Raw genomic sequence first — 115,343 nt, 5'->3', positions numbered from 1 at the left:
CAGTGGGTTAGAATTCCAAATCCGGGTTTTAATAGAGAAAGAGCATGCTCGCCAATCGAACGACACACAAGCTCATCTTCCATTCGAATCTTTTCCGCTTCTTCCTTAAGTGCGTTTTTTATTTCCGTTATACTTTTTTCTGTTTCTTTTAGCAAACGTTCTTCCATTCGATTCAGTGCCCAAAATAAATTAACTGCTGTCGGACGGGAAGAAGCTAAATATTGTTTGTTTTTTTGAAAATCATCATATAACCCTGTAAATGTAACTGCCTTAGATTTTTTTGTTTCTAAATAAATTCCATATGCAGCGGCAATTCCTATTGCTGGTGCTCCCCGTACTTTTAAATGATAAATGGCATCCCAAATTTCTTTAATGGTGGAAAGATGTAAAAAAACTTTTTTAATTGGCAAGAGAGTTTGGTCTAAAAGAATCAGCTCATCTTCTTCATTGAGCTGCACCGATTGTATCGTTTCTACTGGTGATGTCATCGTTGTTGTTTGCCTCCTTAACTTTTTGAACACTTTCTAGCAAGACCTTAACGAAGTCTTCACCTGTTTTGATTTGGGACCGCTCGAGAATAAAGGTCTTTCCTACTGTTAAGCAAATTTTTTCTGCTTGAACACGGTCGTTCGAATTCGATATGGATGTAATATCTTTAACATGAGCAATCCCAATAATTCTTCTGCATAGCTCAAGACCAGTAACGGCTGCTGCATCATTCATAATGGAATTTACATATGTCTCTTTAAAGCCTGGTACCATCGCTGTTTTTTCTGCTACTTTTTCATCCCACAACTGTAAAAACTTTTCTTGAAACAATCGAATAACATCCTCAATTGTTTGTTCCAAATAACCCAAATATTCTTCTCGTTTCGATTCATCTACGATTGTGAAACTAGCATTCACATAAGCAAAAATTAGATTAGCCACTACATTGCCGACATCATAGCCAGCTGGACCATAAAAGGCAAATTCAGGATCAATAATCTTCGTGGAATTTTCCTTGATAAAAATAGATCCGGTATGGAGATCACCATGAAGCAATGACTGGGTATTCGTCATAAACTCGAACTTCAACTTGGCCGTTTCTAGTCCTAGTTGTTTATCATTCCATATATGATCTCGAATAAATTCTTTTGTCCCTTCAAATACATCATTTTGCTCACAATCGTAGAATGGTTCTGTATAGACTAAATCCTCAGTTATTTCACACAACTCTGGATTAATAAATTTCTTCACTAATTCTTTCTTTTCCTTATGTCCCATTACAACATCCGATGTTAGCAATAATGTATTAGCTAAAAATGTACTTATATGCTCCGCAAATAACGGGAATTTTTTATAACTCAAAAGTGCTGTTCGCATAATTTCATGATCCGATAAGTCCTCCATTACACAGCAATTCATAATAGGATCATACGAATAGAAAATGGGAACAAAACCTGGAGCCAGTTCGTCATGAAGTTTCAATAGTTCACTTTCAATCCGATTGCGGTCAGGAGAAACTTTAAAACTATCAGAAATACGGGCTACCGGTCCCGCTTGTTTAATAATAATAGATCTACCACTCTTTGGCTCAACTACTCTAAACACATAATTTAAGTTCCCATCGCCAATTTCACGACATTCAAGCTCGGCATTATGTGCAAAGAAATCCAGATTACTTTGCACATAATCTACGACATCTTGTTCATTCATCGTAAAATAGCTAGTCGTAAAGTCCTTCATATAAACCCCCTCCTAAACAGCCACACTCAATGAAAAATTATTTGAAACTAGTAATATGACTACTTTAAATATTATGATAATTTAACGTGCAGCTTCTTCCTCGTAAACAGGCACCCAACCTTCTGCTGTGACAAAAACTCGTATGGCAACTACTCTGCGATCGTCATCTAACGTGAAGTAATGACGAACCCCGACAGGAACAGAAATGAGGTCTCCAGGATGTAAGTGAACCTCAAAAAACGGGCCATTTTTTCCTTGAATAATAAAAACGCCATGCCCACTCACGATAAATCGTACTTCATCATCTGTATGGTGATGCTCACGCTGGAAATTCTTTAATAACTCGTCAAGATTTGGCGTATGCTCTGCAAGTGAAATAACGTCCCAAGCCTTGTAGCCTCTTCTGTTTGCGATATCCGTAATTTCAGGTTGGAAAACTGTTAATATCTCTTGTTTTTCTTCATCACTTAACACATACTTCTCTTGTAAGTGAACTGGTAATTTTGAAATATCCCATGATTCATAAATCACGCCTTGTTCTTGCAAAAATGCAATTACTTCCTCTTGGTTATCAATTACTTCATTAGTTCCTTGAATAACAATCGTTGTCATCATATTTCCTCCTAAAAATTTATTAGATAAATCGAACTTATTAGACTTTTTAAGTCAAGTGTCTTGCTCCATAAAGTCCGGCTTTTGCCTGAAGTAATGTGAGCTGATACTGAAATAAAAACTCACAGGCTTCGAGAATTTTTTTAGCTTCAAAGCCATCTTTCCCCCATGCAGTGATTCCGTGATTACGAATCAACACGGCTCCTTTATTTTCATTCGCAAAGGAAGCAAAGGTTGCTGCTAATCTAGGAATATCCGCATAGTTCCGGATGATTGGAATGATTAACTCTGCATTCTCATCCCACCGGTCAAATGCCTTTATTAGCTCCTGACCTTGAAAAACCACTTTCCCCACGTCGCCATACAATTCAGAAATCACATTGTTCGCTACTGTATGAACATGGAGACTGCAGCCGGCATCCGTTCTTTTGTATATTTCACAATGCAGCAGCGTCTCAAAAGAAGGCTTCACATTCGTGCTTCCGACAGGATTTCCATCACCATCCACAAGCAGAAAGTCTTCATTTGTTTTTTTTCGTTTATCTTTCCCGCTTGCCGTGACAAGAAATTGCAATGGATCATTTTGTACTTTAATCGCTAAATTACCGCTCGTGCCCATAAACCAATCTCTCTCGGCCAATTCAGCTTTTATCTCCATAAGCTCATGATGACGAGTAAGTAACACACTCATTTTCCAACCCCCTTCGTTTGACTACTTATTTGTAATTTCTCTAAAATGTCTATGCAATCATAAAACGTATCAAAAGGTTGAAATGGAATCGAAAACTCTCCGCATTTTTCAGCTAAATAATCTCTTGCTATGACAGTATGAGAAATTTTCGCAGCTTCCAAATCTGTTACAGAATCGCCAATGACTATTGCATGCGTCTTGGCATTCGATAGTTGTCGGATTATCGCAGGTTTGCAACAGCCGCAATTTTGATTCGTACATGTCTGATCACAAGGATGTGGCCATTGTATTTGAATCGTTTCACCTAAGAAATCAGCCTGATTACAAAACACCCCGGCAATAGAGTCAAACGGGGCGAGAATTGGTCTAACAAAAAAATCCATCCCTCCACTTACGATATAAAGGGGGATCTGTTGCTTTTTCGTATATTGAACAAATTCACTAAACCCTTCGCGAATCTCACTATTTTCTAAAACAAACTTAGTAATCTCCTGTTTTAGTGAAGTTGGAAGGAGACGAAACATGTTGCCTACCCCTTCTTGGATACTGACCGAACGAGATAAAACATGATCCTTCCACATCTCCCATTCTGGTGGAGCAAATTGCTTCATTATACTAACAATATTGTCTTTCTTTGTTACCGTACCATCAAAGTCACAAAAAATGATTGGATTATTCACTTCGCAACCACATCCTTCCAGCCCCATAGCCGGACTGCCTCCTGAAGTTCAAATGCAGCAGTTTCTTCTGAAAACGCATCCCCAGAAAGCACCAATTCAATTGCTTGATGAAACGCCTTACCACCACCCTGCGCTCCTTGTGGATGTCCATGAACGCCTCCACCTGCATTAATGACACAATCCTTTCCGAAATCTTGGATCAATAAAGGTACGAGACCTGGGTGAATCCCAGCTGATGGTACAGGAAATACCGATTTAATCTGTGTTTTCTTTATTAGCTCCTCTTTTATCGCTATCACCTTATCTCTGTCCAAAGCTACACTGCCGTATGGTGAAGGAAACAAGGAAAAGTCCGCTCCTGCCAATCTTTCCAATTTCCCTAACAGTAAGGCATGAGAAAGCCCATATTTTTCTGATGAAGTGAACGCACCGCTAACGGCAGGGTGAGCCATAATTGGAAGAGCAATTTCCTCATCTTCTCGTAAACTTTGTAAGACATCAAGACCATAAGCAAAAACGTTAAATAACAAAACATCCGCTCCTAAATCTCTTGCTTTTCTAGCTCGATCCCTTAATTCGAACGTTCTTCCTGTTAAATTCACGGCATATAACGTTCTATGACCAGTTTCTTCATACACTTGATCAAGTACTTTCTTTCCTTCTGTTACTCTTTTTTCAAGAGGAGTGAGAGGGTTTTCAAAGAGGATTTCATCGTCCTTCACTAGGTCAACACCACCCAATGCCTGTTCTCGTAATTGGTTGAGCAGATAATCTAAATCCCTCCCAATCACTCCCTTGAAAATACTCATAATTAAAGGACGATCAAAGACTTGAAGCTTTTCGCGAATGCCTGCAATTCCAAAACGAGGTCCTGGAAAATGGCTTAAAAGGTCTTGATCAAACTTTAAATCTACTAATTTAATTTCTCCATCTAGAGATAATTTTCCGAAAGTTGTCGTCAGGATAGCAGGAATATCTTTTGAAAAATTAGCCGCTGGAAAAGCAATGTGAAGTTCGCCAACGTTTTTTCCAGATACCTTCTCTTCATCCACTTCTTTGACCGTGACAACTCGACCTTTATGATTTTTTAATTGTTCTTGTTCGAGCAGCGGCAGGTTCGTCCAAGAACCAACCGTTAGACCAAGCGCTATTTCTTCGGCTTTTTTTTCCAAGCTTGATGAATCAGATATTATGCTGTACACAGCTGTTACTTCGCTCATTTTCGCCACTTCTTCCTTTTAAAAAATATAAAAAACCCCTTCAATAAGAAGAGGTTTCCGAATAAAAAACAACTTCTTATCTATCAGCATTTCTGCTGCAAGAATTAGCACCGTGCTTAAAAATAAGTCGGTTGCCGGGTATCATCGGGCTTGTCCCTCCACCTGCTCTTGATAAGATTTTGTATATAAAAAATTTAAGTTTAATGTAATTTCGTATAAATTATGCCATTTTGCATGATTACTGTCAATGTATTTTAAATTATTTTTATATTTTGATTACTAGTTAAAGTGAAACTTCAATCAGGCTTTACGGACAGTAGCCCCCCACACACATTAGCTTCTTCGATTCCTCTAAGCCTTGAGATAGGGGCTTTGACTTCCGTTAATGCGGGATAAAATTAGTTAAATACCTGCTTACAGGATTTTAGTAAATGAATTCCCACTGCCTTATTTATCCGTCTATTACCTTACTAATAAACTTATGCTGAGATATGTGTATGAACACTTTTTTGATTTTCCCACTTATGCAGCAATTTGAAAATTGGCGGCATCACGAGACAAACTACGATAATTCGGAGCACCTGCACAGCCACTACAAATGTGGAATCAGCATCTAGTACGACTGCTGTTGTCGCCATCTCCGCAACGCCACCCGGTGCGAACGCAAGGGCTGTGGTCATAAACGCCATTCCTGTGATTTCTGAAACAAAATAAGCACACGCAAACATCGCTACGATTAACATGATCGTACTGATGAAGGCAACAACTAATGTTTGTTTTAAACCAATAAACATTTCTTTGCGAAAACGGGAGCCAATCGATACGGCAATTAAAATCTGCGATACGACCATGATACTATGTGGCCAGAAGGCAATCATATCGTGTCCAGTAGTGGTAGATGTGATGGATTGAACAACGGCGACTCCAACCATGCTTCCAAGGAGCCAAGGAGCCGGAAATTTCAAATATTTACCTACATGATATCCCCCATAGGCAACGACAGCAAGCACCAGACTCCATAATAAGTGATGGATTTCAAAAACAGCGCCTGGCGATTGTACGATAACCGGTGCCGTCGGAATTACCACCAATAAGGACACGACAATCGGAATAATTAAAATAACAAGAAAAACACGCATCGTTTGGATAATACTAACGACCGCTGTGTTGGCACCGACTTCCTCAGCCATTCCTGGCATAGCCGATAGTCCACCCGGTGCCGTACCGAAAAAACTAGTCAGCATATTAGTTTCGCTAAATTTCCAAAGTGCCAAACCTGAAAGTAATGAAAACATAATTGAAAGCAGTAGCATGACTATAATAACAATCCAATGTTGCTGAAAGACTGTAAGAACAGATAGATTAATTTTTTGACCTAGTTCAATACCTAAAATACACTGCCCTATATTTAGCCAGTATTTCGGTAGACCTTTCGTCCCTAGAAAATTTGGTGATACGAAAGAAATGAGTGCAGCGAAGAGTAATGTTCCAAGCATCCATCCGATCGACAGACCTGTCAACGAAAGTAAAAAACCACCTGCGCTACTTAGAACAATAAACATCCATATATTTTTATTCAATTTTACATCGTCCTTCTTTCCGCTCTCTATATGAATAATTATAATGAATGGACAGTTATAAATAAAATATAATTTTGATATGACTAACCATAAGTAAAGATTATATTAGCTCCGTAATTGTTTCGAACTTGCCAAAGCACTATTATCTTGAAGCACTCTCCAGTTTGAACAAGTACCAATAAAGTGGAACTTCAATCAATGGGGGTTTTTCTTCATCCTCCACTGATTGTAGTCCCGTTCTAGTGTCGCTAAAACCTCCACACAGTGTGGGTAAAGCGACACTACAAACCCGATTGGGCTTTTACGGGCATCCCCCACCTACGCTTTTTCAATTCCTCTAAGCCTTGAGGGGGAAGTCTTGACTTTCCGTTAAAGCAAGAGAAAGCATTTCGCAATAGACAAAAAGACGTGTATATACAGAAAACTTGCTTTCTGTAAGATACACGTTAGGCACATCTGAAAAATTTAATAGTATGAAAAGTGTAAGCTACTGCACAAAAACGTCTAAAAGTCCCCTTTTATATCTTTCGCGAGTTTAAAAAGGGATGATTCCTAATACAATAGCTACAATAATCATGACAGCTGTTGAACCACATGCCCACTTCAAGAAGGAACGCTGTAATGCTCCAAAATCTTCTCCAACCATCCCGACCAATAGATAGGTAGAAGGAACAAGAGGACTTAATAAATGAACAGGCAATCCTAAAAGAGAAGCTCTTCCAATCAAAGCTGGGTCGATTCCATAAGCAGCTCCAGCCTTAGCTAGTAATGGAAGTACTCCGTAGTAAAAGGCATCATTGGACATGAAGAACGTAAACGGCGCACTAATAACTGCCGTGATTACAGCAAAGTGCGAACCCATAACATCTGGAATATGCTGAATCATCGAATTTGCCATAGCATCCACCATTTCCGTTCCTGCAAGAATTCCAGTGAAAATTCCAGCGGCAAAAATCATCGAAACAACAGATAAAGCATTATCAGCATAATTTGCTACACGTTCTTTTTGGTCACTCAATTTCGGATAATTTATCGTTATGGCTATGGCAAAACCAATCATGAACAAAACGGCTGATGGCAGTAATTCCATGATTAGTGCTACTAATAAGGTAATCGTTAAAGCATAGTTAAATACAATTAATTTAGGGCGTTTTACATACAATTCCTCAGTTGTAGCCGCTTGTTGAGCTACTCCCTGATAGTCAAACTCTATGACACCAATTCTTTTTCTTTCTTTTTTCCCGAGACAATAAGCCATGAACAAAACGAATAGAACACCGCCAATCATAGAAGGAATAACAGGTGTGAATACGTCTGACATTTCAAGGTTCAATGCGGTCATCACCCTTGCTGTCGGCCCTCCCCAAGGTAGTAGATTCATAACGCCTGAAGCGGAAACAGCAATCCCTGCTAAGAGAAGTGGTCTCATGCCAATCCTTTTATAAAGGGGAAGCATTGCAGAAATTGTAATCATATATGTGGTCGTTCCATCTCCATCCAGTGAAATTAGCAGAGCCAAAATAGCTGTCCCTATGGCAATTTTTACAGGATCTCCTTTTACCAACTTAAGAATTGTCTTAATTATTGGGTCAAAAACTCCAGCATCAATCAAAACACCAAAGAATAAAATCGCAAATAATATCATGATTCCCGTTGGAGCAACACTTTTGATTCCCTCTAACGCCATTGGACCCATCTCACTCCCGAAACCACCTATGAGTGCAAATACAATTGGCACGACAATGAGAGCAATCATAGCTGAAAGTCTCCCTGTCATTATTAAAATCATAAATACAATTATCATCATATATCCAAGTAAAGCGAGCATATTTATCACTCCTAATCTTATATATAGATAAATTGTACTCTATGCTCTCTTCGTTGTAAGCGTTTGCAAATTAAAGTGTTTTAAAATAATTGTGAAAATTTTGTTCATTTTGTTCACGATTGGTTTTTGGCTATCCGTGAATACTTAAGGATTCGTTCTTTTACACAAAACGAATCCAGCGTTAAACAGCACACTTTACCATGAAGGATATATCATGAAGCACGCTACACTCGCCTAATTACAATGATGACGGTGCGGAATGGGAATTTTGGATGTTTTCTCGATAAAATCAGTATACCTGATAAAGTGAAACTTCAATCAGTGGGGGAGTATTTCTTCCGCCAGAGAAAGACCGAACTCTATCAATATTATTCAGCCCTTCTTAGAAACAAGATGGGATTTCCTCTAAATTTTACAATATCTTCGTTCTGGTCGCCCTACAACTCCGTATACCACTTCAGCTTTACATTCCCTGACAGATATCAAATATTCCAAATATCGCCTTGCGGTTGTCCTCGAAGCACCAATTTGAACACTCACTTGTTCCGCCGACATACCCGTGTCACTCATTTCAAGAACAGTTCTCACTTTCGATAATGTGATTTCATCGACTCCTTTAGGTAATATAACCCCTTTCCTTTCCTTGGTTGGGGATTTTTTTTGAAAAATAAGATCTACAAAATCTTGGTCTAAATCACGCTTAGTTTGCAAAAGCTGGGACTTATTAAGATATTCTTCAATCGTTTGATAAAAACGCTCCATTTTTACTGGTTTGATCAAATAGTACTCCACACCATAGCGAAGCGCATGTTCAAGTATTTCTTTATCGATTGCTGCCGTAATCATGATAATATCCACTTGCGGGAATTTTTGACGAATGATTGGTAGCAAATCGGAACCAAGTTTGTCTGGCAAATACACATCTAGGAGGAGCAAGTCAGGTTTTTTTTGCTCCAAAATTCGTATCATCTGTTTGGCATTTAGTGCTTTTCCTATTACATCGATTTCTGCAAATTTATTCAGAAACTTCTCATGAATATCTGCTACGCGAAAATCATCTTCTACAATAACCGCTCTTATTTTCCCCATACTTCTCCTCCTCTTTTTTCTTTAGGCAGATAAACGGTGAATACCGTGTTTTCTGCCTCGCTATGTACTTCGATTATGCCTCCAAGTTCCTTTACTGCACTATCAGCGTTGTATAGTCCGTATCCTCTTGGTTTTTCACTCGTCTTCGAAGTGAAACCGCGTTCAAAAAGCACGACCATTTCTTCTTCCGTGATTCCTTTACCATTGTCGCTTACTTCAAAGATGATATCTTCTCCTATATCAGTCGCGAATAACTTTACAATCGGTTCCTCTATGTCATAAACCGCCTCAAAGGCATTATCTATTAAATTGCCAAGTACGAGTGTTATCTGGAACAATTTGATATGATCCGGAAGTTTGTCGATGTAGCTTAGCGAATCTATTTCAAATCTAACTTTTTTTTCAGATGCTTTACCTAATTTCCCTAACAAGATTGCCTGGACCTTTGTATCCATTATTTGTTCGAATACAATCTGATTGAGAAATTGAAGCTCGGAACTTTCACTTTGAATCATGTTTATCGCTTCGTCATATTCGCCCAGTTGGATTAATCCGGATAGTACATATAATTTGTTCGTATATTCATGTGTTTGTGCTCTTAGATCTTCTGAATACATTTTTACTTCTGATATTGTGTTCACCATTTGCTCGATTTCCGTTTTATCACGAAATGAAGCAACTACACCACTTACTCCATCATCATCAAAAATCGGGGTGATGCTCACAATAATCGTTTGATGTTTCCAAGTCATTTCACGATCGATTTGCGGCTCGCCTGATTTAAGAACATCATATAATTGACTTGAAGGAAATAATCCATCTACCTTCAACCGGCGAACAGTTCCTTTAACGTTCAACAGTTTTTTTGCTGGTTTATTCATGGAATTAATCATGCCGTTTTTATCAACGGAGAGAATTCCTTCTTTCACAGAATGAAGCACGGCATTTTTTTCTTTATATAAATTAACGATTTCATATGGCTCTAATCCCATCGTATCTTTACGTATACTTCGTGCAAGCAAATAGCTGCCTATTATTGATATAACAAGAGCTAGGAAAGAAACAAACAACTCTTTGGACACATTTCTTACGATTTGTTCTTTAACATCCTCTACTAAATATCCTACCGAAACAACACCAATTATGTTTCCTTGCTTATCGAATATCGGCGATTTCCCTCTCATCGAAAGACCAAGGGAACCACGTGCTTCCGAAATATAATATTCACCATTTTGAATCGCCCGCTCGTTATCTCCACCTATCATCCGCTTTCCAATTTCTGATGGCAATGGGTGGGAATAACGAATACCATCCTTATTCCCTACTACAATAAATTCAGCACCCGTTTCATTCTTGATTTTTTCGATGATAGGTTGGATTTCCTCAGATGGATTTTCTAATTCAAATGCCTCGATAATAGATGGCATAAATGAAATGACTTTAGATATCTCTAAAGCAATAAGACCTCTATCCTCTGCCATTTGCTTACCTTCCATATAGGTAAAGTAAGACGTTAATAAGATAATCAGAAATAAGCTTAATGTAAGTACTAACCCATGAATCTTTGTTTGTAGTGATACCCTTCTCATATTCAACAGCATCCTCAATTTTCGTTCACTTTTTCTTTAAGTTTATCGGAATATGAAAATTTTATCATCTCAAATTACTAAATAACATTATGAATAATGTTATTCGTTTATAGTTTTTTTGATATGAATACGAATATATCCAAAAAGCCACATCATAATTTAAACAAAAAAAGATCAGGCAACTTCCGACGTAATAGAAGCTACCTGACTTTGTATACACATATTATACTTTCTTAAAATAGGATTTTAGATAAGTAAACAACAATCGCAACAGTAATGCTACTAAAAATGGTTGTCACAAGAACGGCCTGAGAAGCATATTCAGGGTAATTATCGTATTCTAGCGCCAACATCGCGCTATTTCTTGATGTAGGAAATGAGCTTGCTATGAATAATGCCTGTGCGGACGTATCCGATATACCAAGTAAGAAGATGATCAGCAGAGCGACAATGGGAGAAATCAATAACCTGCCTATCACGATCAAAACAAGCGGCATAGAAATGTGGGCAACTTTTATATAAGCAACTTGGGCACCAAGTGTCACTAGTGCAACCGCCAAAAAAGCAGCAGATGTATTCTCAATCGGTTTCCATAGGAAAGACGGGATATCCACATGAAACAAGCGAAGTAAAAAAGCAAGAATGAGCGCATGAATGACCGGAAGCTGTATAATCTTTCGAAAAACTGTTAAACCACTGCTTTCTGCGGAAACAGAATTATAGAACCCATATGTATAAGTAAGTAAACTTTGAAAAATAGAAACAATAATCTGAATAGACATGCCGACTGGATTCGTAGCAAATACAAGTTCACTCACTGGAAGTCCATAATTTCCTGAATTGCTCAATACCATGCTGTTTTTAAAGGTCGCTGACAGCTTTCGCTCAAATTTGCATACTTTGGCAATCAAGATACTAATTAAGATAAGCAAGAAATTGAACAGCACCAAAAATACTATCGTATGACCTACTAATTTGCCTGACATTTCACTTTGATAAATATTGGTAAAGCAAACTGCTGGTAATAAGAAGTTCATTGTAATTTTCGAAAGAGTAGATAAATCAAGTTGAACGAATCGTTGCAGTAGTGCACCTACTCCAATCAATAAAAATAACGGAATAATAATATTAAGCACTATCTGATAGAAAATGGCCAATTGAAAACCTTCTTTCAAAGAAAAGCGAAAACACTTTGTAAGCTAAATTCAGCTTTATCCCCAAAGGGGCTCTAACCCCTTCTTATTCTTCATCATTAATGACCACATTTCGTCCCATCCACTTAAGGATCAATGGAATAAGAATCCACAATACTCCAATTACTAAAAAGAACAGCGAAATTGGTCTTGTAACAAAAATCGAAAAATCTCCGTTTGAAGAAGTTAGCGCCCTGCGCATATTATTCTCAATCATCGGTCCTAGGACAAGGGCAAGTACCAATGGGGCGACCGGATAATCTTGTTTTGCAAAGAGATAGCCAAACACTCCACAGCCAACTAATAGCAGTAAATCAAACGTATTCATTTGAACAGCATATACACCGAAAATAGAAATGGCAATAATAATCGGCAGCAAATATTTAGCAGGTGTTTCAATAACCTTTGCAAAGACTTTAACGAGTGGCATATTTAAGATTAAAAGCATGACGTTGCCGATAAACATACTAGCAATGAGCCCCCATGCCACTTCAGGATGGTCATCAAACAAAAGCGGACCCGGCTGTACATTGTACATAATTAAAGCACCCATCAAAATAGCTGTTGTGCCGGAGCCTGGAATCCCCATTGTCAATAAAGGAATCATTGCTCCCCCTGATGCAGCATTATTGGCGGATTCTGGGGCAGCTACTCCCTCAATTGCACCTTTTCCGAATTTTCCTGGATTTTTACTTATCTTCTTTTCAGCAATATAAGAAAAGAAAGAAGCTAGTGTTGCTCCAGCACCTGGAAGAACCCCTATAAAAAAACCGAGAAGCGATCCACGAATAATTGGTTTCGTACTATCTTTCATATCTTGTTTTGTAGGTAAAATCCTACCTACTTTAGCTATTTTTCCATCACCATCATCTTTTTCCAATATACTCCTAAACACTTCACCTAAAGCAAACAATCCTACAGCAACAGTTAAAAATTCAAGCCCTGAATATAAGTAAATATTTCCATACGTAAAACGGGATACTCCTGACACATTATCTATCCCAATCGTTGCGAGCAGTAACCCTAAGACTGTCATGATAAGAGCCTTCGTAATTGATTTCCCTGCCAGTCCACTCACTGCACAAAGACCAAGTAACATTAGAGAGAAATACTCGGGCGGGCCAAACGATAGAGCCAGTGCTGACAACGGTTTTGCCAATAAAACCAGCCCTAATAATGAAACAATCCCTGCAACAAATGACCCGATAGCAGCAATCGATAAGGCAGCTCCTGCCCTGCCTTGCTTGGCCATTTGATAACCATCAAGCGCTGTCACAACCGAGGAGGATTCCCCTGGTGTATTTAATAAGATTGATGTAGTCGATCCGCCATACATCGCTCCGTAATAAACACCTGCAAGCAAGATAATCGAGCTCGCTGCTGCATTTTGCGCATCAAGGCCTGATGTTAAAGTAGCTGTTATCGGGATTAATAGCGCCACCCCACTCATCGGCCCAATGCCCGGAAGTACACCTACTGCCGTCCCGATTAAGACCCCGAAAAAAGCAAAAAGCAAATTTCGCCATTGCATCGCAACACCAAATCCATCTGAAAGAAATTGTAAAGTTTCCATTTATCCACCTCCTAAGTCAATTACATGGGGAATCCAGGCAAAGATCCTTGCAACACTTCGACAAACACATAATAAACACCGAAAGACAAAGCAGCAGCAATAATTATCGATTTCAACCAGCCACCACGTTCCATCACTTGAAAACTTGTTAATAAGAATGCAAATGTAGTAATTACATAGCCTAACGTCTCAAGAAGGAGCACATATAGCACCGTTGCAATAAAGATCACCAAGAAGCCCTTGTAATCTGGTTTGCTCTCCTTTTTTCCTGGCTTATTGTATTTCAATGTTTCATACAACAGTCGAATACTTAAAAGGATCAAAACAATGCCAAGACCGATAGGAAAAATATCGGGCCCAACATTACTGCCATAGCTACTGGCAGAAATCCTTCTGCTCTCCATTATGAAAAAAACGCCAATTAATAGAAATACGATACCTGCATAACGATCAAACGTTTTATTCAATTCATCTACCTCCATATTTTTTTCGCAAACCGCATTACTGAAACCGCTTTCTTAAAAATTAACAGAGTTCTATTTTTTTTAGAAGATTTAAATTCATAACCAAAATACTTTTTATTTTTTTACATTATTTTCATATTTCTCACATGTGTTTGTAAAAATTATGAAAAAAAGATAGATTAATTATCTTTATTTATTTAATATTTATAAACTGTTCACATCTATATAGACATGGTACGATCCATTAATGAAAGCGTTATCATTAATAAAGGGGGAAAAGTAATGAATTCTACATTCAGCTTCAAAAAGTGGGGAATGGTTTTTGCAACTGGTGCTTTAGCTCTTAGTCTTACGGCTTGCGGAGGTACAAATTCAGCTTCAAATTCAGGTGATGTAAGTAAGAAATCTTCTGCTTATCCAGAAAAGCCGCTTGTTATCAATGCGCCATCTGGTGCTGGAGGTGGGCTTGATACAACAGCACGTGCTTTATCAAAAGTATTAAGTGACACAAAGTTAATGGAAAAGTCGATGACCGTTGAGAACAAGCCAGGTGGTGGGCAAGCAGTAGGTATTGCTGATTTTATCAGCCAGGATCCTAAAGATCCATATCGTTTGCTCCTCCCTTCTGTGCCATTAATTATTAACAACTTAAAAAAGGAAGGAAACAGTCAACATTCTTTTCGAGACATTACACCTTTGGCGCAATTAACAAAAGATTATGGAGCCATTGTGGTACCTGCTAATTCTAAATATCAAGATTTGAAATCTTTATTTGCAGATTTAAAGAAAGATCCTAGCAAACTTACATTGGCCGGTGGTTCAGCTCCCGGTTCACAGGACCATCTAGTCGCAATGCTACCTGCAGTAAAAGCTGGTGTGGATGCTACAAAAATAAAATTCATTTCCTATGATGGCGGCGGCGAAGCCATGACGGCCTTGATTGGAGGAAATGCTGACGTTCTTGCCACCGATATTTCTGGTACTGGAGAATATCTAAAAGCTGGAAAGGTACGTGTACTTGGTCTATCTTCTCCTGAAAGATTAAAAGGCATATATGCAGACATCCCAACCTACAAAGAAGAAGGTATTGATGCAGAATTCACCATCTGGCGCGGACTTTTTGGACCAAAGGAAATGCCGGAATACGCAGTAGATTACTGGAATAAAACATTAGCCGAGATGGTTCAAACACCTGAGTGGAATAAAGTTCTTGAAACAAATGGCTGGGAAGATGGCTATAAAAACTCTGAAGACTTCCAAACATTTTTAGAAGAGCAAGAAAAGCTGGTACAAGAAATATTAGAATCATTGAATATGCAAAAATAACCTGTCATAGATATCACTAGGTTATTACTGTTATGAAAAGAGAAGATTATCTTCTCTTTTCTTTGGTAAATGAGGGGTGCTTCGCAAAATCAGCTCCGCACCGCCACTTTCATAAAATGGTAAAGTTTGAGATCCTGAGCCTTTTTCATCGTTGAATTGGGAACATACGCTCATCGATATTTTATATCTACTTTTAGAGGGGGAAGTGTTAAATGAAAGAACAAGCTAATTCCATCAAACAGAAAGTACAAGAACAATTCAGTAAGCATGCAGAAAAATATGTAACAAGTAGTACGCATGCGAAAGGTTCCGATCTTAGTCTCATCCCTGAATGGCTGGAACTCCAGCCAGAATACATCGCACTCGATATTGCTACAGGGGGTGGACATGTCGTTAAAGCAATCGCTCCACATGTTTCCTTTTGTTTTGCAACAGATTTAACGTATCAAATGCTTGAAACAGCGAAGCGACATTTAGATCCACTACACTCAAACATTTTATATGTAATAGCCGATGCAGAGTCTCTGCCGTTTTTAGAAAATACATTTGATGCTGTCACTTGTCGGATTGCACCACACCATTTCCCTCATCCCGAGAAATTTGTCAAAGAAGTAGCACGCGTATTAAAACCAGGCGGTAAATTTTTACTCATTGACAATATTGCTCCTGAAGAAAAACAATTGGATCTATTTGTAAATCGTCTGGAAAAGCTGCGTGATGAAAGTCATGTGCGAAGCTACTCTATAAACGAATGGAAAATATGGTTTAAGGAAGCCGGGTTAACGGTAATAAAAGCTGAGAACCGCAAAAAAATATTTACTTATCCAGAATGGGTTAAGCGCACAACAACATCTCAAGAACAGATCAGCAAAGTCGATACACTTCTACTATTCGCCAGTGAAGACATCAGAAATTATTTCTCGATTCAATCATCTGGTGATATGATTCATTCACTAACAATTGATGAATGGATGGCCATTTCGGAAAAAAAATAAGCATCTAGCGATTCTAAACAAACCGATTGTCAGCAGATGTCTTCAGTCGCTGTCAGCCGGTTTGTTTAATAACCTTTTACTTCGTTATCGCCTTTTATTTACCACCTTTGTTACCTCTAGTTCCTTCTATTCCGATATCTGCGCTCAGGTCGACCGATTGTTCCGTACCTGATTTCTACTTCTATTTCATTGTTAGATACTAAGTATTCCAAGTATCGCCTAACAGTTGAATGACTTGCTCCAATCGTGCCTGCTAGTTCTTCCGCATTCTTGCTACCATTCGTTTCCTTCATTTGCCCTCTAACTTTCATTAACGTATGCTTATCTATCCCTTTTGGCAAGCTGCCTTTCTCTGCGGGAACTGGTTCTTCAACTGTTTTCATTCTGAAAAGGCTGTTCACATCTTTTTGTTCCACAGTTGTTAAATTAAATAATTTTGCTCTTGTCTCCTTATACTGCTCGAGTGTTTCAAGGAACTTATCTATCATAATTGGTTTCATTAAATAACTAAATGCACCACCTCTAATAGCTTCCCTTACTGTATCAACATCATTGGCAGCAGTTATCATGATTATATCGACACTTTTTAACTTCGTTCTAATTTTCCACAACAAATCTGTACCTTTCATATCTGGTAGAAACACATCGAGTAAGATCAGATCAGGGACGAATACATTAAACATCTCTAGTGCCTGCTTTCCTGTACTGGTAGATGCTACTACTTGAAACCCCTCTACCTTTTGAGTAAATTTTTCATAAATTTTTGTTGCTGTTTCATCATCTTCAATGATCATCACTTGAATGGATTGATTTGCCATTGTGATCCCCCCTTTCACACTACTTCTTTGGTATGGCAATCGTAAATCGTGCACCACCAAAATCACTAATTGATAAATAAATCTCACCTTGTAAAAAATCGATTGTGTTCTTTACGATAGCCAGTCCAAGTCCGTGATTCTCCCCATCCTTCGTAGTAAAACCTTCTGTGAAAATGACTTCTTGCCACTCTTTTGGAACACCTTTACCATTATCTTCGACATCAAAAATGATATCGCTTCCAAAATCAGTGAAAGATACTTTTACATACGCTTCTTCCCCCTTGAATTGGCTTGCTGCTTCCATTGCGTTATCAATAATATTTCCAAGGACTGTAACGAATAACTTTGTATTCAATGAAGATGGGACACGCTCCAAATTACTGTCCTTATCAATTTCAAGCTGGACCTTTAATTCTTTTGATCGGTTAATTTTCCCGATCAGGCAGGCTGCAATAAACGGGTCCTTCACAGAAGATGTTAAGAATACAACGATATCCTGACGTTCTTTCACTTCTTCGGTGATGAGCTCCCTTACTTCTTCATACTGCTCAAGAGTAATGAGTCCATATATAGTGTTTAATTTATTTAAATACTCATGATTTTGGGCGCGGATATTATCAGAAATACTTTTTATTTTTGAAATTTCTTCTGTTATTTGTTCTATTTCCGAAGTAGGACGAATTGTCAAAACAGCCCCACTTGTTTGCTGTTTCTGCATAATTGGTGCCGCATCTACCAAGTAGAGGTGATGACCAATCAGAAATTTTTGATTAATCAGACTTCGTTTTGTATAGATAACAGATTCAATCATCATGATAAGCCGCCGGTTGATGATTTTTCTTCCCTTTTCTATTTGATCATCTTTTAGTACTTCTCTTGCTCGTTTATTAATAGATGTGACTTCATACAGTTGATTGACCGCTACTGTCGCGTCCCTTATAGATTCGATCGTTGCTTCCTTTTCTTTAAATAAAAATGAAATTTCCTCAGGCTCCAGGTTAAAAATTAATTTTTTCACCCTTCTAGCAATAATAATTGCTCCTGTTATCCCAATTAAAATAACGAACACTGAAAATTTGAACAAACTCAAGCGATATTCATTCACCCTCTTTTCCGCTTCAATTGTTAAAAAACCTACAGATGACACACCAATCACCTTTCCGGACTTATTGTAAATCGGCGTTTTTGCTTTGATGGCTGGACCTGATATTCCAGTTCCCTCATATAAAATGGAAGCACCGTCTTCAAACACTTCTCTATTGCTCGTCCCCATCATTTTCCCAATATTCTTCTCAATCTGATGCGAATAACGAATACTTTCCAGATTACCAATTACCACATAGCCTGCACCTGTTGATTTGCGAATCTCTTCGGCAATTGGCTGGATTGTCAGCGCAGGATTGGGCTCCTCAAAGGCTTGGATAATTTTTTCCTTTTGTGCTGTCATCATTGCTACCGTCATCGCCTGATTCCCTAGTGACTCTTTGGTAATATCATCTATCATAGACGAAAAGATAACGCTTACAGAAACCACCATAAAAAAAACCACAATAGAAATAAACCCGATCATCTGCGTTAGTAATCTTGGTTGTTTTAACATTTTCCTCACTAACTTGCCCCACTTTCTCTACTCTCCTCTATTAATTAACTCTTATTCTACTTTCTACTGTCAACCTTTGTTTTATCATTTTGGTAGGTTTTCCTATAAATCGGATGAAATAGGAATATAAAACACCTGTTTTCTTGCACTTTTTAAAAACGCTTCATAAAAAGAACAGAACAATCCTGAATCTTAAAAAGAGGATTAACCTGTTCTCTCCATTCATATTTTGATTTACAAGTTAGGCCCAATTCTCCAAGTAAAATTTCTTCACCTCTGGGGCTCTTCAATAAAGCCCGTGTAGAAAACCGCAGTTTCTTGCGGATGTAAATGTTTTTTGAAGGGAAGTAGTTCCATATTTCAGATGTTTTTTTCTAGTTTTTTGCAGGAACTCTTCATATGATCGCAGTTTTCTAGTTGTTATCATGGAAGGCATATTACTTCGCCCCTTCATATGCATCAATGGTTTGTAACACTGTTCTTGCTAAAATCTCTGCTCCTATATAGATGCAATCATGATTAAAAGTCATTTGTGGATGGTGTAGCCCTGGTTGTAAATCACAACCTAAGCCAAGCATTGTCGTTTTTATATGAGGCTTTTTTAGTGAATAAAAATGAAAATCTTCGCCTCCTGAAGAAACAATCGGCTCCTTTATATGGTTCGCTCCAATGCTTTCAACAATCGCTTTTTCCATATAGCCTCTTGCCTCATGATTCACAACTGCCGCTGCAACATGTCCCTTTGCTTCCAAATGGATTTTCACCCCATATAAATTTGCCAATGCGCTTGCTATTTTCTCAACTTTTTCAGTTAGCTCATCTAAAACTTCATTCGTTTGCGCCCGTAAATCTATGCAAAACGAAGCTTTCCCTGGAATTAGATTCCCAGAATCACCGCCCGCTATAAATTTAGTCATTTTCGCTGTATAAGGAACCATTGGATCGAGGTGAATACCTTTGATTTCTTGAATAAGGGAGGAACCGATTTCAATCGCATTCTGCCCAAGATGAGGACGTGCACCGTGAGCATCCTCTCCAATAATTTCTCCTTCAATAAACTTCGCGGCTCCGTGGTAAATCGCGGCAACCGCTTGACCGTTTCTTAACTCTTGAATGGGTCTTAAGTGAACACCATAAAGAAAATCAACATCGTCCACCACGTGTTTTTCAACCATCTTTAGTGCGCCAGTCCCTTTCTCTTCTGCAGGCTGAAAAATAAACTTGAATCTTCCTCTTTTAAAAGCGTTCATTTTTTTTAGTAGTAGCATGGCTCCTATCGTCATCGTCATATGTGCATCATGACCACAGCTATGATTGGCTTGGAATTTTCCATTCACTTCTTGCCAAAGCGCATCCATGTCTGTTCTCAAACCCACACAAAAATCACCGCTACCCATCTCTGCAAAAAGCCCTGTACAATCAACAAACATATGGACTGGAAAACCATGTGCTTCGAGTACTTGCTGAATATACGCAGTTGTCTCATATTCCTTCCAACTAACCTCTGGATTCTGATGCAAGTGCTGAAATATTCTATCAAGAGTCGGTTTAAGCTGTTCGATGTATTTTTTCACGTTGTTATACCTCCCTCTCCGAATTTATCTATTTACTAATATCATAACATCTTTCCATTCTGATCGTTTTGAAGCATATCATAAGAGAATTTTTCTTCTTACAGACCTAGTTCCCCGCACTGAACTTCATTAAAAGAACTACATCAGCCTAAATAAATTTTTCATTTTTTCCAATATATCCAATACCTCATAATAAATCGATATGTTTAATCGCAATTATGTTAAAATTCAAAATAAATCAATTGAGGGGATTATAATGTTTGTACATAAAATTGATGAAGGCGTTTGTTTACGAAGTGACAGAAACGTATCACGGTTTACGCTTATCAAAATTCTCTATATAGTGCTTATTTAACTTTTAGACACTTTCAGACAGTATAGTTGAAGAAGCAAATGTATTAATTATGCTATTTAGAGCACTTACATAATTAATGGGAGGATAATGAAGGTGAGCAAAAATTATTATTATGGTGAGGGTTTCTGGGATGAAAAGGACCCACCTGTAAGTGATGAAATAGTAAAAAATGCAGAATGCAAGTTAGGTATAAAGTTTCCAAAAGAATATATTGAATTGCTTAAAAAAAGTAACGGTGGAACATTACACTTTAAAAAAGTATACATAAATCGTTATGGAAAATGTGAAATCCCCTATTTACTAGGTATTGATTTAGAAAATGCAAATGAAGATGACAACGAAGGAATATTTTCATTTAGTGAAGACATAAAAGAATTTTCCCTACCTGAAAAGATTGTCATATTAGCTTGGGAAACATATCCTCATTCTTGTTTTGCATTGGATTACACGAATTGCACAGAAAATCCAGCCGTTGTTTATTTTTATGAAAATTATCCTGAAGATAATGTTCCTTATTCCAAAGCAATCGTTGCACCAACTTTTAAAGAGTTTTTGCCATTGTTGTATCATCAATCTACATTAAAACCTTCACAACTTAAAACAAGTTGGAAAAGAAAAAGCTAATTTGTATATTAGGATAATCTGTTTTTTAGATATCGGGCGCTAGTTGAAGAAGACGGGGAACCTCAACAAATGAAGGGTTCCCTAATTTTTATATAAAAATTAACATTTAATTTAACAGAGCCTATGTTTATTATGAAATTATATCAGAATACTGATTTTTAATAGTGATGGTTTGTACGAAAAAGTAGGCTATGTTATATGAAGACATTGTATTTGCTAAAAATAGACAAAAAATAAAAATAGTCGAACCATTATTGTTTCATAAGAAACACCCAGTTCTACCCCACTATCATCCTACCTCTGAAGTAGTGAGCTTTCTCATTCAGGATAGTCTGTAAAAAAAAGCAGTAATTTGACCTAGTAATTGGCCAATACATGTAAATAGTTATAAGAAGATTCCTGTATCGGCAAAAAAACAGCCGCCTTTAATAGCGCAGCCAGTTACCCTTTTTATCCTTTTACTGGATCCAGCTTCTCTTTTGAAAAAAACCAGCCACCTAGTGCGATCAAAATCAGTACGACATAAAAGATTATCTTCCAAGCCGCTGAATGGGCAAACGATTCAGGCAATATGGCTAGCGCTGGATGTGATAACGTGTAAATAGCTAGTTTCACTCCGACCCATCCGACGATCATAAATGCAGCAATTTCCAAGCCAGGTCGGGTTTGCAGCAGCTTCACAAACACATTGGCCGCAAAACGCATAATAATTAATCCGATTAATCCACCTGCGAAGATTACGATAAACTTCCCACCGTCTAAGCCGCCAATATTCGGTAAATTCGTATTAGGAAGCGCCATTGCCAAGGCTACGGCGGCAAGGATCGAGTCTACCGCAAATGCAATATCAGCTAGTTCAACTTTGAATACTGTCGCCCAAAAACCAGATTTCTTCGTTTCCTTTTCCTCAGAAACGTTTTCTCCACTCTTCTTTACAAGAAGCTTTCTAAATATATGGTTCAAAGCGATAAATATTAAATAAATAGCTCCTATCGCTTGAACCTGCCATACATCGACAAGATATGAAATCACAAATAGCGAACCAAAACGGAAAACAAACGCTCCTGCAAGACCATAGAATAACGCTTTTTTTCTTTCTTCTTCAGGTAAATGCCTCACCATAATCGCTAACACAAGCGCATTATCCGCAGCTAAAAGCCCTTCAAGTGTAACCAACACAAGTAGCACCCAACCATACTCAAGTAAAATTGAAAACTCCATATTTCCTAACTCCCCTTCTTTCCTTTATAATAGGTTACCCCTTTAACTTGTGTCTTTCCTTAAGGGTTTCCGGTGAAAGCTGAATCAGCCAATTCACAACAATTCCCAAAATCATCACATCATCCACTATTCCAATGAGCGAGAAGAAATCTGGAATCAAATCAAATGGAAATACTGCATAACCAATCATGAATACTATACCCAACATTTTTTTATTAAACTGAACTTCGCGTGAAATGAAGAAATCCTTTAGAAACGGAAGAACCCTCCAGAACTTAAATATAAACAGGAATCGTTTAGCAAAATTACCGATAGAACTCACCTCACTTCTACTGAAAGTTGAAAAATAATCAAACAAAAAACCTTTACCAAAATACGGCAAAGGTTTAAAATTCTATGGATATACCTTTACCCTTCTTCGGTAAAGGTCTTGCTAACAACATTATGTTGCCAACAAAGCCGAGAGATGATCCTCTGAAATGACGACTTAGTTGTAAAAGCTACTCCCCTTTAGGAGAATATTCAATTATTTAAAATTATTATACTATACATATTGCAGTTTTGTCAATTAAAGCGAAACTTCTGTCAGTGGTTTTTTTCACTGATGGTTAGTCCCGTTCTAATGTCGCTAAATCGCAAGCTAACGCTTCTATTAAGCGACACTACGAACCGATTGGTTTACTAAACCTCTGCTCACACATCGGTAAGTTTCACTGTATCTCACCAATTGGCGATTTACAGTTTGTTTATCCCCCACCTACTATTATGTTGATTCTCCCACAAAAATTGAGGGCGGGAGTTATTACAGCCTGTTAAGCCGCGATAAAATAATCTTTAGAAACTTATTACAATACTACCGTTGAATTTAACATGATCTCAAGGGATGATAAGCTAAAATGATATTCTGTTGCGTAAAATATAGAATGATTAGGGGCTGGATAATGAATAGTAAAAAATTGAATTATTTTAAAACACTTACAGAAGTCCTCTTCATTTCTACAAGACTTGGGCTCACCTCGTTTGGCGGACCTACCGCCCATTTAGGGTATTTTCGAAATGAATATGTAGAACAAAGAAAGTGGATCGATGAAAAAAGCTATGCGGACTTAGTTGCTTTATGTCAGTTCTTACCTGGACCTGCAAGCAGTCAGGTTGGCATTGGGATTGGGGTCATGCGAGCAGGTGTATTAGGTGGAATCCTAGCATTTTTAGGTTTTACTTTGCCCTCCGTTATCGTCATGATTCTCTTCGCTATCTTACTTGATGGTTTTCACCTCGGAAATTCTGGATGGATTCATGGATTAAAAATTGTCGCTGTAGCAGTAGTCGCACATGCTATTTTAGGGATGGCAGAAAATTTAACACCAGACGTCAAACGAAAAGCCATCGCTTTATTTGCGTTAGTCGGAACAATCATCTGGCAGTCTGTGTTCAGCCAGATTATCGTCATCCTCCTGTCTGGTCTATTTGGCTATTTCATTTACAAACAACATAAAGAGAGTGATGAACCCACTACATATTTTCCTATTTCTCGTAGGTGGGGTTTCGTCTGTTTAACTTTCTTTTTCGGCCTGCTTATTCTCCTCCCCGTCTTAAGGGAAGCAACTTCATTAAATTGGATTGCAATGTTTGACAGTTTTTATCGGTCAGGTTCTTTAGTATTTGGCGGCGGTCATGTTGTATTGCCATTACTGGAACGTGAATTTGTCACTGGAGGCTGGATGGATAAAGAAGCATTTCTCGCTGGCTACGGCGCTGCACAAGCAATGCCGGGTCCGTTATTTACATTTGCTCCGTATCTTGGTGCGGTTATTAATGGCTGGCAAGGCGGAATACTGGCTACTATTGCAATATTCATGCCCGCTTTTCTTCTGATTTTGGGAACGTTGCCTTTCTGGGATAACTTACGTCGTAATCCAAATATTAAAGGTGCTTTGCTTGGGGTAAATGCTGCAGTTGTCGGCCTTTTACTTACAGCATTTTATCAGCCAATCTGGACAAGTTCTATTTACACTCCCATGGATTTTGCTTTAGCAGCCCTATTATTTAGCATGCTTGCTTTTTGGAAGCTACCTCCTTGGATCATTGTTGTGATCGGAGCAGTTGGCGGATACCTCATTTCACTTTTATAAAAGTATCTATATTATGCAAAACCTTCAGAAAAAAATTGAAACACAAAAGAAGCAGAACGCCCTGACACAATGGCGTTCTGCTTCTTTGTCGTTCAATATGTTTAATTAGTACCAAAGACTATTATATTAGCCCTCAGTAGAAGTTGCCGACTTACGCTCATTTCTTTTATGAATAACAATCGTAATTAGGAACGCAAGGATGATAATACCAAAAAATACTGTATGTGGAACATGGATGTTAAATACACTTAATAACATTTTTAATGCAATGATTCCAATTAAAATGAAAGCCGTATTTTCTAGTTCAGGAATTTTATCAATTAAAGTTAGAAATAATCGAGCTACTGTACGCATTAATAAAATTCCAATCATACCACCCAATAATAGTACCCAAACTTGATCCGAAATTGCAAATGCTGCAAGAATTGAATCAGCTGAGAAAGCAATATCCATTCCTTCTACCATAATAACTGTCGCCCAAAATGTTCCAAACGTACGGACTAACCAAGAATTTTTATTGAATTCTTTGACTTCATCTTCCTCGCCAGATTTTTTCCGAAAATGGCTGAAAGAGATCCATCCAAGATAAAGTGCACCTAATACTTTAATCCACCAGAAGTTAACTAAGTATACGCCAATACCAATGAAAATGAATCTAAAAACATAAGCACCTAATAAGCCATACATTAATGCTTTCTTTCGTTTTTCTTCAGGAAGATGTTTTACCATGACTGCCAGCACTAATGCGTTATCAGCTGATAGTAACCCTTCCATAATAATTAATGTCCCGATTAATCCCCAAGCAACAGGATCCGTTAATACTTCTCCCCACATTTTCCAGTCGAAAAATAAAGCGTAAGTACTAAACATTTGATTTAAAATTTCCAAAAAAAGATAACCTCCCTAAAATATTGGACTCTAAAATCAGCTTTAATATGGAAATGCAGGATCCTTCTTATTATCAAGAAGACTTTACAATCCACATTACATCCTCTAAAATCACGCCAACGTGATTTCTTATAGTCTAAATAATAACATGAGTAATGGAGTAGGACAATTATTAATTACTTTTTTACAAAAAAATAACTCTGCTTCCTCTAATTTGTGGTGTCACATTTAGCATTTTCCCAATGACAAAATTCATTATTTCTAACATTAAAAACATTCAGATTCCTTTTATCATTCACATTCGGATAAAGTGAAACTTTACTCAGGAAGTCTTCATGTACCTATTAAGATTGCGGTGGGGGGGTTACTGCCCGTTAATGCAGGATAAAAATTCCCTCTTTACTTCCTATTATTACAACTTATAATAGGAAGTAATAGTCATATACTAAAAGCTGCAATGCAAGTTGGCGGCAGGTGGATTTTTCTTAAAGTTAACAACTTTACTTTTCGCCACCCATCCCTAAATTAGGGATGGGTGGCTTTATTGTTTTACAGGAGGTTTTTTTACAATGGGTATATGGAAATATGCGTTTCTAGTCTTTCTTGGCGGCTGTTCATACGGGGTTATATCGTCATTTGTTAAATTAGGTTATCAGGAAGGTTTTGGAATAGGTGAATTGTCAGGCAGCCAGTATTTGCTTGGAGCCATTATGTTATGGATCATTACGATCTTTGTTCCCAAAATTAAATTGAATGTTAAACAGTGGCTGATCTTATTGATAAGCGGGATGCCAATGGGGGTTACCGGGGTTTTGTATAATAAATCACTGGGGTATGTAGATGCTTCATTTGCTATTATCCTGCTATTGCAATTCACCTGGATTAGCATAATTTTACAATATGTTTTTGATAAGAAAATTCCAAACCGAAAGAGTATAATTGCAACAGCGATCATCCTTTGTGGCTCCGTTTTGGCTTCAGGCTTTTTGAGTAGTGAACTCTCCTTTTCAGTTGTTGGAATCGGTTGGGGACTACTTTCGGCATTGTCCTTTGCCACCTTTATTTATGTAAGCGGTCGTGCAAGTCTTCCGATTCACCCAATCTACAAAAGTGCAATCATGACAACCGGAGCTGCTCTACTCGTGTTTATTGTACTTCCACCAGTATTTCTCCTAAACGGAGCATTTGCAGATGGATTGCTTAAATACGGTCTGCTTATTGGCTTTTTCGGTTCACTTGTCCCTCCACTTTTATTTAATATCGCCATGCCAAAAGTAGGTAGCGGCCTGGGCACAATCTTAAGTGCATCAGAACTGCCGACAGCCGTTCTCATGTCCACACTTGTGCTGCACGAAGTCGTAACCTTCTCTCAGTGGAGCGGTGTTGCCGTAATTCTATTCGGGATTGCTTATCCTAATTTTCAGGGGCGAAAGGTCTCCTCTTATTCATAATATTGAGTCTATCTCATAACAAAGGGGTCAGAACCACATCTACTACTTAGCGTTGTAAGGATGTGAGGTCTGACCCTTTTTCCAAATTTCATTTCATTTTTAAAATCCAGTCCATAAAATTATTCATGACTGTATCTAAAAATTGAATTGTCGGTTCATGGACTAACTCTCCAGATTCATCGATTTTTTCATGTACGGCTCCGATAAATACTTCGTTTCCAGGCAAAGTTAATGCAGCGACTCCAGGAGAGTTTAAGATTTGACGGAGTTGCATTTGAGCACGGACTGTTCCTAGTGCCCCAGGAGAACAGCCAACGATCATGACGGGCTTATTCACCATTACTTTGTCTCCTCTTGAAAACCAGTCAATTGCATTTTTCAAGAACCCCGATATGGAATGATTGTATTCTGGTGTTGTTATTAAAATTCCGTCACTATTGGCGATCTTTTTCTTAATGTCTATTACTACGGACGGCGGGTTTAATTCTTCGTCTTCATTGTACATAGGAAGATTTTCTAATGGCAATATTTCAATTTCAACCTTATCCGTATATCTTTTTTGCATAAAAGCAGTGATTTTTTTGTTATAAGATTCTTTGCGGTTACTTCCTACAACAGCTACTATTTTCACAATAAACTACCTCCCTATTTTAAGTGTTGGCTCTGTTAAACTTGCCAGTTGATTGGAACGTAAGGCGTTCGTTCCAATCAACATTGTGCCCAAAATCAATAATGAGCCTTAACATAGCCTAAATGTTAGCAATGCGAACGTAACGGTTAAAGCAATATCTCATTATTAGCTTGTCTCACATCTTCTAAATTAAATCATGTAAAAGACTAAGTTTTTAAACAGGTGGAAGTGTTGAAAAGAAACGAAAACGTCATCTTATCCGACATTAAACTTTATGTATGAAAGCAGTCAAAAAAATTGCTCTAGCCACATTTACACATCTTTTATATTGACTCTTTTCGTAAAGTTTGATGTTTTTAGCAAGTAACCAATTTTAGCAGTTGTTAATTGTAGTGGAAGGTGCGAGACTCTTGCTTAGAGAAGCTCGTTGAGGGAGACCGCCCGCGGGAAGCGAGTACCTGTAATGGAAATCAACTCAGGATAGTAGTGTAAATATAATTTAAAGCAACAAAGTATATGAAAACAGCCTTTATATTTGACAGTTTTGAATAACTCTTATTTCATGACACATACTATAGCCGAACGTCTTTTTCAAACAAAAAGGAGGAATGGGAAATGATGCAAAACCAACAAGGACCTATCCATCAAAATATGCATACAGGCGCAGTGCCTCAGCAACTAAATCATGGCGGTCATGAAATGTTTGATGTTCATGAAGTGTTATCAGGAACAATAGGTACACTTAATCAATATATGCTTTTACGGCAACATGTAAAAGATCCGGAACTTATGGATATATTGAATCGCCAATATCAATTTATCCAAGATGAATACAATATTACGGTTGATTGTTTCACAACTGGCCGGGATCCATCGAAGCGGACTCAAAGTTATAAAATGAAGCAAGGCAATGACTTCGTCTATGGGTTAACACCAACCCAACCGAAGAAACCGTTGCAGTCTGTTACAGAAATTACCGATGAGTGTATCTCCGGGTTAATGCTTGGTTCTGCAAAGTCTTCTGCAGCCATGAAAGCAATGGCTGCTTGTGAAGTTACAAATCCAGTAGTTCGTCGGGTACTAGCAGATTCAATTCCAAACTGCATTGAAATGGCTTATGAAATATCCATTTATCAAAATAAGCATCATTACTATCAAGTCCCACAATTGGCACAACAAGATATGCAACAAATGATAAATGCCTATGCACCTAGTCAAATCCCCCCGAATAATGGGATGGCTCATTGACCATTAATTAGATTGTTTTCCCTTTATCCCAGTAGGGTATTCCCTATTGGGATTTTTTATATTACACCTACCTTCCTTAAAACTTTATGAAGTACTTCTATTTAGCGTTAGTTGCCAATCGGTTTAGCCATTAATGAAGTCATGAAACCAATAATCATAATTGTTAAGCTAGAAAATAGAAATACTTCCAGACCCAATGCGTTAAAAGCAACAGCGACGATTAGGCCATCTATGATGAAAATAACAACCCCAATATTTAAAGAAAAAGCTTTCGCAATAAATTGAGCTAACAAGTCGGTTCCTCCCGTGCTTGTTTGGTATCTGAGCATAAGCCCAATTCCAATTCCGATGGATATTCCCCCAAAAATCACACTTGTAGCAATAGACAGTGAAAATTGGTTCCGTAAAGGGGCTAACCAATCAATGAATATCGATGCGACAATTAATCCAAGAAAACTATTATAAAAATAGTTTCTTTCACAACACCAAGCATATATGCAAAGTGGAATACTTAACAGCAACATGCAAAGTCCGGTCGGATATTCAAAGTAATAATGAAGAATGAGGGCAATCCCCGTAATTCCTCCATCCAACAAATGATAAGGTACCAAAAAGCCGTTAATTCCAATCGCTATCAATAAACTACCAATAAGAGTAGCTACTATTTTCTGAACAATACAAATCACCTTTTTTTGGATTATTTAACATTTAAAGATATGTCCAAGCTCGAAATTTCAGAATAAAAAAAGAGTGTGTCTCATTAATAAGTCAAACCCGCAACTACGATACAGTATTAAGCACGTGTTTATAACACGTAATACTACATGTAGAGGGATCTAACCCTTTAAAGACAAACTCTGATTGATTGATTTTTCCTATTCTCTTAATAAATAAGCTACTTTATCAATCGCTTCTTGTAGTTTTTCACTATTTAAACTATACATCTTCTTCGCTTCTTTATTTTCCGTTCCAAGAGCGAATAATTCAATGTCCGCTTGGCATTTTTTCATGGTTGCATATAATATCGGTTTTTCTTGAGGGGCTGGCACTTGAAGTTTATCATCATAAAGATCAACGGTTAATTGGCCATACATATCGACTTGTCCAAGAAATACGTTATCAAGGAGCACCCCGATTTTTTCCAGTTCCGTTTGTAACCATAATCTACTTTTACCCGCAGTAGACAATGGCTCATTCAGTATTTTTCCATCCATAATAACAGCCTGGGGTTCCTTAATCGGGGCAACAGCCATATGTAAATCTTTCGCAGTCAATGGGTGATTTTCTTTCTTCAACAATACACTTAAATCACCAGTGGCTTCTAATACAGCAAACTCTACATCTGCCACCTGAAAAACATTATCCTTTCGGAGAAGTTCTAACAACTCATCAATCGTATATCTTTCTTTTTTTAAATTTTCTTCCATGACCTTTCCATCTTTAATTAAAACGGTCCCTTTTCCTTCAATAAAGTCGCGAAAGCTTTTGCTTTTTAATGAAATTAAATTAGCTATAAAAGGGATAACTGCAAAAGTAAGGATGGATAATACTCCTAAATAAATGCTTTGTTCAAGTCCTGTAACAACTTCCGCTCCTATACTGCCTATTGTGATTCCAATAACATATTCAAAGAAAGATAATTGGGATATTTGCTTTTTACCTAGCCATTTAGTTACTAAAAACAAAATTGCTAGAAATAGTAATGAACGCACAATGACATCTAACCAATCAGGCACTACTACACCTCCTAATTTGATGCTTAAAAACCTTTATATTGCGTTTCTTCCACTTCCAACTCTATAACTCGTTGTTGTAAATCTGCCACCACTCCATTCACAATGACCATTGTCTCGTGAAAGATGCGTTTCGATTCTTCATCCGGAGTTCGAATCTCTAAGCTGGATAAATTAGATTCAATCCCTTTAAGACTAGCGAGACATTGCTTCACTTCTGAACCGATAGTCACATGCGTATCCTCCTATTTTATTGGCGTTAGTTACGTATTTGATTGTTATTCTTCATACTCAATCGACACGGCATGAGCAATACAAGGGATCGTTTCTTTTTGTTGATAAGTGAGAGGGGATAATAATGCACCAGTTGCGACCACCAGCAATCGTTTAATTTCTCCTTTTTTCATCCGATTTAAAAGATGACCATAGACAACGGTAGCTGAACAGCCTGCACCACTAGCCCCTGCTAAGACTGGTTGTCCTTGCCGATAAATCATTAACCCACAATCCTGATACTGATCATTACGGATACGTATACCGTGCTGATCTAATAAATCCAGTGAAACTTCATGTCCAATTCGACCAAGATCTCCGGTCACGATCAAGTCATAATAAGCTGGATCAATGTTTCGTTCCCTTAAATGGGCTTCAATCGTATCAACGGCTGCTGGCGCCATAGCTCCTCCCATATTGAACGGATCTGCAATCCCCAGATCCATTACACGACCAATCGTAGCTGATGTGACTCTTGGACCAACTCCTGAATCACTTAACAGTGCTGTCCCAGCTCCAGTCACTGTCCATTGTGCTGTAGGGGGTTTTTGTCCGCCATATTCAGTTGGATAACGAAATTGTTTCTCAACAGCCGCATTATGACTGGAAGCTCCAGTTAATAAATATTTGGCTCCTTTAGAATTAACCAGAAAAGCACCTAATGCCAACCCTTCCATTGAAGTTGAACACGCTCCAAATAATCCAAGATACGGCGTCCCAATCGATTTGCTCGCAAAGCTGGTTGGGGTAATTTGGTTGATTAAATCTCCAGCGAGAAGAAACTGAATTTGTTCCTTTTGTAACTCTGCTTTTTCTATAGCTTTTTGACAAGCTTCTTCCAAAAGTACTTTCTGCGCTTTCTCATAGGAATCTTGTTGTAACCATAAATCTGCATGAAGAAGATCAAAGTCGTTCGCAAGTTTTCCGTCTGCTTCAAATGGACCGCCAACAGTTCCTGTGGAAATAATGACTGGTTTTTGATCGAATACCCAAGTCCGCCTTCCTCTCAGCATAGAAAATCAATTCTCTGTATGAATGTCTGCTTCCGATAGTTTTTGTGTTTCTTTTTTTGATATAACATGCCTGCAACACCTCTTTCCACGCTTTTGTTGCTTGTAATAAAACGGCTCTATTAAATTTGCCTGTTGATTGCAACGAGAGGCGTTCGCTTTCCGCGGGCGGTCCGGGAGCCTTCACGGCGCTGTGCGCCTGTGGTCTCCCTTTGACTCGTTTTTCCCGCAGGATTCTTACGCCTCCCGCTTCAATTAACAACGAGCTTTAACATAACCAATAACATAAAGATCGACCTCATACCATATAGAGAGTTGCATACTTAAATATAGTTGTGTTGTGAGGACCGACTCTTTACATTAGTTTACCTATTTTTCACATATCATTATTGTTTATATTGAGGCTCTTCTTGGATGATTTGTTGAACTCGAGGGGTAAGAGTGTCAACTATGGTTTGTGTTTGTTGTGCTGCTTGTTGATACATTTGTTTTGCCTGTTCATTATCCGTTGCCAATGCAAATGTTTCAAAACTAGCTTGAATACCTTTTAGACCCGATAACGTTTGTTGCACTTGATTAATTACAGTCATATAAAATTCCTCCTTAAGTTTAATTATTACAAATGTTAGAATGCATAAATAAAGATCATATTATGAATCCCAAATTTGCCCATAAAGTAAAACTTCAATCAGTGTGCGGGGTTCTTTGTCCCCCTGATTGTTAGTCCAAGCGACAGTACGAACCCGATTCAACGAACTCAGACTAAGTACGCCGCGTACTCATGTCTTTGTCTGAGTGACCCACATCCTGTTAGCAACTAGATTTAGCCCCTAACCCCCACCTACGCTTCCTTGATCCTCTAAACCTTGGGCGGGGACTGCCCATTAATAGGGGATAAAGTTAAATACATATAGGAAAGACTGAACCAAAGTTATCGTATACGTACGATTCCTGATCCAGCCTTATATGTTTAATGTGAATGATTTATTTTATTTTCAATTTCACTAATGACCTCATTTGCTGACATCCCGCTCGCCTCAATAACTGAACCTTTTGCGGAAACCTCTTGTATGCCCATCATATTTGAATCTAATCCTGTCACAACACAAAAGTCTACGTTTTGTGCGTCAGCTTCCTGTTTTAATTCAACGACATCATAGCCCTTTTCACGTAATGCTTCGGAAATATTCGTTAATGATCCTTCAACACCAATTTTTTGCATAGTTACACCTCCTACTTGCTAAGCTTTCCTTTTTTAAGCCGTTGTATGTATACATTTCTTTTCAAAATAAAAAGTGTGTCAGGCAAAGTTCCGCCGAATATCTTCTAAAAAAGTTTGAACCGAGGGAGCTAAATAACGGTTTTTCATAAATGTTAAATAAACAGTCCTTTTTAATGCTTTAGAATCAATAATTTTCCGGACAATTGAATCATCCTTTGGTCCAGACAAATAATGTTCGGGGATAATAGTAATACCCAGATTTTCTCTCACTAATGATAATGCTGTTTCAAAACGTTCAATTTCAAATTTTATTTTCGGAGCAGCTTGTTCGAGTTTAAAGGCTGTTAAAATATCTTCTCTCGTTTGAAATCCTTCCTTACTAATAATAAAAGGGTCTCCTTCCAACTCTTTCAAATGAATGAATTCTTTCTGAGCCAAATGATGATCCTTGTGCATCACAAGTACTAATCTTTCATCATACAAAGGGAACGATTCAAAATCGTCTTCACGAATATACTGGTTTGTAATGATTAAATGTGTATGATATTTTCTTAGCGAATCTTTCACAGCTTTTCCACTCAGCACTTCGATCAGCTTAATATTTATAGTCGGAAAACGACCTTGATAGTCATGGATCACTTTCGGAATCCAATGCTTTACTGACTCGATCATACCAATGATAAGTTCTCCGTTGCCAGTCAGCTTTACTTCTTCCATTTCTTTTTTCAAAATGTTCATTTGGGAAAGAAGCAAGATCGATTTTTCATATAAAATTTTACCAGCATCCGTTAATTCGATTTTTCTTGTACTTCTTTCAAGCAGTGGCGAGCCAACCTCACGCTCCAAATTTTTTATGGCATTGCTTAAAGATGGTTGTGAAATATGCAGTTTTTGTGCGGCCTTAGAATAGCTTAGCTGATCGGAAATCGTTACAAAATAACGCAACTGCTTAATGTCCAAAACAATCTTCCTCTCTTATTTATAGCTTTAAACTATCGTTATATTTGAATTATATATTAGAAATAATAAGTGTGTCATTATATAATCAAAAAACAGAACTTATATCAGAAGGTTCAGAAAGGATGAGAAGAATGCCAAATAACGTTTCAGCAGATTTATGGACTGGCCGAACTGATCATACAGAAAGAAGAAGCAGTTTTCGCTACCATCAAATTGTGGAATTGATTGACTTGGATAAATTAAAAACTCCCTCAGACAACTCTTGTGCAATAATCGGATTTGAATGTGAGGAAGGAGTTAGACGTAACCAGGGAAGATTAGGTGCAGCAAAAGCCCCCAACTCTATAAGGAAAGCGCTTTCTAATATCCCTTGGAAGCTGCAGGAAAATAGTTGTATTTATGATGTGGGGAATGTTATTTGTGAAAACGACTTCCTTGAAGAAGCCCAAGAATTATTAGGTAATATAATCTCTGACATCTTTTCAAAATCGGTAACGCCAATTATTTTAGGCGGAGGACACGAAACATTGTACGGACATTATTTAGGTGTCCGAAAACATATAGGAAAAGATGCTTCACTTGGAATCATCAATATTGATGCTCATTTCGACTTACGCTCATATGAAGATCAGCCATCATCAGGAACAATGTTCAGACAAATATTAGAACATGACAAAAATAGCCATTACTTTGTGCTTGGTATCCAGCGTTTCGGTAACACACAGGAATTATTTGATAAAGCGGACGAGCTCGGTACTCGCTATATGTACGAAGAAGATATGCATGAAGGAAATAAGGATGCAATAATTTCTGAATTAAATGAATTCATAGAAAAGCATGATCATGTTATGTTTACACTTTGTACAGATGTCTTGAATGCAGCATTTGCACCTGGAGTCAGTGCTCCGTCTCCTTTTGGCTTAACACCAATGATTGTCCGATCCATTATCCGTACAGTTGCATCTCACGAGAAAACTCTCTCGTTCGATATTTGTGAAGTGAATCCGGCTGTAGATGAAAACGGCAGAACAGTTAAATTAGGTGCTTATTTGATAAATGAAGCCATTATGGCATTTTTAGGAGGAACCAACAATGACATTAGCACTTGATCAAGTAACGACGATATTTTTGGCAGTAGCACTTTTAGTAGTAGGAACAGTCATTGTAAAAAAAGCTGGTTTTCTGCAAAAATTTTGTATTCCAGCGCCAGTTGTTGGTGGGCTATTGTTTGCAATCATTGCAACGATTCTAAAGGCTACGGGTCTTTTGGAAATTACATTAGATACCTCACTACAAAGTCTCTTCATGATCACATTCTTCACAACTGTAGGCTTGGGAGCAAGCTTTAAACTCATTAAATTAGGTGGCAAGTTGCTCGTCATTTATTGGCTTGCCTGCGGATTCTTGGCTTTAGCACAAAATGCGATCGGTGTCTCCTTAGCTTCATTGTTCGACATTCATCCACTAATAGGAATGATGGCAGGGGCTGTTTCCATGGAAGGTGGTCATGGAGCAGCAGGCGCATTTGGTCAAACCCTTGAAGATATGGGAATTAATTCAGCATTGTCCATTGGGATAGCAGCAGCTACCTTTGGTCTCATAGCCGGTGGTTTAGTTGGCGGTCCGACTGTTAAATATTTAATTTCAAAATACGATCTAAAACCGACTGAAACAGAAGAAGAGGTAACCAATGTCGAAGAAAAAGTTCAAGAGATTACGACAAATACCTTCTTCACCCAAGTCTTACTCATTACATTCTGTATGGCGTTAGGAACGTATTTAGGGGAACTGTTTTCGACAGCAACTGGCTTTGTCCTTCCTGGTTATGTAGGGTCCATGTTTGTGGCAGTCATTGTCCGCAATATCGTGGATAAACGCAATCCAAATGCAATAGACATGAAAAGCATTAACTTGATTGGTGATGTGACACTCGGTATCTTCCTGTCTATGGCACTCATGAGTATAAAATTATGGGAAGTAGCTGATCTTGCACTTCCAATGTTAGTAATTGTGTTTGTACAAGTTGTATTTATTGTTCTTTTCGGTATTTTCATTTTGTTCCGATTGCTCGGAAAAAATTATGACGCCGCAGTGATGGTAGCTGGTTTTACAGGTCACGGTCTTGGTGCTACACCAAATGCAATGGCTAATATGGCAGCAGTGACAGAGCGTTTTGGCCCTTCACGTAAAGCATACTTGGTCGTTCCAATTGTAGGTGCTTTTCTTATTGATGTATTTGCCATGCCGATCATTATTACGACAATAAATTTATTTAAATAAAGTGAAGCTCATTTAGTGAGCGATTATGGATTATTCCCATTAATCCAGGATCAAATAAAGAAAGGGCGTAATCTAAAAGGACAGATCCTATTAGATTACGCCCTTTCATATTCCTCCGACGCCTCTTGATAACATTCCATCTATTCTTATCGTATCATTTCGTAATTCCTTCATTTTTTCCCTTTACGGTTAACCCGCACTAACCTCATTACTTTTGAAACATCCTAATTTTATAAACATCCACTAAAAAATCAAGTAAAACTGCGAAATAATGAGATTAATGTAATTGACCCCGTTTTCATTAACTATGTTTCCGTTTTCTTCATCATTGTTACCGATTTCAATGACATTGTTAAAATATAGCTAATATCTGATAATAATACTATAAGTTATAAAGGAGATGACACATATGAATAAGTTTTTAACATCATTAAAAGTAGGATTCGATTTATACGTAAAATCACATGAATTAATGTATAGAAGGTAATTGTAAAACCAAAAGTAAACATCCTATAAATTTGAAAGGGGAACACATAAATGAAAAAAATGCTAGAATCGCTAAAAGTTGGATTCGTATGGTACGCGAAATCATATGAATTAATGTGGAGAAGATAATTTTATTAATGATACTAAACACCCACGTAAACTTCACACTAAAAGTAAGGATGATTAGATGATCTCCACACAAAAATATCAAAGTGACCCAATAACCGATTCTAATAAGTAAAAATGAGAATTGGTTTTTATGATCAAGAAAAATGATTAACTTGATCCATTCACTTCCCTTCAGATAATACCAACCTTTTTTCTTCTATGTTTTACATACCCTTTTTTCTTTGGAACACCTATGGCGTCTTGGTATATTCACCAATCATCCATCACTCGATTTTAACCTTTCGAAACTCCGATGGAGAGAAACTAGTCATTCGTTTGAAAGTATTACTGAAATACGCTATATCAGAATAACCTAAGCGTTCAGCAATCTCTGAAATCCGCAAGTTGCTCGTCTTTAATATCTTTTTTGCTTCTTCCATTCGAAGTTCCGTTAAATAATCAACGAAATTTCGTTTTACTTGTTGTTTGAATAATTGACTCAAATAACTAGGATTGACATGTACTTTTTTGGCAGCCTCTTTAAGGCTAATTTCTCCAAGTGGAGTTGCCTCGATATATTGAAGAACTTTATCTATTGTGGAAAGCGGAAAGGATTCTTCAACATTTCTACTATCTACCTGAACTCCCTTCCCTTTTTTTAACCAGTTTTCTAAACATCTTTTTAAATCCTCATCATCTATCGGTTTTAATAAATAATCTGTCACTCCTTTTCGCATAGCATCCTGTATAAACGGAAATTCATCATGAACACTTATAACGATAATATCCACATGCAATTCTAAATCCCGCACTTGCTTTATAAATGTAAGTCCATCCATAATCGGCATTTGAATATCGGTTATGACTAAATCTACGTCATGTTGTTTAAGCCAATCAAGAGCTTCTAACCCGTTTTTGCATTCATGGGTAACATGTATTGGGAGATGCAACTTATTTATCGTCCACTTAAGTGCGGTACGAACCCATCTCTCATCATCAACCAATAAGATGTTTTTCACTCTATCATCCCTTCCTCATTTACTTTCATGATTGGCAAATGCATATCTACCGATGTTCCTATACCTTGTGTGCTTTGTATTGTAATCCCATACTCAGAGCCAAACAAGTAAGAAATCCTTTGATGAACATTAATGATTCCAATATTTAATCCGTTACTGGTTGTTGTTTTTTGTTCCATTTTTTTTATAATTCCATATAGAACATCACCCTGAATTCCAACACCTGTATCTAAAACGCGAATAACGATAGAAGATTCTGAAACTTGAGATACAGATAAGGTAATCTTCATTTTTCTATTAATCTGATCAAAACCGTGCTTAAAACAATTTTCTACTAAAGGCTGCATCGAAAACTTGACAACCTTAAGGTCCATTGCCCATTCTGGAATATCAAACATATACTCAAAACGGTCTTCAAAACGAAACTTTTGAATTTGCAAGTACATCTCACAAAACTTAATTTCTTCTCCTAAACTAACGGTAGGAGAGCTGTTTTTAAGATTATATCTTAAAAGCTTTCCGAGTGAAGAAGACATACTAGCAATGTCCTCCTGATTTTCTTCCAATGCCATTCCTCTAATTGTTTCAAGTGAATTATATAAAAAATGCGGATTAATTTGTGACTGCAGCATCTTTAATTCAACATCTTTTTGTTTGAGGCTCATCTCCGTTTCTTTCAACTTAGAAATATAGATTTCCTCCAGTAGATTGGATAGTTTTTCTACCGTATTATTAATGCCCATTGTCAATTGTCCAATTTCATCCGTAGACTCCACCTTCACCCTACCGTTTAGATTCCCGGTTTCCACTTCCTTCATAAAATGTTGAAGACGACGAATTGGACGAATCATGCTATTTGCAAATCCAAATCCTATGAGATAAGCAAAGAAAAGTGCGATCAATATCGTCCAAGTGATAGCTTTTCCGATTTGCATGATGCCTTCCGTTAAATCTCGGTAAGGTACTGCTGTAAAAAAACGCCAGCCGAGGTTTTGCGAAAGAGAATAGGTAATAAAATCTTTACGATCATTATCTAATATTCCAGATCCATCTTCTTCTGTTTTCAAGCCTGACAATTGGTCAAACTCAACCTTCTTTCCTAGTTTAGAATAATCGGAGTGGTATACATAATGCCCTTTTGCATCTAAAATAAAAAAATAGCCATTCTTACTTATAGTGACCTTATTAGCTATTTCTTCAATCCTCCTGAAATTAATGTCCATGATCAACATTCCAACTGGCTGTAAAGTCTTTGGATTATATAAACGCCTCGCGAGCGATATCACAGGCTGCTCGTTATTATTTTTTAATTTTAACGTTCTGCTTACTAACATGACCATCCCGTTTCTCGGTACCGATGAATACCAATACTCATCTTTAATTTTGCTAGCAGGATAGTAGTTTTCTAAACCAAGTGTATCGATGACTTGATCATTATCTAATATAACGGTAATATTCGATATATCCGCTCTAGAATATTCGGCGTCCTTTAAGATAGCACGCGTTGCCTCAGTAAATTCTCGATTACTTCCATGTTCTTGAGTTTCTAGTTTTAAAAAGTTAGCAAAGTGAGGGGAGCTAATAATTTTTAAGCTAGCAATCTCAAAATCTTGTAAATAATACTCAATATGTGATTCTACCTGCTCAATAATTTGTTGGCTTGATTCTTTAAACTCCTCTTCTAATTTATCTGAAGAAAGTTTGTACGAAATAATTCCAACCGAAAGAACAGGAAAAATCACTAGTATACTAGACAATACGAAAAGCTTTATTAAAAGTGACTGATTGCTTAACAGTATGAATTTTCTGATAAAAATAGAAAGTTTTCTCCACTTCTTCTTCATAACTTATCATTCCTACTATTTTATAAAATGTTAACGTTTCCAAATTTAATTTTAACCGAAATAACCAGCTTGGTAAACTGATATGTTTACTAGGTAAACTTATTATTTTGCTATGTATGTGTTCGCCCAATTGTATCACGATTTCTTTAGGGGCTTTTCAATTCAGCCTATCACTATACTTGTACAATTCATATTATGCTTGGAATTGTCCTTCTCCATCAGAATATTGGCTGTTTTTCGGATACTTTGTTGCTTTAAAATGATATTTAAACTACTATACTGGGTTGATTTCCGTTACAGGTACTCGCTTTTAGCGAGCGGTCTAAAGAAGCCTCGTATATCAACTGCAATCAACAGCTGCTCGAATTTATTACTTGCTAAAAACAACAATCTTTACGTAAAAAGCTTAATATTTACACGAAAAACCTATTACTAAATTAGTACGTTTTCTCCTACATTCGATGATTCCGTAATTAGGTCTTTTTTATGCTTGCTGGTATTAGGGGATATCCTATTAAATGAGGATGTCCCAAAAGGGCCTGATCTCGAACTCTATACACAGTATATAGTAGTAAAATACTAACTAAACTGTATATAGTGTTGCGAGGTCTAGCCCTTTGTTATGGAACACCCTCATTTTACAAATACTATTGTTTTACTTCTTCTAATAGATTAACTTTAAGTAAAAATCGTTTTAACATGACGGCCGTTTGAGCGCGAGTTGCTGGTTTCTTTGGTTGGATTTCATTTGCTTGTGTGCCTTGAATGATTCCAAGCTGCACAGCCAAAGCCACGTCTTTTTTAGACCAATCACCAATCAGCTGGCGGTCTTTAAATTTCGCCAATACTTGGTCCGTTTTAATAGTCTCTTCTTTTTTCTCAACAAAGTTATAGGCACGACCGATTAATGCAGCCATTTGTTCACGGCTTATGTTCGTATTAGGGCGGAATGTACCATCAAGGTATCCATTAATCAGCCCTGCTTTTACCGCTGCCTCTACCTCTTTTGCAAACCAGTTATTCTTGTTCACATCACTGAAGTTTCCTTGTTTATCATCTGTAGTTAAACCTAAAGCACGTGCGAGTAAAACTGTAAATTCAGCTCGAGTAATGTTTTGTTCTGGTGCAAACATATCCTTTGTTTTCCCTTTAATGATTCCTTTTGTAGCTAATAATTCAATATCCTCTTTCGCCCAATGACTTGTGATGTCCGCAAATGTTACCTTCTCAGGGTTTGGTCCTGCCTCATTTTTATATGTCAGGCCATAGCCAAATCCGTAAGCTTGATCATTTTTGTCACGATAAACATAAGAGTCATCTTCATCATAGCCTGGCACGTCACCATTGTTGTTATCAATCGCCGCTTGATTAGCAGGAAGCGTGAATGGGAGTTTACCAGTCGGAGCGAAATCGCCGCGAATTACATCAATCAATGCCTCTGCTTTTACACCGAAAACAGATATAACTGCCGCTGCATTTTCCTCTATTTCCTTAATCAACCACGGACTGCTCATGTTGATTGTCAGAATGGTTGGTACCTTCTTCTCAATTGCTTTGATTTTGGCAACATCGATTCCGGTATCAGTACCTAATGCTACTGTTAGAGGTGTGTCCGGACGATCATCTACAGTGCTCGGCATCGCATATACTAAAGCATAATCAGCCTCATTAAGATTGTCGGTCAATTGAATAGATGGATCATACTGCTGGATTGATTTCTTCAAATCACTGCTTCTAGTATCCGCTTCTGTCTTAGAAAAGACCTCAACATAAAGTTTCTTTCCTGCTATTTTTTCATCGCTCAGAGGCAACGTATTATCATCGTTACGAAGAAGTACGACTGACTTGCGATGTGCTACGTCAGCTTTTTCTTGTGAAGTTGGATCATTTGCTACACTTTGTGCATGTTCTGGATTAACATAAGGGTTTTCAAATAAGCCTAATTCCATGATTTCGGTCAACAGCCTTGTTACCGATTGGTCGATTCTCTTTTCGGTAATTAAACCATCATTAACGGCTTTGATTAGATCAGTAGGATCTGCTTCTCCTGAAACAATATCAGTTCCGGCATTAATTGCTTTTGCATATCGCTCGGGCTTTGTTAAGCTTTCAACTCCCCATGGCATAGAATACATAATAGATGTATCACTATTAACATATCCTTTAAATTTCAGCTCGTTACGCAAAAGATCTGTAATAAGCGCTTTGTTGAATGCAAAACCAACTTCTTCAAATTCCTTACCATCTTTTAATTGAGGTACACTAAATTCATTGCTTGGATATGCATAATAAGGCATCATGGACGTGGTTCCCGCATCAATTGCTGCCTTGAATGCTGGAAGGTGGTACTTATATAGGCTACCTTCCGTTGGATATGGATTATATTTCCCCCACTCATAATGCGGATCGTGACCATCATCACGGGCACCGCCGCCAGGGAAATGCTTTGTCGTTAAAGAAACGCTATGTGTTCCAAGCTCTTCCCCTTGAAATCCTTTCACCACTGCAGTTATCATGTCAGCTGCTAAGTCAGGGTGTTCGCCAAATGTACCATTAATACGATTCCATAGAGGATCTGTGACAACATCTGCCATATACATATAACCCTTGCGAATGCCAGAAGCCGTCCATTCCTTAGCAGCTATTTGGGCGAATTCTTTAACAAGGTCCGCATCACGCGTTGCCGCAAGTCCCAATTCACCTGGCCATTCTGAAAACTTACCAGATGCTTCCATGAATCCAAAAGCTAAATTTCCAACATGGTTTCGAGGATTCGAGGTCATGACAACAGGAATTCCTAACCTTGTATCCTCCGCTGTTCTTTGCAACTCATTGATCCATGTCGCCAAATTCTCTGCAGATGGGTTGTCACGAATAATTAAGTAGCGTAAATTGCGCTCCTGTATACCTTTAGTAGCTGCTGATGCTGAGATAATCGGAGGATCAAACTCATAAAAATCTTGACCTGGTACTGACCAACTGTTAATCGTTTGTATTGAATCTTTCTCACACAGTAGGCTCGCTTTGTCAGAAGCTGGGCAGGATTTACTATTTCCCATATAATGCGAGGAAATAATCATCATCCCCGCTTTTTCCTCAATCGTCATCTGCGATACGAGATCTTTTACCCGCTCTTCAACAGAGAGCTGCCAGTTTTCATATTTGTCTAGTTGTCCGTTTCCATTTAAATCTTTGTATTCCTTCCCGTTAATCTTAAGTTTTTGTTTGATACGGGCATCAAGTTCAGGCAAAGCTTGGCTACTATCGTTATTTGCAGCAGAAGTATCATCTACTCCTACAATTGGAAAAGCTAGTGCGACGGTTAAAAACGAAGCGAATGAAATTCTTACAATTTTTTTAAAACGATTTGAGATTTTACGCATTATACCTTTTCCCCCTCATTTCTCTCTAGTAAAACGACTATAAAATAACAGGAAGTAAAATTTCACTGCTATGTATAAAAACAAGATCACCTCCTTAAGTGATGTATTGGTTGTACACCTTATTTACATTCCAATAAGACTTTCATAGTTAGAAAATTAAAATAGGAATATCCGTATAATAAAATTCATAATTTTCTGATTTTTAATCTCGTGATTTTGTAAGCGCTTTTTTAAATATTATACGGCTAATTGGATGAGTCATGTATATGGTTTTTTTTAGTAAAATTTGTGTTTTTTAAAGTATTTTAATGGTATTAATCTATAAAAAACTGATATTATTCTATTTTGTTTTGTCTCCATTAAATTCTGCTAGAAGAAATTCCACTTCACTCTAAGGCTGAAATTAAATAAATTCCAGGTCAAAGTTTGACCTGAAATTCACAAATTTATCACACTTTAATTATTTAGCTGACTCGATTTCATCTAATAAGTCCTTATATTTGCTTTGATATTGATCGATAACAGGTTTAACTGCTTCTTTCCATGGAGTAAGATCTTCTACTTCAGTAAACGTTACACCAGCATCTTTTAATTTCTTTTCAGAATTTTGTTCCCACTTAGCCCATTCTTCTTTTTGAGTAGTGACGGAATCTAGAGCAGCCTGCTTAACTATTTTTTGGTCTTCTTCAGATAGTTTATTCCATGCCGTTTGACTGATTAATAATACTTCAGGTGTGCGTTGATGATGATCCAAGATAATATTCTTAGCTTCTTGATAATGGTTAGAAGAATCAAAACTAGGAAGATTGTTTTCAGCGCCGTCGATAATTCCAGTTTGGAGACCACTAAATACTTCACCATATGGCATAGGAGTTGCACTTGCTCCAAGAGCTGAAACTAGATCAATATTGACTTTACTTTGTTGAACACGCAGCTTTTGTCCTTTTAAGTCAGCTAAACTTTTAACTGGCTTAGTCGTATAAAAACTACGAGAACCTGAACTGTAATAAGCTAGTCCTTTCATTTTTGATGCCTCAAGACCATCCAACAATTCTGTTCCTGTTTCACTTTCAAGGAAATTCCACAAATGTTCATCACTATCGAATACATACGGAAGACCAAGTACTGAGAAATTATCATTAAACTCGGCCAGCGGGCTAGCGTTAATTCTCGTAAACTCAATGGCTCCCAACTGAACTTGTTCAAGTACTGATTTTTCATCACCTAATTGCCCAGAAGGAAAGACTTCAATTTTAATTCGACCATCCGATCTTTCATTGACTAACTCGGCAAACTTTTTGTCCCCTATTACTGTCGGATAATCTACTGGATGATTATCTGCTAAGCGAAATGTAAACTCCGCTTTTTTTGATTTGGAATCACTGCTTGCTGGCGCAGTTTCATCTTTTCCACTACACCCCGCAAGTATTCCACCAACCATTATTACAGTAGCTAATAAGCCTGTAATATGTTTTCTCTTCATTCCCATACACCCCTTATTATTTTTTAAAATCTATAATTTCACCCATGTCTCAAGTTATTTGACTAATAAACTCGGAAGCCATAATGTAACTTCAGGAATATAGGTGATAATTAACAGAACGATTAATAATGCATAGAAAAATGGAAGCATGGCTTTCGTACCTTGTTGAATGGAAACTTTTCCAATTGCGCAGCCAACAAACAAGACCGTTCCTACAGGTGGGGTTAATAATCCAATTCCTGCATTCAAGATAAGAACAATCCCAAAGTGGACCGGATCCATTCCAAAGCTTGTTACAACCGGTAAAAGAATAGGTGTCATGATTAAAATCATTGGCGCCATATCCATTGGCGCACCTAGAAGTAGCAATAAAATATTAATGATTAATAAAATGACAATTGGATTGTCCGAAAAATTCAAGAACAAATCAGTTACCATAGATGGAATTTGCAAGTAAGCAAGAATCCAGCCGAAGGACGCAGATGCTCCAATCAGGAAAAATACCATAGAAACCGTTTTTAATGTTCGTTTCAAAATATTCCAAACACTTGATATTGGAGCCTCTCTATATACAACGAACGCTAGAATAAAAGAATATAAACAAGCTAGTGCACCAGATTCAGTTGCTGTGAACCAACCACTCATGATTCCGCCTAAGATAATAACTGCAGGGCTTAATGAAAGGAAACCGTGTAAAAGAATTCCGCCCCATTGTGATCTTGGTATAAGATCTGATTTTTCATACCCTCGTTTCCTTGCAATAATGTAAGCAGTAATCATAAGGGCAATCAACATTATTGCGCCTGGCACGATACCTGCCATAAATAAACTAGCGATGGATACTCCACCTGCTGCTAAAGAATATAATACTAAATTATGGCTCGGTGGTACTACTACCCCTTGGATAGCTGATGCAATGGTTACGCCTACTGCGTAATCGGCTTCATATCCTTTCTTTTTCATCATTGGAATCATAACAGAACCGACAGAAGAGACATCCGCTACTGCAGAACCTGAGATATTACCGAAAAATAACGAAGCAACACTGTTTACCATGGCCAAACCGCCACGAATCCGACCAACCATTAAGCCTGCGAGATTTACAATGCGAGTAGCAAGTCCCCCTGCACTCATGATTTGTCCCGTCAAGATAAAAAATGGGATAGCAAGTAGTGAAAAAGAATTTAATCCCTGAACCATTTGCTGTCCAATAATTGGCATCGGTATGCCTAAATAAATAACTGTTATTAATGACGAGGCAACCAACGTTAGAGCAATGGGCATACGAAGTAATATTAATAGAACAAAGCTTGAAAGTAATATGATGACTGCAATCGTATTCGTTTCCAATTTACATTCCCTCCTCCAGATCTTTATACCTAGTTGTGTCTTTATTGAACAAATGTAGTAGGGAATACCCGCATATCATAATACCGGTAATTGGCATTGCAATATAAGTAATACTACTTGGAAGCTTTGTTGCTGGTAGAGTTGATTCCATCATCAATACAGTAAAATCCCAACCTTGAACAACAAGGTATAATCCAAAAGCAAAAATAGAGATACTAATAATTTTATCTAATACTTTGTTAAAGATTTTTGGAAAAAGATTCGTAAAAGAATCGATCCCTAAATGGATGTGCTCTCGAAATCCTATCGCAATCGCCATAAAAGCAAACCAACCAAGTAATAGCAAGGTCACTTCTTCTGACCAAAAGAAAACAAAGTTAAATAATTTTCTTGTCGCCACTTGAGTCGTAACGACTAGTACTAAGGCAATCAGTGATGTAAGGGCAAGTTTCTCAAAAATAGAATCAATGAAAATCCCCACTTTTTTGATTAGCTTCATGTGTTTCCCCCCTATTTTATTGATATTGCTTGTTCTCTTCTCGTAGAAAACGTTTTCATGAACTAATACTACGAATAATTTGGATGTTTTTAAAGAGAGTTTTTTTAGAAGAATTTGTGTTTTTTTTAGGTGATAAGCTTTTATATTCATAATAATTATAGGTATATATATCTATTTTGTTGTATAATCCAGGAATTCCACATTAAATATACGCTCTTTCTCGCACCTGTATCGAAGATCAACATCGCTATTTCTCGTGAAGCAAATGGTCCGCGTCCAAAACAACTAAATACAGTATGAGACAGCGCCAATTTAAACATAAAAAATCGTCTATCAGTATTCCATACCGATAGACGACAACTTAATCATTTTTATTCGTACGAGCAAGGATCACCATACTAAAAGTAATAAATAAGAAAGCAACAAAAGCTAGTAAAGGGATTGTGATAAACCCTAGCCAGTTAATATATTCTCCTGAACACGGGACACCGCTCGTACACATTTCGAACTGTTGAAGTGCCGGGATTTTTTGAAGGCTGTAATGATAACCAGATACGAGAATCCCCAAAATGGATAGGGGGAGGATATACGCATAAATCTTACTGTTTCCTTCATAAAAAGCCCTTCCTAATAAAAACACCAATGGATACATGAGAATTCTCTGATACCAGCAAAGCGTGCAAGGTACAAAATGGAGATATTCACTAAAGAAAAGACTTCCTATTGTCGCAATGATGGAAATAATCCAGGAAAATAGCAATGGTTTATTCATGGTTTATTTCCCCTTTGCAGCTTCATCAACCATTTGTTCTAATTCTTCAAAAGTGTTCCCTGTAAACTTTTTACCGTTAACAAAAATAGATGGCGTACCAGTTACGTTCAACGTATTAGCAGTGGACATATCTTTTTTCCAATCTTTTTCAGAAGATTTCGCTTTAAACGCCTTAACGACTTTCGCTACATCAGAATCATCGACGATTTCTGCCAATGTTTCTTCTAAGAATTTATCGGTAAACACATCCATTTTCTCATACTTTAGATCATCAGGTTGTTTACTGTATAATAGCTTATGAAATTTCCAGAAGGCTTCATTTCCTAATTCTTTATAAACCGTCTCAGCAAATTTAGCTGAACGGATCGAATCCACATTGATAAATGAAAAATTCATGAAATAAAATTGAACTTTTCCAGTATCAATCAAATTCTCTTGAATGTGAGGGAAGAAGTTTTCCTCAAAATTCTTACATACCGGACATTTATAGTCACCAAATTGGACAATTTGTACAGGTGCAGATGAATCTCCTATTACTGGCTGCTCAGTATAGTCGAAGGCAGCTGCTTGATCTTTTCCGTTAGACAAAAATATTAAACCGATGATACAAACCGCGATTAAGCCAATCACCCAAAAGATAAATTTCGATGATTGCTTTTGTTTTTTGTACGTTTGCTTACTTGATTTTTTATTAGCCATTGTATGACCTCCATACTCTAATTTTTCCTTATTTCACATTATCGGTTACAAATTATACACTACATTACGTAGTGTGATTAAGTAAAAAAGGTAGTGACAATTACAACTAATTACGTAATCGTCACGAATATCATCCCCATTAGCAGAAGCAATACATAAATCGAAATGACCATCGAGGTCGTTTTCAACCTTACCGGGATGGATTTCTTTGGTTCTACTAATTGCTGTAATCTAAAGTTGACCGATTCACCTGAAAAATGAACCAAAGTAGGGCTAGCGTTTCCTTTGTAATAATTGTTAATCAACTTAAACAAAGCACTGCTCAAGCCTAGCTCAGAACCCATTTTTTGGATCGCATATTCGTCAGCCAATAGTTCACTCATAATTTTATAATTCTGATAAGACCATTTAGTTAGGGGAATGAACCAAATAGATTGGGCGATTAGTTGTAGAATAAAAATCTTCAAGGAATCATCATTCTTTTGGTGAAAAGTTTCATGTTCCACTACAGCCACCAATTCATCGCTATCCAATATCTCAATTAAACTACTAGAAAGAACGATGCTAGGACTTCTAAAACCAAAAGTAAATGCGAACGACTCACTATGATCAATGACGATAATATCTTGATGTTGACTCTCAAATTTTCTATTTATGATACTGGTTAATCCTATATTTTGTTGAGCGAATATCACTTTTTTAAACTTTTTCAACAAGATAAATTGTTCAATAATCTTGATCAACGTGATTAAGATTGTATAGGCTATTAATACATTCAATATAATCGTAACCAAAAAATAATAAAATGAAGATTCCTTAAACAAACTTACGCAAAACTTAAAGACATTCACGTGAAGGTTTACTCCAAATAGAAGGTGAGCGATGTACATCCCCATCTGGCTCCATATCAAAACAGCAATCAAAAGACTCAATCCTATGACAAAAAGGGACCGTTTCCTCCACCACATCACGACTTATCCCCTTTAAGTTGTTTAATCTTTTGTTCCAATTTATCGAGCAAAGTTTGGTCCACTACTTCCATTGCATCTAGCATATGATTAATGACGACGCCACCAAATTCATCAAGCAGATTCTCTGTAATTTTTTTCGACTGCTCTTTAATGAAATCTTCTTTGGACTGAACAGGATGAAACAATGAAACCCTGCCTTGTATTCTCTTTTTCAAGACACCTTTTCCCACCAACCGATTCATAACAGTCATGACCGTATTGAAATTGATTGGTTTATCTTGATCCAAACGCTGTTGAACTTCCTTTATGCTTCGTTCATTTTCCCAGAGGATTTCCATGATTTTCGCCTCTAGGGGTCCAAAGAAGCGATTTAGCCCTACCTCATCGTATTTAAAATTATTGATATCCATAATCCTCCCCCTCACCATAATACACTACACATTGTAGTGTATTAACTTAGCCGATTCAAGTTATTATATTCGTTAATTGAAGATTACAAGAGTTGATTATTGAAGCGCAACCCCTGTTTTCCGTAAAGAAATGATGTTTGTGAAAATCAATGGGTCGCAGTTAAGACTACTCAAAAATTCATTTAAACTTGTAAATAGAACGAAGGGACTCTACCATTTTTTTAAATAATACAAAAATTATTAACTTATTAACCGCTAATATTCAAGCTTTTTGGTCATGGAACCATTGAGCTTCATTATCTAAATTTCCAAAAAAATCCGTTTGTTCGCCTTGACATTTCACCATTTGACTGTGAAAATACCTATAAACTACGGTTGTATCTTAATGTTGTAATTTGATTAAAAGTGGGTGAACATCTTCCTGATACTAGCAAATATATGGTTTCCTTGACTAATTTTTGAGTGTACGGAGAGTTATTTTCCGCCTACTTACCCTTTTAGAACTAGGCTAATCGTCTACTCAAGACTTCTCTATATGTGTTCGAAAATCAATGACTTAAATGGCCTAATACCATTCTCTTTAACAACTAAACTATTTTTTAATGACTCTTTCAATCAGTTCGTGTATCTACCTTTTTAGTCTAACGATTTCCTATCAATGGAGTCACTTAAAAATAGCGAATTTTTCGTTTTTTTCATTAAAATAACGCCCCTTAGGAGAACACAAATCATGATCGTGTTATATAGCTTACTTATCATATCTTATTTTCTGAACCTATTTATTCATTCAACATTCCTTACCTATACCATTGGTATTCTAGCATTAATTTCTTTACTATTTTCCCTTAAATCAGCTAAAAACTTATTTAAAGTCGTCGGTAGTATTTTTTTTGTTGTCGGTTTTTTTATTTTTATCTACCAGCAAAGGTCATTTACTGAAGTTCCACTCTACATGACTACAACCGTGTCACTGCTTGCGGTGTTTTATGTTCTTCCGTTTATTAACAGCATCATCATTGTTGGACGGTATGATCAACAAGTAAATAAGTTATTAAGAGTGCGGATTCACCATTTGGGGCAATTATACTATCGCAGTTCATTTGCCGCCTTTTTATTGGGTGGTTTTCTAAATATCGCAACCCTTCCCTTGCTTAAAACGGTCGTTCAAAAAAATCTTGTGGGAGAAACTCAAAACATCAAAAATCGATTTATTTCACAATCATTGCTTAGAGGATATTCTTTAAGTCTACTTATAAGCCCAATGGAGCTTCTCGTAGTCCTAAGTGTTGAGTATACTCACGTATCTTATCCTGTTTATCTTCCTTGGTTATTTTTGATCACAGTCCTACTGTTTGTCCTTAATTGGGTAATCGGGTTTAAGTCTTTTAAACGTTATGAATTGCCTAACGAAACAAGTGCTCACAAAACAGAGGCTCAATCTGCAACCGAGATAGGGATTAATACGCGCATGTCTCGAAAAATCTTCTCACTTTTTCTCTATTTAATTGGTTTCATGATGACAATTATGCTATTCAATCACATCTTTGATATGGGTTTTCTTCAAACAGTCGCTTTGATTATTATTCCCTTTTCATTTGTCTGGGCTCTCTCCATTAGACGATTGAAATCATATATCGCCTATTGCCTACCGTTATGGCAGATCCGAACAGTAGGTCTGACCGATAATATGGTACTTTTTCTATCAGTTGGATTTTTTACAAGTAATTTAAATGATTCAATCTTTATGAACTACATCCAAAAACCTTTTGAATACTTAACAACTACACCTATTTTACTTTTTGTATTTATTCAAATTTTGTTTATTGGGCTTGCGATGATTGGGTTTCACCCTCTTGTAACGATAAGTATACTTGGTGGAGTACTTGAACCAATTATACATTCAATAAATCCAGTTAGTGTCGGTCTCGTTTTAATGACCTCAGGCTTATCGACTACAATTGCCGGACCATTTAATCTTTCTGTATCGCTAACCGCTAATCTCCTTTCTATCAATTCATACAAAGTTTCGTTTTGGAATTTAGGATATGCGTTGATCATGAGCAGCATTGGAACAATCATTGCCATCATTTTATTATAATCTTTCGCATTAATATTATTGAAATAGCAATCTTTTACGTTAACAATTCATCTATCGTAATAAGCAGTGTCAAAAAAAAGAATATGCCCAAAACAAGGCATATTCTTGCTATTTATACGTTTGCTGATAAGTTTGTCGCCGTTTTTTAAAGAAAAGCCAATCGCTGTTCCCTTTTTGATTAACAGTTGTTATACCTACAGCTACAAGGATCAATGCAATAAAAATATTAATCGTTAAGAGTTCATCCTGAATGAACATAGCGGATAAAATGGTACCGGCAACCGGCACAACAAATTTATAAAGAGACACTTCTCCAGCTTTGTTGTACTTTAGCAATGCTGTCCATAATGTGAAAGATGCTGCGGATAGTAATACAGCATAAATTAGCAGCCACCAAGCTTTTACTGTAAAGGTTAGAGCATTCGCCTCGAGGCTCGGGGTCCCAATAAGAAGCATAAGAAGCGAACCTGCAAACATTTGCCACCCAGTCAATGCAACTGGATGTATATCAGCGGATAGGCGCTTGGACAAAAAGGTTCCTAAAGCACCGGCTAATCCTGAAAGTAGCATAAAGCCTTCCCCAAAGAAAGATAAATTAAGTGAGGTATTCTGGCCCCAGTTCGCAAGTATAATCCCGACAAAGCCTGCAACCAAGCCAAATATTTTTCGCCAATCCAAGCGATCGTCTGAGTAAACAAAATGAGCTAGGAACACGACGAAAAATGTTTCGCTTGAATTTAAAATAGCTGCTTTCATTCCCGAGGTATGAGCTAATCCGTTATAAAAAAAGAAATACTGTAAACTTGTTGATAATAGCCCTAAGCCAATAATAGCTGGCAATTGACGCCATCTCAATTTCAGCGAATTTTTATTAATGAAGAACATGATCACAAGCAACAACAGAGACGCCATCATAAAACGCATTCCAGCAAAAACAATTTTTGCTGCTAAATCATCTTCTGCCATGCCAAGTTCTTCATAACTAAATTTCAGAACAGGAAAAGCACTTCCCCATAAGATTGAGCAAAATACCGCAATTGCGATGACCCAATATCTATTTGATAAGAAGCGATGCTTTTGTTGTCTCAAATAGGTCACCTCCAAACTTCTCCATCCATCTTCGCCATCCGATTATTCGTGAGCGTCTTTCGCTTTTGTTCTATCATCTAATAGTAAAAGAAAAACACTTGAAGTCCATGTAAAGGATGTGTCCACTAAACCTTTTCCAGTAAGCGGATCGAAGTTTTCAGCCATTCCCCCAACAAGGGTAAGATCTAGGAATTTATCTCTAATTCGATTCCCTAGTTCTTGATAGCCAAAATTTTGCAAAGCATCTATAAAGAGATATGTAACAGGCGCCCAAATTGGGCCGAGCCAATATCCATTTTCTTTATAGTACTTACTATTTACACTTTCAGTTGCTAATCCATACTTCGTTTCAAAATTCCCTTCAAGATCTGCTACTAATTGATCCATCATGCTTTTCTCTAATCGGTACCCAATAATAACTGGTAGTCTTAGTATTAAGCTTGTTCTAATATTTATTTTGCTACCCTCTTTGCCAACTCGCCCGTAAAAACCGTCCTCATCATAATGCCTCTCCATTAGAAGCTCAAAAAGGGCGTCTGCTCTTTCTTTAAATCTCAATGATTCGTCTTTTTCACCTAGAATTTCTGCAAAAGAGGACAGGACATCATAAGCTCGAATTAAAAAACTAGTAAGGTCTGGCGCTTCTACAGGCATGCCCATATGAAATAAAGATGCATTATCCCACCCTGAATCATTCCCATGCTTATAGTGTGGCAATCTTCCTTCAAATGTTCTATATTGGTCAAAATATTCCATTACTTTTTTAGTAGACTCATAAACAGTTCTTAATCTATGTTCATCCTTAAAGTAATCATTCATTTTCATTAGCTTTTCATAGACATAAGCAAAGATAGGGGGTTTAATGCAGTTATAAGATATGAATTTATCATTTACAAAATCCGGATATGCACCTGACTCGTCTTGAGTCTCCATGAATATTTTCAACTGTGCGTATGCGAGTTCAGGGTAGCTTTTTCCTAAATTCAACGCATTAAAACAATTATCCCATGACCAAATATTATACATCCAAAGCTTCGACATATACATGGCATACTCTTTTAATATCCCATGTGGATGAACAACACTAGACCAAGTGATATAGGAAGCCCTCTCTAAAGAAGGTTGATAATCTGTACTTCCCATTTTCATATTGTCAAACCACTCTTTATAAAGCTGTTCAATTTTTTCTTTTCCTTTTATAAAAGGGGCATATTCCTTTTGTTGATAGACAGTTCTATAGCTTTCGATTACAAACTGCCCACTTTTCATTCGAATATCAATGAAATCATTACCAATAATATTCCAAGGTGCATCAACAGACATTTTACCCGAAAGATTTAAAATCATTAATTTTAATTCCTTCGGATAAATATGGTATTCATACATCCCATCTTCTAATTCCATTAAAGAATCATATTTCCCTTTTGTAGCTCTCAATCTAAATTCTACATTCTGTACTTCAAGATGGATCTCATCTTCTTTGGGAATTATTATTTCTGCATAACCTTCATCATCATCTTTTAAGGAGAATTTTAAGGATGTTTCTGAAGCATGCACTACAAACTCCTTTTCAACCCCATCTTTTAAAATATCTATTTTGAATAGGTTTGATGGTGCGTCATCTCCACCGTGTACATCCCTTATAAATATATCCTCAGAATCTTTCTCCTTGGAAATACAGAAATAAGATCCAAATCTTGAAAAAGGTATTTCTCTTATATCTAATTTCATCATCTTTCTCCTTGTATCGGTTATAAATTGATCAGTAATTTATCAGCGTATCGACAAAATTCAACAATGATTTCTTAATTAAATAAGCAGGGTCTCCTCTGCCTATTGATTCCCTCCTTTTTATCCCGCATTAATGGAAAGTCAAGACCCCCACCTCAAGACTTGGAGGAATCGAAGTAGCGGATTGGAGGTATTAGCGACAGTAGAACGAGACTAACAATCAGTGAGGGATGAAGCCCCCACTGATTGAAGTTTCACTTTATCTAGCTCTGAAAAATTTACTTTCTTCTATAAGGTCTTCGTTATGAATCCTTCTTATTTCGAGTCCTATTTCAAAATCCTCTATTTGCACTCGATATTTTGGAAGCTGCTCTTCACCACAGCTATTGCTTCCTAGTCCACTTTGTCTATAGTCGATCGTTAAAACATTGTAAGGTGATTTTTCAATTTTTCCTCGATGCTTTGCTTCTTCCAATGCATTTGTTTCATAATCATGGATTGTAAAATCTCTTAACTCTTTAAAATTAAATAAAATCGATTGGTTCCCCTTTGTGAGCGCTAAGAAAGAGGTATCACATCTTGAACCATTTTCCTGCGGATATACATAATCTGTGTGCATTTCCTCTACGCTTTTACGATAAAGACCAATACTTTGACTTCTCTTACTATCTTGATAACTTTCTGAATCTCCTCTTCCATACCAAGTCACATCATTGTACTCATTATTAAGATTCATCGAAATCCCTATTCTTGGCAGCATCTGAGGTATTTCATTGCCTCTCAATACCTTTTCACCCTTTAAGTGAAGGTTTAAAACACCATCTTGAGTGATTCTATAATGATAGATAAGATTAAAGCCCCATGCTTGGTTTATACTAGACATATATTTTTTAATCTCAACATCTACAAAACCTTCATTCACTTGATACTCGATCGAAACAAACTGTTCCTTAGCGTTTTTAAGGAAGTGTTTGTTTATCCAATCATCTTTCTTATACATATCATTATCAATGACAGCTCTCCATAGCGTAAGTTCAGGCCCCTTCTGAATAATTTCCTCACCATTTATTTGATAGGATAAAAGAATTCCATGAACCTTTGAAAAAACTGTTCTGAATTGATCGTTTTCGAGGATCAGCTGTGTCTGATCTTCCTCAATTTTCATCTCAGCATCTAGAGCTTTAGAGATATATTCTTTTTCTACCTTTGTAACAGGAATTAGAAAGCTCTCGCTCGTAATAAGGTGGCCTTCATTTGCATAGAGGGTGCTCTCCGGCTCTAAATAACTTAAATAAATGCGAGCATCATCGTATTTTAAAGCGTTCTCGAGATTTATCGGTAATGTGATCTCCATTTCGTCCTGAGCGGCTATACTCTTTAAGGAAATCGTCTTTTCTTCAATCAATTGATCAAAAGATTTAACCTTAATGTGTAAAAGGATCCCACTTAAGTTTCTAAAGTCATATCTGTTTTTCACCTTAATCTTTAAATGATTGAGGTCTATCTCTTCAGTAACAATTGGTTCGATGACTTTCTTGTATTCAATCAGTCCAGGTGATGGTGTCCGATCTGGAAATACTAAACCGTCAATACAGAAGTTTCCGTTTGTCGGGAAGTCTCCATAATCGCCGCCGTATAAATAATATACATGTCCAGCTTCATCTACTTGTTGAATACCATGGTCATACCATTCCCAGACGAATCCACCTTGCAGTCTTGGATATTTTCTCATTATTTCTTGGTATTCTGTCAGTCCACCAGGTCCATTCCCCATTGCATGGGCATACTCGCATAATATATGTGGCTTTTTCCCTTCGGAATCCTTACCTATTTCTTCAAGTGCATTTAATCTCGTGTACATCGTTGTATAAACATCACTATAGGCAGCAACACGATCGCCTTCATAATGTACTAATCTAGTAGAATCCATTTCTTTTATCGCATCATACATAGCAGTGAAGTTTCTGCCAGCACCTGATTCATTACCTAAGGACCACATGATGACACTTGGATGATTTCGATCTCTTTTTACCATTCTGACTGCTCGATCAACATATTGCTTTTCCCACAATTCATTATCACTGATCCAGTTATAATTTCCTGTGTTTTCAAATCCATGGCATTCAAGATCGGTCTCATTAATGACATATAACCCATATTCATCGCATAAGTCATAAAACACATCATTATTCGGATAATGAGCTGCTCTAACGGCATTTATATTATGCTTCTTCATTAAAAGAACATCTTGAAGCATATCGTCATAAGTTACAGTCCTACCCATTGTCGGATTGAAATCATGTCGATTCACACCATTAAAGAATATTCTTTTTCCATTTAATCTAATTTCATTATCAATAACATTAATAGATCTGACTCCGAATCTTACTGGGATGATCTCTTTTTCACCATTTTTTAATTCATATTCGAGGGTTGCAACATATAGATTCGGCTCTTCCGCATTCCATAATAACGGATTTACCATATTTCTTAGCACTTGGAATTTGCCGTTTTCAACTTCTATCGTAAAGTCATCTACCCTTTCATCTTTTTGAAAAAGGGTAACCTTCATTTCTGTAACTTCACTAGTTAAAAACTTACCAGCTACTTTTAGAGTAAAGTTTTTATAATCTTCGTCTGGTAATGTTTCAATATAAACATCTTCTAACGTATTCGTATTCATTCTAAATAACTCAACACTTCTAAAAATACCTGAAAGCCACCACATATCTTGATCTTCTAAGTATGTTCCATCTGAAAACTGGTAAACTCTAACTGTTAATCGATTATTACCGTTTCTTACATATTCCGTTATATCAAATTCTGAAGGCAGTCTAGATCCTTTACTATAGCCAACTTGTTTCCCATTCACATATAGATCAAATGCTGAATCCACACCATTAAATTTTAAGACGATTTTTTCTTCTTCTTTTATATTTTCTAATACTAAGTCTTTAAAATAGATACCTGTCGGATTTTCCTGTGGTACAAAAGGTGGATTAATAGGAAATGGATATAATACATCTGTATAGTGCATCTTTCCATATCCATGTATTTGCCAACATGACGGAACTTCAATTGAGTCTAAACGATTAATCTCAAAATCTTCTGTTTCAAAGTTGAGTGGTGAAAACTCTGGCGCTTCTAGAAAAAGAAATTTCCATTCTCCATCAAGCAACAGATAACCTTTACTCATTTCTTTATTTAATGTAAGTGCCTCACTAAATTCACGATATCTATAAAAATCAGTATGTGCTGATAACCTGTTTATACCTGTAAGATGGATGTTTTCCCATCTCTTCATTTCACGTTTCATTTCATTTTCCTCCGCATTTTTTCTGTAATAATAAGGCTATGTTAAACAATATTGTTATTAATAAGATTTTTGGCTCATTCGTGTGAAACCGCGGTTTCACACGCCTTTGGGCTGTGCCCAAAGGTAGCTCGAACTCCATGAAACGAGAGGGAAAGCTCGCTTTCCCCCATCGTTTCATGGAGTTCGAGCTAAAATGAGCCAAAAATCAACAGAGTTATATAACATAGCCAATAATAAAAAGGTTACTTAATTGATCCGCTAACACCCTCAACAATATATTTCTGCGCAAAGGCAAATACGATAACCGGCGGAATAATCATGACTAAAGTCATCGCCATAATAGGTATGATTTGCAACTCATGAACACCTTTGAAAGATGCTAATCCAAGAGCCATCGTATATTTTGATTGGTCGTTTAAATAAATTAATGGTCCTAAGTAGTCATTCCAAACTAATAAAATATTTAAGACAGCGATCAAAGTTAAAGGCCCCTTCATAATCGGAAGGAAGATTTTATAAAATATTTGGAATTCATTGGCCCCATCAATCCTAGCTGCACTTTCCAAATCCTTAGGTATATTCATTAAAAACTGTCTAAGCAAAAAGATATTATAAGCAGAACCGAAGAATGCTGGGACTATTAATGGTTTTAAAGTATTGATCCATCCAAATAAATTAAATTCCATATAAAGTGGAATCATCGTAACATCCCATGGAATCATCATTGTTGACAAAAGAAGGATAAACAAAATATTTTTATATTTAAAATCATATCTTGCAAAGCCATAAGCCACTAATGAACAGGATATTATTTGTCCGATCGTAGTCATCACCGTAACAATGACTGAGTTCATAAAATATGTTCCAAACGGCTGACTTTTCCACGCTTCGATGAAATTACCGAACTGCGGAACATCCGGGAGAAACGTAGGAGGAAAGCTAAATGCTTCTCCTTCTGTCTTTAGCGCTGTTATTAACGCCCATGCAAATGGAAATAGGAAGTAAAGTGACAAAATGACAAGAATACTATAGACGATTATTTTATGGCTCTTTGTAATTCTCATTATTTTTTACCTCCTTTTTTCATTTCAGCTTCATAGAACACCCATGTTGATGATGATTTAAAGATGAGCATTGTTAATATTAGAATAATAATAAACATAAACCATGCGTTTGCACTTGCATAACCAAGCTGATGATGCTTAAATGCGTTGTTATATACAAATAATCCATAAAAATATGTTGATTTTAAAGGTCCCCCACCAGTCAAAAGTAAAACTAGGGTTAATTGTTGTAACGCTGCGATAACTGATGTAATTACATTAAAAAGGATTGTAGGTGTTATCGTCGGAATTGTTATATTAAAAAACTGTCTTAACGGTCCAGCCCCATCAATTGATGCTGCCTCATAAAGTTCAGGGGGGATCCCCTTAATATCCGTATAGAATATCAGCATCATTGTCCCTACTCCCCAAGCACTCGCGATAACAATTGTTACAATTGCCCACTTTGGATCAATGAGCCAACTTGGTCCTTCTATACCAATGAGCGATAATAAATAGTTTAGAACTCCAAATTCAGAATTAAAAATCCAACCCCATATGATCGATACTGCAACACCTGATACAACAGCAGGAAGATAGAAGATTGTCCTAAACATCTTAACTCCCTTGACTGGTTGTGTAATGAGGAGCGCAAGCACCAATGCAGAGATTAGGTTAAGTGGTACGAAAATTGCTGCAAATTTAAATGTGATCACTAAGGAATCATAAAACTGAGGGTCAGCGGTAAACATCTTAGTAAAGTTATTAAGACCAATAAACTTTGCTTCTCCAGTTATCGGCCAATCAAACAAACTCATGATTAATGAAGATCCTAAAGGTCCTAAAGTGAACACTAAAAATCCGATGATCCATGGTAGGATAAACAAATATGGTACTCTTTTACGTACTAATGTAAAACTAGGTTGTTTTTCCTTTTTTTTTAACATAAATATTCCCTCTTATTTTAGAATGACCTATGGAAAATAAGAATTCCCATCATAGCTTGAACTTAATTACAAGGGCTATGTAATTAAGCCCTTGGTAAAATGACCCTACCACTTACTTTTTTAGTAATGGGAAACTTAATTTAACAGCTTTATTTAACAGCTTCATTTAGAGCTTTTTTCGGATCAACTCGTGTACTTGGATTAAAGATTTGCTCAAAGACAAACCCTAAATTTTCTGATACTTGACTCCAGTTTTCAGTAATAAATGACGCTGGTGTATAGCCTTCACTTTGTTCTAGCATTGAGTAGAATACACCTTTAACTGGATCCTCTTGTAGCTTTTCTTCTTCTACTACACTCTTTAATACTGGTAATTCAAATGCTATTCTTTCTTTATTTGCTTCTTTTCCAGTCCAAAACTTCATAAATTCAAAAGCAGCTTCTTTATGTTTAGAACTCTTTGACATAGCTATACCTGACGAACTAACAATACTTACACTCTTACCATTTTCAAAAGTTGGTACCTCAACAACACCATAATTAATACCCGCTTCTTTCAATGGAGAAAGATACCAAGCACCATTAATAAACATTCCTACTTTTCCTGATTTCATTTCAGTATCGCCTGAACCTTCAGTTGTGATCGCGTATCCGTCTTTTAACATGTCTTGGAACATTGAGAATGTTTCAATTGATTTCGTTGAATTCAGATTACCCTTTAACTTTCCATCACTGTCTACGTAAGAAGCACCATTGCCCCATAAGTACATTTCAAAATCATATGGATCAGGTTTACCAGGGAAAGCAAATCCAGTAATCTTCTTGTCCTTATTCGTTAACTTCTTAGCTGTTTCTTGAAGATCTGCCCATGTCCATCCAGCCTGTGGATATTCAAGTCCTTTTTCATCAAAAAGATCTTTATTATAGTAAACAACATGGGTTGTATAGCCTACTGGAAGTCCAAGTGTTTCTCCACCAACAGAGTTATAGTTCCATAAAGATTCATAGAAATCAGACTTATATTCTTCTCCGTTTTTATCAATATAAGAATCAAGTGGCTCTAAAGCATCCTTATATTGCGGATAGTTCCACATATACATCACATCTGGTGCATCCTTTGCACCTATACCCGCAGTGATTTTTGTGTCATATTCCCCTCCATAGGCCTCTAAAACTACTTTTATTTTTTCATTTTTAGCATTAAATTCATCGATGAGATTTTGCTGCAATTGAACATCATTTCCGACATCCCATGTAGCAAACCTTATCTTTACTTTTCCGTCTTCTGTTGCTTCATCACTATTACTTTTTGTTGAGTTACATGCTGATAATAATAATGCTAGTGCGATAGTAAATAGTAAAATTAATTTCATTTTTGATAATTTCATATGATCCCCTCCTGTAATTTTATATCCTTAAGCTATTTATAGTATTGCCCATTTCGCACATCGGCCGCTTCAGCCACCTTACGAGAAATGAAACTGACAAAGTGAGGTGGCAGAAGCGGACGATTGGTCCTTATATCATCAGCGAGAATGTCGTCCCGTATTTTTACCTTTTCATCATTTCACACCTTTTACATTCATTCTTTGACAGATCCACCTAAAATCCCAGAGATAAAATGTTTTTGCAGTAATAAGAAAAAGATCATAATCGGAATCGTGGATAAGGTAGTTCCTAGCATCAGTTGTCCATAATCAATCCTCGCCATTCCAATTAAACTTGATAATGCAACAGGAAGGGTAAACATTTCTTTTGAATTTAATGTAATAAGCGGCCAGAGTAAGCTATTCCATTGAGACATAAATAGAAAAATACCAACGGCTGCCATCGCAGGTCTTGTAACAGGCAATATGACTGTAAAAAATATTTTTAATTCCCCTGCCCCGTCTATTCTAGAGGCCTCCATAATTGAGTCTGGAATCGCCTTCATATTCTGCCTCATTAAATAAATAGCAAATGGAGAAGCAAGGGTTGGTAAAATAATGGCTTGATACGTATTTAACCAATTAAAGGTAACCATCATTTCAAACAAAGGAATCAATGTCACCTGTGAAGGAATCATTAATGTGCATAAAATAATGAAAAAGAAAACGTTCTTTCCTTTAAATTTAAATTTTGCAAAAGCGTATCCAGCCATTGCACTAATAAGCGTGCTAACCAATGTATAAACTAGCGCGATAAATAATGAATTCCAAAATATCTTTGCAATTCCTAATGACTCATTAAGCGTTTGAAAGTTCTTTGCTAAATAATCCCCTGGAAGAAGCTTAGGTGGAACACGAAAAATTTCCCCTGACGGCAATGTAGAACCGACAATCATCCAATAGAACGGCGCAATCGATAAGACAACACCTGCGATCAACAAAACATAAATGATTATTTTTGAGGATATCTTCTTAGCCACCATTATTCATCACCTACCAATTTCATCTGAATCCAGGAAATGATTGCCGTAATGATAACAAGCACATATGCAATCGCTGACGCATAACCAAAGTCAAAAAATTTAAATCCTGCTTGATATAAATAAACCGTGATTGTCATCGTAGCATTATTTGGACCGCCCCCAGTCAAAATGAACGGCTCATCAAACAGTTGAAGAGTACCGATTGTTGACATGACAACCGTGAAAATAAATACTGGCTTTAATTGTGGAATTGTAATCATGAAAAATTGCTTTACTTTACTTGCTCCATCGATACTTGCTGCTTCATAAAGGTCAGATGGGATATTTTGTAATCCTGCCAAAAATATGACCATATTATATCCTGCCCATCTCCATGTCATCACAAGGATCACGGAAACCTTCGCCCAAAATGGAGTTGTTAACCAAGGAATTGAATCAACACCGAACAAGGATAAGAAATAGTTGACGAGTCCAAAATTCTCATCTAATAGAATCATAAAAACAATGGAAGCAGCAACAAGCGCTGTGATAGCAGGCATAAAGTAAGAAATTCGGAAAAATGCTTTCCCTTTTAACATGGAAGAATGCAGTCCCACAGCAATTAGTAAAGAGAGGAAGAGCATGATAGGAACCTGGACAATTAATATTTGAAAGGTATTTAAAAGAGATTTATAGAATATAGGATCTTGGAATAATCGTGTATAATTAGCAAGTCCTACAAATGATTTCTCCACACCACGTACCTCTTGAAAGCTTAAGATAAACGATGAGATTACTGGATAAACGGTAAAAATCATAATTAGTAGAAACGCTGGTCCGATAAAGAAATATGGAACATTTTTAGGTGTTAATAAACTCCTTCTTGTTTTGACTCGAAAGCTTGTATTAGCATCTACAACCTTTTCTGTTTGCTCCAACCGAGCCACCTTCCTAACTTCAAGGAATTTTAGAATGTGAGAGCTGAGTGGAGTTGGAACACTCTCTCTAGCTCTCTACAAAACTATTTCTTTCGTTCATTTTCTAATTGTTTTTTAGCTTCATTTAATCTAGTATCAACCGCTTTATTTTCAAGTAAAATGGCTGCTTGAGCATTACTTATAAGACTGCTAGCTTTTGCAAAGTTTTCGTTTACGTTAATTTGTGGTACTTGATCGACAATATCTGCAAATTTTTTGAAAATCGGACTATTGTTAAAGTACTCGTTGTTTTCAGTAAATTGTGGAGCACTATAGGTTTCCTTCAAAGATGGAAAAAGTCCATATTTTTCAAAACCTAATAGCTGAGATTCTGTATCAGTTGTAAAGAATTCAACAAAGGCATAGGCAGCTGACTGATTTTTGCTTGATGAAGGAATCAACACGGATGAACCTCCTACGTTTGCATATCTTGTGCCCCCATCAAAGCTTGGAAGATAAAAAGCATCCCATTTCCCTTTCAAATCAGGTGCTTGGTCCATAATGGTACCTGCGTACCATACACCATAAGGAACGGTGGCAACACTACCATTTACTGTAGCCGTTACAATTCCATCCCAACCTTTATTGTTTAAAACTAAATCCTCATCATGAAGCTTTTTGATTACTTCCATAGCACGAATAGCTTCCTTAGATTCTAGTGCAATTTTGTCATCTTTATCAAAATAAGAAAGTCCTTGCGACTGCATCATCATTTGGAAGACACCATCATAATTTGGAATATCGATTGGTAATAGCTGTGCACCAGTGGCTTTTTTAATCTTCTTCCCTGCTTCAATATAATCATCCCATGATTGGATGGAATTTGGATCAACATTTGCTTTTTCAAAGTAATCAACGCGGTAGAACACTCCAGCAGGCCCAATATCCCATGGAGCCGCCATGAAATCTCCATCCTCATTCTGTACAGCTGCTACCTTAGCTAAATTGAACGAATCCTTGTATTTTCCATAACCAAGCTTGTTCAAATTTAAAAATCCTTGTGGAAACTGATGTAAATATCCTGGGATTCTTTCATCTTCCATTAATACAACATCTGGAAGCCCTGAGCCTCTTGCTGCTAGACCAACCGTTAATTTATCATATAGGTCAGCGCTATTAAAATCCTCTACCTTTACCTCTACATCTGGATATTGTTTCTGAAACTTCTCCACTGCTTCTTTCATAGTTGAAGCCGCAACATCCCACCCCCATACAGTAATGGATCCAGACGGATGTTTAGAATTTCCCGTTTTCCCTTCATCCCCCGCTGTTTTATTGGAGCAAGCTGACAGCAATAATAGAAGCATAACTAGCATAATCGACATGTACTTTTTCATGTTTTTGCCCCCTATTTAAATGTCGTATTAACTGTTTAGATTAGTTAACCAGATCATAGGCTTTCGTATTTTTCAAATAAGTTCGCCAAGTGATACACCATTTATCTGGATTATCTAAATAATCTTGCTCGTCCATTTTATGGATTGTACTATTATGCGGGGCAGTTTTGACGATTTCTGGATTTTCATAGGCTTCTTTAGAAATTTGTTCTAGCGCATGAATATATTCATCTAAATCTTCTTTCGAATATGATTCAGTCGGCTCAAGGGTGAACGGTTGTTTCACGATATATGGGTGGTGGCTAGTCCAGTAGTGAAGACCAAAATCCGTCATCCTTAACGTAACATCCTCTGTCGTGACCCCTGTTTCCTGCGTCAACTGCTCCCAGCTATAACGAACCTGCTCTAGTCGATGGCCCTTGACATATGGTGCACTAGCCCCGCGAATCGCTAAAACCTTATGATACATATAGTTATTGTTTAATACGGCAATTTTCGCCACTTCTTTAAGACCTTCAGCCCCAAGTGCGCGAATCCAAGCATAGGCACGTAATACCGTTTGAGCTACACCATGGAAAGAGCGAACCTTACCAATAGAATGCGCTAAATCGTTGTTGAGTGAATATTTCCCATCATGATATTCGACAGTAGGTGCTGGTAAGTACTCCTTCAATTCTGCTGTTACCCCAAGTGCACCTGTTGCTGGTCCACCACACATATGGGGCGCAGCAAATGTTTTGTGGAGATTAAAGAAACACATATCAAAGCCTGCTTCTTTTGCTCTTGTAATCCCTAAGAGTCCGTTCGCATTCGCTTGGTCGTAAAAACAAAGACCGCCAGCCTGATGAATAACATCTGTAAATTCCTTAATCTTCGGATTGAAAATACCAGTATCTTCTGGGTTTGCGACTACAAAACCAGCGGTTCTTTCCGACACGGCTGCTTTTAACTTTTCAATATCAGGGAAGCCATTTTCATCCGGATGCAAAGTAATAATTTTATAACCCTTAACGGCTGCCGTTGCCGCTTGAGATGGGTGGGAGAAGATCGTCGTGATGATTTCATCCCGCTTATCGCCTTCGCCGTTTTGTTCATGGTATTTCCTTACAATCGATGCCATCGCAAAAAGTGCTTGTGTCCCGCTACTTGGCTGGAAGGAGAAACAATCCATTCCCGAAATTTCTCTCATGCATAAATCAAGCTTGTAAAAAATCTCAAGCATCCCTTGAACAGTTTCTTCATTCTGTAATGGATGAAGCTCCATCATTTTAGGGTCACGTACTAACAATTCATTGATTTTTGGAATGTATTTCATCGTACAAGTACCTTGTCCGATTTCAACATTAAAATCCGAGCCAAGAGTTTCTTGAGAAAGTCTGAGATAATGTCGTAATACACGCGCCTGTCCGATTTCCGGAAGATTTGGCTTATTCTTTCTCTGCATGGATGCTGGAATGGCCGATGTTCCATCTCCAACGGATAATGCAACGTTTTCGTTTACTGGCGGCAATTCGACTCCCTTTTCTCCAGGCTGATGAAGTTCAAAAATAATGGGTTCATTCCATTTGGCTTGATGAAAATCCCTTGTTTTGCTTTTACGTTGAATCCTTTGCATATCTGATTGCTCCTCTCTTCTTTTGATTATTTCGCTAGAATATCCTTAAGCGCTTGAACTAAACCGTCAATGTCCTCTTTCGTATGAACCTCTGTTACACAAAACAATGCCGTTTGACCAAACTCAGGAAACTCTAGTGAAAGGTCCTTCCCGCCAAAAATCTTCTTATCTAGCAATCTGTGATTTATTTGTTCGACGGTATACCCTGTCTGATTAAAATCGACGATAAATTCTTTAAAAAACGGTGACTCAAAATGGGATCCACTTACATTGGCAATTTGATTTAATTGTTGAACAGCATACTGGCTATTTTGCATAATCGTTTGGCCGACCTCCTGCATACCATCTGGACCAAGTAATGCTAAATAGACTCCGGCAGTAATTCCCCATAATGCTGTCTGCGTTCCAACAGACTCTTTTCCTTTTTCTCGCTGTGCAAATGAAGTTCGTTCATAAGCCACATCGCCAAATCCGTATTCTCCTTCTTTTACAGTTGGGACGATACCAAACAAACGAGATGGGTATTCATTGACAAATTTCAACTCATTATGCGTAGCAATGAAGCCTGCCTGTCCACCGCTGTAATTCATATGCATGCCAAGCGGCTGCAGATCTCCACAGACAATATCTGCACCATAATGACTCGGCGGTGCCAGTACACCAAGAGAAATTGGATCAACCCCTACAACCATTAACGATTCATTTTCCTTTAATAGTTTGGAAATCTCTTGTCCTTGCGCCTCAATAAACCCAAGGTACGATGGATTTTCAAAATAAAGGGCTGCCACATCTTCTGTTAGTTTTGTTTTTAAATCCTCTAAGTCCATTGCTCCTGATTTCATATCAAATTGCACATATTCAAATTCTAATGTTGGAGCACCATAGTTAATGATAATTTTGCTTCGTTCTGGTGCAACCGTTTTAGCTAATAAGACTTTCTTTCTTCCGGTAATACGGGCTGCCATTCGAATTGATGTTGCCGCCGCCTGCCCCCAGTCAAAGGTTGGAACATTGACAACATCCATATCTACTAATTCAGCTAGTAAACTTTGATACTCAAATAGCGCCTGGAACCGTCCGTGATCCTCATACGGTTCACCTGCATACGCCGTTAAAAATTCAGAACGCTGATTTATTTCATCACACACCGCTGGAATAAAATGCTGCCAGCAGCCAGCACCTAGGAAGTTTACATATTCCTTTGTACTTGTGTTCTTATTAAGAATTCCTTCAATATGACGTCTAAGCTCATACTCTGTTAATGCAGGCGGCAACTCTAGGTTTTCTTTAAGTTGCAGCTCCTCAGGAATACATGAGTATAGCTCCATAATCGATTCAGCACCAATTACCTTTAACATCTCAGCTTGTACTTCTGGTACCATATTTGGTATGTAAGGGTGTACCTTTTGTGACATGAAAATGACCTCCTTGTAGTCATATGAAATGAATTTTATTTAAAGTTAAGGCTGTTTTCACATACTTTGTTGCTTTTCAATCATTTTTACACTAATAACCCGGGTTGATTTCCGTTGTAGAGGCGGTCTCAGAAGCCTCCTCAGTGCTTTGCACTTGCGGGGTCTCCCTCAACACGCTTTTCCCGCAGGAGTCTCGCACCTGTAACGAAGATCAACATCTGTTCGAATTGGTTTCTTGCTAAAAACAACAACCTTTACGAAAAGAGCCAAAGTTAAAAAAATTAAGCTAAACCTCCGCCATCTACAATTAAGTCTGTACCTGTTACCCATGCTGATAAGTCACTTGCTAGGAATAAAACTCCTTTTGCAATATCATTCGGCGTTCCAAGTCTTTCTAAAGGTCGTCCTTTTGCAGAAGATACTAAAAATGCATCCTCTTGCTGTTTCAATTGCTTTGCTTCATCCCTTAATAACGGTGTGTCGGTATCACCAGGACAAATACAATTTACACGAATATTTTGCGGTCCATGATCGATTGCCATTGCCTTCGTTAAATTCACAACTCCAGCTTTCGCTGCGCAATAAGCGACTGCTTGATCTCCACCTTTAAGTCCCCATCCAGACCCGGTATTAATAATACTTCCTCCACCACTCTCCGCCATAAGAGGAATTAAATATTTTGAAAGGAGATAAACCCCTTTTAAAGAAACATCAATCACTAAATCCCAATCAGATTCTTCTAAATCAACAACTGTTTTTCTTCTAATCACACCAGCATTGTTAAAAAGAACATCGATCGTCTCGTAATTTTTTTCGATATAGTCTCTCACGGCGATACAGTCGTTCCCCTTTGTAACATCACATTTTAAAAACTCAGCCTGATAATCTTTCTTTTGCAGCTCAGCTACAGCCTTCTGACCATTTTCTTCATTAATATCAAGCATAATGACCTTTGCACCAACTTCTGCTAAAAGTGTTGCCGTAGCTAAACCTATCCCTGAAGCTCCCCCTGTAACAACACACACCTTATCCTCTAAACCGAAATAATCTTGTGTTAACATCCTAACCCCTCCTGAAATCATTTAGTTAAGCTATTTTTTAATAATCGCAAATCCCTTATTTACTGCCCCAGATATTTCTCAGAATCCTTCACAGCATTATTCAATAATGTTTCTGCATCTTGTTCGAGCAAAGTGGCATTTATTGCTGCAGATAAATTCCGATTGATTGCATCCCAATTCTTAGTAAGTAGAAAAGCTGGGGTACCATTCGATCTTTCAAGCATTTTGTAGAAAGGCTCTATTAATGGGTCTTGTTCTGTTTTCATTTCTTTTACTAAACTAATACGGACAGGTAAATCAGCCTTCCTCATTTTTACTACTTCTGGTGAATTGTAATATTTCACAAATTCCCAAGCTAAATCTTTATTCTTTGAATCCCTTGCGATCGAAACCGCAGAAGAAGAAATAACACCTTTCACTGGTTTTCCGTTAAATGCAGGCATTTCAACTGTTCCAAAGTTTATATTGGCTTCTTTAAATTCTTCTAATGGCCAAAATCCACTTTCCCACATCGCAATCTTACCTGCTATAAAATTCTCCTCACCGCTTTGTTGATTTTTACCATCTACTAGAACAGCACTTGTATCCTGGATCATATCTGTAAGCATTCTTATCGATTCAATGGTTTCTGGACTATTCATATATCCAGCGATTTCACTTCCATCATCACTTATAAAGCTTGAGCCATTACTCCAAACAATCCCTTGAAGATCGTAAGTATCTGGTTCTTGTCTTACCCCAAATCCATACTGCTCCTTAGCGGGGTCCGTTAATTTCTTTGCTATCCCTTTAAAGTCATCCCATGTCCATCCATCCTTTGGATAGGGGAGGTTTGCTGCATCAAATATATCTTTGTTATAATAGACCACCCTTGTTGTGAAACCTGCCGGGATGCCATACAGTTTCCTGTACATCGTCGAGTGATTCAATAGACCTTGATAATAATCATTCATGTCTATAAAGGGATCTCTGTTAATAAAATTATCTAGTGGTTCAAGATTCTGAAAATAGGCGGGAAAATTCCACATATACATGACATCTGGAGGATTTTTTGCCCCAAATGAAGCAGATAGCTTTTGATCAAATTCATCACCATATTCTTCGACTTGGACCTTTATATATGGATTCTTTTCTTCAAATTTTTTAGCAATTTTTTTTTGAATTTTTAAAGACTCTCCTGTATCCCAAGTCGCAAAACGAAGGACGATTTTATGTTTTTGTTCCTTCCTAATTTGATTAGGTTCGCTCTTACTAGATTTATTATTGGAACAGGCAGCAGTTACGAAAACTAGCATGATTACTAAAATTGTTATCCAAAACTTCTTCATCGTTCGCTCCTCTTTTTTCTTCACAACTAATAGTAACCGCTTTCATTGTAACTTGAATGAAAGCGGTCATGAACTTAAAATTATCTTATTCTTTTTGTAATATTGTTTGAACTTTCATAAAATTATAAGTGACAGGGAAATTTGTTAGCTTACATTCTTCTTTTTGTTCTGTCTATATTCTGACGGGGAACTTCCAATACACTTTTTAAACCATTTGCTGAAATACTTCCCATCCTGAATGCCTATTTTTTCGCCGATTTCTTGTAAAGGAAGCGAAGTATTCTCAAGTAGATTACATGCAGACTGAACTTTAAGCTTTTCGATAAAGGTGATAAAGCTTTCTCCCACAGTCTTTTTAAACATGGTGCTAAAGTGACTCCGGCTTAAGCCAACTTCATTTGCTACATAGCTTGAAGTAAGAGGTTCATCTAATTGTTGGATGATGATTTGAACAGCCTTTTGAATGGGGAATGGCCAATCATCCATTGAAAGCTCAAATTGTTTTTCAAATTTGAATTTATGGTATAGATTAGCAACCCCTTCCATCCACTCATCCATACCTTGATTTAAGCCATTCATCTTCCAGCGAATTGCAGGATCAATGGCCCTAGCCTCAACTAGAAGATGCTCAAAATCTTCTTGTGCTTTTTCTGGAATAAAAATAAATGATTGGTCCTGCCCACAGTATATTTTCGCAAATTGTTTTTCATCAGAAGACCATTTCTTATGAAAAAGTTCATTATTATTAAGCCCGTTTACTAAATAAATATAAAAAGATTTCTGCATCCACTGCCAATCTTTAAAAAACAGCTCCCCTAATAGCTTCGGAAAAGAATTATCAAAGCCACATAACCATTCATAAAAATCCTTGTCTATATTAGCAGAATTAAGAGGAGTTTGGATATTTGTTTGATTAATTTCATTTTCAAAGCGTCCAAGATATTCTTCAAAATCCTTGTCTTGAAATGCTGTTTTCAAAATATATCCCGAAGCCCCAATATTCATTCCCTCTTGTGCAAATGTGAAGTCTCGATGGCAGCTTAACAACAATATTTTGGTTGCTGGGGAAATTTGTTTGATGTTTCTGGCAAACTCAATACCATTCATTTCAGGCATAACTATATCCGTGATCACTACTTCAGGAGAATATTCCTGAAACAGCTCCCAAGCCTTTTGTCCATTAGGAGCATCAGCAATAACCTCCATACCAAACTTTGCCCATTCGACCGTTGCGATTAATCCTTTTCTAACAATGAGTTCATCATCCGCAATTAATACCTTTATCATCGACGTATCTCCTTTTCGGCAGTTTTATAATAAAAATTGTTTTTACACCAATGACTGATTCGATTGATAGGCCATACTCCATTCCGAAGTGAAGCTTTACGCGTTGATCAACATTAATAACACCGATTCCTCTCCCTTTATCATTTTGGTGTTTTGGGATAAGAAGCTTTTCAATAGTCTCCTGATTCATTCCTTTTCCATTATCAGTTAAGATAATTTCGAGATGTTCAGGTTTAGCAATAGCCACAAGTTCAATTCTCCCCCGACCATCTTCAAATGCATGGAAAAAGATATTTTCAAATAACGGCTGAAGTGTCATCCTTGGGATTAAATAGTCGAGACATTCCGAACGGATATCCTCGATATATTCAAATGTTTGTCCAAAACGTATTTCTTGAACCTTTAAATAATGCTTGATTGTCTGAAGCTCCTGTTTTATTGGAATTAACTCGTCGGAAAAATTTAAATTTTCATGAAGCACCTCAGTCAAATGATAGATCATCTCTTGTACTTCCTTTGCTCCTAGCAGCCTTGCCTTCCATTGGATAGAGTTTAAAGTGTTAAATAATAAATGGGGGTTTATTTGATAATGGAAAGCTCTTAATTCTGCCTGCCTTTTTAATCGTTCAGTCGTGCTAATTTGCTCGACTAACTCCTTAATTTGATTAACCATATCATTAAAGCTTTGGGATAAAACCCCTAATTCATCATTGGAGGTAACTGCTATCTGCGTATCTAAGTTTCCTTCACTGACCCGCTTCATCGAGGATTTTAGACTTTTAATCCTCTTTGTTAGTGGAACGGAAAATACGACAGCCAGAAAATAAACAAGAATAATTGAAAATAAAATAGCCAATATGGTATAGCGATAAATAACATTAGATGATTGATAATAATATTCTTGAGGAATGCGAACATGGATATCCCATCCATAGGCATCAAAATGATTATTCCAGACTATATCTGTTTTCAATTCTTTTGGTGCGTTTTTCGTTTTATAGACTATCTGATGCTTACCATTTTTCAAAGTGATAGAAGAATGCAGCTTATTTTCAAGAAATCCAATATAAGAGAACAGCTCCTCAGCATTTATTTCTATTAATAGCTTACTCCCCTTTAATACACCAAACTGACTTTCAATAGGTACAACAAGACCCATTATTTTTTCGTTTTTTTCACCCGTATAATAATGGTCAGAATTATAAAATCCTATCCACAAATCTCCTTCTTTAAGACTATTAATTTCTTTCCAGAAAGATTTTTGAAAGAGCTTGTGAATATCTAGGCGACTATTCCCATAATAGTAACCTGTATTGGTAATTAAATAGATTCCTTTAGTGTTATACGTTTTATGTGCCTCTAAATATCTTTCAAAGTTTTCAATTTCAATAAATTCAGTATAACTACGAGGGATTTCCTCCTTTAATATAACTAAAGTTGGGTCTGATAAATACTGATTGATATCCTTCGAAACGACATACATTTGCTCAAATGTATTTTCGATTTGTTCATCAAGCTGAGATACCGCAAATTGCTCATACTCATTAAATTGTTTATTTACAATCTCAGAAGACTTCCCATATGATAGAAATCCAAATATAAGCAATGGAAATAGAGCAACAATCAAAAAAAACAGCACCATCTTCGTACGTATACTGCCGAAAGAAAAGAATATAAATTTTACTATCCGTTTTTTAAAGATATTCCTCACGCCCATCACCTGATATAAAAATAATTAACCTAACCCCATAATATCAAAAATTCGAAAAATAAAGAGTAATTCTTGAAGTTCACCTAAGTTCTTTTAAATACTTCATTTTCTGGTAACTCTGATCTTGGGATTTTTAGAAATCCGGAAGGATGGAAAAGCTCATCTTACACACTAACACCTTAATTGACAAATAGGAATACCAACCGTTATATCCTCGTAATGGCAAATGTCCGACAATAGCTTATCTATTAAGATTTCCATGTGAAATACATTTACAGTTAAGACGAGCTTCTTATGTAAGAAATGCATGTTTCTTCCCCCTTTTTCGTATATTCATTTAAGTCAGCCAAAATCATGAGGAAGAATCATACTAAAAAAACTTCCCTTTCTAATATGCAAAAAATTTAACACATTGGCAAAAAAATAAACCTACACTACTTTATACTCTTCTATATTCGTTATAACTTTCCTTACTTTTAAGTCAGAAAGATTTATTTATATACACATAGGAAGTGTACAAACAAGGGAAGATTAAACATAACTTCCAACGAAGATAAGGAGGCTTCATCATGACCAAAAATGAAAATATAACTCCTTCTCCTAAATCAAATTCGCTCGTTACGATAATCCAACAAGCATTTGAGATTAAAAAAAATCCACTTCCATGGACAAAAGCATTTTGTGCTGGACTATGTGCAGCCTTACCTAGCTTGATTGGCTTGATACTGGGGAACTTTCAATACGGATTGTTGGCTGGGATCGGCGGCTTCACATACCTTTATGTTTTTAATGAGCCGTATGCACAAAGAGCGAAAAAACTATTTTCTGTACTGCTTAGCCTTACTTTTGCCGTTGGATTAGGAACACTTGTCGCCCCTTACCCGATTCTATCAGCAGTAATGATTGGAGGTATTGGAGCGATTGCAACTTTTATTTTTGGAACCTTAAAAATTCCAGGACCTGCCGCAGTATTTTTAGTTTTAGGTTTTGCCATGACGACAGGAATGCCGGTAGATCCAACACTTGCTCCATTTCGTGCGGGTCTTATTTTTCTTGGCGGGACCTTATCGTGGCTGATTGCTATGGTCGGCTGGTTCTTCAATCCGCATGGACCCGAAACAATAGCTGTAAAACGTGTATATCGAGAATTGGCTTCTCTCCTCGATTCGGTAGGTACAGAAACATTTAATGAAGCTAGAGAAAAAACAGTTGTAGCTATGAAAGAAGCAAACAACACACTTATTGCAGGGTATATCCCTTGGCAAAGCTCAGATTTCTATAAACGTCTGTACTTATTAAATGAACATGCTAGTATCATTTATTTAGAAGTTCTTGACCGCTCAGTAGAAAAAAATAAAAAACTCCCGGCAGAATTAGGAGAATCAGTTAGGGCTCTATCAGGTTTTATTGAACCTAAAAAGAAAGCCAGCCCTACTAGAATTCTTCAACCAGATCAGGATGATGAAGACGTGGACCATTTATTTACAAGCATTTATGATGCGGACGCCATCATGAACGAACCGATGTCGAAGATTAATCGGGAAATACAAATAACAAGGCTGTCTGTAAAGACCCTTTTTTTAGGTGCTTTTGATAAAAATTCGATTGTCTTTCTAAGAGCTGTAAAGTACGGTATTATTCTTATGATTGCAGCATTGATTGCTTATGCATTCGAGTTTAATCGATCCTATTGGGTTCCACTTTCCTGTGCTGCAGTCTTGCTAGGATCGACCATCATGAGTACCTTCCTCCGTGCCATTCAAAGGTCAGTAGGGACCATTGTTGGCGTTGTGATAGCGAGTCTAATTCTATCCATGCAACCGGAAGGATTTTTTATCAGCATGATCATCCTGCTTTTAACATTTCTTACCGAGTTATTTATTGTACGTAATTACACCCTTGCTACTATGTTTATCACACCAAATGCTTTAGTGATGGCAGAAAGCACGACTCAGATGCATAATATGCCTTTTTTCGCTACAACACGTATTATCGATATAATAATTGGTTGTCTGATCGGTCTTCTAGGTGTACTAATTATTGGACGAACATCCGCTTCCGGTCTGCTCCCTCATTTACTAGCAAAAACGATTAGAAGCCAAGCACAGTTTTTACTCATGTTGTTTTCAGAACAAGGAAAAGACTTTCATTTTGAAAAAAGCAGAGTACATATTAAAATGCATACCAATCTAACCAATTTAAGAATGGTATATACGACAGCTTTAGGTGAGCGTCCAAGTAATAAAAAAGCTTTGGAGTTTCTCTGGCCTGTAATATTTTCCATCGATCAGTTAGGATATTTACTTGATTCCTCCGTGAAAGACTTGGATCGGCCACTTCTTTCTGATGAAAAACTTGCCCAATTTCTTTATATTTTAGAAACCTTAGCACAAACCGCAGAACATCATCGCCCGTATAAAACAAAGGATGTTCCTGATATTAAAGGGTATTACAAAATACATAAGGAGATTATTTCCTTACAAAAGGCAATAAAAGTTTGTGATAAAAATCAAGTTACAAGCTAATTTCTTTCCAATATTAGAGAATCAGCCTTGTTTTTACACAAAATTCTTACCTCTCCCTATTGATGAATATTTTCCTTTCGATTTAGGAACTATAGTAGAGAATAAGTTAGCCGGGGTATCTTTATTAAATATATTGATGGCGGGATGTAACAATAATCAGGAGCCGCCTCCACCAGAAAATAATGTGAAGAATCCAGCTCCAGTAGATGAAGATGTGAATGATGCAAATGATTTAAATGATCAGGATAACGGCACAGCCCCAGGCGTGGATAAAAATGATAATTTGTTTAAAGATGAAAATGAAAATGATCCAGAAGATTCACAAGATATTACGGATCCAGATAGTAAGACGAGTAAAATAGAGTAGGGAGTGCCCAATTAGGACACTCCCTACTCTATTTTTCCAAATTAAGAATTATATAAAAAGACCTTGATGTTATCCTCTTCGTCCATTGTTGCTAGTAAGATTTCTTTTACGTCCAGATTGTATGTATTCTTAATTTTATTGGTCAGCCACAACTCATCTTTACCGATTCGATTTAATTCTTTGAGAACTATCTTCCCTTCTTTAATGATCGTATTTGGATAGTGAAAGGCTGTTGTTACTAATTGTAAATCGGATGGGGTGACGGCTTGATATTGGGGATTTATAAACAAAGAAATGGTACCATTTGGTTCCCATAATGCCAGCGAAACTTTTTCAGGAGCTACTATCTTCTCCTTCCTTAGTTCAGATAATAGTACGTCGAGAGATATCCTAGCCTTAGACAAACCTTTATACATAATTTGTCCATCTTTAATAAGAGGAATTGGGGGGCTTTCAACAATTTTCCGAAACTTACTCCATTTAAGGCTGGAAAAAACACCAATTAAATACAAAAAGACTAATACGGTAATCGTAGTCAATGACCCTTTCAAATCTAGTACTGGATCAGACAAAGGGTGAGCAATAATATTGCCAATTATTAATGCCATAACAAAATCAAGTAAACGTAACTGAGAAATGGATCGTTGCCCCATCAATTTTGCAACAAAGAGTAAAAAGAAGAAAGAGACAATAGCCCTTAAGATCCACTGTATTACGGTAAGTGATTCCTGGCTCTGGAAAAAGTCCATCTGCATTCACATCCTCAATTTCTGTTCTATCGGTTATTATTAGCCAATAAGCAACATCTATGTGGATAAAGGGAAAATTCAATCAGTGAGGGTTTTCTTCGGGGATTTACTGCTTGTTAATGCGGAAAAAATCATAAAAGAAGGAACATAACACTCCTTCATTTCATAAATAGCAATACCTGTTACGACTCAATCTATTTAACATTATTTGACAAATTATTAGTCGTAACAGGCACTACAATTGTCATCTACAACTTCAGACTATTCAGTAAATCTCTCAACGACTTTACCTCATCCAACGTTAAAGTGAGCCCCTTCCCCATTTTTTCATGTTCAGGTGCCCAATCTCTTAGATCAAACTTTGGTTCTTTTCCGTTCCAACTGATTACGTTTAGTTCTTTGTTCCACCCTTTAGGGGACTGTGAAATCGATCCGATACTTTCTTTGATTTCATACTTGATTTCTGCCATCCATATACCTCCGTGAAACATTATCCTTATTTGATTTCTACTTCAAATGAAAACCCTATAATACATATCGCAAAGACACAACATAAGGAACAATCCCAAATTTATTAATTTGTTTAGTGAACGTAGCACTGTCTCTTTTCTAAAGCATTAATCTCTTTTAAACACTTCTTTAAGATCATCTTGAACACTTTCTTTAGCCAACTCTATATTTGAGCGGTAAGCAGCTCGGCAAATAAGATGAGCCGCAACTGGAGCAGTTAAGAACACAAAGAATATACCCAATATTAATCGGATACTGAAATATCCATCTGTTATCCAGAAATAAAGTAATGCCCCGAGTAGCGTACAAAGGACACCTAGAGTTGAACTTTTGGATGCTGCATGTGAACGAGTATACACATCAGGTAATCGTATTAAGCCGATTGCACTAAGAAAACTGAATATCGTACCGACCAATATTAGGAAAGCCGCAATTACTTCACTTGATATGTTTGCGCTCAATGACAACACCTCTTTCCATAAATCTTGCAAAAGCAATGGTACCCACAAACGAAAGAATACCAAGTATCAAGATTATTTCTAGCAAAGCATGAGTATGAAATAAAACAGAACAGATGGCCACTCCTCCAATTAAGCTAATGCTTATTGTATCTAATGCCTGAACCCGGTCAGGCATGGAAGGCCCCTTTATTACCCGATAAAGTGCAGCCATCATAGAAAGGGTCAAGAAAAATAAAGAAATCATCAAGATTAATTTGAACATTTACGAGTCACATCCTTAATGGCCTTCTCAAATATTTTACTCGACTTAATAACAGCATCACTGGATTCTGGAATGTCCATCGCATGAATGTAAAATACCTTTGAGTCTGAAGAAATTTCAACTACAACAGAACCTGGGGTTAAAGTCAGGAGTAAAGCGAGTAGAGTTACTTCCAAATCCCCTTCTAAATCCGTTTTCAAAGTGAAAATTCCCGGGGTAATATTGATCCTTGGTCGTATCACTTGTCGAATCACAAGCACACTTGATGAGATCAATTCTCGAATGAAGACGAGAAATAATTTCAAAATAGAAAGAAAAGTAATCAAATAAAAAGAGTGAGGAAAAAAACGACGCATAAGAAACAGGACAAGCACCCCAACTAAATAACCGCTAAAAAAAGTTAACACGCTCCATTCATCTTGAAGAAACATCCATAATAGAGCAATAAATAGATTGATTAATACTTGGAAAGGCAAATTCATTCACCCCTTTCAATCGTTTTAAACGCCTGTTCAACTTCAGAGCTAGCGTTTAAAAAAATTCTTTCGATATATCTTGTTTTCGAACCCTTTTCCTAAGCAATAACGGACTTTTCTTAAGGCATTATATTCCCCTGAAATACCGCTTCAATATAATATTTCGGATTCATCAAACTTTCAGTTGCAAGATTTACGTATTCAATAATACCCTCTGCCCCTACTCCTAGAACAATGGTTGCAACCGTTAGAAAACCAATAGGGAACATCAAGCCTTTAGTTGTCCCTTTTTCCATATCTTCACTTAAGTACGTTTCACCCCAAAAGCCGTTCATAAAGATTTTCATGATAGAAAACAAAACCATTAAACTCGTGATGAGACCAATTGCACCAAGCCAATAGTATCCTGTTTCAAACGTCCCTTGCGTAATAAAAACTTTGCCAAGAAAACCACTCAATGGTGGAATCCCAGAAAGTGATAGTGCGGCGATAAAGAACATCCATCCTAAATATGGATGTGTGCCGATAAGTCCACTGATTTCTTTGAGCTTACTCGTTCCTGTAAGATGAATCATTGTTCCGCCAATAAGGAAGATGAGGGCTTTAATAATCATGTCATGAATCAAATAGTAAATGGAGCCGGTCATTGCTACTTGCGTAAAAGATGCCAAACCTGCCATAATAAAACCTACCCCAACCATGACGTTGTACGTAAGGATTTTTTTAATATCCCCATAAGCAATGGCTCCGATGGCTCCTAACAGCATCGTTAATCCACCCAAAACACCAATAATTAAATGAGTGATTTGCGGCTCATGATAAAAGACAAGCGTGAACATACGAAATAAGGCATATATCCCTACTTTTGTTAATAACCCTGCAAAAAGAGCAGCGATGGCAGTTGGCGGCGCACTATAAGAGCTCGGCAGCCAAAAGAATAGAAAAAGGGCAGCTTTCATGCTAAATACTATTAAAAATAAAATAGCAACGGTTGTCATAAGCCCATCTTGCCCTACCTCTGCAATTCGAACAGACAAATGAGCAAGGTTCAAAGTCCCTGTCATCGCATATAAATACGCAATTGCCACGAGAAAAAGAAAGGAAGAAACGATATTTGTCAGGACATATTTAACCGACTCCCGTAACTGTTTCTTCGTTCCCCCTAAGGAAATTAGAACATAAGACGAAATCAACATAACCTCAAAACAAACGTATAAGTTAAATAGATCGCCAGTCAAAAAGGATCCATTAACGCCAGTAATGAGAAATAAAAACATCGGGTAAAAATATGACGCTTCTCGTTCTTTCCCAATGGAACGGAAAGCAAATAATAAACAGCAGAATGAGACGACACTTGTTGTGAGAAGAAGCAAGGCGGAAAACATATCTGCCACCATGCTTATCCCAAAAGGCGCCTGCCATCCACCTAACTGAAGGGTTTGAATCCCCTTCGTTCTAATTTGCGTCATCAGAAAAACAGATACCGCTCCGGTTGCTAATATGGCAAAGATACTAAAAGCCCGTTGAAACCGGATATTTTTCCGTAAGATAATCATAATCATCCCAGCAATTAACGGGATAATAATTGGCAGTAGTACAACATTATTCATCTTCATTACCTCTCAATTGCTCCGAATCATCGATACCCACAACTTGATATGTGCGATAACATATCACTAAAAACAGCGCAGTCACTGCAAAATTAATGACGATTGCTGTTAGTATTAACGCTTGGGGTAAAGCATCTGTATAAGAAAGGTTATTCTCACCTAATAGCGGGAGTCCCCCTTTCTTTAGTCCGCCCATCGTAAGAATGAGTAGATTGACCCCATGACTGATAATAGATGCTCCTAATACGATCCTTAACAAAGTTTTTGACAAAATTAAATACGTACCTATTGAAAATAATAGTCCAACGAGGATAGACATTAATGTTTCCATCTTATCGATCCTCCGCAATACTCAGGATAATCGTGACAGCCGTTCCGATGACAGCTAACGCGACTCCAAAATCAAAAATAACGGCGGTGGCGAGTTCAGTCTTCCCGAAAATAGGCAGATTGAAATAATCGAAAGTTTGACTTAGAAACGGGGCATCAAAAATCAAACTGCCTAAACCAGTAAGTACAGCAATTAAGACTCCACTTGCTGTAACCACCTTAAAATCGATAGGAATGTTTTCACGAACCCATTCAATATTAAATGAAAGAAATAGTAGGGTTAGGGCCGAAGCAAAACCAAGACCTCCTATAAATCCTCCGCCAGGGTCATGATGACCGGCAAAGAAAAGATCAATAGAGAATGTCAGGATAATCACGACAGCCACTTTTGTAACAGAATGTAAGATAACATCATTCGGCTTCTTCATTCCTTATCCCTCCCTGTTAATCGAAGCTTTATTAAAGTGTAAACCCCTAGACCAGCGATACATAGAACAGAAATTTCTAACATTGTGTCAAAGCCACGAAAATCAACCAGGATTGCGTTTACGATGTTTCTAGCACCAGCAAGTTCATACGAGTCCTCAAAATAGCTTGATATTGGATCAAAAAGACGATTTCCATTGGCAGACAACGCTAGAATTGTTACAACCATACCTACTCCAATAGAAATAATGAGGTTCGTCGCTTTGAATCGCATTCGACCGATATTCTTGCTGAGTTCTGGTAGATGATAGAAACATAATAAAAACAAAGCGGTTGTCACTGTTTCAACGACCAATTGAGTAAGAGCTAAATCCGGCGCACGGAAAATAACAAAAAGCATGGATACCAGATAACCGAGGGAGCCAACTGCAATCAAGGAAGTAATCCTTGATTTTGAAAAAAGTACAGTACATGCAGTAATGATGATCCCAGCCACTAATCCAGCATCATACATACTAATCGGCGCATCATTTGAAGAATCAAAGGATATGCCATTTAACAGCCAAATAGCCCCGCCCACCAAAAGCACCATAAACGTGAATATATAGACTAAATAGTCACGGATAGAGTCAGTCATATAACGGTTCGTCAATCGATATGAAATAGATTCGATTTTCTCAAGACCCTGATTATAGAGATGATCTAATGTCAGTGCCTGAGGGATAACACCATAGATTCTGATCCACTTTTTCAAAAGGCGGAACATGAATACACCTAAGACTACAACCCCAATTGTCATAAATAACTCTGTATTCCAACCATGCCAAGCACTAATTTTCACATGAACTCCTTCATTTTGAGCAAAAGCTGGCAAAATTGCGTCGACAGCAGGAAAGAGCAGGTATTTTGAAACTACATTTGGAAAAAAGAAAATAGCTATAACAAGAGAAGCTAATATGATAGGTGGAATCAACATCCCAATTGGAGCTTCATGCGCTTCTTTTTCCAACCTTTTTGGTTGATACTTTCCTGTAAACGTCTTAAATACGAGAATCATACAATATATAAACGTGAAAACACTAGCTACCCACGCAATAACTGGAAATAACATTCCGAAAGTCTCCATATTAAATACATTCAGATTCGCTGCCTGTAATACGGCTGTAAAAAACATTTCTTTGCTCAAAAAACCGTTAAACGGAGGCAGACCTGCCATGGAAAAACTACCTATAATTGTAATCGTGAAAGAAATTGGCATGAGATTCATTAAACCGCCTAATTTACGAATGTCACGAGTTCCTGTTTCATGGTCAATAATACCAACGACCATAAACAGACTTCCTTTAAAGGTAGAGTGGTTAAGTAGGTGAAAAACGGCTGCTAATACAGCCACTGCATACATGGTTGACTCATCGCCATATCCAAAATACATCGCGGAGGACCCTAAACCAAGTAAGCTCATGATTAAACCTAATTGACTAATCGTCGAATAGGCCAATAAAGCTTTCAAATCCGTTTGTTTTACCGCATTTACAGAGCCATATAGTAATGTAATTGTTCCGACTCCTGAAACCATCCAAAACCATTCCGAGCTACCACCAAAAACAGGTGTAAATCGGGCAACTAAATAAATGCCAGCTTTCACCATTGTAGCTGAATGCAAATAGGCACTAATCGGTGTCGGTGCTTCCATCGCATCCGGTAACCAAGTACTAAATGGAAATTGAGCAGATTTTGTGAAAGCTCCTAGTAAAATTAAAATCATAGCTGGAAGAAATAATAAATTCGTAGTAATGCCATCAATTGCGGTTAACATTTCACGAATGCTATACGTATTTGTCATCATGGACAGCATAATAAACCCTGCAAGCATCGCAAGACCGCCAAATATAGTAATAAGCATCGATTTTAGAGCACCTTGACGGGATTTTTTTCGTTGTGACCAGTACGCAATTAATAAAAACGAGGAAATACTTGTCAATTCCCAAAATACATATAAGACTAGAATGTTATCGGAGAAGACAAGTCCGAGCATCGCCCCCATAAATAAAAGCAAATATACATAGAAGTTATGAAGTGCTTCGCGATGTTTTGACATGTAATAAATGGAGTATAGTATAACAAGCGTGCCGACTCCTGTAATGAGAAGGCCAAAAATGAGCCCTAATCCATCCAAATAAGTACTGTAATTGATACCTACAGAAGGAATCCAAGGTAACGTGATATGAACAGTCTCTCCCTTAGAAATAGCGGGGATAAATCGTAACAGATAGATGAATAATGTAAGCGGGACAAAAAATACAAACCAACCCGTATGAATTCGTGGTGCCAAACGTTTATAGATGAGTGGTACGAATAGCGCAAATAAAAATGGAATTAATATCATAATGGGTAACCAATTCAATCAATCCCCCTCCTTTTATAAAAAATGTGAATATAATGAAGCCTTAAACATATGGTTTAAAAGGCATTATAAGCTGTTCATCGCACTTTCTTTTATAGGCATTTATGGAACTTTCTCTATTTGATTGACTGTTGATGAAGCATAAGCTATAGTCATACATAGTTTAACGGAATGTAAAATCCTGTTACATTCACATCAACTCGAGGTGAACTTAAAAATGAAGAAAATGAAAGGGCGTATGGATGAAAGTATCCTTGTCTGCGTTTATTATGGACCAAACGGAGAACGCCTCATTCAACGCGGCTGTAAAATTGCAAACATGCTTGATTGCCCACTCTATATCTTAACCATCGATCCAAAACCATTTGATGAACTAGATGCAGAAAAATCATTTTATATCGAGAGATGGAAACAATTAGCCGATCAACATAACGCCGAAGAATTTATCATTAGAGACAATGAAAAACGACCTGTTACAAAAGTAATTGCTGACATAGCGAGGGAAAAACATATTACACAAATTATTCTCGGTCAAACAGCCCAAAGTCGTTGGGAACAAATTGCAAGGGGATCCGTAATAAATTCGTTATTACGTGAAATTCCATTTATCGATCTTCATATCATCTCAGTTGCTCGTTCTCTTAAAGACGAAGAGGGCCAATTTGAGAAAGGGGTCCGTGCATACCTTGTGAAAGAGGGAGACCACTACCGGGTTACCTTTATCCATACAAAAGATGTTGATTTTGAAGGGATTTTCTTCAAAGAACACGGCACAGATTTCAATAATGGCATTTTCAAATTCATGAAAAACAAAGAAACTCTACAAGTTCATGTTACAGATGATCTCATCCATGATTTAACGAATGTTGACATGACACTCGAGACGTATGACGATCAACAATAACGATTTACAAACCTCCGCATGATGAATCTTGTGGAGGTTTTTTGTCATCAAATAAGATGAGTCACCAGTCTTCGACCTAAACCTTTTACAGATTAACATCCACCTTTATCAGTTGTTCTTCAGATTTTTCAATTCCTAAATAACGTAAGGTTTCTGCAGGTGAATGGTGATGATAAATCGACATCAAAATGGAGATCGCGATTCCTTTGCGATACGCATGATATCCGAAGGTTTTTCTAAGAGTATGTGTACCGATTTTCCCTGTGATCCCCACTTCTTTCGCTGCGTGATTTATGATGCGATACGCCTGCTGTCGTGTGATCGGCTGTGCATTCTTTTTTGACTTAAAAAGATAATCACCACTCGAAAATTCTAAACTTTCCAAATAATTACTCAAGGCATTTTTCACACTATTATTTATATAATATGCCTTCTTTTCATCATTCTTATCATCACGGATACAAAGAAATTCTTTTATCTTTATCCCATCCCAAATATCATCTACTTTAAGCGAAAGTAAATCACTAATTCTAATTCCTGTATTAATCCCAAACACAAATAGTAATAGATCCCGCTTAGATTGCTTTTCTAAAATTTCTTTCATGGCAATAATATTTTCAATGTCTTTAATTGGATCGACATACTCCATTAGACGTCCTCCTAATGTTACATAATAATATGTTATCAAAAACTAAGTAACATTACAAATTTGAAAACCTCCAAAAAAACAAAAAAAAAGAAGCCATTTCCAGCTCCTTTATTAAATGGGCTTATGAATTTTTAAAAAAATATTGCAAAACTGGATGTTTCTCTAGGTTTCATAATATCCGCTGTAGCCCCCACATAACAATCGCGACAATCGGTACAAGTACCCACACATTATGTCCAAACGTTCTCCCATGATTCTGATTTTGGTTATGCTTTTCCATTTGGTCTAATCTCTTAATCACTTCATCTAACTTACGATCAAGATCAAGCTTTTTTTCTTCTTCCATCATACTCACCCTTCCCTCTTCTATTTATATATCTTATTTTCATTTCATAAAAAGAAGACCTAAAAATTAAGGTTTGATGGCTATCACTTTCGTAGATTAGTAGCATTAGTCGATATACCTGAGCCTTTAATACTGACTATTAATCCGACAAACTATATACGCAGGAGCATTGTTGGATTGTTGGATTGTTGGAAAAGCATGTGACAAACAAAGCTATATAGAATCGTTTTTCACTCCATATAACTTGTTCTTGTTGCTTTTCCTCGAGTTAGTTTCATTTAATATGGGAATTACCATCCTCCCTCAAAGCAATATGAATGAAATATCTAAACTAAATAATAATATCAAAGTAAAGCTGACTTTCATTTGGTTGAATGGTTGGCTTTTTTTATCCCATTTAACGTGATACAGGATTTAGCAAAAACCACTTGATATATTTTTTATACTTGATATACTTAATATACAAAGAAGGTGATTTCGATTAATATTTGTCCTTATTTAGAGTTTTCAATGCAAATATTAGGTAAGAAATGGAACGGTTTAATTATCCATTACCTATCCCTTTGTCCAAATGGCACAGCCCATTTTTCAGACATAAAAAGGGATCTTACCGATATTACGCCTAGAGCTCTTTCCCAAAAACTATCAGAGCTTATCGAGTATGAATTAATTGAAAAAAAAGTGAAAACTGGCTCATCCGTCAGCATTTCGTATGAGTTAACAGAAAAAGGCCGTGCCTTAACAGCTGCCCTCGTGCCGATCCAAGAGTGGGCCCAACAGTATAAAAAACAATAAAGAAAAGAGGAGAATAAAATGCAAAAAAATAATATGGTTTGTGATTTAGAAACAGGAGTATGTGGTGACCCAGGAGAAGACGCAATGGAAACTATTGATTTGAACCAGCCTCAAGAAGTGATTAACCTTTATTATGTGACAGACCCTATCTGCTCACATTGCTGGGCACTGGAGCCAGTTTTGCGAAAATTTGAAGAGCAATATGGGCATTATATTAAAATCCACACTGTAATGGGCGGACTACTGGAAAGCTGGGATGGCTTCGCAGACGTAGCGAATGGGATTGGCGGTCCTGCAGATGTAGCCGGACATTGGAGAGAAGTTGGCGAACATTCTCGTATGCCGATTGATGGTTCATTATTCCTTACGAATCCGATTCAATCATCCTATCCACCGTCTCGTGTATTTAAAATCATTCAACAAAAAGATGAGAACCTAGCTAAAACATTTTTACGTCGCGCAAGAGAAGCTGTTTTCGCCTTTAATCAAAATATCGGTGAAGAACAAACCTTGATTGATCTCGTTAATCAAATGGGACTTGACGGAGAGTCTATCGTGAAAGAAGCAGAACTACCTGTTGGACAGCAACTTTTAGATCAGGACTTTGCCCTTGCTAGAAGTCTTGGCGTACGTGGATTCCCAACAATCATCATGGTAAACGAGGAGAATAAAGGTGTAAAAATCGTCGGTGCACGCCCACTTGAGTTCTATGTAAATGGACTAGAACAAGTACTTGCGAAACAGCCTCAAGCACAGAGCGTTCCCAAATTAGCCAAAACTCTTGAAAAAGAAGGACTCTTGTTCTCAAAAGAAATAGAAGTTCTATATAATGTCGAAAAAAGCGAAGTAAACTCTTTTTTACAAACAGAACTTTCAGCTGTTGATTATGAAAGTAAAGAAATTCTCGGAGAAGTTTATATTGAAAAAAGATGAAGTTGGCAAATTTAGTAGGATGTTCGACTAGTAGCAGCCTCGATTAGCGAACAACTAGAAAGAGCTTGGGGGGTCTCGTATAGAACCCCCCTCCTCTTTCTATTCATTTTTTTATAAGGCTGTTTTCACATACTTTGTTGCTTTTCAATCATTTTTACACTAATAACCCGGGTTGATTTCCGTTGCAGGTACTCGCTTTCCGCGGGCGGTCTCAGAAGCCTCCTCAGTGCTTTGCACTTGCGGGGTCTCCCTCAACACGCTTTTCCCGCAGGAGTCTCGCACCTTCCACTACAATCAACATCTGTTCGAATTGGTTTCTTGCTAAAAACAACAATCTTTACGAAAAGAGCCTTTTATAAAAAGGATTGAATCTGAATCTTTCAGCAAAAATCGCATTTTTCCAAAGTCATGATTGCTCTTTCCAAAGCTTCATTGGATTTTCTTGCCCTTCTTTCAATGGCAATTGTATCATCGCAAGAGTGCGTTCGGCTTTTGTTTTTTGTAAATCCTCATATATAGCTTTTGATTTCCCTAATCCCACTTCAACCGCATTCTCAACTGACGCACAGTAATAGACCTTTTCGATTCCAACAAAGTACATGGCTGATAAACACATTGGACAAGGCTCCCCACTTGCATACATCGTATAACCTGATAAATCGTTCGTTTGTACATGCTCTTGCGCACGCCGGATAGCAAGTAATTCTGCATGACCGCTTATATCATATGTTTTATGTAGTTCGTTCACGCCTTCAGCTACAATGTTGTTATTTTTCACAAGTACTGCACCAAAAGGTTGTCCACCACAACGAACATTTTCTACTGCTAGTTCTACTGCTCGTTCCATGAATTTATCCACATTAATACCTCCATTAATATACAATTTATTAAGCAAATTATTTTATATTGAAAAAACAACCTCAATCTTAGTCCTATACAGGCGATCAAGATCTGGTTGTTTTTGATGAATCTGTATTAATGATCAAGTACCGATAGGCAAATCTAAATCGTCCATTAAAATGACTATATATAAAGTGAAACTTCAATCAGTGGGGGTTTACTGCCCGTTAATATGGGACAACTCAAACTTCCAACATCAATTTCTCTAGTTCTAGCGGTTCGATATAGCTGCCATTTTTATAAGCTCTCATGTTTCCTCCTGAGATTTCATCGATTAGGGCAATTTCCTTATCTTCGCCGACTCTACCAAATTCAAATTTAATATCATATAATTCGATATCTTTTTTCGCTAATTCATTTTTTACAACGTTACCGATCTGTTTCGTAAGATCTTTTAATACGGTATATTCTGCTTTTGTTAAAATACCAAGCATATCAAGTGCATCCTCGCTAATCGGTGGGTCTTGACGTTCATCATCTTTCAAAGTGACTTCTACAAATGCGTCTAATGGTTGCCCTTCTTCTGCATACATCCCATAGCGACGGAGAAAACTTCCAACTGCCTTGTAACGGCAGATTACTTCAAGTCCTTTGCCAAAAACAGTTGCCGGCTTCACTGTCATTGTCGCTTCTTCAATATTGGCGTCAATATAATGTGTAGGAATCTCTTTTTCTTTTAATATTTCAAAAAAGTACTTCGTTAAACTGAGACCTGCTCTACCCGCACCTTCAAGCGTTAAGCCGACTGTATTAGCTCCTGGATCAAAGACACCATTTTCCCCAGTTACATCATCTTTAAATTTTAATAAATAATTACCGTTTTCAAGTGCATAAACATCCTTCGTTTTCCCTGTATAAATCGACTTCATTAGAAAAATCCTCTCCCATATGTAAAATCATTATATGCTTATAATAGTATCTGTATTTTTCTGAAAAATCAATTTCTCATTTTCCTATTAAGGATAACTCAAACCGAAAGGGCCAGACTCCACATCTACAATACATCGTTTATTGTATATAAGACACGATAAACGATGTATTGATTGTGGGGTCAGACCCTTTCTACTAATTATTTACGATAATCATTTATTTCGAAGCTTTATGATTTCATCTGCTACGAATTGTACTTGGGTTCCAACAATGACTTGAATGCTTTGTGGACCAACAATATTAATTCCTGGCACACCTGTAGCTTTAATCACTTTTTGATTAACGTCATTCATGTTCTTCACTTCAATTCTTAAGCGAGTTGTACAATTATCAACAGATGTTACATTAGCGTCTCCACCTAAACCTTCATAAATCGTAGCTGCCATCACTGCATGTTTATTGCCTACAGTCACAGATTGAGAGCTCGCCGCGGCTTCTGCTCCGCCAGCTTTCACTTCTTCCCATTCAACTTCTTCTCTTCCTGGAGTTAGTAAGTTAAATTTAGCAATCAAAATTCGGAATAAGCAATAGTACAGGAAAGCAAAAACAAGCCCTTGAACAAGTAACATATAGGGTTGATTAGCTAATGGCAGTTTTGAACTTAAAAAATAGTCAATAAACCCCGCACTAAAACCAAATCCTGCTGTCCATTGGAAAGTTGCTGCAATCGCTAAAGAAATACCTGTTAATAAGGCATGAACAACATAAAGGGCAGGTGCGACAAACATGAATGCGAATTCGAGAGGTTCTGTCACCCCTGTAAAAAATGAAGCAAAAGCTGCTGCTAGCATTAATGCAGCCACTTGTTTTTTCCTTTTTGATTTCGCAGAATGATACATGGCGAGGGCCGCTGCTGGTAAGCCAAACATCATGATTGGGAAAAAGCCAGCTTGATACATGCCAGTAACACCTTTTTCTCCCGTACCTGCCCAGAAGTTACCGATATCATTGATTCCAGCTACATCAAACCAAAATACGGAGTTTAATGCATGGTGTAAGCCTGTTGGAATCAAGAGTCGATTGAAGAAACCATATAAACCTGCACCAATAACACCGAGTCCACTTATTGCTTCACCAAAATGGACGAGGGCTGAATAGATAACTGGCCATACGAAGTACAATACGAGGGAAACGAATAACATGGCGACAGCTGACATGATAGGAACCAGTCGTTTCCCACTAAAGAAGGCGAGCGCATCCGGCAGTTCCACCTTACTAAATCGATTGTACATGTTTGCAGCAATTAGCCCAGAAATAATACCGACAAAGACATTTTCTATTTTATCAAATGCAGCGTTTACGTTTCCCGGATCAATCCCTTGTAGCATAGCTACTGAATCTATAGAAAGTAAAGTTGTAACGACAAGATAGGCCACCAATCCGCTTAACGCTGCTGATCCATCTCTGTCCTTTGACATCCCTAACGCTACGCCTACTGCAAAAAGGATCGCCATATTGTCAATAATTGAAGCTCCAGCTTTAATTAAGAAAGCTGCTATCGGACTTCCAGCTCCCCAGCCAGATGGAGATGGATCAATCCAATAGCCTATTCCGAGTAAAATAGCTGCGGCTGGTAATACGGCGACTGGCAGCATCAATGAACGACCAATTTTCTGTAAATATTTCGTCATATTGATAAACCCCCTACCCATATTTTCTCTTTTTGACAAGGCAAACAAATACTACGTCAATCTAAAAATAAATAGTAATAAATAATTGCTTTAAGCATTTGTACAAATAAGTTTACTCATATCAACTGTATGAAACATATCTCTTACAGTCATCGCCTATTGGTTTAGGATCACCTCCTCAAAGGTTTGCTAGAACTAAATGATGCGTTACAAGTCTGCTTCATCCAACGGCATATTCCCCATAGACATGTCTCTCTTTTAGAGACCCATATATGAAACATTTTATCACCAGCTTGTTTTTTAACTATATGACTTATCAACCACGGTAATGATATAGCGTTTCGTCTTTTGACAAAAAACAGTTACATTTCGCAGGCAAACCGATATCCCTTAAATCTAACTGCTTTGCTATAGAATTCTACGACACCAGTAAATAACCTTCCATTTTTATGAAGATTTGTAAAAATTCTATATTTATCTATTTCGTCGTATTATAGATTTTTTAATAGTGGTTCCCAGTAAAGTAAACCTGATGATAATTTAAAAATGGGCACTAGAGCTTTTTTCAGAGGAGGTGAATGGAGAAGAAGCAACTTTCCTTTTTAATTCCGACAGTCTTGTTGAAATTCCACTAACGATTAAGAAATGTGATGATAATTGTTGATAAATTTATTAAATACCTTGCAGGAAATTGCACACTCTTTCCATAAATAAGTAAAGTGGAGAAACACATGCCATAATAAATAAGTGGAAAGGTGGTCGTTGTCATTGAGTTCCGAAATAAACTTACAACAAATCGCCGAAAGTGTGACTAGATCCGTATTGAATGCATCCGATAAAGACTTAGAAGGCTTCCAAAAGATTATTGAGGAGACTATTAAAGTTAGAGAAGGACATAAAAATCTACAAAAATTAGTGAAAAGCTATGCAACTTCTATGATTCAGCGTTCATAATTGCGATGAGGCTAGCCCATTCACGGTGCAGCCTCCTTTTTAAATCTTGATTCCGGATCACTACATGCTTGCTCCGGCACGCTCATCTTGTTTTCGGATCGTAAATCTGGAAATGTAGTTAAGATACTCCCGAATTATCTCATTCGTTATCACATTAATCGTTTAAATCATTCATAAAGGCTGTTTTCACATACTTTGTTGCTTTTCAATCATTTTTACATTAATAACCCGGGTTGATTTCCGTTGCAGGTACTCGCTTTCCGCGGGCGGTCTCAGAAGCCTCCTCAGTGCTTTGCACTTGCGGGGTCTCCCTCAACACGCTTTCCCCGCAGGAGTCTCGCACCTTCCACTACAATCAACATCTGTTCGAATTGGTTTCTTGCTAAAAACAGCAATCTTTACGAAAAGAGCCTTCATAAAAAATAAAATTCATTCTTTCAGTTATGTTAAATTCCCCAGAAAATCCTCCCAGCCAACGTTAGTATCTTTAGAATAATCAGTATTGTTTTTACGATTGAAAAACCTTTCAAATCAATCAGAAAATTACTGAAAAAGCTTGATTTCTCTAGCCATTTCATTGAAAGCGTTTTTTCACATATATATAATAATCCCATAAGGGATACCTTAAACATAAGACAACAAGATTCGTACACAAGGAGGTAATAGTTTTGAAGAATGTTTTTGAGAAAGCTCAACAGTTTGGTAAGTCATTTATGCTTCCGATTGCTGTCTTACCAGCTGCTGGTTTGCTGCTTGGTATTGGAGGAGCGCTATCGAACCCAAATACGGTTTCGGCTTATCCATTTTTAGATATTGCATGGCTTCAAGCCATTTTTACCATTATGAGCTCGGCAGGTAGTATCGTCTTTGGTAACCTACCGATTATTTTTGCAGTCGGCGTTGCAGTAGGCCTGGCTCGTTCAGATAAAGGTACAGCTGGTCTAGCTGCTATGATTGGGTATTTTGTTATGAACAGCTCGATCAATGCCTTGCTCTCCATTACGGGGAAACTTGCTAAAGATAATTTAGCAGGTGCAGGACAAGGAATGGCAGTTGGTATCCAAACATTAGAAACAGGTGTTTTTGGTGGGATTGTCATTGGGATTGTGGCCGCATTATTACACAATAAATACAATAAGATTCAGTTGCCTCAAGTTTTAGGATTTTTCGGCGGATCTCGTTTCATCCCGATCGTAGTTTCTTTTTCATCCATTATCGTAGGTTCCATTTTATTTATCGTTTGGCCTTATTTCCAACTTTTCATTAATCAATTAGGTTCATTAGTTACAAGCACAGGTACGATTGGAACATTTTTCTACGGCTTTATTCTACGTATGCTTGGACCAATGGGATTACATCATATTTTCTACCTACCATTCTGGCAAACAGCATTAGGTGGTACGATGGAAATTGGCGGGCATATTGTGAACGGGACGCAAAATATTTTCTTTGCACAATTAGCTGACCCGAACACCGAACAGTATTATGAAGGCGTATCAAGGTTTATGTCTGGTCGTTTTATTACGATGATGTTCGGTCTTCCTGGAGCGGCTCTTGCTATCTATCATTGTGCTAAACCAAAAAATAAAAAAGTCGTTGCAGGGATCCTTCTTTCAGCAGCTTTAACTTCATTTTTAACTGGTATCACAGAGCCTCTTGAATTTAGTTTCTTGTTTGTTGCTCCACTTCTCTATTTTGTTCATGCTCTGTTTGATGGGTTAGCCTTTATGATGGCCGATATCTTCAATATTACAATTGGACAAACTTTTTCTGGAGGATTTATTGACTTTACACTATTCGGAATCCTTCAAGGTATCGCTAAAACAAATTGGGTTTATGTCATTTTAATCGGTATTCCTTGGTTCTTCTTATATTATTTCACATTTAAATTCCTTATTAAGAGAAGAAACTTTAAAGTTCTTGGACGTGAAGATGAAGAACAGGCCGTTGAACAAGTAACAGCAACGGACCGCGCAAAAACAATTGTCGAAGGTTTAGGTGGAACTGCTAATATTGATGTCGTAGATTGCTGTGCTACTCGACTTCGTGTCACTGTTAAAGATGAATCCTTAGTTAAGGATGATTTGATTAAACAAACAGGTTCAAAAGGCATTGTGAAAAAAGGCAATGGTATTCAAGTTGTATATGGTCCACAAGTTACGATTGTTAAAAACGAAGTAGAAGAGTACTTGGGACATTAATGAATTTTGCTAACAAGGATGTGTAAAGCATGCAATCGATATTAGATCAAATCAAAAAAGGATTAATCGTATCCTGTCAGGCTCTAGAGGGAGAACCTTTACACAGTTCCCATATTATGGGGCGTATGGCTATTGCAGCAAAAGAAGGTGGCGCCAAAGGAATTCGCGCAAACTCGGTCGCTGACATTTTAGAAATCAAGAAACAAGTAGATCTTCCCGTTATCGGCATCATCAAGCAAGTCTATGGAGATAATCCTGTTTTTATCACCCCGACAATGAAAGAGATTGATGCTTTAATGGAAACAGGTGCTGAAATTATCGCCACTGATGCAACAGCACGCATTAGACCTGATGGAAGTACTTTAGATCAATTTTATTATGAAGTAAGATCTAAATATCCTAATGTGTTGCTAATGGCTGATGTCTCTACTGTTGAAGAAGCTATTCATGCTGATCAACTTGGATTCGATATCGTTGGACCAACATTATATGGCTATACGGATGAGACGCAAGGGCTAAAAATTGACTCCAATCAATACGCAGTCATAAAGCAAATCATAGAAGAAGTGAAACATGCAAAAGTTCTTGCAGAAGGAAATGTCTCTACACCAGAAATTGCCCGTTCTGTATTAGATATCAATGTTCATGCCGTAGTAGTAGGTGGAGCTATTACACGACCACAACAAATTACAAAACGATTTGTTGATGCGTTGCTCTAGTCCCTAGTTTTTACACTAACTAAATCGTACGATTAATGTCTATTATAATAAAGAGGATGTCTCTTAAGGGTTAGACCTCGCACGCTAAATCAGTAAATAGTGTTTTATACACATATCTTTTACTGGGATTAGTCGTTGCGAGGTCTGCCCTTCTTTTTGTCCCCCTTTATTAAGTTCATCTATAGTAGACAAATAAAATGGTTATCCTATAGTATAAAGTGAAACTTCAATCAGTGGGGGTTTTGAATTTCCGATAATGCGGGATAAAAAGGCAAAAAAAAATCTTTCTCAAATAGGAGAACAACATGGAATATTTAGGTGATAACCTCTTGCATGGAATTGAATGCAATATGAATAAATTCACAAACACAGAAGAAGAACTTGCTCGTTATATTATTGAACATCCTGATGAAATTAGCCAAATTACTAGCAGTCAGATTGCCAAGAGATTACATATTTCACCTGCAACCATCACACGATTCTGCCAAAAGATGTTATTTTCAGGCTTTAATGAGTTTAAACATGAACTAAAAAGATATGTAGATCTTAGAGATAAACCGAACTTAACAGCTGATATTAAACAAATGGATTATTTTGCACAACTCTATCAAAACCATTTAGATATTATCGAAAATACGTTCAGAAATGTGTCATATCTAGACATCCAACAAGCCGTCTCCTTCCTTACTCAAGCTGATAAAATCCATGTATATGGAATTGGGAATTCAGGAATTACAGCACAGGAATTCAAATCTAAGTTTTTTAGAATTGGATTAAATGTTGAAACCATTACCGACCCACATCAGGCCGTAATGGATGCAGCTCTATGTACAGAAAAAAGCGTAGTGATTGGAATATCTGTCTCCGGAAAAACAAAAGAAGTCATTCGCGCCGTTAACATTGCCAAGCGGCAAGGGGCTGCCATTTTAGTCTTTACTGGTGAAAAAGAGTCTGAGCTCTCCCATTTAGCTGACTTAACAATCCTTTCAATGAATAAAAGTAATATGTATATGGGGCAGAATATTTCACCATCCTTACCGTTCTTTTTACTATTTGATTTAATTTATACTGAACTCATTGCAAAGGATTATAAAAATAGAATTCACTTTCGCGAAAAAACATTAAAGGCATTTTACGATAATTATTAATATTTCTAGTACAAGAATTCATATCTTTTACCTTGTATTTATTCCCCGCGCTTGGCTACCGTATTTTAGTTGCGTATTTCACCCACCCCAGTTTTCAAAAAGTGAGCTCACCGGTTTTATCACAATTAAATCATGTCCCCTTGCGTCAGACTGGTTATGAAATTGGGGTGTCCAAAAGCAATGGGTCAAACCCTTAAGAGACACCTCCATTTTATGGTTTACTCAACTTTTCTGCATAAAGTACTGTGGTACATGCCCTTATTCTATAATTACTTTTGTAATATTAACAAATTGAACAGAAAGTTGGATTGGCCAGAAAATAGTGCAGGACCACTTCCACTGTTAACACCTACCCAGTTGTCTTCTTCAAGATATCAATGGTATTACCCCAATAGTAAACATAAACCATGATCAAGAGTCATATTTTATACAGATTAAATGCAAGATTAGTAGTTATAAAGTGCAGCTGATTATTCCCTTATAACTTTGCACTTTATCCCTTGGAAAGGAGATTATTATTATGAAAAATTGCGCCATAATAATTCCTGTCCTTAATCCTACAATCAGTTTGATTGATTATGTCCACAGATTATTTGCAGAAGGGGCTGCCGAAATCATTATTGTAAATGACGGTAGTAAAGAAGAATTTACGTATATTTTCACTGAATTAAATATGGTCGATCATTGTACAGTCTTAACCCACGATATGAATAAAGGGAAAGGCAGAGCGTTAAAGACTGCATTTGAATATTTTCTTAAAACGTATCAACATTTAGATGGTGTAGTGACAGCTGATGCTGATGGGCAGCATGCCGTAGAAGATGTATGCAAAATCGCTCTAGCACTAGAAACTAATGAAAGCGGAATCATTTTAGGGGTTCGGGATTTTGGTGAAGCCAATGTACCATTCCGAAGTTTGCTTGGTAACAGGACCACAAGTTTTTTCTTTCAATTTTTATATGGATATAAACTAAAAGATACACAAACAGGACTAAGAGGATTGCCAACAAGTGAACTCCCAAGGATTTTGGAGCTTAAAGGTGAACGCTACGAATATGAGATCAATATGTTAATCTATGCTAAAAAGATGAATATCCCATTTAATGAGATTCCGATACAGACTTTATATTTTGATAATAATTCCAGTTCGCATTATCACTCTGTATTTGATTCAATTAAGATATTTTCCAAACTTTTCTCTGGACTTCTCCGTTATTGTTATTCAACGATACTTTCAGGATTATTAGATATTGGCAGTTTTATTTTGCTGAACAGTGTGATACTCGTTGGATTGCCACTTGAAGCACGTATTTTTTATGCTACATTTGTTTCTCGAGTCCTTTCTTCTTCGAGCAATTTCTATATGAATCGGACATTTGTTTTCAGCAATCAAAACAAGCTAACCCATTCAATTTTCAAATATTATCTATTATGTATCGGGGTCATGTTATCTTCCTATATTTTAGTAACTACTGCTACCATTTATATGGGTATGAATGTGATTCTTGCAAAAATTTGCATCGACCTCTTACTAGGTATGATTAGCCATCAAATTCAACTTTATTGGGTATTTAAAGCGGTTGAAACGACCAAAAAACAGATGATCGGTGAACGGAATGAAAGATAATTTTTATGGGACATTTTTCAGATGTATCCAATTTATCGTAAGATTGATTTACCCTACATACCATGTTCAAATGCCAAATCATCGAAAAGGTCCGGTAGTGTATATTTCACATCATCAAAATACATTTGGTCCATTTGTGACAATGCTATGGTTCCCAAAAAGTTTGCATGCATGGATTCTACATGTCTTCCTTGATCAAGCTACCTGTTATACACAGTATGCCAACTATACGTTTACAAAAAGAAACGGGATGAATCGATATCTTGCAAAAATCTGTGCGTATCCGCTATCCTATCTTATTGCAAAACTTTTAACTTCAAGCAAAGGAATCCCTGTGTACAGAGGTTCTCGACAAATTCTACAAACCTTTACACAGAGTGTTGCTGCTTTACAAAAAGGTGAAAGTATCGTCATTTTTCCAGATATTGAATACAGTGACTCGTCTTCGCGTACAAAAGCAATGTATGAAGGTTTCCTTTACTTAGAAAAATACTATTATAAAGCCACAGGTCAACATTTATGTTTTGTTCCTTTATACGCCAGTAAAAGTAAAAAAGCAATCCTTGCTGGTCAACCCATCTATTTCAGGGACGGGAAAGATTTTAACGGGGAAAAAAAGATGGTCTATCAAAAAATTCACGGTCAGCTGAATCAGTTAGCGAAGAATTGTGGGGATGTGAAATAACAAGATGGTTCGTCCTCTTCTCTTTCGTTGCTAAAAAAATCGCCATGGTGATGTAACTCAAGAGTCAGACCTCGCATTCTATACACAGGGGTCTGGCCCTTTATGAGACACCTCCACAGCATGTATTCCTCTGTATTGCAATCATCCATTTGTTTCTAGATGAAGATTCGATGAAAGTACATATTTATGAGTCATTTTACTGATGATTACATATGCGATAAGAGATAATAAAACAGGTAAAACAACGGTATGCATGCCTAAAGCGTTTGGATAGAGTCGATCAAATAAAATATAAGATCCCATCCCGACACCCATTGATGAAATGGCACCATATTTATTTCCTTTACTCCAATAAAGTCCAAAAACAATCGGCCATAAAAAGACTGATTCTAACCCACCGAAAGAGAATAGGTTTAGCCAAATGAGCAAGTCTGGTGGACTTAAGGCAAAGAGAATCACCGAAATTCCTATTAAGGTCGTCACCCAAAAGCTAGCTCGTTTCACCTGATTTTCCGACGCATTGGGTTTAAGATAATTTAAATAAAGATCCTTCACAATGGCGGAACTTATCAAAATTAATAACGAGTTTACAGTCGACATGATGGCTGCCATTGGTGCAGCGAGTACGAGCCCAGCTAAAAATGGCGGTAAAACTTCTAGCGTAAGCGTCGGCATCACTTTATCACCAATCTCAATACCTGGAAGTATCGCCCTTGCAAAAACACCGATTACGTGCATACCAAGCATAATCGTTCCAATGACAAAAGTTCCGATGATGATTGCTTGATGCATGCCTCTTGAGTTTTTATAGGACATCGCTCGCACAGCGATTTGCGGTAAGCCAATAACGCCCACTCCAACTAAAATCCAGAAAGAAGAAACATAAATAGGTGTTAAATCTCGCTCCGCTCCATAAGGGGAAACAAGATTTGGATTTTCCGCCACAAGCTCTTGAATAATATTGGAGATCCCACCACCCGCTTTAATAGTAGCGACTAGTAAAATAATCGTCCCCAATAACATCACGACCCCTTGGACGGTTTCTGTTAAAGCGACAGCTCTAAAACCACCAATAATGACGTAGAAGAGAACTGAAACAGCAAAAAGAAACAATGCTGTAGTATAAGACAAGCCTGTCAAAGATTCAATCAGTCTTGCTCCCCCTACCCATTGTGCGGCCATCGAAGAAAATAGAAACACAATGATACTAACGGCCGCTATAATAACAACGGCATTACTTTTATACCTTTCCTTCAAAAAATCAATTAAAGTAATCGCCTTGTATTTTCGTGCGATAATCGAAAATTTCTTCCCTAAAACCATTAAGACAAAATATCCTGCTGGAAGCTGTGCCATCGAAAGAAGGACCCACCCTAGTCCTTTCGTATAGGCCACTCCTGGGCCACCGATAAAACTACTCGCACTTCCATATGTAGCAATCATCGTCATCGCTAATACAAAGCCACCCATCTGTCTATCACCTAGGAAATATTCTTGGAGAAAGGAATCTGTTGAACGAACATATCTACTTGCCCAAAAACCAACAGAAAATATTACGACTAAAAATAAAAGTAACGGAATAATAACCTGCCAGTTCATACTTGATCTCCTCTTTCTTCTTCCTCTTCAAACGGAACTTCCTTGAATAGGAATTTCACACTATAGACAACTAGGAAGAACATCACAATAAAACCTAGGACACAACTGTAAAAAAACCATTCTGGTAGACCGAACACATAGTTATAAGAGGCTGGATCACCTGAGCCTAATCCATAAGCAAATCCAAACCATAACATAAAATTAATGACGACAAGAACGACTCCTATTTTTGCTTCCCTATGTGCTATTTTATATCGCTTGTCTTTCAATTTTTCTTTGTCTTTCATATAAATCCTCCATCTTTTATAGTCACATTGAGATCTTACATGTACAATCAAAGACACTTCTCAAGTTAACATGATTGGTAGTACCACATTCTCAATGTGACTTTATAAGGTTTTCCGCTGCTTTCTTATACACCCTGAACTCAAAATACAATTTTATCATTTTTCAGCCGTATTCTGAAGTAAATGAGGATAGAAGAAAAGGTGATAATGTGACGACTATAAAGAATGGCAATGGGTAAAAATATGTCTTTAGGAGAATGTTCATAATATGAAAAACAGAAACACCATATCTACTCCTATTTCGAATGTCTCCAGTTAATTTGAGGTATAAGAATCATTTTTTAAAAATAATATCTACATAATGAATATTAACGTATTTCCATTACTTTATTAATTGCTTAAACTAATATACTCCAAAGAGAAACCATACTCTTTCAGCCTTTGTTCTGATAAACCATTAATTATTTTACAAAAATAATATCTTTCTTTCATAAATAATATTATGATAAAATATCGTTTATATTAAATTAAAGTGCTATTTTTCAGATAAAATGAAACTTGCACCTAAGGAGTTGTGATTAATATGGTATTAATTGGTGTTGCCTTAATTATTATAGGCTTTGCAATAAGGTTAAATCCGCTTGTGGTCGTGACTGTTTCCGGTTTGGTGACTGGCTTAATTGCAGGTCTACCTATCGTGGACATTATTACGCAATTTGGGGAAGCATTTACAACGAATCGTTATATGTCCATTTTACTCGTAACACTTCCCGTTATTGGTTTATTAGAGAGAAGTGGGTTACAAAACCAAGCAGGGCATCTTGTTTCGAAAATCAAAGCGGCGACAGCTGGTCGAATTATAACGATTTATTTACTATTTCGAGAAATAGGAGCGGCTCTTGGCTTATTAAGTATTGGTGGTCACCCTCAAACTGTTCGTCCTCTACTTGCACCGATGGCTGAAGGAGCTGCAAAAGCAAAATATGGCGAAATTCCAGAGAAAGAACGAGATGAAATTCGCGCACATGCGGCAGCCGCTGATAATATCGGATTATTTTTCGGCGAAGATATATTTGTTGCAGTCGGAGCCATTTTATTAATGAAGGGCTTCTTTGACCAAAATGGGATAGAATCCGATCCGATTTCAATGGCGCTTTGGGGAATCCCTACAGCGATTTTTGCTTTAATTGTTCATTCAATTAGACTTCGCTTATTTGATAAAAAGCTGGATCGAACATTAGGCTCAACAACTAAAAAGGATGTGATAAGATGATTTTTTCCGTTGAATTTATTTATATTATAATGGGGATCATTTGCTTATGCTGTTCCTTGTACACTTTTAGTGATAAAGCAAATCCTCGTCGACACTTATCTGGATTGTTTTATTTCATCTATTCCATCACTCTATTATTTGGAAGTGTTATACCACCATTCTATATTGGTTTAATGGTTATTATCTTGGTACTTGTCGTTGGTATGGGCGGACTTCGCAAAGGAAGTTATGGCGAATCATCGGCACAAGAAAGAGAAACACAGCGTAAACGTCTAGGTAGCTGGTTATTCTTCCCTGCACTTCTTATTCCTATCATTACGGTAATCGGTGCAAAAGGATTTGAAGGAGTAAAAATTAATTCATTGTTTATATTGGACCCTAAAAATCCAACATTAGTTGCATTAGGGATAGCCTGTTTGATTGCAATTATTGCAGCGATGTTCTTGACAAAAAATACGCCACAAACGGCTATTAAGGAATCTCGCCGATTATTAGAAGCGATCGGCTGGGCTGTATTATTGCCACAACTTTTAGCAACATTAGGTACGATTTTTACAAAATCTGGCGTAGGAACCGTTGTTTCGGATGTCGTGACTAAAATCATTCCTGAAAACTCCTTATTTATGATTGTATTTGTCTTCTGTATTGGTATGGCATTATTTACAATGATTATGGGAAATGCATTTGCGGCGTTTCCAGTAATGGCAGCAGGAGTTGCTGTTCCATTTTTAATTACTCAATTTGACGCAAATCCGAATCATATTGCTGCAATCTCTATGTTTGCTGGCTATTGTGGAACACTTATGACACCAATGGCAGCAAATTTCAATATCGTCCCTGCCGCATTACTAGATTTGAAGGATAAAAATCATGTCATCCGTGTACAAATTCCAACAGCATTACTAGTGCTTGCATTCAATATCGTACTTATGTATGTACTTGTGAAATGGGAGGTTTAATGATGAGAAAAAAGGTATTAGTAACCGGCTTCGAACCATTTGGAAATGATACAATAAACCCAGCACTAGAAGCAGTCAAACAATTAGAAGGTATTGTCATAGATGACGTTGAGATTGTCACTCAAGTAGTACCAACTGTCTTTCATGAATCAATCAAAGCTGCGATCAAAGCGATTAAAACTCATGAGCCTGATGTTGTCATTTGTGTTGGCCAAGCAGGGGGACGTACGCAAATAACCCCAGAGCGAATCGCCATTAATGTCGATGATGCACGAATTCCAGATAATCAGAAAAATCAGCCGATCGATGAACCTATTTCAGAGGATGGGCCAGCTGCATATTGGTCAACTTTGCCGATCAAACGAATCGTTCATCAGATGAGGAAAGATGGCGTCCCAGCTTCCGTTTCCAATACTGCCGGGACTTACGTTTGTAACCATCTATTTTATGGATTAATGCACTATTTAACTAATCATGCGCCGCAAATACGTGGCGGCTTTATCCATATTCCATATATTCCCGAGCAAACGATCGAAAACGGTTCTCCGAGTTTAAGTCTTGATATTATTGTAAGTGGGCTCAAAACAGCAGCAGTCATTGCAGCTACTGAAAAAGATGATATTCGAGAAATTGGTGGCACCACACACTAGACTCTCATTTTGAAACGAGCCAAATTATACAAAGATGTCGTCTATTTAGGCTGACATCTTTTTTCTTCGACAAAACTCTTAACTTTCGATTTGACCTTATTTTCATAGACAATCTATTATCTATGAAATATCAGGATTTTAAAGGTACAGACATGCAAATTTGTGGCACTTACATTATGTCGAAATTTGATTTACAGAAATCTTTGCAAATGTAAGCGTTTTCTATTAAAATCATTTATAGGCGGATGACATGCGGGGTCATCATTGTATTTGGCGAAGGCGGGGCCGATACAGGAGAATTCTTATAAGAATTGACTAAATAAATTTGTGTTTAAAGACCAACATCTAGTATGCAGGGTACTATATTCTACATACCAAACTTCCTACAAAGAGGTGGAGGCTGCAGATGTATTATCATATGTTTTTACAGACAAACTTATGATATTCGTTCATTCTCCTTAGAATAATGTAGCTCCATTCCCTTTTCCTTCCTTCATAACCATTACCTAAACTTCACTAGTTTTTTACATTAAATGTATGAAAGAATCATAGGTTGGCAATTATAATAAAAAGGCAGTTTAATAGTTAGTTGGAGGTGATTCTATTGAAAGAGAATACAAAAAGATTGACTGATTTTTTTCAAGAAGATCGATTTGAATTAAACTCGTACCTCACTTATATGTTTAATCAATTTGTTGATTACGCACGGAAACCACTGAAAGACCAAATGATAAAGTGAAGGGAAAACCCATCATTCAATGAAAAAGATAAGCGACTTGGTTAATCAAAAGAGATAATTAGGTCGCTTATTGTTATTAGACTTGACCTAAAAGCGGCTCGGAAAATTTTATTTTCGTATAAAGGACATAGAGCCGGGGCTTCGCGACTTACTAATAAAGCCAAACTACTTAGCACGTATACTGATTTTAACGAGAATGTATCCAAAATTCCAGCTAAGCACCGCCACCATTGAGATTAGGCGGGTGTAGCTTTCGATAGGATTAATCCGCTTATAGTAAATGGTGGCGTTTTAACGCAATAGGATTTTTGTATGTAACTGATCTTGATCACGATAAGAACGATAGGATACGAATTTTTTGTCAGTCGTCTCTACGTCCAACTGTAATATATGAGAGCCCCTCATTTCTAAATAATATTGAATCTCCTCTTGTTCCAAATGATAAAACGAATAGGTGATGCCCAAAAGAGTGCGATTTTCTTGTTGTGTCTCTGAATGATGAAGTACATAGTCCGCCAATTCTTGAATCGTAGTCGAGGATCCTGCAATCGTAGATTTCACAAGCGCAGCTGCTTGTTGAAAAGTAGATTTTACATTTTCCATAATTTGATGCAATTTCATATTGTCCTCCTTTCAATTCGGATCATGTTTGTTTATTTGTACAAATATTATTTGTATTTTTGCTTGGATACATTCCTAAATGAAGTCGTTCTTTTTGCTTCCCCTATATCAAGTTTGTCTCATTCAAATCCTATACTCATGTAAGAAATTCTTTTGGATATTCTACGGTTCCAGTAACATGATGCAAAGCTCCTGATTTCAGTTCCAATGCCATAAAAGCTTCATTTGGTACTTCAAATGGTGCCGATATCTTATATTTGCTTGCTGGAACAAATCCAAAGCGCGGATAATACTCTTCATGCCCGAGCACAATCACAGATTCAAAACCAAGAGATTTCGCTCGTTTTATTCCCTCTAGAATAAGTTTGCTACCAATCCCTTTACCTTGATAACTGGGTAATACTGCAACCGGTGCAAGAGCAAGAGAGGTATACTTTTCTTTCCCATTATGTATCATGATTTTTGTAAACAAAATATGCCCCACAATGTCATTCTCTAATACAGCATGTAAGGATAGCTCTGGAATAAATGCCCCACTCTTCCTTAGTCTTGCCACTAGGTTGTGTTCATCATAATCTGTATACTCTGCATGCTCAAAAGCTGACTTTATCATAGTTTCGACTGCTCGATAATCCGAACTGGTTTCTTGTTTAATTGTAAAATTCATGTTTATCACCTTTCTATATGTAGAATATAATCCAACTACCACAATTTACAATATTAGATTTTACCAAGCGCTGATATCTAGCTGCTGTTTCTTATTAAATAATTCCGGATAAATGAGAAAGCCCAGGATAATAGCTGTCAGGACTGCTGCAAACAAGATCATAAATACAATCAATAGTTGAAAACGGACGGCTTCTACAGGGTCAGCTCCAGCTATAATCTGTCCGGTCATCATGCCCGGAAGTTGGACAAGACCAATTGTTCTTTGTCCTTCAATCGTTGGGATTAAACTGGACCGTATTGATTGTTTTAGGATTGGATAAATGGATTGTTTTACACTTCCTCCAAGTGACAAGACGAGCACAACTTCTTCTTTTCTCATTTCCAACTCTGCTTTTAAACGATTTAAGAAAAGACTTGCGATAACCATTGAATTACCGATTATCATTCCACTAATGGAGATTGTATACTGCGGAGTTGCCGGTACGATCTGTAATCCAAGTAAAAACCCTTGAGTGATTATCTCAACGATACTAATCGTCAAGAAAATTTTCCAAAAAATACGTGGTAAACCCTTACCGCGATTCGCTGCATTTATAGTTGCTACGAACACCATAACTAGGAGCATCAAAATCATAGCAAGTGGATTCTCAAAACCAAATACGGTGTTAAGAATATAACCAACAACAAGTAATTGAATGGTGGCCCGAATACCCGTAATAATCAAGTCACGACCAAGTCCTAACTTAAATGCGTGTGAAAGAAAAAAGGAAAAAATAACGAATCCAAAACTGAAGAGAAGGGCAATTAAACTCATTTGTACTCCCTCCTCATCTCCAAAAATTGTTTTGTCTGCTCTTGTTTTGGCTTAACAAAAAATTGCTTAGTAGGAGCCGCTTCGACTATTCTCCCCTCAATCACGAGCCACGTTTGATCGCCTACTCTTTCTGCTTGCGATTGATCATGCGTAACCCAGAGAATCGTCGTTTGCCTTTCACGGTTAATCCGTAAAATTAGTTCTTCTACCTCATGTGCAGACAAAGAATCTAATGCGGATGTTACTTCATCGAGCAATAAAATAGCTGGATCGTTCACTAATGTTCTAGCAAGCGATAATCTTTGTCTCTGCCCACCTGAAAGCTCTTTGGCCTGACGTAGCAAAAGATCTTCTGTTAGTCCTACATACTCCATGTATTTCTTAGGATTTTCTAACGTTTTGCCCTGCAGCCTTTTAGGCAAAGACAAATTTTCCTGTACTGTTCCAGTAAGCATAGGAGCGCCTTGAAAAGCTATGCCAACCTGACGTCTAAGTGTTTGGATATCCCAGTCGCCAACGTCCTTTCCCTGAATCCATACCTCCCCTTCATCAGGAGTAAGCAACAAATTGCAAAGGGACAAAATCGTACTTTTCCCTGACCCTGATGGTCCAATAATAGTGACAATCTCCCCTTTTTCTACCTTTCCACTCACTCCTTTTAATACATTCACTACCTCTTGCTGATTCAAATATGTCTTACTGACGTTTATAAATTCAATTTCTGTAGTCATCGTTCGTAGCCAGCACTCCTCATCACCCTTCTTTATTATCGAGTATATACTATACAAATGCTATTTTTTATATCTTAAGGATTTTTTTGTAATATTTGATGTTTATACAACGATTTTTCGCAAGTTTTGGTTCTCTACTTATCATCTTTACTCTCTTTTACTAACCAACTTGCGCATATTACTTACCAATTCATTTTAGCTACATGAAGAATTCTCGTTTGTTAATGTGCATCTTTCTAAGGATTTTGGTTACATTAAAAACTACTTGATAAAGGAGGAGGAATTACGATGAAACAAGAAAGCACGCATGATTATGTAGAGAAACTACATGATACACAGAAAAAAAATGAGCAAAATAAAAAGAGGCAAGGCAACGGACATCCTGAAGAGAAGTTGCCAAATAATCAGTAGCAACTTTCTCCCTTAAAAATCAAATTGTTTGGGAGATTCAACTTGAGGCAACTCTTTCAGCTATACACTGTTTAAAGAAAAAAGGCTACCCGATAAGTCAGAAGTATGACTTTCGGGACAGCCCTTGTTATCTCTATCAATCCAGTATCTAGCAGTATTGAAATTTAATCTAAATTAATCCAGACATTATTGATTTCTGTCTATGATTAATTGTTGAAAAAACTAAGTTCAAGATAAGATCCTTTTGTTAATTTGTATTTTGGCCCCCGCCATTCAATCCTTCTTTAACCAGCTCGTATACTTTACTGTTCATGAGCATTCCCACGTGGTCTGCACCACTGATTTGAACGTTTTTCGCTCCCTGAAGGACTGAAAGCCAAGTAGGCACCACATAGTCGTTGGTACTATAAATCGAAGTATAAAGAATTTTTTGGTTAGGATTAGTACCTACGGGAGCTTTCGATGTTACATATTTGTTAGGAGAACCCAACGTTACCACATCGTTTACCTTGCTTCCGCCGCCATTGAGGATATAAGTTAGGGTATTAAGGCCTCCCGCGCTGTGCCCAACAATATCAACCTTGCTCTTTCCTGTTTTCTTTAATACCTCATCTATATAAGAAGTAAGCTGTTTTTGATTATTCAAACTAACACCAGATTTATCCGTAAATTCGATAGCATATATTTCATTATCGGACCAGCCTTGTTTTTTTAGGTAATTTATTATGCCATAAAAGCCTGTGCTTGTTCCGCCTGCACCGTGAATGAAGATAACTGGATCATGGCCATTAGTCTGCGCTTTGGAAACAGTAGGCTGAATAGTAACCACAGAAAAAATAATGGCCATGCATACCATTAGTGAAAGTAGCAATCTCTTATTTTTCATTATTGTTTTCCTCCTAAGTGTTTGACTGCTTTCTTGCTACTTTAGTGTCATACATTTTGGAGGCAGAATCAACCGGCAACTTTTTCTAACCTTGGAAACCTGCTGATATTTAGCAGGCAAGACAATAACCCTTCCTCTATGTCTCCTGTAGAATAAAGAAATCAGCTGCTTTGTTTGGCCTAGTCCTTTTATCAAAATGGCATATTCAAATGGTACCCTTCAATAATAACTAAGTTTTAGTTTAATGATTGAATGTACCTTAATTATTTTTTAAAAAATATCAACTCTAACCAACATATTAGATTATTAGTGGATGTCCCATTAAGCACTTCCCCCTTTGAAACACCTTCCTTATATCTTTCTAATAAACTAATCGATAAATTAAAAATTTCTCATAAGGATTATGCGCATAGTCTGGCAGGATGACTTCTTCTTTTATTTCAAATGACGTTTGGTTCTCTAAAAAATAATGATAATCATCTGACGGATAATACAAAATCAACTCGATTTCCCTTTCAAACTCCTCAACTGACAACAAGATATTATTAATAATTTGCATAAAAATTTGGATTGAAAATGGATTAAAAAAATAAAAACGATTATCTAACGGATTAATTTGATATTCTTCTGCTAAGCAACAATGAAAATGGATTATATCTGTTCTGTTTTTTACCTTCTTCAAATATCTTGTTCGATTTTCAATCGCTTCTTTACAAAATCTTTCGTTCATTTCAATCCCAACAACAGTCGCCTGAAATAAATGGTGGATATAGAAATTTAACCGTCCTTTTCCACAGCCAAAATCGACAACACGATCACCGCTTTTCAATTCATAGGAATTAAATAAAGTTTCGAGCGCACGATATGGTGTTGGCTCATACCGATGATAATGCATAGAATTATTGAATCCCTTTTGGTCACCTGCTGTTCTTATGTTTAGTAATGCATCATAGTACTGTTCATTCATGGACTCGCCCCTCAGTTTACAACTTCAACTTTTATCATATAGATTTTTCTAAATGAATGAAAGTAATTCCATGTTCCCAGAAAACATTACGAGTTTTTTTCAGCAATGATAGTAAGTGCTTATAGAAGACTTCATTTATGCCCATCTATTGTTTTCTCTCTTGACCGGATATTATATAAAACTATGAGATAAAACCTATGAATCCCTGACAAGCCTGTATTTTCAAATGAGACAAAACTAAGAGGAAGACAAAAACATAATAATATAAGGTCGAATATTTCATAATATCTAGCTAAAACTATATTATTATAATCCAAATTGTTATTTATCTAGTTTATCCTTTAAACTATCAAGGAAATATCAAATTATATGAGTATAACCAAAAACTATATAACGTAATTTTCACCTATTTATCAGTACTAAATTCTGAATAGAAACAATAAAGGCATTTAAAATTGCTATTAAAAATGTAAAGGAGGCACTACTTAAATTGCAGTACCTCCTTTTAAAGTTCTTAAAATATTCAGTTCAGCTTCACTTCTAAAATTAAAACAAATAATAAAATTATTTAATTCTTATTCCACTAAAGCGCCCTTATATGGAAGACTTGATTTCAAGATAATACAATTACAATTTCCATTGTTCCCCTGTTACTTAAAAATAAGAAAAAGGGGTTGGTGTTGGTTTAAAAAATAAAGTTTGTCGATCACCCGACAAACTGAATTAGACTGACTCGTAAAAAAAGCAGTGACGGACTAGGAACTCGAAAGACCTAGACTGCCGCTGCTTTTATTGTGCTAACGTAATCCGGTTAGCGTAATCTATTTTAGGTGACAAGGTCATCTACCCGTCTGGTAAACGAGACCTATGGCTCCAGAATCAAATGTCTTGTTTTCGATAAGTTTAAGATTGATCTTCTCCTTGAGACCTTGGAATAACGGCAACCCGCTGCCGACCAGGACGGGAGAAACCGTAATTTTATACTCATCAATTAAATCAAGCTGCATAAGGTAGTGTGCGAATCTAGGACTGCCTAGGATGACCATATCCTTGCCTGGCTGCTGTTTGAGGTTCTTGATCTCTTCCTCGACATCTTCTTTCACCAGTCTGGAATTGTTCCATTCGACTTTCTCCAGCGTCGTGGAAAAAACGATTTTGGCTGTCTTTTCGATCCACTCGGCATGATTCCGTTCATACTGCGAAGCTGATGGGTTCGAAGGCACAGATGGCCAGTAACTGTGCATCATCTGATAAGTCCCACGTCCCCAAATGACAGTGTCGGCAGTACTCAGAATTTCTTTCGCGTGTTTCTCCAAATCAGAATCGTAGGAAACCCAGCCAATGTCCATTTCACCGTTTGGCCCTTCTACAAAACCGTCAAGCGATGCGTGCAGAAATAGAACGAGTTTTCTCATTTTCAGTTCTCCTTTGTTCATGAGGGATGTCACATTATACTTTGCAGTTTTCATTAATGTTATGTGCAGAGTCAAGTTTAGCACACATAACAATCAATAATTTCTTCTAGATTGCTAAATTTCTTTATTAAACAATTTGGCCCTTTTCATGAAGAAAGACGCTCTCCTTATTTTGAGAAAAGCGCCCGTTAGTGAAACTACAAACATTCAATATTTATTAATCAACTTCATCCTGTACTCCAAAAGATTTACGCATCCTATACATTGATGTGGTAGACAAATACATAAAAAGCATAGAAATTATTATAACTAATAATGATTGTAAAAATGTCGCTTGTGCTGCAATAGATAAAACAATACCGCCAAGTAATCCACCAACTGTATCGATTAAAATAAATTTTTTTATAAACTTTCTCTCTTTCTTTTTTATCTTTGATTTTACAACTTCCAGTACAACAAATTGAATTATTAGATACGGAATAAAAATAAACCAATATCCACCCATTTCAGTACCTCCATCAATGTTCACAATTCTAAAAATAATTATTAACTTTAATAAAGGTATTATCAATGGAAAATAAACGAAATTAAAGATACTCTTATTTAACTATCCCGCCCGTTACTTTAAGTACAAAGTTTCACAAACTCGCCTAAACTCTCACCTAGATATCTAAATGTTATTCAACAATCTGAACCGATAACAAAAAGACACGCCCTTTTATATGCGCGCCTCGATTTCGACTAAGCTTAACTTAGATAACTTTCAAAAATATTTACAATAAAAATCGTGTCTCAATTTCCCACTTAGCTGAGCATATATTTTGGTGGTCTCACTCTTCTCATGACCAAGTAAGCTCTGAATCACTTCAAGTGGCGCACCATTGTTAATCATATGTGTAGCATAGCTGTGTCGTAATTGATGAGGATGTATTCTCTTTTTTATCCCAGCTCGATTTGATATGCGTTTGATAATATATCTCAGATTATCAATACTCATACGCCTGTTTGGCTTTCTATCCGTAATGAACAAACAGGAATCCTTATCATCTCGCTCATCTAGATACCTTTTTAACCAAATGGAGCAACGGGTATTAAAGTATACTTCCCTTTCTTTATCGCCTTTCCCATGTACAATAACTGAATTCGTTAAAAAACTTATATCATCACGATTTAATTTTACAACTTCTCCAATACGGCAGCCAGTCGAATACATAAATTCAAATAACGCATTCTCCATTGAAGTATGACAAGCTTCCCTTAGATGTTCAATCTCTCGTTCTGAAAGGAATTTTGGAATCCTTTTGCCTAATTTCGGCTCTTTTAATTTAGCAGCAGGGTTTTTGGGAATATGACCTTCATCGTGTGTCCATTTGAATATTGATTTAATGCAACGAACTCTATGTCCTAAACTAGATGGCTTTAAGTGATCTCCCGCCTGTATTAGATACCCTTTCAGTTTCTCTGTAGTAAAATCACTCATTTCAATATCACCGAAAAATCGTAATAAGAGATTATATTGAAAACAATATGTTTTTAGTGTAAGAGGCGAATATCCCTCAATTTTTTTATCAAGTTGATACTTTTCCCACGCTTTTGATAATAACATTATTCTTTCACTCTCCTACTTTTTAAATCTATTAATCTAGATTCTATTATGTTCAAGGAGAGTCTTATTCATACGAAGGTTTTTCAATAGTCGCAGACAATATCAAATTACCGGACCATGAGAACCCTTGAAATAACAAGAAAAAGGACACTTTCTTTACTCAAGGAAAGCGCCCTATTGTTGAAGAACGAATATAAAATCTTTTCTGTCTAAAAAAATGAGGAACAATCCCTCTTATTAAACTCAAAAATTATAGTCTAAATTACTAATGGTACGGTTCACCGTGATGTATCCAAATGAGATTCTATAACTTATTTAAAATTCCCCACTAAAATAAATTACATCAAATATATCACCAATTATCTAAATATTCTAATCGTATTGTCGAAAAAAGATAGATTGGGGTAGCTCCAATCTGTCTAGCTTCTTGTTAGGATTTACCCTAAAGCACATACAATGACTTTGATTTTGATGCTGATGATCTAAGTATATTGATTCGATAAATCCCTTGCGTCAATTTTATCGTTTTTGAAAATAATTCGTTTGAAATATTAATATTTTTATATAAAATAATTGACTTTTCTGATTTTTTAACATAAAGTAGTCATTAACTTAATACGGAATAATCCTTATCGCGAGCCAGGGGAGGAAATTGGTCCTATGATCCTGCAGCAACCTGTTATTTTCTATGGGAAATAACAAGGTGCTAAATCCAACAGACATGATGTCTGGAAGATGAGGAAGAGAAAAAACCTCTTCCTCTTGGGAGAGGTTTTTTCTCTGTTTACATCCTATGACTTCAGGTAAGGAACCTGTTCCAAACTGGCTTATTATAATTCCTACTAAATACATACATTTAGTTAGTTTTATGATTAAGCTAAATAATAAATAGGAAATTGGGGGAAACAGTATGACAACTGTAGGATATTGGTTTATTGGCTTTGCGTTAGCTTACACTTTCTTTCTTATTTTTGTAAGCCAGCTTGCAAGAAAGAAAGCAGTGGACGGAAATGGATTTTTTGTTGGAGGGCGAGGATTTAACACTTTATTTGTTACGGTTTGTATAACGGGGCTTTTTTCTGGTTCATCATATATTGCCATATTGGAACTTAGCTATCTGACTGGAATATCTGCTATTTGGTATGGGGTTGCTGAGACCATTCATGTTCTTATCATTGCGCTAGTTTTAATTGCACCTTTCAGAAAAAGAGCGTTAATTACTATTTCGGGATTGTTAGGAGACCGCTACGGAGAGAGCGTTCGAGGGGTTGCAGGTGCCATTACCGCATTTACATTTCCTATGTGGTCGGTTGCAACTGCCCTTGCATTTGCTTCAGCACTCTCTGTTTTTACAGGAATTTCGTTAATTTGGTCGGTCGCACTAACAGCATTATTACTTCTTGTATATTTACAGTTCGGCGGTATGTGGTCCATTGGATTCACACAGTTAAGCAATGTAATCGTATTTTTCATTATGCTTGCAATTGGTACTTATGCATTCTTTCTTAATCCTGGAATCGAAGGAATTAAAACTTTATTTACAGAAAAACCACAGCTGGCTTCTTTTAATGGAGCAGGTATTCAAACGATCTTGGCATGGTTTGGCACATTTTTATTTAACGTCATTCTTGCACAGGCAGCATTTCAAATGGCATTATCTTGTAAAACTCCGAATCAAGGGCGAAACGGATTAATTTTCGCATCTTTACTTGGAATACCTTTAATTATAGGGGCTGTTGTTTTTGGCTTAGCCGCAGCTCAAGTTGTTCCAAATGAATCTCGTGGGCTTGTCGCTGTTCCTCTTTACTTGATGGAAACACTTCCTGCTCCACTTGTTGGATTATTTTTTCTAGGTTTCTGGGCCGCTGCTCTAAGCTGGGGAGCGCCCTGCCAATTTTCAGGTGCTACGAGTCTTGGACGTGATGTAGGAAAGGCATTAAATCCAAAAGCAACGGAGCTTCAGCTTGTCCGTTACACGAAATGGTCATTACTTTTATTAACTGTTTTAATGGTAGGATTTGCGCTATTACGTTCAGAACAATCGGCATGGTGGAATGTCCTTGCCTGGGTAACTAGAAATTCAGCAACTTTTGCACCAGTAGTAGCTGCATTATTTTGGCCAGTAGTAACAAGACGGGCTGCCCTTATTTCTCTATTTACCGGTTCACTTTCTGGATTATTGTGGTATCACCTTAGCGGATGGGCGATTAGCGATTTCTACCTGAACATTCATCCTGTATGGATAGGAATGGTCATTAATATTATTACCATTATTTTAGCTAGTTTGGTTGATAATGTTGGGAAATGGGAATGGAGAGGATCTGTTAGAAGCTTTGGATTTTATTCTTTTGTATTCTCTATTACTTTGACAGTTTATATGGTTCCTTCATTTAGTTTCCTGTACCAAAATGGGCTAATCGGTTTATTTCTAATGCTCATTGTATCAGGTCTATTTATTAGCTGCATGTTTTTCATTAAGAAGAAGGAAAAATCCATTATTACTGACATTCAAATAGGAATTTAAAGGAGCTAAATCATGAAAATTAAAGAAAATATTCACATAAGAAATATAGAAGTAAATACAAAGTGGAAAAGGAAGGTACAAACAGAACATTTCGTTCGAGGGTTTCAATTTTTAATCGATGAACCCCAAAAGTTAGGCGGCGATAATGAAGCCCCCACTCCGTTGGAATATGTTCTTGGATCCTTTAATGGATGTTTATTGGTTGTCATTGATTTAGTAGCAAAGGAATTGGAGTTTCAATATGATAACATCGATATCACAAGCAATGCACTTGTTGACCGGAGAGGCCTTGCCGGAACAGCAAATGTATCTCCATATTATCAATCTGTTGAAAACGAAATAATCTTTTATACAGAAGAAACCGAAGAAAGATTAGAAGAATTAAAGGAAATTGTTATCAAGCGGTGCCCTTTATATAATTTGCTGAAAAATGCTGGTGTTAAGATTCATTTGAATTGGACAATTAAATAGAATTATTTTCAGGAAAAGGGTTAGTTCCCCCTGTTTTAACACAGATAAAGACTGACCCAAAATCTGATTAATCGTATGCCATGCGGTCCAAAAGAACCCTTTGTCCAACCTTTTTTTGTTTTTGTTGGATGAAGGGTTCTTTAAATTTTATAAGTTTAAAAAAACCTCATTTACTTATGGTACGGTTCACCGTGATATATCTAAATGAGGTTTCCTTTTTCTCTAATAAACCTTTCATCAAGAGGCTTTAAAACAGAACAAAAAAATGTATAAAATTCAATTTTATACATAATATAGCAAATTCACATTATAAAATCTGGTAATATCATAGTAAGGTACTAATGTCCACTCGTTACGATCCATTTCTCATTCGTCTTTATGATGATCTTTTTCGGAAGGAGCAATTGCTAAACCACTAAAAGAAATTGGTCCTACAACTGCAGCTTCCGTACCATTAGTAATATTTTCAACTGTTACTTGATAAAGATGTGTATCTTTCCTCACATTCATATCTATAGCTTGAAATGTTGCTATATAGTTTACCTCTGATGTAGGGTCTGATTCCACTCCTTCTTGAGCCCTGAAGATTTCTTTTCCATCACGGAAGATCTTAAACAAAAGTTGAGATGTACCAGTAACTCCACGCACTCCCACTGTCGCAATTAATTCTACATTATTTTCCTTTTCATTTCTTCGAGGAATAGTTATATTAATATGTGCTACTATTAATCTTTTCGGAGAATGAGGAATCATTTTTGGACTAATTTGATCAACCTTACGAACCGGTTCTGTTGCTTTATAATCAATTATACGAAACATTAAAGTCACCCCCTTATTACAGTAAAATATGCAATTAAAGAGATATAGCCTGGGCAACCTAATCACAGTAAGTTGAAAAAAACTAAAAAGGCTAATGTAAAAGGAATTCTCTACTTAAGCCCAATTAGGCGCTTTAGAGTAGCGCCTGCCCCCCAGTACGCATCGGGGGTCAGGCACCACTTTCTCAATTAAAAGTTATCAAAAATCCCTTTGTTATGGAAATAGATCAAAGGGATTTTTGTTCAATATACTAATTTAATTCTTAATAGCTACCTATATTGATTTCTAAATAGCATAGTAGTAGATAATGCATGAGTGATAGCAGGTAATGGTCGACTTTTATTCCACAGATTTAAAACCTCATTTACTTATGATACGGTTCTCCGTCCTTAATCCCAAACTAA

Annotated in this window: 104 protein-coding genes and 2 riboswitches (1 of these 106 running past the window's edge); of the genes, 26 read left to right on the top strand and 78 right to left on the bottom strand. The window is 37.0% G+C overall.

Annotation, left to right across the window (positions count from 1 at the left end):
• From mtnA to V179_RS0103280, 13 genes are all read right to left on the bottom strand, one after another.
• Window positions 1-488 carry the start of an S-methyl-5-thioribose-1-phosphate isomerase gene (gene mtnA, locus V179_RS0103340; RefSeq protein ID WP_028390274.1) on the bottom strand. The gene continues 580 nt to the left of window position 1, outside the view, so 488 of the gene's 1,068 nt are visible here — the first part of the coding sequence; its start codon is at window positions 486-488; the stop codon falls past the left edge of the window.
• Window positions 445-1,728: an S-methyl-5-thioribose kinase gene (gene mtnK / locus V179_RS26960; RefSeq protein ID WP_051404808.1), complete on the bottom strand. Its 1,284-nt coding sequence runs from the start codon at window positions 1,726-1,728 to the stop codon at window positions 445-447. Before mtnK ends, mtnA begins: the two co-directional genes overlap by 44 nt.
• 81 nt (window positions 1,729-1,809) lie before the next feature.
• A complete protein-coding gene (locus V179_RS0103330) occupies window positions 1,810-2,340 on the bottom strand; it encodes a 1,2-dihydroxy-3-keto-5-methylthiopentene dioxygenase (RefSeq protein ID WP_028390273.1) in 531 nt (176 codons plus the stop codon).
• A gap of 49 nt (window positions 2,341-2,389) precedes the next feature.
• Complete coding sequence (locus V179_RS0103325) at window positions 2,390-3,031, bottom strand: methylthioribulose 1-phosphate dehydratase (RefSeq protein ID WP_028390272.1); 642 nt, start codon at window positions 3,029-3,031, stop codon at window positions 2,390-2,392.
• A complete protein-coding gene (locus V179_RS0103320) occupies window positions 3,028-3,738 on the bottom strand; it encodes a 2-hydroxy-3-keto-5-methylthiopentenyl-1-phosphate phosphatase (RefSeq protein ID WP_200868653.1) in 711 nt (236 codons plus the stop codon). The genes V179_RS0103325 and V179_RS0103320 overlap by 4 nt, the downstream gene beginning before the upstream one ends.
• A complete protein-coding gene (locus tag V179_RS0103315) occupies window positions 3,708-4,931 on the bottom strand; it encodes a 2,3-diketo-5-methylthiopentyl-1-phosphate enolase (RefSeq protein WP_028390270.1) in 1,224 nt (407 codons plus the stop codon). Before V179_RS0103315 ends, V179_RS0103320 begins: the two co-directional genes overlap by 31 nt.
• Window positions 4,932-5,004: 73 nt before the next feature.
• Window positions 5,005-5,109: riboswitch (SAM riboswitch) on the bottom strand.
• 301 nt (window positions 5,110-5,410) lie between these two features.
• A complete protein-coding gene (locus V179_RS0103310) occupies window positions 5,411-6,493 on the bottom strand; it encodes an AbrB family transcriptional regulator (protein WP_034300428.1) in 1,083 nt (360 codons plus the stop codon).
• 553 nt (window positions 6,494-7,046) lie between these two features.
• The gene (locus tag V179_RS0103305) at window positions 7,047-8,339 is read right to left on the bottom strand and encodes a CitMHS family transporter (protein WP_028390268.1); all 1,293 of its coding nucleotides are present in this window, start codon (window positions 8,337-8,339) and stop codon (window positions 7,047-7,049) included.
• A 405-nt stretch (window positions 8,340-8,744) separates the two neighbouring features.
• Window positions 8,745-9,428, bottom strand: a complete 684-nt coding sequence (locus V179_RS0103300; RefSeq protein ID WP_028390267.1) for a response regulator — start codon at window positions 9,426-9,428, stop codon at window positions 8,745-8,747.
• Complete coding sequence (locus V179_RS0103295; protein WP_028390266.1) at window positions 9,416-11,017, bottom strand: ATP-binding protein; 1,602 nt, start codon at window positions 11,015-11,017, stop codon at window positions 9,416-9,418. The genes V179_RS0103300 and V179_RS0103295 overlap by 13 nt, the downstream gene beginning before the upstream one ends.
• A gap of 233 nt (window positions 11,018-11,250) precedes the next feature.
• Complete coding sequence (locus tag V179_RS0103290) at window positions 11,251-12,174, bottom strand: AEC family transporter (RefSeq protein ID WP_028390265.1); 924 nt, start codon at window positions 12,172-12,174, stop codon at window positions 11,251-11,253.
• Window positions 12,175-12,256: 82 nt separating this feature from the next.
• Complete coding sequence (locus V179_RS0103285; protein WP_028390264.1) at window positions 12,257-13,783, bottom strand: tripartite tricarboxylate transporter permease; 1,527 nt, start codon at window positions 13,781-13,783, stop codon at window positions 12,257-12,259.
• Between the two features lie 20 nt (window positions 13,784-13,803).
• On the bottom strand, window positions 13,804-14,250 hold the full coding sequence (locus tag V179_RS0103280) for a tripartite tricarboxylate transporter TctB family protein (protein WP_028390263.1): 447 nt from the start codon (window positions 14,248-14,250) through the stop codon (window positions 13,804-13,806).
• A 279-nt stretch (window positions 14,251-14,529) separates the two neighbouring features.
• Between V179_RS0103280 and V179_RS0103275 the strand changes: the two genes are divergently transcribed.
• Entirely contained in the window at window positions 14,530-15,573 is a 1,044-nt protein-coding gene (locus tag V179_RS0103275) for a Bug family tripartite tricarboxylate transporter substrate binding protein (protein WP_028390262.1), read from the top strand.
• 212 nt (window positions 15,574-15,785) lie between these two features.
• Entirely contained in the window at window positions 15,786-16,568 is a 783-nt protein-coding gene (locus V179_RS0103270; RefSeq protein WP_028390261.1) for a class I SAM-dependent methyltransferase, read from the top strand.
• A gap of 116 nt (window positions 16,569-16,684) precedes the next feature.
• Here the strand turns inward: V179_RS0103270 and V179_RS0103265 are convergent, their stop codons facing one another.
• The 3 genes from V179_RS0103265 to V179_RS0103255 all read right to left on the bottom strand — a co-directional run bounded on the left by V179_RS0103265 (window position 16,685) and on the right by V179_RS0103255 (window position 20,560).
• The gene (locus V179_RS0103265; RefSeq protein ID WP_028390260.1) at window positions 16,685-17,386 is read right to left on the bottom strand and encodes a response regulator; all 702 of its coding nucleotides are present in this window, start codon (window positions 17,384-17,386) and stop codon (window positions 16,685-16,687) included.
• 19 nt (window positions 17,387-17,405) lie between these two features.
• On the bottom strand, window positions 17,406-18,986 hold the full coding sequence (locus V179_RS0103260; RefSeq protein ID WP_028390259.1) for a sensor histidine kinase: 1,581 nt from the start codon (window positions 18,984-18,986) through the stop codon (window positions 17,406-17,408).
• Window positions 18,987-19,423: 437 nt separating this feature from the next.
• Window positions 19,424-20,560, bottom strand: a complete 1,137-nt coding sequence (locus V179_RS0103255; RefSeq protein ID WP_028390258.1) for a M20 peptidase aminoacylase family protein — start codon at window positions 20,558-20,560, stop codon at window positions 19,424-19,426.
• Between the two features lie 448 nt (window positions 20,561-21,008).
• Between V179_RS0103255 and V179_RS0103250 the strand changes: the two genes are divergently transcribed.
• Entirely contained in the window at window positions 21,009-21,539 is a 531-nt protein-coding gene (locus tag V179_RS0103250) for an SMI1/KNR4 family protein (protein WP_028390257.1), read from the top strand.
• A gap of 450 nt (window positions 21,540-21,989) precedes the next feature.
• On the opposite strand, the gene V179_RS0103245 is transcribed toward V179_RS0103250, so the two are convergent.
• Together V179_RS0103245 and V179_RS29570 are read right to left on the bottom strand one after the other, a co-directional pair.
• Complete coding sequence (locus V179_RS0103245) at window positions 21,990-22,760, bottom strand: TerC family protein (RefSeq protein WP_028390256.1); 771 nt, start codon at window positions 22,758-22,760, stop codon at window positions 21,990-21,992.
• 34 nt (window positions 22,761-22,794) lie between these two features.
• A complete protein-coding gene (locus V179_RS29570) occupies window positions 22,795-22,968 on the bottom strand; it encodes a YkvA family protein (RefSeq protein ID WP_084552188.1) in 174 nt (57 codons plus the stop codon).
• Between the two features lie 733 nt (window positions 22,969-23,701).
• Between V179_RS29570 and V179_RS0103235 the strand changes: the two genes are divergently transcribed.
• A complete protein-coding gene (locus tag V179_RS0103235) occupies window positions 23,702-24,892 on the top strand; it encodes a chromate transporter (protein ID WP_034300269.1) in 1,191 nt (396 codons plus the stop codon).
• A gap of 126 nt (window positions 24,893-25,018) precedes the next feature.
• Here the strand turns inward: V179_RS0103235 and V179_RS0103230 are convergent, their stop codons facing one another.
• On the bottom strand, window positions 25,019-25,762 hold the full coding sequence (locus V179_RS0103230) for a TerC family protein (RefSeq protein ID WP_376766761.1): 744 nt from the start codon (window positions 25,760-25,762) through the stop codon (window positions 25,019-25,021).
• 587 nt (window positions 25,763-26,349) lie between these two features.
• On the opposite strand from V179_RS0103230, the gene V179_RS0103225 reads away from it, so the two are divergent.
• Window positions 26,350-27,231, top strand: a complete 882-nt coding sequence (locus tag V179_RS0103225; protein ID WP_028390252.1) for an EamA family transporter — start codon at window positions 26,350-26,352, stop codon at window positions 27,229-27,231.
• Between the two features lie 88 nt (window positions 27,232-27,319).
• On the opposite strand, the gene V179_RS0103220 is transcribed toward V179_RS0103225, so the two are convergent.
• On the bottom strand, window positions 27,320-27,862 hold the full coding sequence (locus tag V179_RS0103220) for an NADPH-dependent FMN reductase (RefSeq protein WP_028390251.1): 543 nt from the start codon (window positions 27,860-27,862) through the stop codon (window positions 27,320-27,322).
• A gap of 618 nt (window positions 27,863-28,480) precedes the next feature.
• Between V179_RS0103220 and V179_RS0103215 the strand changes: the two genes are divergently transcribed.
• Window positions 28,481-29,110 carry a spore coat protein gene (locus V179_RS0103215; RefSeq protein WP_028390250.1) on the top strand — a complete coding sequence of 210 codons (630 nt, stop codon included), beginning with the start codon at window positions 28,481-28,483 and terminating at the stop codon, window positions 29,108-29,110.
• 107 nt (window positions 29,111-29,217) lie between these two features.
• Here V179_RS0103215 and V179_RS0103210 read toward each other — a convergent pair whose 3' ends face one another.
• From V179_RS0103210 to V179_RS0103180, 7 genes are all read right to left on the bottom strand, one after another.
• Window positions 29,218-29,808 carry a YitT family protein gene (locus tag V179_RS0103210; protein WP_028390249.1) on the bottom strand — a complete coding sequence of 197 codons (591 nt, stop codon included), beginning with the start codon at window positions 29,806-29,808 and terminating at the stop codon, window positions 29,218-29,220.
• A gap of 177 nt (window positions 29,809-29,985) precedes the next feature.
• The gene (locus V179_RS0103205) at window positions 29,986-30,846 is read right to left on the bottom strand and encodes a DUF421 domain-containing protein (protein WP_028390248.1); all 861 of its coding nucleotides are present in this window, start codon (window positions 30,844-30,846) and stop codon (window positions 29,986-29,988) included.
• A gap of 23 nt (window positions 30,847-30,869) precedes the next feature.
• On the bottom strand, window positions 30,870-31,076 hold the full coding sequence (locus tag V179_RS0103200) for a DUF1657 domain-containing protein (RefSeq protein ID WP_028390247.1): 207 nt from the start codon (window positions 31,074-31,076) through the stop codon (window positions 30,870-30,872).
• Between the two features lie 45 nt (window positions 31,077-31,121).
• Entirely contained in the window at window positions 31,122-32,129 is a 1,008-nt protein-coding gene (gene spoVAD, locus V179_RS0103195) for a stage V sporulation protein AD (RefSeq protein WP_028390246.1), read from the bottom strand.
• A gap of 383 nt (window positions 32,130-32,512) precedes the next feature.
• The gene (locus V179_RS0103190; RefSeq protein ID WP_028390245.1) at window positions 32,513-32,716 is read right to left on the bottom strand and encodes a DUF1657 domain-containing protein; all 204 of its coding nucleotides are present in this window, start codon (window positions 32,714-32,716) and stop codon (window positions 32,513-32,515) included.
• 380 nt (window positions 32,717-33,096) lie between these two features.
• Window positions 33,097-33,348 (bottom strand): YkuS family protein, encoded by a 252-nt coding sequence (locus tag V179_RS0103185; protein WP_028390244.1) that lies wholly within the window; start codon window positions 33,346-33,348, stop codon window positions 33,097-33,099.
• 78 nt (window positions 33,349-33,426) lie between these two features.
• On the bottom strand, window positions 33,427-34,308 hold the full coding sequence (locus tag V179_RS0103180; protein WP_028390243.1) for a LysR family transcriptional regulator: 882 nt from the start codon (window positions 34,306-34,308) through the stop codon (window positions 33,427-33,429).
• A 122-nt stretch (window positions 34,309-34,430) separates the two neighbouring features.
• Here V179_RS0103180 and hutG point away from each other — a divergent pair, with 122 nt between their 5' ends.
• Window positions 34,431-35,417 carry a formimidoylglutamase gene (gene hutG / locus V179_RS0103175; protein WP_034300267.1) on the top strand — a complete coding sequence of 329 codons (987 nt, stop codon included), beginning with the start codon at window positions 34,431-34,433 and terminating at the stop codon, window positions 35,415-35,417.
• Window positions 35,401-36,588, top strand: a complete 1,188-nt coding sequence (gltS, locus tag V179_RS0103170) for a sodium/glutamate symporter (protein ID WP_028390241.1) — start codon at window positions 35,401-35,403, stop codon at window positions 36,586-36,588. Before hutG ends, gltS begins: the two co-directional genes overlap by 17 nt.
• Before the next feature lie 878 nt (window positions 36,589-37,466).
• Here the strand turns inward: gltS and V179_RS0103160 are convergent.
• From V179_RS0103160 to V179_RS0103115, 10 genes are all read right to left on the bottom strand, one after another.
• Window positions 37,467-38,201: a response regulator transcription factor gene (locus V179_RS0103160; protein ID WP_028390240.1), complete on the bottom strand. Its 735-nt coding sequence runs from the start codon at window positions 38,199-38,201 to the stop codon at window positions 37,467-37,469.
• Window positions 38,198-40,045, bottom strand: a complete 1,848-nt coding sequence (locus V179_RS26955; protein WP_034300264.1) for a sensor histidine kinase — start codon at window positions 40,043-40,045, stop codon at window positions 38,198-38,200. Before V179_RS26955 ends, V179_RS0103160 begins: the two co-directional genes overlap by 4 nt.
• 647 nt (window positions 40,046-40,692) lie before the next feature.
• Window positions 40,693-43,428: an S-layer homology domain-containing protein gene (locus tag V179_RS26950; RefSeq protein WP_051404807.1), complete on the bottom strand. Its 2,736-nt coding sequence runs from the start codon at window positions 43,426-43,428 to the stop codon at window positions 40,693-40,695.
• A 460-nt stretch (window positions 43,429-43,888) separates the two neighbouring features.
• Window positions 43,889-44,911 (bottom strand): TRAP transporter substrate-binding protein, encoded by a 1,023-nt coding sequence (locus V179_RS0103145; RefSeq protein ID WP_028390239.1) that lies wholly within the window; start codon window positions 44,909-44,911, stop codon window positions 43,889-43,891.
• Window positions 44,912-44,965: 54 nt separating this feature from the next.
• Window positions 44,966-46,261 (bottom strand): TRAP transporter large permease, encoded by a 1,296-nt coding sequence (locus V179_RS0103140; protein ID WP_028390238.1) that lies wholly within the window; start codon window positions 46,259-46,261, stop codon window positions 44,966-44,968.
• A gap of 1 nt (window position 46,262) precedes the next feature.
• Complete coding sequence (locus tag V179_RS0103135) at window positions 46,263-46,760, bottom strand: TRAP transporter small permease (protein ID WP_028390237.1); 498 nt, start codon at window positions 46,758-46,760, stop codon at window positions 46,263-46,265.
• A 361-nt stretch (window positions 46,761-47,121) separates the two neighbouring features.
• Window positions 47,122-47,532, bottom strand: coding sequence for a disulfide oxidoreductase (locus tag V179_RS0103130; protein WP_028390236.1), 411 nt, complete (start codon window positions 47,530-47,532; stop codon window positions 47,122-47,124).
• Between the two features lie 3 nt (window positions 47,533-47,535).
• A complete protein-coding gene (locus tag V179_RS0103125; protein WP_028390235.1) occupies window positions 47,536-48,231 on the bottom strand; it encodes a DsbA family protein in 696 nt (231 codons plus the stop codon).
• A gap of 110 nt (window positions 48,232-48,341) precedes the next feature.
• Complete coding sequence (locus V179_RS0103120) at window positions 48,342-49,199, bottom strand: M56 family metallopeptidase (RefSeq protein ID WP_028390234.1); 858 nt, start codon at window positions 49,197-49,199, stop codon at window positions 48,342-48,344.
• Window positions 49,199-49,612 carry a BlaI/MecI/CopY family transcriptional regulator gene (locus tag V179_RS0103115; RefSeq protein WP_028390233.1) on the bottom strand — a complete coding sequence of 138 codons (414 nt, stop codon included), beginning with the start codon at window positions 49,610-49,612 and terminating at the stop codon, window positions 49,199-49,201. Before V179_RS0103115 ends, V179_RS0103120 begins: the two co-directional genes overlap by 1 nt.
• A 730-nt stretch (window positions 49,613-50,342) precedes the next feature.
• Between V179_RS0103115 and V179_RS0103110 the strand changes: the two genes are divergently transcribed.
• Window positions 50,343-51,710, top strand: coding sequence for a hypothetical protein (locus V179_RS0103110; RefSeq protein WP_028390232.1), 1,368 nt, complete (start codon window positions 50,343-50,345; stop codon window positions 51,708-51,710).
• A 108-nt stretch (window positions 51,711-51,818) separates the two neighbouring features.
• Here V179_RS0103110 and V179_RS26945 read toward each other — a convergent pair whose 3' ends face one another.
• From V179_RS26945 to V179_RS0103035, 15 genes are all read right to left on the bottom strand, one after another.
• Window positions 51,819-52,799, bottom strand: coding sequence for a DMT family transporter (locus V179_RS26945; protein WP_051404806.1), 981 nt, complete (start codon window positions 52,797-52,799; stop codon window positions 51,819-51,821).
• 42 nt (window positions 52,800-52,841) lie between these two features.
• Complete coding sequence (locus V179_RS0103100) at window positions 52,842-54,530, bottom strand: amylo-alpha-1,6-glucosidase (RefSeq protein WP_028390231.1); 1,689 nt, start codon at window positions 54,528-54,530, stop codon at window positions 52,842-52,844.
• Window positions 54,531-54,789: 259 nt separating this feature from the next.
• The gene (locus tag V179_RS0103095) at window positions 54,790-57,846 is read right to left on the bottom strand and encodes a glycoside hydrolase family 2 TIM barrel-domain containing protein (protein WP_028390230.1); all 3,057 of its coding nucleotides are present in this window, start codon (window positions 57,844-57,846) and stop codon (window positions 54,790-54,792) included.
• 242 nt (window positions 57,847-58,088) lie between these two features.
• Window positions 58,089-58,910 carry a carbohydrate ABC transporter permease gene (locus tag V179_RS0103090; RefSeq protein ID WP_028390229.1) on the bottom strand — a complete coding sequence of 274 codons (822 nt, stop codon included), beginning with the start codon at window positions 58,908-58,910 and terminating at the stop codon, window positions 58,089-58,091.
• Entirely contained in the window at window positions 58,910-59,836 is a 927-nt protein-coding gene (locus tag V179_RS0103085) for a carbohydrate ABC transporter permease (protein WP_028390228.1), read from the bottom strand. The genes V179_RS0103090 and V179_RS0103085 overlap by 1 nt, the downstream gene beginning before the upstream one ends.
• 149 nt (window positions 59,837-59,985) lie before the next feature.
• Window positions 59,986-61,224, bottom strand: a complete 1,239-nt coding sequence (locus tag V179_RS0103080; protein WP_028390227.1) for an ABC transporter substrate-binding protein — start codon at window positions 61,222-61,224, stop codon at window positions 59,986-59,988.
• 194 nt (window positions 61,225-61,418) lie between these two features.
• Window positions 61,419-62,246 carry a carbohydrate ABC transporter permease gene (locus V179_RS0103075; RefSeq protein ID WP_028390226.1) on the bottom strand — a complete coding sequence of 276 codons (828 nt, stop codon included), beginning with the start codon at window positions 62,244-62,246 and terminating at the stop codon, window positions 61,419-61,421.
• Window positions 62,246-63,043: a carbohydrate ABC transporter permease gene (locus tag V179_RS0103070; protein ID WP_051404820.1), complete on the bottom strand. Its 798-nt coding sequence runs from the start codon at window positions 63,041-63,043 to the stop codon at window positions 62,246-62,248. The genes V179_RS0103075 and V179_RS0103070 overlap by 1 nt, the downstream gene beginning before the upstream one ends.
• Before the next feature lie 203 nt (window positions 63,044-63,246).
• Window positions 63,247-64,539: an ABC transporter substrate-binding protein gene (locus V179_RS0103065; RefSeq protein ID WP_028390224.1), complete on the bottom strand. Its 1,293-nt coding sequence runs from the start codon at window positions 64,537-64,539 to the stop codon at window positions 63,247-63,249.
• Window positions 64,540-64,579: 40 nt separating this feature from the next.
• Window positions 64,580-66,154 (bottom strand): aminomethyl-transferring glycine dehydrogenase subunit GcvPB, encoded by a 1,575-nt coding sequence (gene gcvPB, locus V179_RS0103060; protein WP_028390223.1) that lies wholly within the window; start codon window positions 66,152-66,154, stop codon window positions 64,580-64,582.
• A 26-nt stretch (window positions 66,155-66,180) separates the two neighbouring features.
• Window positions 66,181-67,569 (bottom strand): aminomethyl-transferring glycine dehydrogenase subunit GcvPA, encoded by a 1,389-nt coding sequence (gcvPA, locus tag V179_RS0103055; protein WP_028390222.1) that lies wholly within the window; start codon window positions 67,567-67,569, stop codon window positions 66,181-66,183.
• Window positions 67,570-67,850: 281 nt separating this feature from the next.
• On the bottom strand, window positions 67,851-68,630 hold the full coding sequence (locus V179_RS0103050) for an SDR family NAD(P)-dependent oxidoreductase (protein ID WP_028390221.1): 780 nt from the start codon (window positions 68,628-68,630) through the stop codon (window positions 67,851-67,853).
• Window positions 68,631-68,689: 59 nt separating this feature from the next.
• A complete protein-coding gene (locus tag V179_RS0103045) occupies window positions 68,690-69,958 on the bottom strand; it encodes a sugar ABC transporter substrate-binding protein (protein WP_028390220.1) in 1,269 nt (422 codons plus the stop codon).
• 144 nt (window positions 69,959-70,102) lie between these two features.
• Window positions 70,103-71,245: a response regulator transcription factor gene (locus V179_RS0103040; protein ID WP_028390219.1), complete on the bottom strand. Its 1,143-nt coding sequence runs from the start codon at window positions 71,243-71,245 to the stop codon at window positions 70,103-70,105.
• Window positions 71,220-72,956 (bottom strand): sensor histidine kinase, encoded by a 1,737-nt coding sequence (locus tag V179_RS0103035; RefSeq protein ID WP_235178932.1) that lies wholly within the window; start codon window positions 72,954-72,956, stop codon window positions 71,220-71,222. Before V179_RS0103035 ends, V179_RS0103040 begins: the two co-directional genes overlap by 26 nt.
• 569 nt (window positions 72,957-73,525) lie before the next feature.
• Here V179_RS0103035 and V179_RS0103025 point away from each other — a divergent pair.
• A complete protein-coding gene (locus V179_RS0103025; protein ID WP_034300256.1) occupies window positions 73,526-75,481 on the top strand; it encodes an FUSC family protein in 1,956 nt (651 codons plus the stop codon).
• The gene (locus V179_RS31485) at window positions 75,456-75,848 is read left to right on the top strand and encodes a hypothetical protein (RefSeq protein ID WP_051404805.1); all 393 of its coding nucleotides are present in this window, start codon (window positions 75,456-75,458) and stop codon (window positions 75,846-75,848) included. Before V179_RS0103025 ends, V179_RS31485 begins: the two co-directional genes overlap by 26 nt.
• A gap of 41 nt (window positions 75,849-75,889) precedes the next feature.
• Here the strand turns inward: V179_RS31485 and V179_RS0103015 are convergent, their stop codons facing one another.
• The 9 genes from V179_RS0103015 to V179_RS0102975 form a co-directional block, all read right to left on the bottom strand.
• Window positions 75,890-76,597, bottom strand: coding sequence for a DUF421 domain-containing protein (locus V179_RS0103015; RefSeq protein WP_028390215.1), 708 nt, complete (start codon window positions 76,595-76,597; stop codon window positions 75,890-75,892).
• 248 nt (window positions 76,598-76,845) lie between these two features.
• The gene (locus V179_RS0103010) at window positions 76,846-77,067 is read right to left on the bottom strand and encodes a YdbC family protein (protein ID WP_028390214.1); all 222 of its coding nucleotides are present in this window, start codon (window positions 77,065-77,067) and stop codon (window positions 76,846-76,848) included.
• A 147-nt stretch (window positions 77,068-77,214) separates the two neighbouring features.
• Entirely contained in the window at window positions 77,215-77,568 is a 354-nt protein-coding gene (locus tag V179_RS0103005; RefSeq protein WP_028390213.1) for a Na+/H+ antiporter subunit G, read from the bottom strand.
• Window positions 77,546-77,830 carry a Na(+)/H(+) antiporter subunit F1 gene (locus tag V179_RS0103000; RefSeq protein ID WP_028390212.1) on the bottom strand — a complete coding sequence of 95 codons (285 nt, stop codon included), beginning with the start codon at window positions 77,828-77,830 and terminating at the stop codon, window positions 77,546-77,548. Before V179_RS0103000 ends, V179_RS0103005 begins: the two co-directional genes overlap by 23 nt.
• Window positions 77,818-78,306 (bottom strand): Na+/H+ antiporter subunit E, encoded by a 489-nt coding sequence (locus V179_RS0102995; RefSeq protein ID WP_028390211.1) that lies wholly within the window; start codon window positions 78,304-78,306, stop codon window positions 77,818-77,820. Before V179_RS0102995 ends, V179_RS0103000 begins: the two co-directional genes overlap by 13 nt.
• A 119-nt stretch (window positions 78,307-78,425) precedes the next feature.
• Window positions 78,426-79,916 carry a Na+/H+ antiporter subunit D gene (locus tag V179_RS0102990; protein ID WP_028390210.1) on the bottom strand — a complete coding sequence of 497 codons (1,491 nt, stop codon included), beginning with the start codon at window positions 79,914-79,916 and terminating at the stop codon, window positions 78,426-78,428.
• Complete coding sequence (locus tag V179_RS0102985) at window positions 79,909-80,247, bottom strand: Na(+)/H(+) antiporter subunit C (RefSeq protein WP_028390209.1); 339 nt, start codon at window positions 80,245-80,247, stop codon at window positions 79,909-79,911. The genes V179_RS0102990 and V179_RS0102985 overlap by 8 nt, the downstream gene beginning before the upstream one ends.
• A gap of 1 nt (window position 80,248) precedes the next feature.
• Complete coding sequence (locus V179_RS0102980) at window positions 80,249-80,674, bottom strand: Na(+)/H(+) antiporter subunit B (protein WP_028390208.1); 426 nt, start codon at window positions 80,672-80,674, stop codon at window positions 80,249-80,251.
• Entirely contained in the window at window positions 80,671-83,076 is a 2,406-nt protein-coding gene (locus V179_RS0102975) for a Na+/H+ antiporter subunit A (protein ID WP_028390207.1), read from the bottom strand. The genes V179_RS0102980 and V179_RS0102975 overlap by 4 nt, the downstream gene beginning before the upstream one ends.
• Before the next feature lie 217 nt (window positions 83,077-83,293).
• Between V179_RS0102975 and V179_RS0102970 the strand changes: the two genes are divergently transcribed.
• Window positions 83,294-83,980 carry a universal stress protein gene (locus V179_RS0102970; RefSeq protein WP_028390206.1) on the top strand — a complete coding sequence of 229 codons (687 nt, stop codon included), beginning with the start codon at window positions 83,294-83,296 and terminating at the stop codon, window positions 83,978-83,980.
• Between the two features lie 85 nt (window positions 83,981-84,065).
• On the opposite strand, the gene V179_RS0102965 is transcribed toward V179_RS0102970, so the two are convergent.
• Both V179_RS0102965 and V179_RS0102960 read right to left on the bottom strand, forming a co-directional pair.
• The gene (locus V179_RS0102965; protein WP_028390205.1) at window positions 84,066-84,629 is read right to left on the bottom strand and encodes a tyrosine-type recombinase/integrase; all 564 of its coding nucleotides are present in this window, start codon (window positions 84,627-84,629) and stop codon (window positions 84,066-84,068) included.
• 169 nt (window positions 84,630-84,798) lie between these two features.
• Window positions 84,799-84,978 (bottom strand): hypothetical protein, encoded by a 180-nt coding sequence (locus tag V179_RS0102960; RefSeq protein WP_028390204.1) that lies wholly within the window; start codon window positions 84,976-84,978, stop codon window positions 84,799-84,801.
• Window positions 84,979-85,455: 477 nt separating this feature from the next.
• Between V179_RS0102960 and V179_RS0102955 the strand changes: the two genes are divergently transcribed.
• The gene (locus V179_RS0102955) at window positions 85,456-85,770 is read left to right on the top strand and encodes a winged helix-turn-helix transcriptional regulator (protein ID WP_028390203.1); all 315 of its coding nucleotides are present in this window, start codon (window positions 85,456-85,458) and stop codon (window positions 85,768-85,770) included.
• 18 nt (window positions 85,771-85,788) lie between these two features.
• Entirely contained in the window at window positions 85,789-86,703 is a 915-nt protein-coding gene (locus tag V179_RS0102950; RefSeq protein WP_028390202.1) for a DsbA family protein, read from the top strand.
• 406 nt (window positions 86,704-87,109) lie between these two features.
• Here V179_RS0102950 and V179_RS0102945 read toward each other — a convergent pair whose 3' ends face one another.
• From V179_RS0102945 to nagE, 3 genes are all read right to left on the bottom strand, one after another.
• The gene (locus V179_RS0102945) at window positions 87,110-87,562 is read right to left on the bottom strand and encodes a nucleoside deaminase (protein ID WP_028390201.1); all 453 of its coding nucleotides are present in this window, start codon (window positions 87,560-87,562) and stop codon (window positions 87,110-87,112) included.
• A gap of 223 nt (window positions 87,563-87,785) precedes the next feature.
• Entirely contained in the window at window positions 87,786-88,472 is a 687-nt protein-coding gene (locus tag V179_RS0102940) for a phosphoribosylaminoimidazolesuccinocarboxamide synthase (protein WP_028390200.1), read from the bottom strand.
• A gap of 213 nt (window positions 88,473-88,685) precedes the next feature.
• A complete protein-coding gene (nagE, locus tag V179_RS0102935; protein WP_028390199.1) occupies window positions 88,686-90,164 on the bottom strand; it encodes an N-acetylglucosamine-specific PTS transporter subunit IIBC in 1,479 nt (492 codons plus the stop codon).
• Between the two features lie 768 nt (window positions 90,165-90,932).
• Here nagE and V179_RS0102930 point away from each other — a divergent pair.
• The 6 genes from V179_RS0102930 to V179_RS0102905 all read left to right on the top strand — a co-directional run bounded on the left by V179_RS0102930 (window position 90,933) and on the right by V179_RS0102905 (window position 97,498).
• Window positions 90,933-91,118 carry a hypothetical protein gene (locus tag V179_RS0102930; protein ID WP_028390198.1) on the top strand — a complete coding sequence of 62 codons (186 nt, stop codon included), beginning with the start codon at window positions 90,933-90,935 and terminating at the stop codon, window positions 91,116-91,118.
• A gap of 668 nt (window positions 91,119-91,786) precedes the next feature.
• The gene (locus V179_RS0102925) at window positions 91,787-93,319 is read left to right on the top strand and encodes a PTS transporter subunit EIIC (RefSeq protein WP_028390197.1); all 1,533 of its coding nucleotides are present in this window, start codon (window positions 91,787-91,789) and stop codon (window positions 93,317-93,319) included.
• Between the two features lie 29 nt (window positions 93,320-93,348).
• Window positions 93,349-94,038 (top strand): N-acetylmannosamine-6-phosphate 2-epimerase, encoded by a 690-nt coding sequence (locus V179_RS0102920; RefSeq protein ID WP_028390196.1) that lies wholly within the window; start codon window positions 93,349-93,351, stop codon window positions 94,036-94,038.
• Between the two features lie 305 nt (window positions 94,039-94,343).
• The gene (locus V179_RS0102915) at window positions 94,344-95,186 is read left to right on the top strand and encodes a MurR/RpiR family transcriptional regulator (RefSeq protein ID WP_028390195.1); all 843 of its coding nucleotides are present in this window, start codon (window positions 94,344-94,346) and stop codon (window positions 95,184-95,186) included.
• A 520-nt stretch (window positions 95,187-95,706) separates the two neighbouring features.
• Window positions 95,707-96,813 (top strand): glycosyltransferase, encoded by a 1,107-nt coding sequence (locus V179_RS26940; protein WP_051404804.1) that lies wholly within the window; start codon window positions 95,707-95,709, stop codon window positions 96,811-96,813.
• Window positions 96,803-97,498: a lysophospholipid acyltransferase family protein gene (locus tag V179_RS0102905; RefSeq protein WP_028390194.1), complete on the top strand. Its 696-nt coding sequence runs from the start codon at window positions 96,803-96,805 to the stop codon at window positions 97,496-97,498. The genes V179_RS26940 and V179_RS0102905 overlap by 11 nt, the downstream gene beginning before the upstream one ends.
• Window positions 97,499-97,639: 141 nt before the next feature.
• On the opposite strand, the gene panF is transcribed toward V179_RS0102905, so the two are convergent.
• Together panF and V179_RS0102895 are read right to left on the bottom strand one after the other, a co-directional pair.
• Window positions 97,640-99,097: a sodium/pantothenate symporter gene (gene panF, locus V179_RS0102900; RefSeq protein ID WP_028390193.1), complete on the bottom strand. Its 1,458-nt coding sequence runs from the start codon at window positions 99,095-99,097 to the stop codon at window positions 97,640-97,642.
• Window positions 99,094-99,384 (bottom strand): YhdT family protein, encoded by a 291-nt coding sequence (locus V179_RS0102895; RefSeq protein WP_200868652.1) that lies wholly within the window; start codon window positions 99,382-99,384, stop codon window positions 99,094-99,096. The genes panF and V179_RS0102895 overlap by 4 nt, the downstream gene beginning before the upstream one ends.
• A 583-nt stretch (window positions 99,385-99,967) precedes the next feature.
• On the opposite strand from V179_RS0102895, the gene V179_RS0102890 reads away from it, so the two are divergent.
• The 3 genes from V179_RS0102890 to pcp are packed head-to-tail and all read left to right on the top strand — an operon-like array spanning window position 99,968 to window position 102,266.
• Window positions 99,968-100,657: a DUF969 domain-containing protein gene (locus V179_RS0102890; RefSeq protein ID WP_028390191.1), complete on the top strand. Its 690-nt coding sequence runs from the start codon at window positions 99,968-99,970 to the stop codon at window positions 100,655-100,657.
• Entirely contained in the window at window positions 100,654-101,616 is a 963-nt protein-coding gene (locus V179_RS0102885) for a DUF979 domain-containing protein (RefSeq protein ID WP_028390190.1), read from the top strand. The genes V179_RS0102890 and V179_RS0102885 overlap by 4 nt, the downstream gene beginning before the upstream one ends.
• 2 nt (window positions 101,617-101,618) lie before the next feature.
• A complete protein-coding gene (pcp, locus tag V179_RS0102880; RefSeq protein ID WP_028390189.1) occupies window positions 101,619-102,266 on the top strand; it encodes a pyroglutamyl-peptidase I in 648 nt (215 codons plus the stop codon).
• A 1,030-nt stretch (window positions 102,267-103,296) separates the two neighbouring features.
• Here the strand turns inward: pcp and V179_RS26935 are convergent.
• The 4 genes from V179_RS26935 to V179_RS0102855 form a co-directional block, all read right to left on the bottom strand.
• The gene (locus tag V179_RS26935) at window positions 103,297-103,626 is read right to left on the bottom strand and encodes a hypothetical protein (protein ID WP_051404803.1); all 330 of its coding nucleotides are present in this window, start codon (window positions 103,624-103,626) and stop codon (window positions 103,297-103,299) included.
• Window positions 103,627-103,762: 136 nt separating this feature from the next.
• Window positions 103,763-104,293: a GNAT family N-acetyltransferase gene (locus V179_RS0102865; protein WP_028390188.1), complete on the bottom strand. Its 531-nt coding sequence runs from the start codon at window positions 104,291-104,293 to the stop codon at window positions 103,763-103,765.
• Between the two features lie 60 nt (window positions 104,294-104,353).
• Window positions 104,354-105,109, bottom strand: a complete 756-nt coding sequence (locus V179_RS0102860; RefSeq protein WP_028390187.1) for an ABC transporter permease — start codon at window positions 105,107-105,109, stop codon at window positions 104,354-104,356.
• Complete coding sequence (locus V179_RS0102855) at window positions 105,106-105,840, bottom strand: ABC transporter ATP-binding protein (RefSeq protein ID WP_028390186.1); 735 nt, start codon at window positions 105,838-105,840, stop codon at window positions 105,106-105,108. The genes V179_RS0102860 and V179_RS0102855 overlap by 4 nt, the downstream gene beginning before the upstream one ends.
• 288 nt (window positions 105,841-106,128) lie before the next feature.
• On the opposite strand from V179_RS0102855, the gene V179_RS29560 reads away from it, so the two are divergent.
• Complete coding sequence (locus V179_RS29560; RefSeq protein WP_084552174.1) at window positions 106,129-106,251, top strand: DUF4023 domain-containing protein; 123 nt, start codon at window positions 106,129-106,131, stop codon at window positions 106,249-106,251.
• A gap of 247 nt (window positions 106,252-106,498) precedes the next feature.
• On the opposite strand, the gene V179_RS0102845 is transcribed toward V179_RS29560, so the two are convergent.
• The 5 genes from V179_RS0102845 to V179_RS0102825 all read right to left on the bottom strand — a co-directional run bounded on the left by V179_RS0102845 (window position 106,499) and on the right by V179_RS0102825 (window position 111,125).
• Window positions 106,499-107,137 (bottom strand): esterase/lipase family protein, encoded by a 639-nt coding sequence (locus tag V179_RS0102845; RefSeq protein ID WP_028390185.1) that lies wholly within the window; start codon window positions 107,135-107,137, stop codon window positions 106,499-106,501.
• Window positions 107,138-107,498: 361 nt separating this feature from the next.
• Window positions 107,499-108,104 carry a methyltransferase domain-containing protein gene (locus tag V179_RS0102840; protein ID WP_028390184.1) on the bottom strand — a complete coding sequence of 202 codons (606 nt, stop codon included), beginning with the start codon at window positions 108,102-108,104 and terminating at the stop codon, window positions 107,499-107,501.
• Between the two features lie 839 nt (window positions 108,105-108,943).
• Window positions 108,944-109,519 (bottom strand): dihydrofolate reductase family protein, encoded by a 576-nt coding sequence (locus tag V179_RS0102835; protein ID WP_028390183.1) that lies wholly within the window; start codon window positions 109,517-109,519, stop codon window positions 108,944-108,946.
• Window positions 109,520-109,736: 217 nt separating this feature from the next.
• Window positions 109,737-110,024, bottom strand: coding sequence for a hypothetical protein (locus V179_RS0102830; RefSeq protein WP_028390182.1), 288 nt, complete (start codon window positions 110,022-110,024; stop codon window positions 109,737-109,739).
• 258 nt (window positions 110,025-110,282) lie between these two features.
• On the bottom strand, window positions 110,283-111,125 hold the full coding sequence (locus V179_RS0102825) for a tyrosine-type recombinase/integrase (protein WP_028390181.1): 843 nt from the start codon (window positions 111,123-111,125) through the stop codon (window positions 110,283-110,285).
• Window positions 111,126-111,751: 626 nt separating this feature from the next.
• Window positions 111,752-111,867, top strand: a riboswitch (SAM riboswitch).
• 168 nt (window positions 111,868-112,035) lie between these two features.
• Between V179_RS0102825 and V179_RS0102820 the strand changes: the two genes are divergently transcribed.
• Window positions 112,036-113,649 (top strand): sodium:solute symporter family protein, encoded by a 1,614-nt coding sequence (locus tag V179_RS0102820; protein WP_028390180.1) that lies wholly within the window; start codon window positions 112,036-112,038, stop codon window positions 113,647-113,649.
• Between the two features lie 12 nt (window positions 113,650-113,661).
• A complete protein-coding gene (locus V179_RS0102815) occupies window positions 113,662-114,120 on the top strand; it encodes an OsmC family protein (RefSeq protein ID WP_051404802.1) in 459 nt (152 codons plus the stop codon).
• A 366-nt stretch (window positions 114,121-114,486) separates the two neighbouring features.
• Here the strand turns inward: V179_RS0102815 and V179_RS0102810 are convergent, their stop codons facing one another.
• The gene (locus tag V179_RS0102810) at window positions 114,487-114,939 is read right to left on the bottom strand and encodes a hypothetical protein (protein WP_028390178.1); all 453 of its coding nucleotides are present in this window, start codon (window positions 114,937-114,939) and stop codon (window positions 114,487-114,489) included.
• Window positions 114,940-115,343: the final 404 nt, after the last annotated feature.

The organism is Bacillus cihuensis (genome assembly GCF_000504145.1).
Taxonomy (GTDB): Bacteria; Bacillota; Bacilli; order Bacillales; family DSM-1321; genus Peribacillus; species Peribacillus huizhouensis.
Note: the sequence above shows the minus strand (reverse complement) of the source record. Positions and strands in the feature narration are given on the sequence as shown.

What these genes read in the sequence shown, in the direction of transcription:
- mtnK (WP_051404808.1), bottom strand. Translation starts at nt 1,728, where the DNA reads ATGAAGGACTTTACGACTAGCTATTTTACGATGAATGAACAAGATGTC.
- V179_RS0103330 (WP_028390273.1), bottom strand. Translation starts at nt 2,340, where the DNA reads ATGACAACGATTGTTATTCAAGGAACTAATGAAGTAATTGATAACCAA.
- V179_RS0103325 (WP_028390272.1), bottom strand. Translation starts at nt 3,031, where the DNA reads ATGAGTGTGTTACTTACTCGTCATCATGAGCTTATGGAGATAAAAGCT.
- V179_RS0103320 (WP_200868653.1), bottom strand. Translation starts at nt 3,738, where the DNA reads ATGGGGCTGGAAGGATGTGGTTGCGAAGTGAATAATCCAATCATTTTT.
- V179_RS0103315 (WP_028390270.1), bottom strand. Translation starts at nt 4,931, where the DNA reads ATGAGCGAAGTAACAGCTGTGTACAGCATAATATCTGATTCATCAAGC.
- V179_RS0103310 (WP_034300428.1), bottom strand. Translation starts at nt 6,493, where the DNA reads ATGTTTATTGTTCTAAGTAGCGCAGGTGGTTTTTTACTTTCGTTGACA.
- V179_RS0103305 (WP_028390268.1), bottom strand. Translation starts at nt 8,339, where the DNA reads ATGCTCGCTTTACTTGGATATATGATGATAATTGTATTTATGATTTTA.
- V179_RS0103300 (WP_028390267.1), bottom strand. Translation starts at nt 9,428, where the DNA reads ATGGGGAAAATAAGAGCGGTTATTGTAGAAGATGATTTTCGCGTAGCA.
- V179_RS0103295 (WP_028390266.1), bottom strand. Translation starts at nt 11,017, where the DNA reads ATGAGAAGGGTATCACTACAAACAAAGATTCATGGGTTAGTACTTACA.
- V179_RS0103285 (WP_028390264.1), bottom strand. Translation starts at nt 13,783, where the DNA reads ATGGAAACTTTACAATTTCTTTCAGATGGATTTGGTGTTGCGATGCAA.
- V179_RS0103275 (WP_028390262.1), top strand. Translation starts at nt 14,530, where the DNA reads ATGAATTCTACATTCAGCTTCAAAAAGTGGGGAATGGTTTTTGCAACT.
- V179_RS0103270 (WP_028390261.1), top strand. Translation starts at nt 15,786, where the DNA reads ATGAAAGAACAAGCTAATTCCATCAAACAGAAAGTACAAGAACAATTC.
- V179_RS0103265 (WP_028390260.1), bottom strand. Translation starts at nt 17,386, where the DNA reads ATGGCAAATCAATCCATTCAAGTGATGATCATTGAAGATGATGAAACA.
- V179_RS0103260 (WP_028390259.1), bottom strand. Translation starts at nt 18,986, where the DNA reads ATGTTAAAACAACCAAGATTACTAACGCAGATGATCGGGTTTATTTCT.
- V179_RS0103245 (WP_028390256.1), bottom strand. Translation starts at nt 22,760, where the DNA reads ATGGAGTTTTCAATTTTACTTGAGTATGGTTGGGTGCTACTTGTGTTG.
- V179_RS29570 (WP_084552188.1), bottom strand. Translation starts at nt 22,968, where the DNA reads ATGTTGGGTATAGTATTCATGATTGGTTATGCAGTATTTCCATTTGAT.
- V179_RS0103235 (WP_034300269.1), top strand. Translation starts at nt 23,702, where the DNA reads ATGAATAGTAAAAAATTGAATTATTTTAAAACACTTACAGAAGTCCTC.
- V179_RS0103230 (WP_376766761.1), bottom strand. Translation starts at nt 25,762, where the DNA reads ATGTTTAGTACTTACGCTTTATTTTTCGACTGGAAAATGTGGGGAGAA.
- V179_RS0103225 (WP_028390252.1), top strand. Translation starts at nt 26,350, where the DNA reads ATGGGTATATGGAAATATGCGTTTCTAGTCTTTCTTGGCGGCTGTTCA.
- V179_RS0103215 (WP_028390250.1), top strand. Translation starts at nt 28,481, where the DNA reads ATGCAAAACCAACAAGGACCTATCCATCAAAATATGCATACAGGCGCA.
- spoVAD (WP_028390246.1), bottom strand. Translation starts at nt 32,129, where the DNA reads ATGCTGAGAGGAAGGCGGACTTGGGTATTCGATCAAAAACCAGTCATT.
- V179_RS0103190 (WP_028390245.1), bottom strand. Translation starts at nt 32,716, where the DNA reads ATGACTGTAATTAATCAAGTGCAACAAACGTTATCGGGTCTAAAAGGT.
- V179_RS0103185 (WP_028390244.1), bottom strand. Translation starts at nt 33,348, where the DNA reads ATGCAAAAAATTGGTGTTGAAGGATCATTAACGAATATTTCCGAAGCA.
- hutG (WP_034300267.1), top strand. Translation starts at nt 34,431, where the DNA reads ATGAGAAGAATGCCAAATAACGTTTCAGCAGATTTATGGACTGGCCGA.
- gltS (WP_028390241.1), top strand. Translation starts at nt 35,401, where the DNA reads ATGACATTAGCACTTGATCAAGTAACGACGATATTTTTGGCAGTAGCA.
- V179_RS26955 (WP_034300264.1), bottom strand. Translation starts at nt 40,045, where the DNA reads ATGAAGAAGAAGTGGAGAAAACTTTCTATTTTTATCAGAAAATTCATA.
- V179_RS26950 (WP_051404807.1), bottom strand. Translation starts at nt 43,428, where the DNA reads ATGCGTAAAATCTCAAATCGTTTTAAAAAAATTGTAAGAATTTCATTC.
- V179_RS0103145 (WP_028390239.1), bottom strand. Translation starts at nt 44,911, where the DNA reads ATGAAGAGAAAACATATTACAGGCTTATTAGCTACTGTAATAATGGTT.
- V179_RS0103135 (WP_028390237.1), bottom strand. Translation starts at nt 46,760, where the DNA reads ATGAAGCTAATCAAAAAAGTGGGGATTTTCATTGATTCTATTTTTGAG.
- V179_RS0103130 (WP_028390236.1), bottom strand. Translation starts at nt 47,532, where the DNA reads ATGAATAAACCATTGCTATTTTCCTGGATTATTTCCATCATTGCGACA.
- V179_RS0103125 (WP_028390235.1), bottom strand. Translation starts at nt 48,231, where the DNA reads ATGGCTAATAAAAAATCAAGTAAGCAAACGTACAAAAAACAAAAGCAA.
- V179_RS0103120 (WP_028390234.1), bottom strand. Translation starts at nt 49,199, where the DNA reads ATGTGGTGGAGGAAACGGTCCCTTTTTGTCATAGGATTGAGTCTTTTG.
- V179_RS0103115 (WP_028390233.1), bottom strand. Translation starts at nt 49,612, where the DNA reads ATGGATATCAATAATTTTAAATACGATGAGGTAGGGCTAAATCGCTTC.
- V179_RS0103110 (WP_028390232.1), top strand. Translation starts at nt 50,343, where the DNA reads ATGATCGTGTTATATAGCTTACTTATCATATCTTATTTTCTGAACCTA.
- V179_RS0103100 (WP_028390231.1), bottom strand. Translation starts at nt 54,530, where the DNA reads ATGAAATTAGATATAAGAGAAATACCTTTTTCAAGATTTGGATCTTAT.
- V179_RS0103095 (WP_028390230.1), bottom strand. Translation starts at nt 57,846, where the DNA reads ATGAAACGTGAAATGAAGAGATGGGAAAACATCCATCTTACAGGTATA.
- V179_RS0103090 (WP_028390229.1), bottom strand. Translation starts at nt 58,910, where the DNA reads ATGAGAATTACAAAGAGCCATAAAATAATCGTCTATAGTATTCTTGTC.
- V179_RS0103085 (WP_028390228.1), bottom strand. Translation starts at nt 59,836, where the DNA reads ATGTTAAAAAAAAAGGAAAAACAACCTAGTTTTACATTAGTACGTAAA.
- V179_RS0103080 (WP_028390227.1), bottom strand. Translation starts at nt 61,224, where the DNA reads ATGAAATTATCAAAAATGAAATTAATTTTACTATTTACTATCGCACTA.
- V179_RS0103075 (WP_028390226.1), bottom strand. Translation starts at nt 62,246, where the DNA reads ATGGTGGCTAAGAAGATATCCTCAAAAATAATCATTTATGTTTTGTTG.
- V179_RS0103070 (WP_051404820.1), bottom strand. Translation starts at nt 63,043, where the DNA reads ATGATTTTTACCGTTTATCCAGTAATCTCATCGTTTATCTTAAGCTTT.
- V179_RS0103065 (WP_028390224.1), bottom strand. Translation starts at nt 64,539, where the DNA reads ATGAAAAAGTACATGTCGATTATGCTAGTTATGCTTCTATTATTGCTG.
- gcvPB (WP_028390223.1), bottom strand. Translation starts at nt 66,154, where the DNA reads ATGCAAAGGATTCAACGTAAAAGCAAAACAAGGGATTTTCATCAAGCC.
- gcvPA (WP_028390222.1), bottom strand. Translation starts at nt 67,569, where the DNA reads ATGTCACAAAAGGTACACCCTTACATACCAAATATGGTACCAGAAGTA.
- V179_RS0103050 (WP_028390221.1), bottom strand. Translation starts at nt 68,630, where the DNA reads ATGTTAACACAAGATTATTTCGGTTTAGAGGATAAGGTGTGTGTTGTT.
- V179_RS0103045 (WP_028390220.1), bottom strand. Translation starts at nt 69,958, where the DNA reads ATGAAGAAGTTTTGGATAACAATTTTAGTAATCATGCTAGTTTTCGTA.
- V179_RS0103040 (WP_028390219.1), bottom strand. Translation starts at nt 71,245, where the DNA reads ATGATAAAGGTATTAATTGCGGATGATGAACTCATTGTTAGAAAAGGA.
- V179_RS0103025 (WP_034300256.1), top strand. Translation starts at nt 73,526, where the DNA reads ATGACCAAAAATGAAAATATAACTCCTTCTCCTAAATCAAATTCGCTC.
- V179_RS0103015 (WP_028390215.1), bottom strand. Translation starts at nt 76,597, where the DNA reads ATGGACTTTTTCCAGAGCCAGGAATCACTTACCGTAATACAGTGGATC.
- V179_RS0103010 (WP_028390214.1), bottom strand. Translation starts at nt 77,067, where the DNA reads ATGGCAGAAATCAAGTATGAAATCAAAGAAAGTATCGGATCGATTTCA.
- V179_RS0103000 (WP_028390212.1), bottom strand. Translation starts at nt 77,830, where the DNA reads ATGTTCAAATTAATCTTGATGATTTCTTTATTTTTCTTGACCCTTTCT.
- V179_RS0102990 (WP_028390210.1), bottom strand. Translation starts at nt 79,916, where the DNA reads ATGAATAATGTTGTACTACTGCCAATTATTATCCCGTTAATTGCTGGG.
- V179_RS0102985 (WP_028390209.1), bottom strand. Translation starts at nt 80,247, where the DNA reads ATGGAAACATTAATGTCTATCCTCGTTGGACTATTATTTTCAATAGGT.
- V179_RS0102980 (WP_028390208.1), bottom strand. Translation starts at nt 80,674, where the DNA reads ATGAAGAAGCCGAATGATGTTATCTTACATTCTGTTACAAAAGTGGCT.
- V179_RS0102970 (WP_028390206.1), top strand. Translation starts at nt 83,294, where the DNA reads ATGAAGAAAATGAAAGGGCGTATGGATGAAAGTATCCTTGTCTGCGTT.
- V179_RS0102965 (WP_028390205.1), bottom strand. Translation starts at nt 84,629, where the DNA reads ATGGAGTATGTCGATCCAATTAAAGACATTGAAAATATTATTGCCATG.
- V179_RS0102960 (WP_028390204.1), bottom strand. Translation starts at nt 84,978, where the DNA reads ATGATGGAAGAAGAAAAAAAGCTTGATCTTGATCGTAAGTTAGATGAA.
- V179_RS0102950 (WP_028390202.1), top strand. Translation starts at nt 85,789, where the DNA reads ATGCAAAAAAATAATATGGTTTGTGATTTAGAAACAGGAGTATGTGGT.
- V179_RS0102940 (WP_028390200.1), bottom strand. Translation starts at nt 88,472, where the DNA reads ATGAAGTCGATTTATACAGGGAAAACGAAGGATGTTTATGCACTTGAA.
- nagE (WP_028390199.1), bottom strand. Translation starts at nt 90,164, where the DNA reads ATGACGAAATATTTACAGAAAATTGGTCGTTCATTGATGCTGCCAGTC.
- V179_RS0102920 (WP_028390196.1), top strand. Translation starts at nt 93,349, where the DNA reads ATGCAATCGATATTAGATCAAATCAAAAAAGGATTAATCGTATCCTGT.
- V179_RS0102915 (WP_028390195.1), top strand. Translation starts at nt 94,344, where the DNA reads ATGGAATATTTAGGTGATAACCTCTTGCATGGAATTGAATGCAATATG.
- V179_RS26940 (WP_051404804.1), top strand. Translation starts at nt 95,707, where the DNA reads ATGAAAAATTGCGCCATAATAATTCCTGTCCTTAATCCTACAATCAGT.
- V179_RS0102905 (WP_028390194.1), top strand. Translation starts at nt 96,803, where the DNA reads ATGAAAGATAATTTTTATGGGACATTTTTCAGATGTATCCAATTTATC.
- panF (WP_028390193.1), bottom strand. Translation starts at nt 99,097, where the DNA reads ATGAACTGGCAGGTTATTATTCCGTTACTTTTATTTTTAGTCGTAATA.
- V179_RS0102895 (WP_200868652.1), bottom strand. Translation starts at nt 99,384, where the DNA reads ATGAAAGACAAAGAAAAATTGAAAGACAAGCGATATAAAATAGCACAT.
- V179_RS0102890 (WP_028390191.1), top strand. Translation starts at nt 99,968, where the DNA reads ATGGTATTAATTGGTGTTGCCTTAATTATTATAGGCTTTGCAATAAGG.
- V179_RS0102885 (WP_028390190.1), top strand. Translation starts at nt 100,654, where the DNA reads ATGATTTTTTCCGTTGAATTTATTTATATTATAATGGGGATCATTTGC.
- pcp (WP_028390189.1), top strand. Translation starts at nt 101,619, where the DNA reads ATGAGAAAAAAGGTATTAGTAACCGGCTTCGAACCATTTGGAAATGAT.
- V179_RS26935 (WP_051404803.1), bottom strand. Translation starts at nt 103,626, where the DNA reads ATGAAATTGCATCAAATTATGGAAAATGTAAAATCTACTTTTCAACAA.
- V179_RS0102865 (WP_028390188.1), bottom strand. Translation starts at nt 104,293, where the DNA reads ATGAATTTTACAATTAAACAAGAAACCAGTTCGGATTATCGAGCAGTC.
- V179_RS0102860 (WP_028390187.1), bottom strand. Translation starts at nt 105,109, where the DNA reads ATGAGTTTAATTGCCCTTCTCTTCAGTTTTGGATTCGTTATTTTTTCC.
- V179_RS0102855 (WP_028390186.1), bottom strand. Translation starts at nt 105,840, where the DNA reads ATGACTACAGAAATTGAATTTATAAACGTCAGTAAGACATATTTGAAT.
- V179_RS29560 (WP_084552174.1), top strand. Translation starts at nt 106,129, where the DNA reads ATGAAACAAGAAAGCACGCATGATTATGTAGAGAAACTACATGATACA.
- V179_RS0102845 (WP_028390185.1), bottom strand. Translation starts at nt 107,137, where the DNA reads ATGAAAAATAAGAGATTGCTACTTTCACTAATGGTATGCATGGCCATT.
- V179_RS0102840 (WP_028390184.1), bottom strand. Translation starts at nt 108,104, where the DNA reads ATGAATGAACAGTACTATGATGCATTACTAAACATAAGAACAGCAGGT.
- V179_RS0102835 (WP_028390183.1), bottom strand. Translation starts at nt 109,519, where the DNA reads ATGAGAAAACTCGTTCTATTTCTGCACGCATCGCTTGACGGTTTTGTA.
- V179_RS0102830 (WP_028390182.1), bottom strand. Translation starts at nt 110,024, where the DNA reads ATGGGTGGATATTGGTTTATTTTTATTCCGTATCTAATAATTCAATTT.
- V179_RS0102825 (WP_028390181.1), bottom strand. Translation starts at nt 111,125, where the DNA reads ATGTTATTATCAAAAGCGTGGGAAAAGTATCAACTTGATAAAAAAATT.
- V179_RS0102820 (WP_028390180.1), top strand. Translation starts at nt 112,036, where the DNA reads ATGACAACTGTAGGATATTGGTTTATTGGCTTTGCGTTAGCTTACACT.
- V179_RS0102815 (WP_051404802.1), top strand. Translation starts at nt 113,662, where the DNA reads ATGAAAATTAAAGAAAATATTCACATAAGAAATATAGAAGTAAATACA.
- V179_RS0102810 (WP_028390178.1), bottom strand. Translation starts at nt 114,939, where the DNA reads ATGTTTCGTATAATTGATTATAAAGCAACAGAACCGGTTCGTAAGGTT.